The sequence below is a fragment of the Serratia sp. JUb9 genome, from assembly GCF_014298095.1.
In the GTDB taxonomy this organism is placed as follows: domain Bacteria; phylum Pseudomonadota; class Gammaproteobacteria; order Enterobacterales; family Enterobacteriaceae; genus Serratia_B; species Serratia_B rhizosphaerae.
The window spans coordinates 1,550,725-1,666,067 of the sequence record NZ_CP060416.1 but is presented as its reverse complement, the minus strand read 5'-3'; the positions used below and the strand labels follow the sequence as shown (position 1 = coordinate 1,666,067).

General features: G+C 59.9%; 104 protein-coding genes (2 of these 104 only partly in view). 24 read left to right on the top strand and 80 right to left on the bottom strand.

Translation table 11 applies throughout. From position 1 onward, the window contains the following. Both rcsC and gyrA read right to left on the bottom strand, forming a co-directional pair. Positions 1-2,813 carry the 5' portion of a two-component system sensor histidine kinase RcsC gene (gene rcsC, locus HF675_RS07835; RefSeq protein ID WP_187044373.1) on the bottom strand. It extends 67 nt beyond the left edge of the window, so only the first 2,813 of its 2,880 coding nucleotides appear in the window; the start codon lies at positions 2,811-2,813; its stop codon lies beyond the left edge, outside the window. 157 nt (positions 2,814-2,970) lie between these two features. Continuing rightward, on the bottom strand, positions 2,971-5,613 hold the full coding sequence (gene gyrA, locus HF675_RS07830; RefSeq protein WP_105231906.1) for a DNA topoisomerase (ATP-hydrolyzing) subunit A: 2,643 nt from the start codon (positions 5,611-5,613) through the stop codon (positions 2,971-2,973). Positions 5,614-5,804: 191 nt separating this feature from the next. Here gyrA and ubiG point away from each other — a divergent pair, with 191 nt between their 5' ends. From ubiG to yfaE, 4 genes are all read left to right on the top strand, one after another. Next, the gene (gene ubiG / locus HF675_RS07825; RefSeq protein ID WP_105231907.1) at positions 5,805-6,530 is read left to right on the top strand and encodes a bifunctional 2-polyprenyl-6-hydroxyphenol methylase/3-demethylubiquinol 3-O-methyltransferase UbiG; all 726 of its coding nucleotides are present in this window, start codon (positions 5,805-5,807) and stop codon (positions 6,528-6,530) included. Between the two features lie 433 nt (positions 6,531-6,963). After that, entirely contained in the window at positions 6,964-9,252 is a 2,289-nt protein-coding gene (gene nrdA, locus HF675_RS07820; RefSeq protein WP_105231908.1) for a class 1a ribonucleoside-diphosphate reductase subunit alpha, read from the top strand. A gap of 98 nt (positions 9,253-9,350) precedes the next feature. Then, a complete protein-coding gene (gene nrdB / locus HF675_RS07815) occupies positions 9,351-10,481 on the top strand; it encodes a class Ia ribonucleoside-diphosphate reductase subunit beta (RefSeq protein ID WP_187044372.1) in 1,131 nt (376 codons plus the stop codon). A gap of 1 nt (position 10,482) precedes the next feature. Further along, positions 10,483-10,743 (top strand): class I ribonucleotide reductase maintenance protein YfaE, encoded by a 261-nt coding sequence (gene yfaE / locus HF675_RS07810; protein ID WP_105231910.1) that lies wholly within the window; start codon positions 10,483-10,485, stop codon positions 10,741-10,743. Between the two features lie 132 nt (positions 10,744-10,875). On the opposite strand, the gene HF675_RS07805 is transcribed toward yfaE, so the two are convergent. Both HF675_RS07805 and HF675_RS07800 read right to left on the bottom strand, forming a co-directional pair. Then, entirely contained in the window at positions 10,876-11,091 is a 216-nt protein-coding gene (locus HF675_RS07805) for a Hok/Gef family protein (protein WP_015673130.1), read from the bottom strand. A gap of 166 nt (positions 11,092-11,257) precedes the next feature. Continuing rightward, the gene (locus HF675_RS07800; protein WP_111736726.1) at positions 11,258-12,454 is read right to left on the bottom strand and encodes a nicotinamide mononucleotide deamidase-related protein YfaY; all 1,197 of its coding nucleotides are present in this window, start codon (positions 12,452-12,454) and stop codon (positions 11,258-11,260) included. A 244-nt stretch (positions 12,455-12,698) separates the two neighbouring features. On the opposite strand from HF675_RS07800, the gene tyrP reads away from it, so the two are divergent. After that, a complete protein-coding gene (tyrP, locus tag HF675_RS07795; protein WP_187044371.1) occupies positions 12,699-13,907 on the top strand; it encodes a tyrosine transporter TyrP in 1,209 nt (402 codons plus the stop codon). Positions 13,908-13,954: 47 nt separating this feature from the next. Here tyrP and HF675_RS07790 read toward each other — a convergent pair whose 3' ends face one another. Beyond that, the gene (locus HF675_RS07790) at positions 13,955-14,497 is read right to left on the bottom strand and encodes a YfaZ family outer membrane protein (protein ID WP_187044370.1); all 543 of its coding nucleotides are present in this window, start codon (positions 14,495-14,497) and stop codon (positions 13,955-13,957) included. Positions 14,498-14,842: 345 nt separating this feature from the next. Between HF675_RS07790 and katA the strand changes: the two genes are divergently transcribed. Then, complete coding sequence (katA, locus tag HF675_RS07785) at positions 14,843-16,279, top strand: catalase KatA (protein ID WP_187044369.1); 1,437 nt, start codon at positions 14,843-14,845, stop codon at positions 16,277-16,279. 39 nt (positions 16,280-16,318) lie between these two features. Here katA and menE read toward each other — a convergent pair whose 3' ends face one another. From menE to HF675_RS07720, 13 genes are all read right to left on the bottom strand, one after another. Further along, positions 16,319-17,710, bottom strand: coding sequence for an o-succinylbenzoate--CoA ligase (menE, locus tag HF675_RS07780; protein WP_187044368.1), 1,392 nt, complete (start codon positions 17,708-17,710; stop codon positions 16,319-16,321). After that, positions 17,698-18,681 carry an o-succinylbenzoate synthase gene (gene menC, locus HF675_RS07775; RefSeq protein ID WP_187044367.1) on the bottom strand — a complete coding sequence of 328 codons (984 nt, stop codon included), beginning with the start codon at positions 18,679-18,681 and terminating at the stop codon, positions 17,698-17,700. Before menC ends, menE begins: the two co-directional genes overlap by 13 nt. Beyond that, positions 18,681-19,538, bottom strand: a complete 858-nt coding sequence (menB, locus tag HF675_RS07770; RefSeq protein ID WP_111736723.1) for a 1,4-dihydroxy-2-naphthoyl-CoA synthase — start codon at positions 19,536-19,538, stop codon at positions 18,681-18,683. Before menB ends, menC begins: the two co-directional genes overlap by 1 nt. A gap of 11 nt (positions 19,539-19,549) precedes the next feature. Then, positions 19,550-20,317 carry a 2-succinyl-6-hydroxy-2,4-cyclohexadiene-1-carboxylate synthase gene (menH, locus tag HF675_RS07765; RefSeq protein WP_187044366.1) on the bottom strand — a complete coding sequence of 256 codons (768 nt, stop codon included), beginning with the start codon at positions 20,315-20,317 and terminating at the stop codon, positions 19,550-19,552. Next, positions 20,317-21,990, bottom strand: coding sequence for a 2-succinyl-5-enolpyruvyl-6-hydroxy-3-cyclohexene-1-carboxylic-acid synthase (gene menD, locus HF675_RS07760; RefSeq protein ID WP_187044365.1), 1,674 nt, complete (start codon positions 21,988-21,990; stop codon positions 20,317-20,319). The genes menH and menD overlap by 1 nt, the downstream gene beginning before the upstream one ends. A gap of 319 nt (positions 21,991-22,309) precedes the next feature. After that, complete coding sequence (gene menF / locus HF675_RS07755) at positions 22,310-23,602, bottom strand: isochorismate synthase MenF (protein WP_187044364.1); 1,293 nt, start codon at positions 23,600-23,602, stop codon at positions 22,310-22,312. A gap of 158 nt (positions 23,603-23,760) precedes the next feature. Next, a complete protein-coding gene (gene elaB / locus HF675_RS07750; RefSeq protein ID WP_105233449.1) occupies positions 23,761-24,072 on the bottom strand; it encodes a stress response protein ElaB in 312 nt (103 codons plus the stop codon). A gap of 139 nt (positions 24,073-24,211) precedes the next feature. Continuing rightward, positions 24,212-24,703 carry a DUF1097 domain-containing protein gene (locus HF675_RS07745; protein WP_105231920.1) on the bottom strand — a complete coding sequence of 164 codons (492 nt, stop codon included), beginning with the start codon at positions 24,701-24,703 and terminating at the stop codon, positions 24,212-24,214. Beyond that, positions 24,700-24,888: a hypothetical protein gene (locus tag HF675_RS07740; RefSeq protein WP_187044363.1), complete on the bottom strand. Its 189-nt coding sequence runs from the start codon at positions 24,886-24,888 to the stop codon at positions 24,700-24,702. The genes HF675_RS07745 and HF675_RS07740 overlap by 4 nt, the downstream gene beginning before the upstream one ends. A gap of 29 nt (positions 24,889-24,917) precedes the next feature. Beyond that, positions 24,918-26,162 (bottom strand): MFS transporter, encoded by a 1,245-nt coding sequence (locus tag HF675_RS07735; RefSeq protein ID WP_105231922.1) that lies wholly within the window; start codon positions 26,160-26,162, stop codon positions 24,918-24,920. A 421-nt stretch (positions 26,163-26,583) separates the two neighbouring features. Next, a complete protein-coding gene (locus HF675_RS07730; protein WP_105231923.1) occupies positions 26,584-27,456 on the bottom strand; it encodes a DMT family transporter in 873 nt (290 codons plus the stop codon). A gap of 55 nt (positions 27,457-27,511) precedes the next feature. Continuing rightward, on the bottom strand, positions 27,512-27,940 hold the full coding sequence (locus tag HF675_RS07725; protein ID WP_234008591.1) for a cupin domain-containing protein: 429 nt from the start codon (positions 27,938-27,940) through the stop codon (positions 27,512-27,514). Between the two features lie 47 nt (positions 27,941-27,987). Beyond that, a complete protein-coding gene (locus tag HF675_RS07720) occupies positions 27,988-29,811 on the bottom strand; it encodes a thiamine pyrophosphate-binding protein (RefSeq protein WP_187044362.1) in 1,824 nt (607 codons plus the stop codon). 307 nt (positions 29,812-30,118) lie between these two features. Here HF675_RS07720 and HF675_RS07715 point away from each other — a divergent pair, with 307 nt between their 5' ends. Beyond that, the gene (locus tag HF675_RS07715; protein ID WP_187044361.1) at positions 30,119-30,994 is read left to right on the top strand and encodes a LysR family transcriptional regulator; all 876 of its coding nucleotides are present in this window, start codon (positions 30,119-30,121) and stop codon (positions 30,992-30,994) included. A gap of 59 nt (positions 30,995-31,053) precedes the next feature. Here HF675_RS07715 and nuoN read toward each other — a convergent pair whose 3' ends face one another. The 14 genes from nuoN to lrhA form a co-directional block, all read right to left on the bottom strand. Then, positions 31,054-32,511, bottom strand: coding sequence for an NADH-quinone oxidoreductase subunit NuoN (gene nuoN, locus HF675_RS07710; RefSeq protein WP_105231925.1), 1,458 nt, complete (start codon positions 32,509-32,511; stop codon positions 31,054-31,056). A 6-nt stretch (positions 32,512-32,517) separates the two neighbouring features. After that, on the bottom strand, positions 32,518-34,047 hold the full coding sequence (gene nuoM, locus HF675_RS07705; protein ID WP_105231926.1) for an NADH-quinone oxidoreductase subunit M: 1,530 nt from the start codon (positions 34,045-34,047) through the stop codon (positions 32,518-32,520). 97 nt (positions 34,048-34,144) lie between these two features. Beyond that, a complete protein-coding gene (gene nuoL, locus HF675_RS07700) occupies positions 34,145-35,992 on the bottom strand; it encodes an NADH-quinone oxidoreductase subunit L (RefSeq protein WP_187044360.1) in 1,848 nt (615 codons plus the stop codon). Beyond that, entirely contained in the window at positions 35,989-36,291 is a 303-nt protein-coding gene (nuoK, locus tag HF675_RS07695; RefSeq protein WP_004960562.1) for an NADH-quinone oxidoreductase subunit NuoK, read from the bottom strand. The genes nuoL and nuoK overlap by 4 nt, the downstream gene beginning before the upstream one ends. Further along, complete coding sequence (nuoJ, locus tag HF675_RS07690) at positions 36,288-36,848, bottom strand: NADH-quinone oxidoreductase subunit J (protein WP_105231928.1); 561 nt, start codon at positions 36,846-36,848, stop codon at positions 36,288-36,290. Before nuoJ ends, nuoK begins: the two co-directional genes overlap by 4 nt. Before the next feature lie 13 nt (positions 36,849-36,861). After that, positions 36,862-37,404, bottom strand: coding sequence for an NADH-quinone oxidoreductase subunit NuoI (gene nuoI / locus HF675_RS07685; RefSeq protein ID WP_015673152.1), 543 nt, complete (start codon positions 37,402-37,404; stop codon positions 36,862-36,864). 14 nt (positions 37,405-37,418) lie between these two features. Continuing rightward, on the bottom strand, positions 37,419-38,396 hold the full coding sequence (gene nuoH / locus HF675_RS07680; protein WP_105231929.1) for an NADH-quinone oxidoreductase subunit NuoH: 978 nt from the start codon (positions 38,394-38,396) through the stop codon (positions 37,419-37,421). Then, positions 38,393-41,128 (bottom strand): NADH-quinone oxidoreductase subunit NuoG, encoded by a 2,736-nt coding sequence (gene nuoG / locus HF675_RS07675; RefSeq protein ID WP_111738031.1) that lies wholly within the window; start codon positions 41,126-41,128, stop codon positions 38,393-38,395. Before nuoG ends, nuoH begins: the two co-directional genes overlap by 4 nt. Before the next feature lie 123 nt (positions 41,129-41,251). Next, the gene (nuoF, locus tag HF675_RS07670) at positions 41,252-42,595 is read right to left on the bottom strand and encodes an NADH-quinone oxidoreductase subunit NuoF (RefSeq protein WP_187044708.1); all 1,344 of its coding nucleotides are present in this window, start codon (positions 42,593-42,595) and stop codon (positions 41,252-41,254) included. Beyond that, positions 42,595-43,146, bottom strand: a complete 552-nt coding sequence (gene nuoE, locus HF675_RS07665) for an NADH-quinone oxidoreductase subunit NuoE (RefSeq protein ID WP_105231930.1) — start codon at positions 43,144-43,146, stop codon at positions 42,595-42,597. The genes nuoF and nuoE overlap by 1 nt, the downstream gene beginning before the upstream one ends. 2 nt (positions 43,147-43,148) lie before the next feature. After that, complete coding sequence (gene nuoC / locus HF675_RS07660; protein ID WP_105231931.1) at positions 43,149-44,945, bottom strand: NADH-quinone oxidoreductase subunit C/D; 1,797 nt, start codon at positions 44,943-44,945, stop codon at positions 43,149-43,151. A 96-nt stretch (positions 44,946-45,041) separates the two neighbouring features. Next, positions 45,042-45,716, bottom strand: coding sequence for an NADH-quinone oxidoreductase subunit B family protein (locus HF675_RS07655; RefSeq protein ID WP_015673158.1), 675 nt, complete (start codon positions 45,714-45,716; stop codon positions 45,042-45,044). 29 nt (positions 45,717-45,745) lie between these two features. Next, positions 45,746-46,183: an NADH-quinone oxidoreductase subunit NuoA gene (gene nuoA, locus HF675_RS07650; RefSeq protein WP_015673159.1), complete on the bottom strand. Its 438-nt coding sequence runs from the start codon at positions 46,181-46,183 to the stop codon at positions 45,746-45,748. Between the two features lie 711 nt (positions 46,184-46,894). Further along, positions 46,895-47,818 (bottom strand): transcriptional regulator LrhA, encoded by a 924-nt coding sequence (gene lrhA, locus HF675_RS07645; RefSeq protein WP_187044359.1) that lies wholly within the window; start codon positions 47,816-47,818, stop codon positions 46,895-46,897. 846 nt (positions 47,819-48,664) lie between these two features. On the opposite strand from lrhA, the gene HF675_RS07640 reads away from it, so the two are divergent. Then, a complete protein-coding gene (locus HF675_RS07640; RefSeq protein WP_187044358.1) occupies positions 48,665-49,879 on the top strand; it encodes a pyridoxal phosphate-dependent aminotransferase in 1,215 nt (404 codons plus the stop codon). A 77-nt stretch (positions 49,880-49,956) separates the two neighbouring features. Then, positions 49,957-50,556 carry a 5'-deoxynucleotidase gene (gene yfbR, locus HF675_RS07635; RefSeq protein ID WP_015673162.1) on the top strand — a complete coding sequence of 200 codons (600 nt, stop codon included), beginning with the start codon at positions 49,957-49,959 and terminating at the stop codon, positions 50,554-50,556. Positions 50,557-50,602: 46 nt separating this feature from the next. Here yfbR and HF675_RS07630 read toward each other — a convergent pair whose 3' ends face one another. The 4 genes from HF675_RS07630 to yfbV form a co-directional block, all read right to left on the bottom strand. After that, positions 50,603-52,435: an SLC13 family permease gene (locus tag HF675_RS07630; RefSeq protein WP_187044357.1), complete on the bottom strand. Its 1,833-nt coding sequence runs from the start codon at positions 52,433-52,435 to the stop codon at positions 50,603-50,605. Positions 52,436-52,535: 100 nt separating this feature from the next. Further along, the gene (locus tag HF675_RS07625) at positions 52,536-53,192 is read right to left on the bottom strand and encodes a sugar phosphatase (RefSeq protein ID WP_105231935.1); all 657 of its coding nucleotides are present in this window, start codon (positions 53,190-53,192) and stop codon (positions 52,536-52,538) included. A gap of 17 nt (positions 53,193-53,209) precedes the next feature. After that, positions 53,210-53,704 carry a YfbU family protein gene (locus HF675_RS07620; RefSeq protein WP_187044356.1) on the bottom strand — a complete coding sequence of 165 codons (495 nt, stop codon included), beginning with the start codon at positions 53,702-53,704 and terminating at the stop codon, positions 53,210-53,212. Between the two features lie 134 nt (positions 53,705-53,838). Further along, positions 53,839-54,294 carry a terminus macrodomain insulation protein YfbV gene (yfbV, locus tag HF675_RS07615; protein ID WP_105231937.1) on the bottom strand — a complete coding sequence of 152 codons (456 nt, stop codon included), beginning with the start codon at positions 54,292-54,294 and terminating at the stop codon, positions 53,839-53,841. A gap of 363 nt (positions 54,295-54,657) precedes the next feature. Between yfbV and ackA the strand changes: the two genes are divergently transcribed. Both ackA and pta read left to right on the top strand, forming a co-directional pair. Beyond that, positions 54,658-55,860: an acetate kinase gene (gene ackA, locus HF675_RS07610; protein WP_105231938.1), complete on the top strand. Its 1,203-nt coding sequence runs from the start codon at positions 54,658-54,660 to the stop codon at positions 55,858-55,860. Between the two features lie 162 nt (positions 55,861-56,022). Continuing rightward, positions 56,023-58,158, top strand: a complete 2,136-nt coding sequence (gene pta, locus HF675_RS07605; protein ID WP_172606333.1) for a phosphate acetyltransferase — start codon at positions 56,023-56,025, stop codon at positions 58,156-58,158. 77 nt (positions 58,159-58,235) lie between these two features. On the opposite strand, the gene HF675_RS07600 is transcribed toward pta, so the two are convergent. From HF675_RS07600 to HF675_RS07575, 6 genes are all read right to left on the bottom strand, one after another. After that, positions 58,236-58,661, bottom strand: coding sequence for a putative T6SS immunity periplasmic lipoprotein (locus HF675_RS07600; RefSeq protein WP_105231940.1), 426 nt, complete (start codon positions 58,659-58,661; stop codon positions 58,236-58,238). Between the two features lie 94 nt (positions 58,662-58,755). Beyond that, complete coding sequence (locus tag HF675_RS07595; RefSeq protein ID WP_187044355.1) at positions 58,756-59,709, bottom strand: transketolase family protein; 954 nt, start codon at positions 59,707-59,709, stop codon at positions 58,756-58,758. Then, the gene (locus HF675_RS07590) at positions 59,702-60,541 is read right to left on the bottom strand and encodes a transketolase (protein WP_160030466.1); all 840 of its coding nucleotides are present in this window, start codon (positions 60,539-60,541) and stop codon (positions 59,702-59,704) included. Before HF675_RS07590 ends, HF675_RS07595 begins: the two co-directional genes overlap by 8 nt. A gap of 13 nt (positions 60,542-60,554) precedes the next feature. After that, on the bottom strand, positions 60,555-61,934 hold the full coding sequence (locus tag HF675_RS07585) for a PTS ascorbate transporter subunit IIC (protein ID WP_105231943.1): 1,380 nt from the start codon (positions 61,932-61,934) through the stop codon (positions 60,555-60,557). A gap of 23 nt (positions 61,935-61,957) precedes the next feature. Beyond that, positions 61,958-62,239 (bottom strand): PTS sugar transporter subunit IIB, encoded by a 282-nt coding sequence (locus HF675_RS07580; protein WP_187044354.1) that lies wholly within the window; start codon positions 62,237-62,239, stop codon positions 61,958-61,960. 92 nt (positions 62,240-62,331) lie between these two features. Beyond that, positions 62,332-62,775 carry a PTS sugar transporter subunit IIA gene (locus HF675_RS07575; protein WP_105231945.1) on the bottom strand — a complete coding sequence of 148 codons (444 nt, stop codon included), beginning with the start codon at positions 62,773-62,775 and terminating at the stop codon, positions 62,332-62,334. Between the two features lie 459 nt (positions 62,776-63,234). On the opposite strand from HF675_RS07575, the gene HF675_RS07570 reads away from it, so the two are divergent. Then, a complete protein-coding gene (locus tag HF675_RS07570) occupies positions 63,235-64,254 on the top strand; it encodes a LacI family DNA-binding transcriptional regulator (protein ID WP_105231946.1) in 1,020 nt (339 codons plus the stop codon). Positions 64,255-64,309: 55 nt separating this feature from the next. Here HF675_RS07570 and yfcD read toward each other — a convergent pair whose 3' ends face one another. Together yfcD and yfcE are read right to left on the bottom strand one after the other, a co-directional pair. Continuing rightward, positions 64,310-64,885, bottom strand: a complete 576-nt coding sequence (yfcD, locus tag HF675_RS07565) for an NUDIX hydrolase YfcD (protein ID WP_105231947.1) — start codon at positions 64,883-64,885, stop codon at positions 64,310-64,312. 88 nt (positions 64,886-64,973) lie between these two features. Next, positions 64,974-65,525 carry a phosphodiesterase gene (yfcE, locus tag HF675_RS07560; protein WP_111736715.1) on the bottom strand — a complete coding sequence of 184 codons (552 nt, stop codon included), beginning with the start codon at positions 65,523-65,525 and terminating at the stop codon, positions 64,974-64,976. Between the two features lie 264 nt (positions 65,526-65,789). Here yfcE and yfcG point away from each other — a divergent pair, with 264 nt between their 5' ends. The 3 genes from yfcG (at position 65,790) to HF675_RS07545 (ending at position 67,856) form a co-directional block, all read left to right on the top strand. Beyond that, positions 65,790-66,419 (top strand): GSH-dependent disulfide bond oxidoreductase, encoded by a 630-nt coding sequence (gene yfcG / locus HF675_RS07555; protein WP_105231949.1) that lies wholly within the window; start codon positions 65,790-65,792, stop codon positions 66,417-66,419. A gap of 120 nt (positions 66,420-66,539) precedes the next feature. Further along, positions 66,540-66,914 carry a dihydroneopterin triphosphate 2'-epimerase gene (folX, locus tag HF675_RS07550; protein WP_105231950.1) on the top strand — a complete coding sequence of 125 codons (375 nt, stop codon included), beginning with the start codon at positions 66,540-66,542 and terminating at the stop codon, positions 66,912-66,914. Positions 66,915-66,950: 36 nt separating this feature from the next. After that, positions 66,951-67,856, top strand: a complete 906-nt coding sequence (locus HF675_RS07545) for a TIGR01777 family oxidoreductase (protein WP_187044353.1) — start codon at positions 66,951-66,953, stop codon at positions 67,854-67,856. Between the two features lie 19 nt (positions 67,857-67,875). On the opposite strand, the gene hisP is transcribed toward HF675_RS07545, so the two are convergent. From hisP to HF675_RS07470, 15 genes are all read right to left on the bottom strand, one after another. Beyond that, positions 67,876-68,649 carry a histidine ABC transporter ATP-binding protein HisP gene (gene hisP / locus HF675_RS07540; RefSeq protein ID WP_105231952.1) on the bottom strand — a complete coding sequence of 258 codons (774 nt, stop codon included), beginning with the start codon at positions 68,647-68,649 and terminating at the stop codon, positions 67,876-67,878. A 16-nt stretch (positions 68,650-68,665) separates the two neighbouring features. Further along, positions 68,666-69,373 carry an ABC transporter permease gene (locus HF675_RS07535; RefSeq protein ID WP_105231953.1) on the bottom strand — a complete coding sequence of 236 codons (708 nt, stop codon included), beginning with the start codon at positions 69,371-69,373 and terminating at the stop codon, positions 68,666-68,668. Beyond that, positions 69,370-70,056, bottom strand: coding sequence for a histidine ABC transporter permease HisQ (locus HF675_RS07530; protein ID WP_105231954.1), 687 nt, complete (start codon positions 70,054-70,056; stop codon positions 69,370-69,372). Before HF675_RS07530 ends, HF675_RS07535 begins: the two co-directional genes overlap by 4 nt. 103 nt (positions 70,057-70,159) lie before the next feature. Further along, positions 70,160-70,942 (bottom strand): lysine/arginine/ornithine ABC transporter substrate-binding protein ArgT, encoded by a 783-nt coding sequence (argT, locus tag HF675_RS07525; protein WP_105231955.1) that lies wholly within the window; start codon positions 70,940-70,942, stop codon positions 70,160-70,162. 312 nt (positions 70,943-71,254) lie between these two features. Further along, positions 71,255-71,827, bottom strand: a complete 573-nt coding sequence (locus HF675_RS07520; protein ID WP_111736714.1) for a UbiX family flavin prenyltransferase — start codon at positions 71,825-71,827, stop codon at positions 71,255-71,257. A 125-nt stretch (positions 71,828-71,952) separates the two neighbouring features. After that, positions 71,953-73,470, bottom strand: coding sequence for an amidophosphoribosyltransferase (purF, locus tag HF675_RS07515; protein WP_105231957.1), 1,518 nt, complete (start codon positions 73,468-73,470; stop codon positions 71,953-71,955). Positions 73,471-73,497: 27 nt separating this feature from the next. Next, positions 73,498-73,998 (bottom strand): colicin V production protein, encoded by a 501-nt coding sequence (cvpA, locus tag HF675_RS07510; RefSeq protein WP_015673187.1) that lies wholly within the window; start codon positions 73,996-73,998, stop codon positions 73,498-73,500. Between the two features lie 246 nt (positions 73,999-74,244). Continuing rightward, a complete protein-coding gene (gene dedD / locus HF675_RS07505) occupies positions 74,245-74,931 on the bottom strand; it encodes a cell division protein DedD (protein ID WP_187044352.1) in 687 nt (228 codons plus the stop codon). Further along, positions 74,932-76,197, bottom strand: coding sequence for a bifunctional tetrahydrofolate synthase/dihydrofolate synthase (folC, locus tag HF675_RS07500; protein ID WP_187044351.1), 1,266 nt, complete (start codon positions 76,195-76,197; stop codon positions 74,932-74,934). 153 nt (positions 76,198-76,350) lie between these two features. Continuing rightward, positions 76,351-77,262 (bottom strand): acetyl-CoA carboxylase, carboxyltransferase subunit beta, encoded by a 912-nt coding sequence (accD, locus tag HF675_RS07495; RefSeq protein ID WP_105231960.1) that lies wholly within the window; start codon positions 77,260-77,262, stop codon positions 76,351-76,353. Positions 77,263-77,497: 235 nt separating this feature from the next. Continuing rightward, positions 77,498-78,160, bottom strand: coding sequence for a DedA family protein (locus HF675_RS07490; RefSeq protein WP_105231961.1), 663 nt, complete (start codon positions 78,158-78,160; stop codon positions 77,498-77,500). A gap of 100 nt (positions 78,161-78,260) precedes the next feature. Beyond that, complete coding sequence (gene truA / locus HF675_RS07485) at positions 78,261-79,073, bottom strand: tRNA pseudouridine(38-40) synthase TruA (RefSeq protein ID WP_105231962.1); 813 nt, start codon at positions 79,071-79,073, stop codon at positions 78,261-78,263. Beyond that, a complete protein-coding gene (locus tag HF675_RS07480; RefSeq protein WP_105231963.1) occupies positions 79,073-80,083 on the bottom strand; it encodes an aspartate-semialdehyde dehydrogenase in 1,011 nt (336 codons plus the stop codon). Before HF675_RS07480 ends, truA begins: the two co-directional genes overlap by 1 nt. 83 nt (positions 80,084-80,166) lie before the next feature. Next, positions 80,167-81,288, bottom strand: a complete 1,122-nt coding sequence (gene pdxB, locus HF675_RS07475) for a 4-phosphoerythronate dehydrogenase PdxB (protein WP_111736712.1) — start codon at positions 81,286-81,288, stop codon at positions 80,167-80,169. 99 nt (positions 81,289-81,387) lie between these two features. Beyond that, a complete protein-coding gene (locus HF675_RS07470; protein WP_105231965.1) occupies positions 81,388-82,161 on the bottom strand; it encodes a helix-turn-helix domain-containing protein in 774 nt (257 codons plus the stop codon). Between the two features lie 121 nt (positions 82,162-82,282). On the opposite strand from HF675_RS07470, the gene HF675_RS07465 reads away from it, so the two are divergent. Continuing rightward, positions 82,283-83,182: a DMT family transporter gene (locus HF675_RS07465; protein ID WP_105231966.1), complete on the top strand. Its 900-nt coding sequence runs from the start codon at positions 82,283-82,285 to the stop codon at positions 83,180-83,182. A gap of 47 nt (positions 83,183-83,229) precedes the next feature. On the opposite strand, the gene HF675_RS07460 is transcribed toward HF675_RS07465, so the two are convergent. Beyond that, positions 83,230-84,645 carry a sensor histidine kinase gene (locus HF675_RS07460; RefSeq protein WP_105231967.1) on the bottom strand — a complete coding sequence of 472 codons (1,416 nt, stop codon included), beginning with the start codon at positions 84,643-84,645 and terminating at the stop codon, positions 83,230-83,232. Then, entirely contained in the window at positions 84,632-85,306 is a 675-nt protein-coding gene (gene tctD / locus HF675_RS07455) for a transcriptional regulator TctD (RefSeq protein WP_105231968.1), read from the bottom strand. Before tctD ends, HF675_RS07460 begins: the two co-directional genes overlap by 14 nt. A gap of 125 nt (positions 85,307-85,431) precedes the next feature. Between tctD and HF675_RS07450 the strand changes: the two genes are divergently transcribed. The 3 genes from HF675_RS07450 to HF675_RS07440 are packed head-to-tail and all read left to right on the top strand — an operon-like array spanning position 85,432 to position 88,384. Then, the gene (locus HF675_RS07450; RefSeq protein ID WP_105231969.1) at positions 85,432-86,412 is read left to right on the top strand and encodes a tripartite tricarboxylate transporter substrate binding protein; all 981 of its coding nucleotides are present in this window, start codon (positions 85,432-85,434) and stop codon (positions 86,410-86,412) included. A 13-nt stretch (positions 86,413-86,425) separates the two neighbouring features. After that, positions 86,426-86,857: a tripartite tricarboxylate transporter TctB family protein gene (locus HF675_RS07445; protein WP_105231970.1), complete on the top strand. Its 432-nt coding sequence runs from the start codon at positions 86,426-86,428 to the stop codon at positions 86,855-86,857. 9 nt (positions 86,858-86,866) lie between these two features. After that, positions 86,867-88,384, top strand: a complete 1,518-nt coding sequence (locus HF675_RS07440; protein WP_105231971.1) for a tripartite tricarboxylate transporter permease — start codon at positions 86,867-86,869, stop codon at positions 88,382-88,384. Positions 88,385-89,125: 741 nt separating this feature from the next. Here HF675_RS07440 and HF675_RS07435 read toward each other — a convergent pair. Genes HF675_RS07435 through HF675_RS07420 form a run of 4 tightly spaced genes read right to left on the bottom strand, consistent with a single transcriptional unit; the run spans position 89,126 to position 92,791 of the window. Further along, positions 89,126-89,626, bottom strand: coding sequence for a protein disulfide oxidoreductase (locus HF675_RS07435; RefSeq protein ID WP_187044350.1), 501 nt, complete (start codon positions 89,624-89,626; stop codon positions 89,126-89,128). After that, complete coding sequence (locus HF675_RS07430) at positions 89,619-90,335, bottom strand: DsbA family protein (protein ID WP_105231974.1); 717 nt, start codon at positions 90,333-90,335, stop codon at positions 89,619-89,621. The genes HF675_RS07435 and HF675_RS07430 overlap by 8 nt, the downstream gene beginning before the upstream one ends. Continuing rightward, entirely contained in the window at positions 90,332-92,377 is a 2,046-nt protein-coding gene (locus tag HF675_RS07425; RefSeq protein WP_187044349.1) for a protein-disulfide reductase DsbD, read from the bottom strand. The genes HF675_RS07430 and HF675_RS07425 overlap by 4 nt, the downstream gene beginning before the upstream one ends. 48 nt (positions 92,378-92,425) lie before the next feature. Next, on the bottom strand, positions 92,426-92,791 hold the full coding sequence (locus HF675_RS07420) for a copper resistance protein (RefSeq protein WP_111736707.1): 366 nt from the start codon (positions 92,789-92,791) through the stop codon (positions 92,426-92,428). Between the two features lie 191 nt (positions 92,792-92,982). On the opposite strand from HF675_RS07420, the gene flk reads away from it, so the two are divergent. Beyond that, positions 92,983-94,005, top strand: a complete 1,023-nt coding sequence (gene flk / locus HF675_RS07415; protein WP_187044348.1) for a flagella biosynthesis regulator Flk — start codon at positions 92,983-92,985, stop codon at positions 94,003-94,005. 9 nt (positions 94,006-94,014) lie between these two features. Here flk and HF675_RS07410 read toward each other — a convergent pair whose 3' ends face one another. Further along, positions 94,015-94,470, bottom strand: a complete 456-nt coding sequence (locus tag HF675_RS07410) for a rhodanese-like domain-containing protein (RefSeq protein ID WP_187044347.1) — start codon at positions 94,468-94,470, stop codon at positions 94,015-94,017. A 97-nt stretch (positions 94,471-94,567) separates the two neighbouring features. On the opposite strand from HF675_RS07410, the gene HF675_RS07405 reads away from it, so the two are divergent. Together HF675_RS07405 and apbE are read left to right on the top strand one after the other, a co-directional pair. Beyond that, entirely contained in the window at positions 94,568-96,001 is a 1,434-nt protein-coding gene (locus HF675_RS07405; protein ID WP_187044707.1) for a PLP-dependent aminotransferase family protein, read from the top strand. 117 nt (positions 96,002-96,118) lie between these two features. After that, complete coding sequence (gene apbE / locus HF675_RS07400; RefSeq protein ID WP_187044346.1) at positions 96,119-97,150, top strand: FAD:protein FMN transferase ApbE; 1,032 nt, start codon at positions 96,119-96,121, stop codon at positions 97,148-97,150. Positions 97,151-97,181: 31 nt separating this feature from the next. Here apbE and HF675_RS07395 read toward each other — a convergent pair whose 3' ends face one another. The 6 genes from HF675_RS07395 to fabB all read right to left on the bottom strand — a co-directional run bounded on the left by HF675_RS07395 (position 97,182) and on the right by fabB (position 105,155). Then, positions 97,182-100,304 (bottom strand): efflux RND transporter permease subunit, encoded by a 3,123-nt coding sequence (locus HF675_RS07395; protein WP_187044345.1) that lies wholly within the window; start codon positions 100,302-100,304, stop codon positions 97,182-97,184. Continuing rightward, positions 100,301-101,632, bottom strand: coding sequence for an efflux RND transporter periplasmic adaptor subunit (locus HF675_RS07390; RefSeq protein WP_187044344.1), 1,332 nt, complete (start codon positions 101,630-101,632; stop codon positions 100,301-100,303). Before HF675_RS07390 ends, HF675_RS07395 begins: the two co-directional genes overlap by 4 nt. Continuing rightward, positions 101,632-102,888: a TolC family protein gene (locus HF675_RS07385; protein WP_187044343.1), complete on the bottom strand. Its 1,257-nt coding sequence runs from the start codon at positions 102,886-102,888 to the stop codon at positions 101,632-101,634. Before HF675_RS07385 ends, HF675_RS07390 begins: the two co-directional genes overlap by 1 nt. A gap of 8 nt (positions 102,889-102,896) precedes the next feature. Continuing rightward, entirely contained in the window at positions 102,897-103,226 is a 330-nt protein-coding gene (locus tag HF675_RS07380; protein WP_111736700.1) for a copper-binding protein, read from the bottom strand. Positions 103,227-103,295: 69 nt separating this feature from the next. After that, positions 103,296-103,718 carry a hypothetical protein gene (locus tag HF675_RS07375; RefSeq protein ID WP_105231985.1) on the bottom strand — a complete coding sequence of 141 codons (423 nt, stop codon included), beginning with the start codon at positions 103,716-103,718 and terminating at the stop codon, positions 103,296-103,298. Positions 103,719-103,934: 216 nt separating this feature from the next. Then, positions 103,935-105,155 (bottom strand): beta-ketoacyl-ACP synthase I, encoded by a 1,221-nt coding sequence (gene fabB / locus HF675_RS07370; protein WP_105231986.1) that lies wholly within the window; start codon positions 105,153-105,155, stop codon positions 103,935-103,937. 171 nt (positions 105,156-105,326) lie between these two features. Between fabB and mnmC the strand changes: the two genes are divergently transcribed. Further along, the gene (mnmC, locus tag HF675_RS07365; RefSeq protein ID WP_187044342.1) at positions 105,327-107,348 is read left to right on the top strand and encodes a bifunctional tRNA (5-methylaminomethyl-2-thiouridine)(34)-methyltransferase MnmD/FAD-dependent 5-carboxymethylaminomethyl-2-thiouridine(34) oxidoreductase MnmC; all 2,022 of its coding nucleotides are present in this window, start codon (positions 105,327-105,329) and stop codon (positions 107,346-107,348) included. Positions 107,349-107,406: 58 nt separating this feature from the next. Here mnmC and HF675_RS07360 read toward each other — a convergent pair whose 3' ends face one another. From HF675_RS07360 to prmB, 6 genes are all read right to left on the bottom strand, one after another. Beyond that, entirely contained in the window at positions 107,407-107,688 is a 282-nt protein-coding gene (locus HF675_RS07360; RefSeq protein ID WP_105231988.1) for a YfcL family protein, read from the bottom strand. A gap of 60 nt (positions 107,689-107,748) precedes the next feature. After that, positions 107,749-108,297 (bottom strand): elongation factor P hydroxylase, encoded by a 549-nt coding sequence (locus tag HF675_RS07355; RefSeq protein WP_105231989.1) that lies wholly within the window; start codon positions 108,295-108,297, stop codon positions 107,749-107,751. A 66-nt stretch (positions 108,298-108,363) separates the two neighbouring features. Then, complete coding sequence (locus HF675_RS07350; protein WP_105231990.1) at positions 108,364-109,164, bottom strand: sulfite exporter TauE/SafE family protein; 801 nt, start codon at positions 109,162-109,164, stop codon at positions 108,364-108,366. A gap of 3 nt (positions 109,165-109,167) precedes the next feature. Further along, positions 109,168-109,995 (bottom strand): penicillin-insensitive murein endopeptidase, encoded by an 828-nt coding sequence (gene mepA, locus HF675_RS07345; RefSeq protein WP_105233459.1) that lies wholly within the window; start codon positions 109,993-109,995, stop codon positions 109,168-109,170. A gap of 104 nt (positions 109,996-110,099) precedes the next feature. Then, positions 110,100-111,185, bottom strand: coding sequence for a chorismate synthase (aroC, locus tag HF675_RS07340; protein WP_105231991.1), 1,086 nt, complete (start codon positions 111,183-111,185; stop codon positions 110,100-110,102). A 62-nt stretch (positions 111,186-111,247) separates the two neighbouring features. After that, entirely contained in the window at positions 111,248-112,180 is a 933-nt protein-coding gene (prmB, locus tag HF675_RS07335; protein WP_105233461.1) for a 50S ribosomal protein L3 N(5)-glutamine methyltransferase, read from the bottom strand. Positions 112,181-112,446: 266 nt separating this feature from the next. Between prmB and smrB the strand changes: the two genes are divergently transcribed. After that, positions 112,447-112,977, top strand: coding sequence for an endonuclease SmrB (gene smrB / locus HF675_RS07330; RefSeq protein ID WP_105231992.1), 531 nt, complete (start codon positions 112,447-112,449; stop codon positions 112,975-112,977). Between the two features lie 63 nt (positions 112,978-113,040). Here smrB and sixA read toward each other — a convergent pair whose 3' ends face one another. Then, the gene (gene sixA / locus HF675_RS07325) at positions 113,041-113,523 is read right to left on the bottom strand and encodes a phosphohistidine phosphatase SixA (RefSeq protein ID WP_187044341.1); all 483 of its coding nucleotides are present in this window, start codon (positions 113,521-113,523) and stop codon (positions 113,041-113,043) included. A gap of 451 nt (positions 113,524-113,974) precedes the next feature. Then, positions 113,975-115,343: the 3' portion of a fatty acid oxidation complex subunit alpha FadJ gene (gene fadJ / locus HF675_RS07320; RefSeq protein WP_187044340.1), read on the bottom strand. 794 nt of this gene lie beyond the right edge of the window; 1,369 of the gene's 2,163 nt are visible here — the last part of the coding sequence; the start codon falls outside the window, past its right edge; the stop codon is at positions 113,975-113,977.

Genomic DNA, 115,343 nt, shown 5'->3' with positions numbered 1-115,343 from the left:
GTCTCTGCCAGCGTATCCAGCGTTACCGGTTTGGACAGGCAGTTATCCATGCCGGCCTCAATACAGCGCTGTTTTTCTTCCGCCAGCGCGTTAGCCGTTACGCCAATCACCGGCGAGGTGAAATTCAGCTCACGCAGCCGCTGAGTCAGGCGATAGCCGTCCATATTCGGCATGTTCACGTCGGTCAGCACGATATCCACGCTCTCATGGTTCAATACCCCCAGCGCGTCGACGCCGTCATTGGCGGTCACTACCCGATATCCCAGCGATGTCAGCTGGTCGGAGAGCAGGCGGCGATTGATCGGATGGTCATCAACCACCAGCAGGCGGATATCTCCGTTGTCGACGCCGCAGTTTTTACTTGGCGACGGCAGCGGCATCAGCGCCTTGGCATGACCGTCCTCAAGACCAAACAGCCGGTTGAGCAGGCCAATGGTCTCACGCGGCGTGGAAGTACTGTGCCGCCAGTAGCCCGGATGCAGTTCCTGAGACGGGCCGATATGTTCGGTCGAGAAATAGATATGCGCCAGCAGCGGCGTATTCACCTGCAGATCGTAATCGCTGAGCAGTACGTCGCCGGCGGCAGTGGCCTGACCTTCGTAGCGCAATACCGCCGCGCCGCGCGCATCCAGCAACGCCATCAGATACTGCTCCAGCCGCTGGTTGCGTACGTCCAGCCATAGCGTTTTGCCCTGCCAGGCGTCACTCGGCTGCGGCGCCGGGTATTGCGCGTTAAACAGCGGCAGGCGAACAGAGAACATGCTGCCCAGCCCCGGTTCGGACTCCACGGCGATATCGCCGTCCATCATGTTGATCAGTTTCTCACAGATCGCCAGCCCCAGACCGGTGCCCTGGAAATGGCGTTGCACGCCGGTGCCCACCTGGAAGAACGGATCAAACAGCCGGCTCACCTCTTTCTCCGGGATCCCCACACCGGTATCGCGCACGCTGAAGATCAGGTAATTATCCTGCGCGCAGACCTGCAAAATAATACAGCCGGTATCGGTAAACTTGATGGCGTTATTCAACAGGTTCGACAGCACCTGCTGCAGACGCACCGGATCGCCCGAAATGCGCTCCGGCACGCTCTGTTCAATAAAGCAGTACAGCCCCAGGCGCTTTTTCACCACCAGCGGCAGATAGTTGCCGGCAATGTGGGTAATCACCTCCAGGCAAGAAAACTCGCGCGGCTCAATCTTCAGCTGTTCGGACTCGATTTTCGAGAAATCCAGAATATCGCTGATGATTTTCAGCAGCAGGCTGGATGAGTTATTCATCGCGTTGACCAGCCGGTCGACCCCCTCCGGCAGCGCCTTGGTCTGCAGCAGGTCAAGGTTGCCGATAATGCCGTACAGCGGGGTGCGCAGCTCATGACTGACCGTCGCCAAAAACATGGATTTCGACTGGCTGGCCTGTTCCGCCGCCGCCGCCATCTCCTGCAGCGACTCTTCCATCTTCACGCGCGCGCTGACGTCCACCAGCACGCAAATCGCTACATCTTCGTTGCGATAGCGGGAATGGACGAAGCTGATCTGCAGATTGTTGTTGTCGCTGGTCATCACATCGACAAAATTCACCTGCTGCTCGCAGATAATGCGCGTGATGCGGTCACGATCCTCATGCGTCAACATATTGATATAGTTGTGCGCCAGCTCGTTACTGAGGATATTGGTGCCGTCGCTGATGCGCAGAATACAGATGCCCACCGGCGCTGACGCGACAATCTTGCGGTTAAACTGCTCATGCTCCTCCAGCCGGAAGGCATTCTCCTCCGCTGGCAGGAACATTTTGCGCTCAAACAGCCAGGCCAGGGTAAACAGTATGATGGCCGACAGCAGGTTCAGCAGCACCGCGTTGAGAATCAGCATTTTGAAGCGTTCAAGCACGCTCTTGACCGGCAGCGAATAGACGATGCTGAGCGACGAAGGCGGCAGCGCCTTTTTCATGATTAAATCATGATAGCTGTCCACATAGCCGAAATAGGCATGCTCTTCGGGATAGCTGTTCAGCGCTGACGCGTAGCGTTCACCGTCAGTCAGCCGCAGTATCGGCTGATCGTTTTCATCCAGCAGCGTCACGCCGACCGGCAGCGTGCCCGGCGTGACGAAATCCTCCAGCCGGATGGTCTGTTCAATGCCCAGCAAGGCTTCCAGCTTATTGCCGATATAAATTGGCGCCAGCACATACAGATACCCCACATCCGGACGCTGCTGGCTGGGGCTTATCCAATAAAGGTTGCTGTCTTTATCCTGGTTTTTGGCGTTGCGGTAGGTCAGGATGCGTTCATGCAGCGACTTCAGGGTGTTTTCGCGGTCTGCGACGTCATTGCCCTTGCCAAATTCCGCCATGCACAGGCTGTCGCCGCCGATAAAGAAGACCCGGTTCAGATCGTAAGCCGCGACGAAGTTTTCTTTCCAATACTGAATCAGGCTGCTGAGTGAATCGAGGGAAGTACGATAGTTGGTGTTCAGCGAACAGTTTGACTCCGGATACAGCGGGAAAAATTCCGGCGGCGCGCTTTTACCCGGGAAAATCCCGCCCAGAATATCCAGGCTGCTGACGGAACCGTTCAGCCGGTTTTCCGCCATATATTTGATATCACGAATGATATCCGCCGAGTGGCGGATGTAGCCCTGCGCCTGATCGAAGTTCAGGTTATATTCCTGCCGCAGTTCCGACTCTTTATCGTGCAGGATATTCAGAATATAAAACGTGCTCAGCAGCGCGCCCAGCGACCACAGCAAAACGGCCAGCACCCGGAACATGTAGCGGGAAATTTTTAGCGTGGTACGGAAAGAGGCTAAGTATTTCAATCGGATACCATACAAAAGTGGAGGGATAACGCACGCGTTAAGCGCGGGTCAGCGCCTGGAAAACTGTCGCAATTAAACCATATATCTGAAAAAGGGCCTAGCATCGCTGCTAAGCCCTGTTTTCATCACTCTCACCGACGGGGAAATCCCCTACGGATCAGGCTTCTTCGCCGTCCGTATCGTCAGCGGCAGCGTCGCCGTCATCGTCCAGCGGCGCGGCGTCTTCTTCCGGTACTTCACCCGGTTCAAGACTGTCCAGCTCTTCATCTTCAACCGGTTCGGCCACGCGCTGCAGGCCGACGACATTTTCGTCTTCCGCAGTACGAATCAGCGTCACGCCCTGGGTATTACGGCCCACCACGCTGACCTCCGAGACGCGGGTACGCACCAGCGTGCCGGCATCGGTGATCATCATGATCTGGTCGGTGGTTTCCACCTGCACCGCACCGACAACCTGGCCGTTACGTTCGCTGACCTTGATGGAGATAACCCCCAGGGTCGCGCGCGACTTGGTCGGATACTCGGTGACCGCGGTGCGTTTACCGTAACCATTTTGCGTAACGGTCAGGATATCGCCTTCGCCGCGCGGCACAATCAGGGAAACCACGCTGTCGCCTTCGCCCAGGTTGATGCCGCGTACGCCGGTGGCGGTACGGCCCATGGAGCGCACCTGAGATTCCGGGAAACGCACCACTTTACCGTTGGCGGAGAACAACATCACTTCGTTGCTGCCGTCAGTCAGGTCGACGCCGATCAGCTCATCGCCCTCATTGAGGTTAACCGCAATGATGCCGGCACTGCGCGGACGGCTGAACTCGGTCAACGCCGTTTTCTTCACCGTGCCGCTGGCGGTCGCCATAAACACGTGACGCCCTTCTTCATACTCGCGCACCGGCAGAATCGCGGTGATACGCTCGTTGGCTTCCAGCGGCAACAGGTTGACGATTGGACGCCCGCGCGCGCCGCGGCTTGCTTCCGGCAGTTGGTAAACCTTCATCCAGTACAGACGGCCACGGCTAGAGAAGCACAGAATGGTGTCATGGGTGTTGGCCACCAGCAGACGGTCGATAAAGTCTTCTTCTTTGATCCGCGCGGCGGACTTGCCTTTGCCGCCGCGACGCTGGGCTTCATAGTCGCTCAACGGCTGGTACTTGACGTATCCCTGATGCGACAGGGTGACCACAACGTCTTCCTGGTTGATCAGATCTTCGATGTTGATATCGGAAGAGTTAGCGGTGATTTCCGTGCGGCGCTCGTCGCCGAACTGATCGCGGATTGCCACCAGCTCTTCGCGGATCACTTCCATCAGACGTTCCGGGCTTTCCAGAATAAAGATCAGCTCGGCGATCGTGTTGAGCAGCTCTTTATATTCGTCCAGCAGTTTTTCGTGTTCCAGACCGGTCAGCTTTTGCAGACGCAGATCCAAAATCGCCTGTGCCTGCTGTTCGGTCAGGTAGTATTTACCGTCGCGAATGCCGAATTCCGGCTCCAGCCACTCAGGACGCGCGGCGTCGTCGCCGGCACGCTCCAGCATCGAGGCCACGTTGCCCAGTTCCCACGGTTTGGCCACCAGCCCGGCCTTCGCTTCCGCCGGCGTCGGCGCCTGACGAATCAGCTCGATAATCGGGTCGATGTTAGCCAGCGCAACGGCCAGCGCTTCCAGGATATGGGCGCGGTCACGCGCTTTGCGCAGTTCGAAGATGGTACGACGGGTCACCACTTCACGGCGGTGGCGCACAAAGGCTTCCAGGATGTCTTTCAGGTTCAGCAGCTTCGGCTGCCCCTGATGCAGCGCCACCATGTTGATGCCGAAGGTCACCTGCATTTGCGTCTGCGCGTAGAGGTGGTTCAGCACCACTTCCCCTACCGCGTCGCGGCGCACTTCGATCACGATGCGCATGCCTTCTTTATCAGACTCGTCGCGCAGCGCGCTGATGCCTTCCACGCGCTTGTCTTTCACCAGCTCGGCGATCTTTTCGATCAGCCGCGCCTTGTTCACCTGATACGGGATCTCATGAACGATGATGGTTTCGCGGCCGGTTTTGGCGTCCGCTTCCACTTCGGCGCGGGCGCGGATATACATCTTGCCGCGGCCGGTGCGGTAAGCTTCTTCAATGCCGCGACGGCCGTTGATAATCGCCGCGGTCGGGAAGTCCGGCCCCGGGATATGTTCCATCAGCCCTTCGATGCTGATGTTTTCATCATCAATATAGGCCAGACAGCCGTTGATCACTTCAGACAGGTTGTGCGGCGGAATATTGGTCGCCATACCTACGGCGATACCGGAGGAACCGTTGATCAGCAGGTTGGGGATCTTGGTCGGCATCACCGCCGGCATCTGCTCGCTGCCGTCATAGTTCGGCACGAAATCGACGGTTTCTTTTTCCAGATCCGCCAGCAGTTCGTGAGCGATTTTCGACATGCGCACTTCGGTATAACGCATCGCCGCGGCGGAGTCGCCGTCGACAGAACCGAAGTTGCCCTGACCGTCCACCAGCATATAGCGCAGTGAGAACGGCTGAGCCATACGCACTATTGTGTCGTAGACCGCGCTGTCACCGTGCGGGTGGTATTTACCGATCACGTCACCGACGACACGGGCGGATTTTTTATAGGGTTTATTCCAGTCGTTACCCAGTACATTCATCGCGTACAGAACGCGGCGGTGCACCGGTTTCAATCCATCGCGAACATCCGGCAGCGCACGTCCGACAATAACGGACATTGCATAATCCAGATACGAGCTTTTCAGCTCTTCTTCGATGTTTACCGGTGTGATTTCTCTGGCAAGGTCGCTCATGGAGCTGCTATCCCTCATACTGAATGATTCATCTGCCCTGGCATAGTGCCAAAGGTGTAAAACTATATCACAAAGCGCGCTTTACGGGAAAAATATACCCGCCTTTGTCGGCAAAAATGCGCCGACGGCGACAGGGGGACGACAGAACATGTATAATCCGCCGCAAAGAGAACAAGGAGCCCAACACGCCCATGAATGCTGAATCATCCGGCCGCGCTGCCAACGTCGACCAACAGGAAATCGCCAAATTCGAAGCCGTCGCCTCACGCTGGTGGGATCTGGAAGGTGAATTCAAACCGCTGCACCGCATTAATCCGCTGCGCCTGAACTACATTATGCAGCACGCCGACGGCATCTTTGACAAACAAGTGCTCGACGTCGGCTGCGGCGGCGGCATTCTGGCCGAAAGCATGGCGCGCGAAGGCGCACAGGTCACCGGACTGGATATGGGGGCGGAACCGCTGCAGGTGGCGCGGCTGCACGCCCTGGAAAGCGGCGTTGACGTCAGCTACGTACAGGAAACGGTCGAGAGCCATGCCGAAGCCAATCCGCAACGGTATGACGTCGTCACCTGCATGGAGATGCTCGAGCACGTGCCGGATCCGGCCTCGGTGGTGCGCGCCTGTGCGCAACTGGTCAAGCCGGGCGGCCATGTGTTCTTCTCCACCATCAACCGCAACACCAAAGCCTGGCTGATGGCGGTGGTCGGTGCCGAGTATATTTTGAAGATGGTGCCGCAGGGCACTCACGACCATAAGAAGTTTATCCGCCCTTCCGAGCTTATCCGCTGGGTCGACGGCACCGCGCTGCGGGAAAAGCACATGATCGGCCTGCATTACAACCCGATCACCGACCATTTCAAGCTGGGACGCAACGTTGACGTGAACTATATGGTTCATACCCAACACGTTGGCTAAGTGCCCTCACCCCGCGCCGGACGTGCTCTGATAACGTCCGGCGTGTCAAGCATTACACACAGAATGTCGCGCTTTTTCCGCTTTGATACTGAAAACGCTATATAAACTGTTTTTAATCATATTAAGTTCGATCAATATGCCGTTTTTATCTAACGTTTAAGAAATCGGCAATCGATCAAATTTTTGTAAACCAGAGGAAAATCTTATCGCGCTTATTGACAACCTTCGGGGCCAGACACGGCGCGCACTGGCAACGCACCCCCACATTTCACCCCCAAGTTATCCACAAAATCGGGCCATTTTGTTCACTTGCAAACCCCCGGTTTTCTCACTATCTTGTTACCACATCAATACACACCCCCTATATATAGTGTTTACATACTGAGCAGAGCGACTACACTTCTGCTTAGGGGAATCACACGGACAGGTAAAAATGAACCAAAGTCTACTTGTAACTAAACGCGATGGGCGTAAAGAGCGCATCAACCTCGACAAAATCCACCGGGTCATCGACTGGGCCGCGGAAGGTTTACACAACGTCTCGGTATCTCAAGTAGAGTTGCGTTCACACATCCAGTTTTATGACGGCATCAAAACCGCCGATATCCATGAAACCATCATCAAGGCGGCGGCCGATCTGATCTCGCGCGACGCGCCGGATTACCAATACCTGGCCGCGCGTCTGGCGATCTTCCACCTGCGTAAAAAAGCTTACGGCCAGTTTGAGCCGCCGAAGCTGCACGAGCACGTGGTGCGCATGGTTGAGATGGGTAAATACGATAAGCATCTGCTGGAAGACTACAGCGTCGAAGAGTTCGAGCAGATGAATGACTTTATCGACCACTGGCGCGACATGAACTTCTCTTACGCAGCGGTTAAACAGCTGGAAGGGAAATACCTGGTGCAGAACCGCGTCAGCGGCGAAATCTACGAGAGCGCGCAGTTCTTGTATATTTTGGTGGCCGCGTGCCTGTTCTCCAACTATCCGCGTGAAACCCGTCTGGACTACGTCAAACGTTTCTACGACGCGATTTCCACCTTCAAGATTTCTCTGCCTACGCCGATTATGTCCGGCGTGCGCACCCCGACCCGCCAGTTCAGCTCTTGCGTGCTGATCGAGTGCGGCGACAGCCTGGATTCCATCAACGCCACCTCCAGCGCCATTGTGAAATACGTTTCCCAACGCGCCGGTATCGGCATCAACGCCGGCCGCATCCGCGCGCTGGGCAGCCCGATCCGCGGCGGTGAAGCGTTCCACACCGGCTGTATCCCGTTCTACAAACACTTCCAGACCGCGGTGAAATCCTGCTCTCAGGGCGGCGTACGCGGCGGCGCGGCGACGCTGTTCTACCCGATGTGGCATCTGGAAGTTGAAAGCCTGCTGGTGCTGAAGAACAACCGCGGCGTTGAAGGCAACCGCGTACGTCACATGGACTACGGCGTGCAGCTGAACCGCCTGATGTACCAACGTCTGATCAAGGGCGGCGACATCACCCTGTTCAGCCCGTCCGACGTGCCGGGCCTGTACGATGCGTTCTTCGCCGATCAGGATGAATTCGAGCGCCTGTACACCCAATACGAGCAGGACAGCAGCATCCGCCAGAAACGTGTGAAAGCGGTTGAGCTGTTCTCGCTGATGATGCAGGAGCGCGCCTCTACCGGCCGTATCTACATCCAGAACGTTGACCACTGCAACACCCACAGCCCGTTTAATCCGCAGATCGCGCCGGTGCGCCAGTCCAACCTGTGCCTGGAAATCGCCCTGCCGACCAAACCGCTGGAAGACGTCAACGACGAAAATGGCGAAATTGCGCTGTGTACGCTGTCGGCCTTCAACCTGGGCGCCATTGAGCACCTGGATGAACTGGAAGAGCTGGCGACCCTGGCGGTACGTGCGCTGGATGCGCTGCTGGACTACCAGGATTACCCGATCACCGCAGCCCACCGCGGCGCCATGGGCCGTCGTACTCTGGGCATCGGCGTTATCAACTACGCCTACTACCTGGCGAAACACGGCGTGCGTTACTCCGACGGCAGCGCCAACAACCTGACGCACAAGACCTTTGAAGCCATTCAGTACTACCTGCTGAAAGCCTCCAACCGTCTGGCGCAGGAGCAAGGCGCCTGCCCGTGGTTCAACGAAACCACCTATGCGCAAGGCATTCTGCCGATCGACACCTACAAGAAAGATCTGGATGTCATCTGCCAGGAGCCGCTGCACTACGACTGGGAAACGCTGCGTAAAGAGATTCAGGAAACCGGCCTGCGTAACTCCACGCTGTCCGCGCTGATGCCGTCGGAAACCTCCTCGCAGATTTCCAACGCCACCAACGGCATTGAGCCGCCGCGCGGCCACATCAGCATCAAAGCGTCGAAAGACGGCATTCTGCGCCAGGTAGTGCCGGAATACGAACGTCTGAAAGAAGCCTACGAGCTGCTGTGGGACATGCCGAGCAACGACGGCTATCTGCAGCTGGTCGGCCTGATGCAGAAGTTTATCGACCAGTCGATTTCGGCCAACACCAACTATGACCCGACCCGCTTTACCGGCGGCAAGGTGCCGATGAAGCAGTTGCTCAAAGACCTGCTCACCACTTACAAGTTCGGTGTGAAGACTCTGTATTATCAAAACACCCGTGACGGCGCCGAAGACGTTCAGGAAGATATTCTGCCGGCCAAAGGCGGCGATGACGACTGCGAAAGCGGCGCCTGCAAGATTTAATTAACGCTGAGGGCCGGGCGTTCGGCCCCTACAAAGTTCGCACGTAGGGGCCGGTATAATCCGGCCCCTATCTGTGTGGTATCAAAGGATTCAGGCTCATGGCTTACACCACTTTTTCTCAGAATAAAAACGATCAACTGCTCGAACCGATGTTCTTTGGCCAATCGGTCAACGTCGCGCGTTTCGACCAGCAAAAATATGAAATTTTTGAAAAGCTGATCGAAAAACAGCTGTCCTTCTTCTGGCGTCCGGAAGAAGTGGACGTTTCCCGCGACCGCATCGACTATCAGGCTCTGCCGGAACACGAGAAACATATCTTCATCAGCAACCTGAAGTATCAGACGCTGCTGGACTCCATTCAGGGACGCAGCCCGAACGTCGCCCTGCTGCCGCTGATTTCGATCCCTGAGCTGGAAACCTGGGTGGAAACCTGGTCCTTCTCCGAGACCATTCACTCCCGCTCCTACACCCATATCATCCGCAATATCGTCAACGATCCGGCGCTGGTGTTTGACGACATCGTCACCAACGAAGAGATCAAAAAACGTGCGAAAGACATTTCGTCCTACTACGACGATCTGATTGAGATGACCGGCTATTACCATCTGCTGGGGGAAGGCGAGCATCAGGTGAACGGTAAAACCATTACCGTCAATCTGCGCGCGCTGAAAAAACAGCTGTATCTGTGCCTGATGAGCGTCAACGCGCTGGAAGCGATCCGCTTCTACGTCAGCTTCGCCTGTTCATTCGCCTTTGCCGAGCGCGAGCTGATGGAAGGCAACGCCAAAATCATCAAGCTGATCGCCCGTGACGAAGCGCTGCACCTGACCGGCACCCAGCATATGCTGAACCTGATGCGCTCCGGCGCCGACGACCCGGAAATGGCCGAGATCGCCGTCGAATGTCAGCAGCAGTGCTATGACCTGTTCGTTCTGGCCGCACAGCAAGAAAAAGAGTGGGCCGAATACCTGTTCAGCGGCGGCTCGATGATCGGCCTGAACAAAGACATCCTGTGCCAGTACGTGGAATACATCACCAACATCCGCATGCAGGCCGTCGGGCTGGGCGCGCCGTTCGAAACGCGCTCCAACCCTATCCCGTGGATCAACGCCTGGCTGGTGTCCGACAACGTCCAGGTGGCGCCGCAGGAAGTGGAAGTCAGTTCCTACCTGGTCGGCCAGATCGACTCTGAAGTCAACGCCGACGACCTGAGCGACTTCGAGCTCTAAGATGGCAACGCCAACCGTCACGCTGCGGGCTTCCGGCACGCAGCTAAACTGTCCGGCGCATGAAAACAGCCTGCTCGACGTGCTGGAGTTGCACGACGTGCAGGTGGAATATCAGTGCCGTTCCGGCTATTGCGGCGCTTGTCGGCTCAAGCTGGTGAAAGGCCAGGTGATCTATCGCCAGCAGCCGCTGGCGTTTATCAATGACGGTGAGATCCTGCCCTGCTGCTGTATGCCGCAGGCGGATATCGAGCTGGAATTGTAAAAGGGTGCCTGAGCCAACGCCTGGATACCAGAAATAGACGGGGTAACCCAGTTGAAGCTCCGCCTCAACCCTGGCAAAACGCTGCGACAGCCTTGTCCGCCTTGCGCCATCTGAGGTTACCCCGCGCTATGATTACCGCTTCACATCACATGCTAGCGTCATGTGGATAGTAATATTCCCCTGGTCAATCTTCAGCTCGCAGAGCGAACCTTTTATCATCCCAAAGAATATTAAAACCGTAATACATACAACGACTAACAGGTGTAGCGCATATTTTTTATGCACTGCTTGCCTCCTTGCGGTGAAGGGGCTACCATACCGGTGTCTAGGCGGTATGAGCAGCCCCATTCTGATTTAGAGTCAGTCTGGGGCTTTCATTTATCCGCCCTGCCACACCATGCTCAAGACGAACAGACTCAAGCACCCGCAAGCAGAATAACAGCATTGTCCCGCGACGAATATCCCCTATAATATTATGATTAATAAGGGATATATCATTAACATCAACGGTTCCTTACTCGATAATCTCCACCATCTCCAACCAGCCGTTTTTACCGCATACCTGCCCACCGGCCAGCCAGCGACGCAGCATATCCAGCGCCAGCATCGCCACCGACTCCTGCCGCAGACGCAGACCATGACGTGAGGCGCGATAGCGCACCGTCTGCCCGACGCTGCCGCGCGGCGTATGCAGCGCAATGCTGACCTGCTCATCCTGCATCGCGCTGACCGCCAGCGCCAGCTGTGCGCCCGCCAGTTGCGCCAGCGATTGTGCGCGCGCGATGACCGTTTCCAGCGTTTCCAGACAGTGCGAAGGCAACAGTTCGCCCCCGGCCAGCGGCGCATCTGCGCTTTGCAACTGCAGGTTGATAAGGCCGGCGCTGAACTGTTCGCTGAGCGCCAGCTTCAGCCCCTGCTGACGCAGTTGCTGCGCCAGCGTTGCCGGCAGCCCCACCGTGCCCTCAAAAATTGTATTGTCGCCGGCGACCTGGCGCACTCGCTGCCAGGCAGCTTCCATCGCCGCGCGTTGTGTTTCCGGGCCGGTCAGCTTCAGCTCGATAATCGGGCTGGAAGAGCGGTAACCCAGCACCACGCCCTCCGGCAACGGCATACCGTCCAGCTCGGCGGCCAGATCGCTTTCCGAGCAGCCGAAGGTAGTCAACCGCAGGCACAGCGGCGGCGCGGACAGCGTAAAGTGCTGACGCAGACGCGGCACAATCTGTTCCGTGACCATGGTTTTAAATTCAGACGGTACGCCGGGCGTAAAGAACATCAGGCACTTATTCAGCCGTAGCATAAACCCACAGGCGGTGCCGACGCGGTTATCGATAAGTTCGGCGTTAGCCGGAATCTGCGCCTGCTTGCGGTTCGAATCGGCCATCGGCCGGCCGCGCTCGGCGAAATACGCCTCCATGCGGGCGATCCATGCCGCCTGCTCCACCAGCTCAACGCCGGAGGCCGTCGCCGCCGCCAGCGCGCTGAGATCGTCGCTGGTCGGCCCCAGACCGCCGTTGACGATCAAGATGTCAGCGATTTGACTGCGTTCCTGCAGCGTTTCAATCAGGGAAGCGAGGCTGTCCCCCACCGTTTCACGCCCGCTCATCGGGATTCCCTGCTGGAACAGATAATCAGCCAGCCAGGCCGCATTGGTATCAATAATTTGCCCATGCAACACTTCGTCGCCGGTGCTGAGCATCTCAACCCTTAACATTGATCTCTCCCACATTTTCTGGTCATTCCACTATAGAAGTCTGTAAATAACTTTTCACTATCTATAAATCGTTTCTTATCACACTAAGCATTTTTCTGAATAACCGCACCGCCCACGAGGATGTAAGAATAACTTTACATACCATGTAACGCATGTTTGACATGATTTGCACCTTCAACTATCCTGCCGCTCACGCAAATCGTTACCTATAATTTTTCCAAACTCATCAACCGCAGAGAAAAACGTGAAGAATCGCACTCTTGGCAGTGTTTTTATCGTAGCCGGCACCTCTATCGGCGCCGGAATGCTGGCCATGCCGCTGGCGGCAGCCGGCGTCGGGTTCGGCGTAACCTTGAGTTTACTGATTGGGCTGTGGTTGTTGATGTGTTACACCGCCCTGCTGCTGGTAGAGGTCTATCAGCATGAGCAGGCCGATACCGGCCTCGGCACCCTGGCAAAACGCTATCTGGGCGGCGGCGGGCAGTGGCTCACCAGTTTCAGCATGATGTTTTTGATGTACGCTCTGACCGCCGCCTATATCAGCGGCGCCGGCGAACTGCTGGCCGCCAGCATCAGCCAGTGGACTGACAGCCACATGCCCAATGCGCTGGGCGTGCTGCTGTTTACCCTGATTGCCGGCGGCGTGGTGTGTATCGGCACGCATTCGGTCGATATGTTCAATCGCCTGCTGTTCAGCGCCAAGGTGGTGTTCCTGATCGTGATGCTCGGCCTGATGCTGCCGAATATTCACCAAACCAATCTGATGACGCTGCCGCTGGAGCAAGGGCTGGCGCTGTCGGCCATTCCGGTGATTTTCACCTCTTTTGGCTTCCATGGCAGCGTGCCGAGCATCGTCAACTATATGGGCGGCAATATCCGCAGGCTGCGCTGGATTTTTATCATCGGCAGCGCGATTCCGTTAGTGGCCTACATCTTCTGGCAGCTGGCGACGCTCGGCACCATCAGCTCAGACACCTTTATCGGCATTCTGGCGCAGCAGGCGGGCTTAAACGGGCTGCTTCAGGCGATGCGCGACGTGGTGGCGTCTCCCCACGTTGAACTGACAGTGCACCTGTTCGCTGACCTGGCGCTGGCAACCTCCTTCCTCGGCGTGTCGCTCGGTCTGTTCGATTTCCTGGCCGATTTATGCAAACGCAAAGATAACATCGGGGGGCGTTTGCAGACCGGTCTGATCACTTTCCTGCCGCCGCTGGCCTTCGCGCTGTTCTACCCGCGTGGCTTCGTGCTGGCGTTGGGCTTTGCCGCCATTGCGCTGGCGGTGCTGGCGCTGCTGCTGCCTTCGCTGCTGGTCTGGAAAACCCGCCGTCAGCATCAGACTTCATACCGCGTGTGGGGAGGAACGCCCGCGCTGGCGCTGGTATTCATCTGCGGTATCGCGGTGATCGCCATTCAGTTAAGCATTGCCGGCGGCCTGTTGCCGGCGGTGGGCTAAGCGAAAATAACAACGGGGGCCGAGGCCCCCGTTATGATTGAGTCAGGTCAGAAACTCAAACCGACGCCAATATATGGCCCGTCGGCCAGCGTGTTATCACGGTGCCCGTCTTTACCTTTCATCTTCATATAGCGATAGCCGACATCCACGCTCAGCGGACGCAGGACATTCCAGCGCAGGCCGCCGTTGGCTTCGCTGTACGACTTCACGCCGCTGGTAAAGGCCTCCGGCGCGAAGTAGCCTTCGCCGTACAGGCTGAAGTAACGGTTAATCGTCCACTCCAGGCCGCCGCCCAGCGCCAGCGCCCCGCCGTCTTTGCCCTCTTTCGGGCTCAGATACAGCGCCTTGCCGCCGACGGTCGCACTCAGCGGGCCGGCAGGCAGGCTGAAGGTCAGCCCCAGGCTGCCGACGTTGCCGTCATGGTCGCTGCGCGCCCAGTTGCCGTTCAGGCCAAACCCGGCGCTGTTGCTGCCCAGGTCGACGCCCAGATTGGTGTAATGGCGCCCGGCTTGTGCAGAAACACCGATGGCGCTTGCCGTTCCGCTGACCAGCAGCAGACCTGCTGCGCATGCCACTAAACTTTTCTTCATGTGCTTTCCCTTTTTGCGTTGATCTGTTCGCCTGATATGCGATGGCTGAACGCGCCATCGTAACGCGAAATACCTATACCGAAGCGCAACAGCCTATCAGCGCAGCCTGCGTGAGAAAAACCTTTTCCAATCAAATGAATGTAAATTTTTGCCGATCGACAGGAAAATTCTCACTGTTACCGGCAACAATAACTCAGACCTATTTGCCGCTGCGGATTAATAGGTCTACAAATAATAGTGCTTTACCGACGCGGGACGACAATCCGCTCCGCAGGTAAACACCGTGAACGCTGAGTCACCCGAGTATGCGCTATCACAGTTAACTGCTATATCAAGGAGCACAGGATGAGCAAGAAAGGATTAACCACCGCGGCCGGCGCGCCGGTTGTGGATAATAATAATGTCATCACCGCCGGCAAACGCGGTCCGATGCTGCTGCAGGACGTCTGGTTTCTGGAGAAACTTGCCCACTTCGACCGGGAGGTGATCCCGGAGCGCCGTATGCACGCCAAAGGTTCCGGCGCTTACGGCACCTTTACCGTCACCCACGACATCACTCAGTACACCCGCGCCAAAATTTTCTCTGAGATCGGCAAACAGACCGAGATGTTCGTGCGCTTCTCCACCGTGGCCGGCGAACGCGGCGCGGCCGACGCAGAGCGCGACATCCGCGGCTTTGCCATGAAGTTCTACACCGAAGAGGGCAACTGGGATCTGGTGGGCAACGATACGCCGGTATTTTACCTGCGCGATCCGCTCAAATTCCCGGATCTCAACCACGTGGTCAAGCGCGACCCGCGCACCAACCTGCGCAACCCGGTTTACAAGTGGGACTTTTTCTCTCACCTGCCGGAGTCGCTGCACCAGCTGACCATCGACTTCAGCGACCGCGGGCTGCCGAAGTCCTATCGCCATATGCACGGTTTCGGCAGCCATACGTTCAGCCTGATCAATGCCGACAACCAGCGTTTCTGGGTGAAATTCCACTTCCGCTGCGAACAGGGCATTGAGAATTTGATGGACGATCAGGCCGAAGCGATCATCGCCAAAGATCGTGAAAGCTCACAGCGCGATCTGTTCGAGGCGATCGAGCGAGGCGACTTCCCGCGTTGGAAGCTGCAGGTGCAGATCATGCCGGAACATGAGGCGTCGCAAACGCCGTATAACCCCTTCGATCTGACCAAGGTGTGGCCGCACGCCGACTACCCGCTGTTCGACGTCGGTTTCTTCGAGCTGAACCGCAACCCGGACAACTATTTCTCCGAGGTTGAGCAGGTAGCGATGAACCCGGCCAACGTGGTGCCCGGCATCGGTTTCTCGCCGGATAAAATGCTGCAGGGCCGCCTGTTCTCTTATGGCGATGCGCACCGCTACCGCCTGGGCGTTAATCATCACCAGATCCCGGTCAATGCCGCCAAATGCCCGTTCCATAACTACCACCGCGACGGCGCCATGCGCGTGGACGGCAACAGCGGCAACGGCGCCACCTATGAGCCGAACAGCTTCGGCCTGTATCAGGAGCAGCCGGATTTCAGCGAACCGCCATTGAGCATTGAGGGTGCGGCCGACCACTGGAACCACCGCGAAGACGATGATTACTACAGCCAGCCGCGCGCGCTGTTTGAGTTGTTAAGCGCCGAAGAGCATCAGCGGATGTTCACCCGCATCGCCGGTGAGCTGTCGCAGGTGCCCGAGGCTATCCAGCGTCGTCAGGTCGACCTGTTCACCCGCGTCCATCCGGACTATGGCGCCGGCGTCGCCAAGGCGCTGGGTCTGAAATAAAAGGTAATGCAGCGTCAGGGGCCGTTTCTATCCGGCCCCTTATTGACTCGTCGCCCGCCACTGTCGGCTGGCCCACTCCTGCACCTGCCGTCGCGCAATCTTGATGCCACCGCTTTTTAACTGCTCCGGCAAATGCCACAGTGCCACGGGCCGCTGGAAATTCGCCAGCCGATCCTGCGCCCACAGCAGCAGCGCTTCCAGCGACAGCGCGCCGTCCCCTTCAATCACCACTGCCGGACGCTGACCGAACTCGGCGTCATCCACCGGCACCACGAACACCTGCGAGATTTGCGGATGCGCCGCCAACACCCGCTCCACATCCTCCGGCTGCACGCCCTCGCCGCCGCTGAAAAACAGATTATCCAGGCGCCCGATAATACGCAGCTCGCCCTGCGCCATCACGCCGCGATCGCGGCTGTGGAACCAGCCCTGCGCATCGCCAATCGGCTGCAGCCGGCCGTCGCGCCAGTATCCCAACGCCATGCTCGCCGCGCGGATCCACACTTCTTCATCCACCAGCCTGATTTCCCGCCCTGCCAACGGCAAACCGACGCCCGGCAGCGCATCGGCACGCTTGGCGCACACCGTCGAGGCAAATTCGGTCAGGCCGTAGCCGCACCAGCAGCGGATGCCTTTGGCCTCCGCCTGCTCCGTCAGGGAGACCGGGATCATTGCGCCGCCAAGCAGCACCGCTTTCAGCGCCAGTGATGCCTGCGGCTGACTGAGCAAACGCCACAGCTGAGTCGGCACCAGCGACGCGTGGCTGCAGCCGGCCAGCGCCTGCGCCAACGGCATTCCGGCACGCACCACCAGCTGCGCCCCCGCCGCCAGCCAGCGCCAGATGATGCCCTGCCCGGAAACATGATACAGCGGCAGCGACAGCAGCCAGCTGTCGCCGGGCTGAAACGCCATCAGCTGCAGCACTCCTTCCGCGCTGGCCAGATGCCCGGCGCAGCTGTGCGCCGCGGCCTTGGGCAGACCGCTGGAGCCGGAGGTCAACGTCAGCGTCGCCAGGCGTTGGGGTTGCCAGCCGATGTCGCGCGGTTCGCCGCCGTCGGCCGCATCGGCGTCCAGCACCGGCACCCCGCTTATTCCCGCCGGCGTCCCGTCCGGCGCTACGGCGAACCGGATATCCAGCGTCGGCAGCAGCGCCTCCAGCGTCCGCGACGGCAGCGCCGGATTGAGCGTCAGCAGCCGGGCGCCGCACTGCAGCAGCGCCAGATAGGCCAGCAGCAGCGGATAATCATTCTTACCGCACAGCACCACGCCGCAGCCCGGCGTCACGCCCTGATGCTGAAAGCCCGCCGTCAGCGCATCGATCTGCTGGCGCAGCTGCCGCCAGCAGATCGCCTCCTGGCCTACCGTCAGCGCGGTGTCCGCCGGCCGCTGCCGCGCCCAGTAACGCCACGGCCAGTCGTTCAACTGCGCCATACGCACTCCAGCGCATCCGTCTCCAGCAGCGGCAGCGGGCTGCCCGGCCAGCGCCGCAGCAGTTGCGCCTGCATCAGCCCCAGCGTATCCAGCCCCGGTACGGTATCCGGCGTCAGCCAGTGCGCCATCCGCGCCAGTTGGGTCAACCCCAGGCTGGACTCAATGCTGGAGCTGATCACCGCCGTCAGCCCGGCCTGATGCGCCTGCTGAATCAACGCGCGGCAGCGGTTCAGGCTGCCGGTCAGCGTCGGTTTTATCACGATGGCCGCCACGCCCGGCTCGGCCTGTACCACAAAACCCGCCTCGCGCACGCTTTCATCCCAGGCGATGGCGATGCCGCTCTCCTGCGCAAAGGCACGCGACTCTGCGCGGGTTTTGCAGGGCTCTTCAATAAACGCGATACGCTTGCGCCACGCCGGGTTGACGTATTTGGCGAAGCCGGCGGCCCGCGACGGCGTCCAGCTGCGGTTGGCGTCCAGTCGCAGACGCAAATCCGGCAGCGCCTCCAGCAGCATATTGACCACCATGCCGTCACGTACCGCTTCATACAGCCCGACCTTCACCTTGGCGATCTTGTCGCCCGGCAGCGCCGCCAGTTCGGCAAACAGCGCATCGGGGTCGCCGGTGCACAGCGGCGCCTTGCGGTAATCGGCGTCGGCCGGCAGCTGCTGCCCGCACTCCGCCAGCGCGCAGCTGACGCCGAACGCCACCGACGGCAACCCGCTCTCGGCCGGTAAATCGCCGTCCAGCCAGCCTGGCAACCAGGCCAGCAGCGCCTGCTGCGCCTGCTCCAGCGTCTCGCGGCTGAATTCCGGCAGCGGCGCGATCTCGCCCCAGCCGCTGCGTTCGCCCTGCTGCAGATGCACCAACAGCCCGTCGCGCGTTTTCAGCCGCTGGTGACGCAGCACCACACCCGCCTCCATCGGCAGGCAATAGCGGTAAACGCCGGCACTACGCTCAGGGGCCGTCATTACGGATTACGCTTGAATTTGCTGAAGTCAGGCTGGCGCTTTTCGTTGAACGCATTACGTCCTTCCTGCCCTTCGTCGGTCATATAGAACAGCATGGTGGCATTGCCCGCCAGCTCCTGCAGACCGGCCTGGCCGTCGCAGTCGGCATTCAGCGCCGCCTTCAGACAGCGCAGCGCCATCGGGCTGTTCTGCAGCATCTCGCGGCACCAGCGCACCGTCTCTCTTTCCAGCTCGGCCAGCGGCACCACGGTATTGACCAGCCCCATATCCAGCGCCGCCTGCGCGTCATACTGACGGCACAGGAACCAGATTTCCCGCGCCTTTTTCTGGCCGACAATGCGCGCCATATAGGAAGCGCCCCAGCCACCGTCAAAGGAGCCGACTTTCGGGCCGGTCTGGCCGAATATCGCGTTGTCCGCCGCAATGGTCAGATCGCACATCATATGCAATACGTGACCGCCGCCGATCGAATAGCCCGCCACCATCGCCACCACCGGTTTCGGGCAGGTGCGGATCTGGCGCTGAAAATCGAGCACGTTCAGGTGGTGCACGCCGCTGTCGTCCTGATAGCCGCCGTAGTCGCCGCGCACCTTCTGATCGCCGCCGGAGCAGAACGCCTTGTCCCCCGCGCCGGTCAGGATAATCACGCCGATGCCGTCGTCGTAACGCGCATTGCTGAGCGCCTCAATCATCTCTTTTACCGTCTGCGGACGGAAAGCGTTGCGCACCTGCGGGCGGTTGATGGTGATTTTCGCGATGCCGTCGTGTGACTTGTGATACAGGATATCGCTGAAATCGCCGCTGCAGTCTTGCCAGTCGATGGCGGCGTACAGGTGTTCTTCATTCGGATAAAGCATGTTCGATTCCTTTAAGCAGGATTAACAAGAAAATCATTCAGCTGCGCGGCAAACGCGCGCGGATTGGCCAGATGTGCATTGTGCCCGGCCTGCACGACGGTGCGCAGCGGCAGACCGGCCGTGCGCGTCAGCACTTGAAATTTGTCGTCGTCGGCACCGCACAACACCAGTTTCGGCAGTTGCAGCCGCCGTAACTGCGGCGCCAGCCAGGGCTGACGCCCCAGCGAGGTGGCCTCCAGCATCGCCGCCACCGCTGGACCGTCATTGAGCGAGCGCGCTTCAATCAGCGCCTCGCGATGAGGCGCGCTCAGTTCGTGAAACACCGGTTGCCGATACCAGTCCGCCAGCACCTGCGGCAGCGGTTCGCTGCGGAAACGCGCCGCCCAGCGGGCGTCGTGCTCACAACGCTGACGGCGCAGTTCATCGCTGGTCAGCCCCGGATTGCCGCCTTCAATCACCAGCCCCTGCAAACCGGTCGTTTCGCCGCAGCAGGCGTGATACATGGCAATGCGTCCGCCCAGCGAATACCCCACCAGCCAGTAGCGCTCAATCTTATGCTGCCGCAGCGTAGCGCCAATCTGGCGGCTGACCTCGGCAAAGCTATGGCAGCGCTGACCGACCGATTCGCCATGCCCCGGCAGATCGATGGCCAGCGACGGCCATTGCGCGCAGCGGGCGGCGATCACCCGCCACTCATTATTGTTGCCCAGCAGGCCATGCAGCCAAACCAGCCACGGACGCTGGCGCTCGCCCTGCTGCAGTATGCGTGCGGCCAGCATCAGCGCGCCGCCATCTGCGCCAGCAGGCGCTGCAAGGTTTCCGCCCCCGCGGCAGGCGTAACCTGCAGCTCAATCAGCGTCGTGCCGCGATGACGCCAGCCGCGCTCAACCGCCTGTTGCAGCGCTTCCCAGTCGCTAACCTGCGCATACGCCAGTTGGAACATGGCGGCGGCATGGCTAAAGTCCACCGCCTGCGGCATACAGTAAAAACGTTCTCTTTCCTCTTCCGGCGTCGGCAGCAGCGAAAAAATTTGTCCGCCGTTGTTATTCACCACCACAAGCAGCGTCGGCGCCGAGCATTGACGCAACAACGCCAGTGAGTTCAGGTCATACAGCGCGGATAAATCGCCCACCAGCGCCAGCGTGGGTTTGGCGCCGGCGCGCTGTACGCCGGCGGCGGTGGAAATCAGGCCGTCGATGCCGCTGGCGCCGCGGTTGCTGAACACCGGATAGCCGGCAGGCAACTGCGCCAGCGCGTCAACCAGCCGCACCACCAGACTGTTGCCCAAAAACAGCTGCCCGTTCTGCGGCAACAGCTCCGGCAGGCGATGCGCCAGTTGCGCTTCGCCGAAGCGGTGATAAACGTCGCCTGCCACCGTCTCGAACGCGTCGTGCGCCAATGCAGGCAACTCAACGGCCCAGGGCGTACGCGGCTGCGCCGGATGCTGCGCCAGCCAGTCACTGACCGCAGCACAAATACGTCGGCCGCGATGATGCGCCGGATCGAGCCGCCCCGGCAGAGCGTCAATCAGCCAGTACTCCTCCGGCTGACAGCTCGCCTGCCACTGCAGCAGGCGTTTTCCCGTCAGACTGCCGCCGAACTGAATCACCAGCTGCGCATTGTCCAGCACTTGGCGAGCCCGCGGCTGCGCCAGCCACAGGTCGGCGCAGGGCAGCGGCTGGCCGGTCTGCGACAGTACGTCGCCAATCAGCGGCCAGCCCAGCGTCGCCGCCCACTGCGCCAGCTGAGCGCCCTCTTCGGCGCTGATACGCCCGGCCACCACCACGCCGCGCTTTTGCCGCCAGAAGAACCAGTCCGGCTGTAGCGGCACCTGGTGCGTATCCATCTCGCGCAGCCACGGCTGATTGCCTGTCCACCAGTCTCCAAGCTCTGCAGACCAGCCGGCATAGTGCTGCTCGCCGCCGCCATACAGCGGCTCGGCAAACGGACAGTTAATATGTAGCGCGCCGTGCGACAGCCGCGCCATCGCATCGTCGACGGTAGAAACCAGCCAACTGGCGGGGATATCCGGCGTTGGCCGTGGTAAGTCAATACTGAGGGTCGGATGGGAGGCATACAGGCCGCGCTGGCGAATCGCCTGATTGGCGCCGCAGTCGATCAGCTCCGGCGGCCGGTCGGCGGTGAGAAACACCAGCCGCTCCCCCGTCAGCCCGGCTTCAATCAGCGCCGGATACAGGTTAGCGGCTGCAGTGCCGGAGGTAACGATCACCGCCACCGGCTCGCGAGCGGCCTTCGCCAGCCCAAGCGCCAGATGGCCCAGCCCGCGTTCATCAAAATGGGTATGGCAAATAAAAGCAGGATTGGCTGCCGCCGCCAGCGTCAGCGGCGTAGAGCGTGAGCCCGGGGCAATACACACATGTCGTACGCCGTGGCGGGACACCGCCTCCAACAACAACGCCGCCCAACGGCGGTTAAAGACACTTGTCGACATAGTTGGCTCACAAGTCAAAGCAATCGGCCGGGGATATAGCCATCGCTGTCTGATTCACTAAAAGTCATTAACAAGAATTATATGAGTAGTTATCCTGGCAACTCTTGCGCCAGCGCAAAAACACGCGATATCCCGGCAGCAGGAAATGCGGCCAATCCCCCTGCCGATCAATTTTAGGGATTTATAGCCGTCACACTTCAAGTTATAGCCGCGTTGACTGTACTCAGTCCCTGAATCACTTACCTGTATCAGCCCCCATCAGGCTCCCTTCCCTTGCCGCTATCCTGTCACTCGAATTATTTAGGAGAGATACACGCAGTTAATCAGCAGCATCTGCAGCCGTTGACTCCGGCTGCAGCAGACTGCGCAGCGCCGCCGCCTTGTTGTCCAGCTCCCGCCACTCCTGCTGTGGGTCCGAACCGCTGACGATGCCGGCGCCGGCATACAGCTGCAGGCTATCGTCGTCAATCTGGCAGGAACGCAGCGCAACGCAAAACTCAGCGCGCCCGGCGGACAGATACCCGGCGCAGCCGGCGTACCAGCCGCGCGTCACCGGCTCATGGGCGGCGATAAATACCCGGGCTGCCCGGCGCGGCAGGCCTGCAACCGCCGCCGTCGGCTGCAGACGCTGCAGGCACTCCGCATCATCCGCCGCCTGCAACTGCCCGGAGATGCGTCGGCGCAGATGCTGCACCTTACGCAAACGCAGCACTTCCGGCGGCTGCACGTCCAGCGCGCTGACGCCGCCCTGCAGGCGCTGGCAAATATCATCCACTACCAGCAGGTTTTCATGCTGATTCTTCCGATCGTCCAGCAACCACTGCGCCAGCCGCTGCGCCCGAACATCATCGCCGTCATTAGCAACCGTGCCGGCCAGCGCCTCGGTCAGCAAATGTCGTCCGTCACGCAGATAGAGCCGTTCCGGGCTGGAGCCGAGGAAGGCCGAACGTGCGCTAAAGCGCAGCATAAAGTGGTAGCAGCGGTGATTAACCCGCCGGCTGGCCGCCATCAGCGCGGGGGCGGACGGCGGCTGCGTCAGCGTCAACCGGCTGTTGCGCGCCAGCACCACCTTCTCCAGACGCCCTGCGGCGATCGCCGTCAGCGCCTGCTGCAGCATCTGCGCCCAACCGGCGGCATCGGGACGATGCTCTACCGCCTCAACCGTCGTCCGCAGCGGAGCAATCGGCGTCGCCGGCGCCAGTGTCGCCAGCCAATCAGCCGTTGCTGATGCGTTTTCCGTAAACAGGTTAAGCGTCAAACTCGTGCAATTATCACGTCTCAGCCACGCCAGCCGTGGTAAAAACAGACAGGATGAACCGTCAAATGCCGTTAACCCCCAGACGCGCGCCGCAGGGTTCGCCGCAATAAACGCCTGCGCGGCGGCCACATCACTGAACTGCCGCAGCGCGCCGCACACCGCCGCCTCTTCCTGCTCATCCCGATGGCGCCAGTAAAACTGCGGGAAAGTGGATTGCGCCGCCAGCCATGCCAGCAAATCGTCGCTGAGCGCGTCGCTCACGGGGAGGGAAATCTGCCGGAAGCCAGCGGCGTCCGAGGAAGGCTGCGCCAGCCGCTGGCGCAACTGCTGCAACAATGCTGAGATATGTTCCACCGCCACCTCATTAACCAAACGAAATGTGGGGGATTATACGGTAAAACCGCCAGAGAGTCGGAAAAATAAAGCCCCGCGGCCAAAGGTGAGACAGAAGCGACGGCGGGAAAAGTGAAATGGCAGGCGACCGCATTGCGGCCGCCTATCAGCACAATGGTTTACTTCCGGGCCAGCAATAGCCCGAAGACGAGACCAATCGTCGCGCCGATGCCCACGCTATGCCAGGGATTATCACGCACATAATCGTCGGTGCGATGCACCGCCTCTTTGGCGCGCGCATAATATCCCTCGGAAGCGCCGCTCAAGCGAGACTTTACTTCTTTCAGCGCCTGCTCCGCATGGCTCTTAATATCCACATAAGCCTGATCGGCGCGGTCGCCCGAATAGTCCAATACTTCCTGCAGGGTATCGCTGAGCATGCGCAGATCGTCATCAAGGGTGGTACGACTTTCGTCCGTATATCTTGTCATTTCACCGTTCTCCATTGTTGTCGCCGCCGGATTTCAGCGCCGTGCCGAAATCCGTACGGCATAGCGGTTCGCCGTCTCTACACTATAGACAACAATTCCCGGCGCTTGCCAGATGTTAACGGCTGACGCGTGCTCTTCTTCAGGCGTCTCCCGTCGCCGAGGTCGAGCGTAACGCCGCCCGCCGCCCACGCGCCGCCAACCACAGGCCGCTGTTTTTCATCGCAAAGCCGAACAATAGCCCCACCAGCAGCGACAGCGTCACCAGACGCCACTCGCCGCCACCGGCGAAGGTGGCGCAGGCGCCGATAAAGGTCCCCGGCACAAAATTGAGCCACTGCTGCCAGGCCTGGATACACATCAGAAACGCCACCACGCCGGTCAACACATAGCCGAGCAGGCTCCAGGCCGGCTCAAGCGCGCTGCCGTGAATAATCAGCATCGCCCAGAAAACGCCGCTGCAGCAGGTCAGCGTGCTGACTAACAATCCCTTTACGCCGCCCTGCGGACAGGCGAAATAGGCCGTGCAGCCCAAAAAGCCCGCCCAGCTAATCAACCCGAGACTGACCGCAACCCAGCCCCAGATGCCAGAAAGAATGCCGGTGGTAACGGCAATGGCAACAAGTACATTCATAATACCGACCCTGGTAAAAAAGGAGCGTGCAGTTTACCGAAAAGCACCCGGCTGTATATGATCGCGATCAGCAAACGCATGTAATAAGCGGCGGATGGCAAGGCACGCAGCGGCAGGAAAAAGGCAAAAAAAAACCAGCGTGCAAGCACGCTGGAAATGACACACAACAACACCAGGGAAATCATCGGTCGTACAGTATGCGGTTAACGCACGTTTAGCGCGGGAACCCCGCTCGCGTCACCAGCAGTCCCAAAACGAGACATACCACTGCACTGACCATAAACAGTAAGTTGACCGCCAGCTGCAGGCTGGCATGGTCGATAACTACCCCCAACAGGATAGGCACCCAGTTGGCGATATAAGCAATCACATAAAACAGCGAAATCAGTCGCGCATGGCTGGATTTTGGTGAAATCAGATTCACCAGCGTCGCGCTGCCGACAAAAATCGCACCATAAGCATAGCCGGCAATTACCATTCCGGCAGCGGCCAGACCCAGCGAGTGGATCTGAATCGCTTCGGCAAACACCACCACCGACAGCGCCTGCGCCAGACAGCCAAACATCAGCGAGTGGCGAGCGTTAATCCGGCGGCTCAGAATCTGGCTAATGCCGGCTATCACCAGATAGACCGCAATCACATAGCCATACATACCGCGGCTGTGCATATTCAGCAGTTTTTCCGCTACGTTCGGACCAATCGCCAGAATACTGGCGGCCACCGCCCAGCAGGTAAACAGCGCGCCGGCGCAGAGATAAAACTTGATGCCGGTGGCCCGCAGGCCGTCAGCCAGCGAACTCTTTGCCGGCGTCGCCGCGCTGGCCGATGCATCACCCGCCGGCGCAACCGCCGCCTCACCCGGCCACTTCAGCATCACGCCCAGAGCCGCCACCGCCGCGACCGCCATAATAATGATAAACGGCAGTGACGTGGTGTAAAACCCTGTCTGCAACGCCAGACCGCTAAAAATCGGCCCCAGCGCCAGGCCAGTGGTAAAGGACAGCGTAGCAATCAGCGCCGCCACCTTACCGCCGTCTTTAGGCCCGAAGCGCACCAGCGCAATGTTCGCTGCACCGGTTAAAGCCCCGGTGCCGATGCCGGCCAGCAGGCGCGCCATAAACATCATCACAAACGAATCCGCCATGGCGAACAGCAACGCGCCGGCTAATACCACCAGCAGGGCCGGCACAATCATACTGCGCAGATCGCGCACTTTGCCGGCCATGTTGCCCACGCCGAACAGCGAAATCAGCACGCCGCCGGCATAAGCACCATAAATAATCGTCAGACTGACTGACGTTAAGCCCAACTCATGTTGATAAAGCGGATACAGCGGCGTCGGCGCACTGCTATTCAATAAAGCCGACATTAACGCCAGCGCCAAAAATAGCAAAATAGCAAAGTGCGACGCACCCGAATTCACTTTAGCGGCTTCTTCTACGGCCACTCCGTCAGACATCTCATTCTCCTGAAACTCTCGGCGCAAGGCCGTAATAAACACACCCTCCTGAAAACCAAAACGTATCAGGAAACGCGTTTATCATACCGTTCAGGAATAACCGTCAAAATAGCCAAGAATGCATCAGAGTGATTCAATTATGCATACCGCCCTTTAAGGGCATATACCATCAAACGCTATCGGGCGGATACTTTATAAGTATCTATTATTACTGTTACTCACTCAGAAACCTAGCCCGCCGATGGATAAATTATGCATAAGGATATAAGAGAAAGGACTAAGCGATAAATAAAATTTCCCGTTATTTATCAGCAATAAATCTAAAAATAAGTGAAAAAAGAAAAAGTGAAATTATAAAAAATAAAATGGCGCGCGAATAACCTGCAGCGCCATATTAGAGATCGGAGAAATTATCAGCGATCTACCCCCTGCCCGCCGCGGCCGGCTGGCGTGCCTTCGCCGGCGTGCGCCGCAGAATCGCCAGACCGCCGGAAAGAATAATCAGCGCCATGCCTACGGCGGCAATATACGACTGTTTCTCATCAAAGATTAGATAGCCAAGCAGCGTAGAGAAGATAATCGTGCTGTAAGAAAGAATGCTGACAATCACCGGGTTGCCGCTGCCGTAGGCGCGCGTCATGGTAATTTGCCCCAGGCTGCCGAAAACGCCAATTGCGCAGACATTGAGTAAGGTAATGGCATCCAACGCGGCAAAACCGATGGCGCCGGCCATCACCAGCCCCACCAGCGTGCCGACCAGAGAAAAATAGAACACCACCCGCAGTTCCGGCTCGCCGGTGCGCACCAGTTTGCCCACGTTAAAATAGGCCAGCGCGGTCAGCAGGCCGGACAACAGGCCGATCAGCGTCGCCGCATACTCGCCGTGCGGCATATCCGGCCGCAACAGCACCAAAATACCGACAAAGCCCAGCAGGACCGAAAACAGCAGTTTGCCGGTCAGTTGGCCTTTGGCGGTGACAAAAGTAATCACCGATTGAAAAATCGGGTTGGTGTAACCCAGCGTCGTGGCGGTGGCGATCGGTAAATGAATCAGGGAATAGAAACCGCAGTACATCGCCGCATTGCCAATCGCCGCACGCTTCATATGCAGCCCCAGATGCCGGGTGCGGAAGCCGAGATTCTTGATCTTTATCAGCGCCGCGACAATCAGCACATTGATGAACGAGCGATAAAAGATAATGTCAAAAAAACCGACCTTCGCCGACGCCAGTTTTATGCTGGCGCCCATCAGCGCAAAAAACACGCTGGCCACCAACATCCATAACGCAACCATAACTTCCTCATTAATAGCGGTTCGGACAGATCGCCGGCTTATACGCCGGGATGGATTATTTAGCTTCGGCGACGGTCAGCGGGCGGTTATCCGAACAGGCAAAAAACACCAGCATCTCCGCCCCCTGCGCGCCGGCCTGGCCCTGATGCACAATATCTACCGTATCGGTAAACGAATCCCCCTGGCGGAAAGTTCTCTTCTCGCCGGTTTTCGCCACCGTCAGCGAAATGCTGCCCGCGGTCATATGCACCGCGCTGATGCAGGGATGCGTATGCCAGGCCAGCACCCGATTCGGCTCAACGGTCACCTTCAGGATAGTGATCTGCGGCGCGCCGGCGGGATAGTGGCCGTAAGGCGTCCCTTCCCATGATTTTTCGGTTTTCAGCAACGTTTCTTTATTAATGCCTTCACCATGGGTCTCTTCCGCCAACGCATTCGTACAGGCCACCATCATGGCGGCAATTACGCCAGATCGATACATCATTGTCATCACCCCGCAATCTTATAAAAAAACAGCGTGAACACTCCCGGTTATTGTTCCCGGATACGCTGCTCATATTCAGCAACGCTCTCGGCATAATAACGATTGGGTGCCCGATGGTTTCCTACCATCATTTCAATCAGATATGGTCCGTCATGTGCGGCGGCGGCGGCCAGCGCATCATCCAGCTCGGCCAGCGTGGCGGCCTTGGCGGCGGCCACGCCCAGACTGCCGGCAAACGCCCGCCAGTCGTGCGACGGCAGCGCGGTGTATGCTTCTCCCACGCCGCTCTGCTGTAACGTGTCGATATGCATCGCGCCGTGTGCGCAGTTATTCATCACCACAAAGGTCATTTTCAGGCGGTAGCGGGCGGCGGTCTGAATTTCCATCCCGTGCATCAGCATACAGCCGTCGCCGGTCACCACCAGGCAGTCGCGCTGCGGCGCTGCCAGCTTGATGCCGATTCCGGCGCAAATCGCCCAGCCCATCGGTGCCAAAGCGCTGGAAGTGTGATAATCGCCCACGCCGCTGCTCTGCCAATGGTGCGCCATAAAAACACGGTGCGCGCCGGAGTCCACCACCACATTAGCGTCCGCAGCGGTGCGACGGCGTAAATGCTCAATCACCTCGCCGGGGTACAGGTGTTTTTCCTCCGCCATCATGCGCGCAGTCCGGTCCGGCTGACGCTGTTCAAGCGGCAGTTGGCCGACGTATTCCATCCACTGATTACGCAGCTTATTGACGCAGGCAAGATGCGGGTCATCAGCGTCAACCGCCGTCAGCAGGTACTGGAGAGAAGCGCTCAGGCTGGAGAAAATCTGCACGTCCGGCTGATAGTGCGAGCTGACTTGATCGAAATCTTCATCAATCACCACCAACGTCTTGGTGCCGTGCAATTTCGGGTGCCAGTTCAGGCTGTCACGCTGATTGAGATCGCACCCCAGCACCAGCAGCACATCGACTTCGTCGCCGTTGATGGCCTCCACCGCCCGGGTATGGCCGGCAAAGCCGTACAGGCCCAGCGCCAGCGGATGTCCTTCCGGAAATGCGCCCTTCCCTGCGAGCGTGGTGGCGACCGGCAGATGGTATTTTTCCGCCACCTGCCGCAGGAGTTCGGCGTCCTGCGGGTTATTCACCCGATTGCCGGCCAGACAGGCGATATTCAGGCCGCGCAGCAGATAATTATCCAGCACCGCCTCCAGCGCCGGCAGGTCAATCGCCGTTTCACGGCGCTGCGACGTGCGCGATGCCGGCGGCTCAACCGCCGGACGCTTTTGCATATCGACCGGCACGCTCAGATAGGTACGCCCTTTCCGCTGGCCGTTCAGGCATGACAGGCTGCGGCGCAGCTCATGCTGCAGCGTATGCGGCTGTTTCACCTCGATGGCGTTGCTCAGCAGCGGTTTGACAATGGTCAGCTCATCGATGCCGCTGTTGCTGCCGTCCTGGAACGCGCCCTGCGCTTCATGATAGGTGGCGATGCCGCCGGCCAGATACATCACCGGGATCTTATCCGCCTGCGCCGCCGCCATTGCCGGCAGGAAATTCATGGTGCCCGGCCCGGAGATGCCAAGGCAGACGCCGAAGTTGCCGCTGGCGCGCGCATAGCCGTCGGCCATAAAACCGCAGGCGGTTTCATGAGCAGCGACAATCCCGGCGATCGCGGATTCGTCAATGGACTTAATCAATGGATAAATCAGTTTGCCCGGCACCAAAAAGATATGCTGAATGCCGCGCTCGGCGAGCGCCTGGATAATAACATCGGCGTTATTACTTTGTACCGCTGATTTAGCGGCGGCCGGGAAGCCTCCTGCGATTGCGTCCGCGTTAGCCAATGCTGCGGGAGCGCACGTATTTCCTGCGTGAGACGCCATGTTTAATGTCCAGTCACAATAGAGAATCGAGCGAATCCCATCAGGCATCGCCGCCTATCGAGACTGGCTCCAATGAGTCGCTAACGATGAAATGTGCGGCAGATCACGCCAGCTCATCCGTTAGCATAAAGTTCGGCAGGTAAAAATAAAGATGCAAAATTGCTTCACAATGATGCATTTTTTTATACCATAAAACATAATAGATAATTATGATACGGCTGCCTCATTTTTAGCGCAACCCCCATTGCACCACGGATAAGCCAATACAACCCCAGTGGTATCCCGCCGCTCTCAGAGAAGGAAGTCGTTGATGAATTGGGATGATGCCCGCTTTTTCCTCGCCGTAGCCCGCTGCGGCACTTTACGTAAGGCCGCAAATGAGCTACACGTCGACCAGGCCACCGTCGGGCGACGCATTTCCGCCTTTGAGGAATCCCTGGGTTCCAAATTATTTATCCGCACGCCCAAAGCATTCTCCCTCAGCCCGCTGGGCGAGGAGATGCTGGCGGATGTGATGAATATGGAGAACGCGGTACAGGCCATCGCCCGCAAGGCGACCAGCGGCGATGAAAGCCTGTGCGGCAATGTGCGCATCGCCACCACCGACACCCTGGCCGAAGCCTTCGTTATCCCGGCGCTGCAAAGGCTGCGCGAGCAACACCCGCAGATCACCGTGACGCTGCTGACCGCGGTAAATATCTCTGATATTTCCTATCGCGGCGCCGATCTGGCGATCCGCGGCGCGCGCCCGGAGTCCGATGAACTGATTATCAAACGGCTGGCGACCATTGAGATGGGGCTGTACGCAACGCAGCACTATCTGGACGTTCACGGTATGCCGGTCAAGGGCGAACATCTGCGCGGCCATAATCTGCTGATGTTTCCGCGTGAACTGGTGCCGCGTCACTGGAGCAGCTTCTGCGGTGAAACGCTGATCGACCCCAACGTGGTGCTGCAGTGCAACTCGCAGCTGCTGTTGCGCTCAGCCACCCGCAACGGCCTCGGCATCGGCCTGCTCTCCTCATTCCTGGCGGATAACGATCCTGAACTGGTGCGGATACTGCCGGAAAATCAGGACTGGGTGGATATCTGGCTGGTGCTGCATCCCGATCTGCAGCGCGCCGCGCGGGTACGCGCGGTGGTACAGGCGCTGGAAACCTCCTTTCAAAACTATCCGCAATAATTGCCTGCGGGCATAAAAAAAGGTCGCCGCGGCGACCTTTTTACGTTTACAACGCGCTATCAGAACAGCGGCTGCGCCATCTGCACCAGCGTAATCAGCGGTTGCGGATAGATACCCAGTACCAGTACCAGCGCTGCGGAGATCAGCACCACCACCCCGCCGGCGGTCAGCGCCCAGTTACGCGGCGTATCGCGCGACAGCGTTTCCGGCGCGTTGAGATACAGGCTGACGGTCACACGCAGATAGTAGTACAGGCCAATGGCGCTGCCCACCACTACCGCGCCGGTCAGCCACCACAGGTGTGCGCTGACGCCCATCGCGATAACGAAGAACTTACCGATAAAGCCCAGCGTCATCGGGATACCGGCCAGCGACAACATCATCACCGTCATTACCGCCGACAGAATCGGTTTATGCCAGAACAGGCCGCGGTAGGAGAACAGTGAATCGGCATCCGGCCCGCTATACGGACTGGACATCAGGCTGACCACGCCGAAGGCGCCCAGGCTGCTGAACAGATAACCAGCCATATAAACGCCGACGGTCTCCAGCGACAGCTGATGGGTCTGCACCGCAATCAGCGCCACCAGCAGATAGCCCAGGTGAGCGATGGAGGAGTAGCCCAGCAGACGCTTGATATTGGTCTGGCTGATCGCCATCAGGTTACCGAACAGGATGGAGCAGAAAGCGATAATCGCCAGCACCGTGCGCAGCGCTTCGCTGTCGGCCGCCGGCGCGTACAGGAACAGACGCATCACCACCGCGAAGATGGCGATTTTGCTGGCGGTGGCCAGGAAGGTGGAAACCGGCGCAGGCGCCCCCTGATACACATCCGGCGTCCACAGCTGGAACGGCACCAGCGACAGCTTGAAGCCCAGACCGACGATCATCATGCCCATCCCCGCCAGAACCAGCGGCTGGTGCATCATGTTTTCACCGAGGCTCTTACCGAGACCGGACAGCGCCAGCGTGCCGGATTCCGCGTACAGCAGCGCCATGCCGAACAGCAGGAAGCTGGAGGCGGCGGCGGACAGCAGCATGTACTTGATGGCGGCTTCCAGCGGACGCTTCTGGCGATAGGCGTAGCCCACCAGGCCAAACAGCGGCAGCGAGATCAGCTCAATCCCCAGGAACAGCGAGGCCAGGTGATTGGCGCTCGCCAGCAGAATGCCGCCCAGCGCGGCAATCAGCACCAGCAGATAGAACTCTTCGCGGTTGTCCGGGTAGCCGACCAGCCATGGATAGGCAAAAGTGCAGGTGGCCAGACTCGCCAGCAGCACCAGCCCGGTGTAGAACATAGAGTAACCGTCAACCCGCAGCAGCGGGGTAACGTCCATCGGGCCAGCCTGGCCGACAAAGTACAGCGAAAGCAGCGCCAGGTTAAGACCGATCACGGTCAGGGTCGCGTTGATAAAGTGGTCGCGTCGCCACGCAATGCCTAGCATCACAACCACCACCGTCAATCCGACGATCAACAGCGGCAACAGTGCGATCAGTTGTTGAGGAGTTATTGTCATGGCGAATTACGGCCTTGTTGTTGAAATTGCAGAAACTGACGAACCAAACCAGTGTTGCACGTTGCTCATTGCGGCAGCAGAGGTATCCAGAATCGGCTGCGGGTAAACCCCCAGCAGCACCAGCAGAACCACCAGCAGCAGAATGATGAACAGTTCGCGTGCGGTCATGCCCGGCAGCGGCTGGTCAGATTTTGGCGTGCCGTAGTAGGCGCGCTGCATCATGATCAGCGAGTAAACCGAAGCAAACACCAGACCGAAGGTAGAAATCACGGTGATCACCGGTACGACCTGGAAGCTGCCGAACAGGATCATAAATTCACCGACGAAGTTACCGGTGCCCGGCATCCCCAGCGTAGCAACCGCGAAGAACAGCGACAGCGCGGGAATATATTTGATACGTCCCCACAGGCCGCCCATCTGGCGCATATCACGGGTATGCAGACGCTCGTACAGCTGACCGCAGATGATGAACATACCGGCCGCAGACAGGCCGTGCGCAATCATCTGAATCACCGCGCCCTGGTAAGCCAGCTGGCTGCCGGTGTAGATGGCAATCAGTACGAAGCCCATGTGAGACACCGAGGTGTACGCGATCAGGCGCTTGATATCGGTCTGCGCGAACGCCATCCAGGCGCCGTAGAAGATGCCGATAACGCCCAGCCACATGGCGATTGGCGCAAACTCGGCGGACGTTTCCGGGAACAGAGGCAGACTGAAACGCAGCAGGCCGTAGGCCGCGGTTTTCAGCAGGATGCCCGCCAGGTCAACGGAACCGGCGGTCGGCGCCTGGCTGTGCGCATCCGGCAGCCAGCCGTGCAGCGGCACCACCGGCATTTTCACCGCGAAAGCGATGAAGAAGCCCAGCATCAGCAGGTATTCCACGTTGTGCGACATCGGCGTTTTCAGCAGATCTTCATAGTTGAAGGTCCAGACGCCGGTAGCGTTGTAGTGCACGAAGACCAGGCCCAGAATCGCAATCAGCATCACCAGACCGCTGGCCTGGGTATAGATGAAGAACTTGGTGGCCGCGGTGATACGGGTTTTACCGTCAGACGCCTTGTGGCCCCACAGCGCGATCAGGAAGTACATCGGCACCAACATCATTTCCCAGAAGAAGAAGAACAGGAACATGTCGATAGCGAGGAACACGCCGATAACGCCGCCCAGGATCCACAGCAGGTTCAGGTGGAAGAACCCCTGATACTTCTGAATCTCACGCCAGGAGCAGAGAATCGCCAGCACGCCCAGCAGGCCGGTCAGCACCACCATCAGCAGCGACAGACCGTCCAGCGCCAGGTGGAAACTGATGCCGAAGCGCGGGATCCACGAGCGCAGGTACACTTCCTGCCACTGCGGAATGCCCTGCGGCGTGGTCAAGGTATAGCCGCCCTGCAGCCACAGTTGCAGCGAGAGCGCCAGTGTCAGCCCCATTGTAATCAACGCGATCCAGCGCGGCACCTTGGTGCCGAAACGCTCGAACTGCCAGCTCAGCAGGCCGCCGATAAAGGGGATAAGAATTAGCCAAGGTAATAGCATGGCGTTTTGTGTCCCTAATATGAATAATCTAAAACATGTATCTGGCCCTTGCTTATCAAGGGCCGAACCCAAAATTGCGTCTGCTTAAATTATTCAGTTAAACCAAAATCAACAGCGCCAATACGACCACTGCACCCACACCCATAGACGCGATATACCAGCGCACCTGTCCGTTTTCACTGACCGTCAGACCGCGGTTGCCCCAGCGGGAGAACACCGCCGGAATGTTCATCAGGCTGTTCAGCGGATCGCTTTGCAGCAGACGCGCGATGCCCAGATAAGGTTTGACGAACACTTTGTCATACAGCCAGTCGAAGCCCCAGGCGTGGAACCACCAGGTCGAGAAGAAGCGGCCCGGCGCGCTGGCGGCCACGCTGCTGACCAGGCGACGTTTGCCCAGCCACAGCGCCGCAGCCAGCAGAATGCCGATAACCGCGACCACCCCGGAGGTGATTTCAAGCTGCAGCACGCTGCCGTGCGCCAGTTCGGTGGTTGCCGGCAGTACGCCCTGCAGCGGCGGAACAATCATCGCGCCGACGAAGGTGGACAGCACCAGCAGAACCAGCAGCGGCAGATGGTGAGTAATGCCCTTGCCTGCATGCGCTTTAATCTGCTCTTTACCGTGGAACACGATGAAGATCATGCGGAAGGTATACAGTGAGGTCATAAACGCGCCGACCAGACCGGCAATCATCAGGTTGATATGGCCGTTGGCCATCGCCCCCGCCAGGATCTCATCCTTACTGAAGAAGCCGGCGGTCAGCAGCGGCAGCGCCGACAGCGCCGCGCCGCCCACCAGGAAGCAGACGTACACCAGCGGAATGCTCTTACGCAGGCCGCCCATCTTGAAGATGTTCTGCTCATGGTGGCAGGCCAGGATCACCGAACCGGACGACAGGAACAGCAGCGCCTTGAAGAACGCGTGGGTCATCAGGTGGAAGATCGCCGCGTCCCAGGCCTGTACGCCCAGCGCCAGGAACATATAGCCGATCTGGCTCATGGTGGAGTAGGCCAGCACGCGTTTGATGTCGGTCTGCACCAGCGCGGCGAAACCGGCCAGCAGCAGGGTCACCGCCCCGACGATGCCCACCAGGTTCAGCACTTCAGGCGCCATCAGGAACAGGCCGTGAGTACGGGCGATCAGATACACGCCCGCGGTCACCATGGTGGCGGCGTGGATCAGCGCCGATACCGGCGTCGGGCCGGCCATTGCGTCCGCCAGCCAGGTCTGCAGCGGCAGCTGCGCTGACTTACCGACCGCACCGCCCAGCAGCATCAGGGTCGCCCAGGTAATCGCGGTGTCGCCCATCGCCAGTTTCTGCGGCGCCAGCACCATCAGCTCGCGGAAGTTCAGCGTACCCAGCTCGTGGTACAGAATAAACAGCGCAAAGGCCAGGAACACGTCGCCCACGCGGGTGACGATAAAGGCTTTCATCGCCGCCGCGCCGTTGGCCGGATCTTTATAGTAGAAACCGATCAACAGGTAGCTGCACAGGCCCACGCCTTCCCAACCCAGGTACATCAGCAGCAGGTTATCCGCCAGTACCAGAACCACCATGCTGGCGATAAACAGGTTGGTGTAGGCGAAGAAGCGCGAGTAGCCCTCTTCGCCACGCATGTACCAGGACGCGAACATGTGGATGAAGAAACCAACGCCGGTCACCACCGACAGCATGGTCAGCGACAGGCCGTCCAACACCAGCGTTACGCCGATATTGAAGTTGCCGACCGTCATCCAGTTCCACAGGTTTTGCTCAAACAGCTCTACGCCGGCGGCTTTCTGGCTGAAGAAATCCATCGCCGCGTAAAGGGTGACCACCGCCGCCAGGCCGATTGAGCCGACGCCGACGGTCGCCGCCGTATTTTCAGACCAGCGGCCGCGTGAAAACGCCAGCAGCAGGAACCCGATCAGCGGCAGCAGAATAGTTAAATATAATAGGTTCATCCGCGCATCTCACTGACAGTATCAATATTCAGGGTATGACGACGACGGTAGAGCTGGAGCAACAGCGCCAGGCCGATACTGGCCTCCGCTGCCGCCAGACTGATGGCCAGGATATACATCACCTGTCCGTCCGCCTGACCCCAGTAGCTTCCCGCCACGATAAACGCCAACGCCGCGGCGTTGATCATCACTTCCAGACTGATCAGCATAAACAGCAGGTTACGGCGGATCAGCAACCCGGTCAGCCCGAGTACGAACAGAATCGCCGCCAGAATCAGCCCATGTTGAAGAGGGATCATGCTTGCTCCTCCGATTTTCTTTTCGCCATTTCGCTGCTTGCCGGGGCGTTGCTCAGCACTTCGCCCGGCTTGTGCTCACGGCCAATATGGAAGGCAACCACCAGACCGGCCAACAGCAGCATTGAGGCCAGCTCAACCGCCAGTACGTAAGGGCCGAACAGGCTGATGCCGACCGCCTTGGCGTCGACCATCTCGCCGCTGATGCCCTGGTCGGAGACGCTGCGAATGGCGATAACCAGCACCACCAGCAACACCAGCGACATCAGGCCGGGGCCAATCCACACCGACGGCTTCAGCCATTCGCGTTCCTGCTGCTGCACCGCATTGCCGAGGTTCAGCATCATCACCACGAAGACGAACAGCACCATGATGGCGCCGGCGTAGACGATGATTTCCAGCGCGGCGGCAAAATAGGCGCCCAGTGAGAAAAAGACTGCCGAGATCGCCAACAGTGAGACGATTAAATACAGCAGCGCATGCACAGGATTGGTATGCGAAATCACGCGAAGCGTCGCGAGAATCGCAATCAAACCTGCCAGATAAAATGCAATTTCCATGCTTGCTGGCTCCTTACGGCAACAGGCTTTTCACGTCGATCGGCTTGGCTTCGTTTTCGGCTTCGCCTTTCGCTTTGCCGTCGATCGCCATACCGGCCATCCGGTAGAAGTTATATTCCGGATATTTACCCGGGCCCGAGATCAACAGATCTTCTTTCTCATACACCAGATCCTGGCGCTTGAATTCGCCCAGTTCGAAATCCGGCGTCAGCTGGATTGCGGTGGTCGGGCAGGCCTCTTCACACAGGCCGCAGAAAATGCAGCGCGAGAAGTTGATGCGGAAGAACTCCGGATACCAGCGGCCATCTTTCTGCTCTGCCTTTTGCAGCGAAATACAGCCGACCGGGCAGGCAACCGCACACAGGTTACAGGCGACGCAGCGCTCTTCGCCGTCCGGATCGCGCGTCAGCACAATGCGGCCACGGTAGCGCGGCGGCAGGTAAACCTCTTCTTCCGGATACATCCGGGTTTCGCGTTTGGCGAAGGCGTGCATGCCAATCATCCAAATACTGCGTACCTGGGTGCCGAAACCAACCACTAACTCTTTCAATGTCATGGTTTATTCACCCCTTATTGAGCGTTGTACAAAATAACTGCGGCGGTCGCCAGCAGGTTCAGCAGCGTCAGCGGCAGGCACACTTTCCAGCCGAATGACATCACCTGGTCATAACGCGGACGCGGCAGCGCGGCGCGGATCAGGATGAACATCATCATGAAGAATGCCGTTTTCAGCGCGAACCAGATGAACGGCGGCAGGAATGGCCCCTGCCAGCCGCCGAAGAACAACGTCACAATCAGGGCGGAAACGGTCACGATGCCGATATATTCCCCCACGAAGAACAGACCGAATTTCATACCGGAATATTCAATGTGGTAACCGTCGGCCAGTTCCTGCTCCGCTTCCGGCTGGTCAAACGGATGGCGGTGACACACCGCCACGCCGGCAATCGCAAAGGTTACAAAACCAAAGAATTGCGGGATGACATTCCAGACGTGAGCCTGTGATTCAACGATGTCCTGCATGTTGAATGAACCTGCCTGCGCCACAACCCCCATCAGCGACAGGCCGATGAACACTTCGTAGCTCAGGGTTTGTGCCGAGGCACGCATCGCCCCCAACAGCGAGTATTTGTTGTTGCTCGACCAGCCGGCGAACAGCACGGCGTAGACCGCCAGACCGGCCAGCATCAGGAAGAACAGAATACCGATGTTGAGATCGGCCACCGCCCAGGTCGGGCTGACCGGAACGATGGCAAATGCCAGCAGCAAGGAAGTAAAGGCGATCATCGGCGCCAGGGTGAAGATCACCCGGTCGGAGAAGGTCGGAACCCAGTCTTCCTTAAAGAACATTTTGATCATGTCGGCGACCAGCTGCAGCGAGCCGCCCCAACCGACGCGGTTTGGCCCGTAGCGGTTCTGGAACAGGCCGAGCAGGCGGCGTTCGCCGAAACTCATGAACGCCCCGCAGGCGACCACGACCAGCAGGATCACGACCGCTTTCAATACGGCGATCAATATGTCGATCACCTCAGGGGTAAACCAGCTCATCGTACCGCCTCCCGCAGATTTTCAACCTTCGCACCCGCCAGTACCGGCGGGATCCCTGGCAAGCCGAGTGGCAAACCAACCTGGCCCTGGGTCAGGGTTTCACTCAGGCGCACCGGCAGACGCAGCGTCTGACCCGCACAGCTGAACTCCACCAGCGCCCCTTCGTTAACGCCCAGGCGCGCGGCGTCGGCCGGGTTGACCATCGCATACGCCGCCGGCATACGCTGCTGGATCACCTCGGAACGCTGCGACATCTCGTCGCTGCCGAACAGGTGGTAATACGGCGCTACCTGCCAGCCTTGCGCATTAAATGCGGCAGGCACGTTGGTGAAGTAGCCAAGGCTGCCCTCCCCCGCTTCGATCAGGCGCACGCCCGGATCGCCGTGGCGCAGCTTGCCCCCGACCTCGGCCTGGAATTTGTTCCACGCCTGCGGTGAGTTCCAGCCTGGCGACCAGGCGAACGGGATCTGCTGACGATCGGCCAGCGGGCTGTTGTTCCCTTCCATGGAGAAGGCGAACATGGTGTCTTTATCCTGCGGCTGACGCGGTTCATGCACGCTGATATTGGCGCGCATCGCGGTGCGGCCGCTGTAACGGTGCGGTGAACGCGCCAGTTTCTGCCCGCGGATGCGGAAGCTGGCGTCCGGCGCGGCATCCTTGATGCCCTGCAACTGCGGCAGCGCCTCGACGCAGGCTTCAATCACATCGTCAAGCTGGGTCCAGTCCACGTGACGGCTGGTATAGGTGGAGTGCAGCGAGTGCATCCAGCGCCAGCTCTCCAGAATTTCCGTCCGCACGTTGTTTTTGGCGTCATCGTAGTAAGCCGGATCGTAAACCTGGAAGAAGCGCTGCGCGCGACCTTCCTGGTTGACCAGCGTACCGTCGCTTTCGGCAAAGCTGGCGGCTGACAGCACCAGGCTGGCTTTGTCCATAATCGCGGTGCGCTGGTGATCGGCGACGATCAGGTTGCTGACCTTGGCGAGCGCGGCGTCGATCTTGTCCGCCGACGCATGCCGGTACAGATCGTTCTCCATCACGATGGCGGTGTCGGCCTGGCCGTCCGCCAGCTGCGCCAGCGCCTGATCGAGCGAACCGCCGCCGATCATCGCCAGCCCCATGCTGTTGGCAGCGCCGGCCACCAGGGTGATGCCCACCTCGGAGCCGCGTCCCTTCAGCGCGGTGGCAATGTTGGCCGCCGCTGCGATCACCGCGTCGCTGCCGGCGCTGCTGCCGGTCACGATCAGCGGTTTACGCGCGCCGGTCAGCGCCTGCACGATAATGTCGACTTTCTTGTTCAGATCGTCCGTCAGGCCATCGACCGCCGGCGCCGCCGCGTCCAGCGCGTGCGCAATGGCAAAGCCGAGACGCGCCTGCTCATCGACCGGCGCACGGTAGTTCCAGGCGGCGATATCATCCAGACGGGTGCTGTCGACGTTGGTGACGAACAGCGGGTATTTGGCATGCTGACCGATGTTCTGCACCGCCGCGATCTGCCAGTCGGCCACGCGCTGCGCCGCCGCCATCGCCCGGGCTTTGCCTTTCACCGCCTGACGTACCGACAGTGCGATACGCGCGCCGGTTTGCGTCAGGTCTTCACCCAGCACCAGCACCGCGTCGTACTCTTCGATCTCACGCAGCGCCGGCGTATGCACGCCGCTGTTTTGCAGCACGTTGAGCATCAGTTCCAGACGCTGCTGTTCCGCCTGCGCAATGCCGGTATAGAAGTTCTCGGCGCCGACCAGTTCACGCAGCGCGAAGTTGCTTTCCAGGCTGGCGCGCGGCGAGCCAATGCCGATGGTTTTCTTGGCCTGACGCAGAATATCCGCCGCCCCTTCCATCGCCTGCTCGGCGTTCAGCGCAATCCAGTCATTGCCGCGCAGCTGCTGCGGCTGACGAGGACGGTCCTTCAGGTTGACGTAGCCATAGCCGAAGCGGCCGCGGTCACACAGGAAGTAGTGGTTCACGCTGCCGTTGTAACGGTTCTCAATGCGGCGCAGCTCGCCATAGCGCTCGCCCGGGCTGGTGTTACAGCCGATGCTGCACTGCTGGCAGATGCTTGGCGCAAACTGCATGTCCCATTTACGGTTGTAGCGCTCGGAGTGGGTTTTGTCGGTAAAGACGCCGGTCGGGCACACTTCCACCAGGTTGCCGGAGAACTCGCTTTCCAGCGTGCCGCTTTCCGGGCGGCCAAAGTAGACGTTGTCGTGCGCGCCGTAGACGCCGAAATCGGTGCCGTCGGCATAGTCTTTGTAGTAACGCACGCAGCGGTAGCAGGCGATGCAGCGGTTCATCTCATGAGAGATAAACGGCCCCAGCTCCTGGTTCTGGTGGGTGCGTTTGGTGAAGCGGTAGCGGCGGAAGCTGTGGCCGGTCATTACCGTCATATCCTGCAAATGACAGTTGCCGCCTTCTTCACACACCGGACAGTCGTGCGGGTGGTTGGTCATCAGCCACTCAACCACGCTTTCGCGGAACTGTTTGGCTTCGTCGTCATCGATGGAAATGAAGGTGCCATCGGACGCCGGCGTCATACAGGACATCACCAAGCGGCCGCGCGTGTCTTCCGCATTTTGGTATTGCTTTACCGCACATTGGCGGCAAGCGCCGACGCTTCCCAGCGCCGGGTGCCAGCAAAAGTAAGGAATATCGAGGCCGAGGGAGAGACAGGCCTGTAACAGGTTGTCTGCTCCGTCAACGTCGTATTCTTTGCCGTCTACATGAATCGTAGCCATAGTCAGCATGCTTCCAAATGGCCTGCTTTGCGGCAGGCGTTAATCAAAAATTCTGTTATCCCTGCGTACTGCCCCGGCGGCACCGTTGGCCGCCCGCGGACGTACGGCGGGCTAAAAGCGGGCTTACCAGCGTTGCTTCAGCAAGTTGTTGGCCTGAATACCGCTGATGGCATGAGCATTGCTAAAATGCTGTACGGCGATACCGGCTTCAAACTCGTCACGGAAATATTTAATTGCGCTTTGCAGCGGCTCTACGGCGCCCGGCGCGTGTGCGCAGAAGGTTTTACCCGGGCCAAGGAAGCGGCACAGCTGCTCCAGGGTTTCAATATCTCCCGGCTGCCCTTCGCCTTTTTCCAACACACGCAGAATTTTCACGCTCCACGGCAGGCCGTCGCGGCACGGGGTACACCAGCCGCAGGACTCGCGCGCAAAGAACTCTTCCAGATTGCGCACCAGGGAAACCATGCCGATTTCGTGATCGACCGCCATCGCCAGCGCGGTGCCCAGACGGCTGCCGGCCTTGCCGATCGTGCCGTATTCCATCGGCAGATCGAGGTGGTCGGCGGTCAGGAAGTCGGTCCCCGCCCCGCCCGGCTGCCAGGCTTTGAATTTCAGGCCGTCGCGCATGCCGCCGGCATAATCTTCCAGAATTTCACGCGCGGTGGTGCCGAACGGCAGCTCCCAGACGCCCGGGTTCTTCACCCGGCCGGAGAAGCCCATCAGCTTGGTGCCTTTGTCTTCGCTGCCGGAAATACCGGTATACCACTCCACGCCGTTGGCCAGGATCGCCGGCACGTTGCACAGCGTCTCCACGTTGTTGACGCAGGTCGGCTTGCCCCAGACGCCGGCGGAGGCCGGGAATGGCGGCTTGGAGCGCGGGTTGGCGCGGCGGCCTTCCAGCGAGTTGATCAGCGCCGTCTCTTCGCCGCAGATATAGCGGCCGGCGCCGGTGTGGACAAACAGCTCGAAATCGAAGCCGCTGCCCATAATGTTTTTGCCCAGATAGCCCGCTTCGGTGGCTTCGGCGATGGCGCGACGCAGGCGTTCCGCCGCCTCGACATATTCACCGCGCAGGAAGATGTAGCCGCGGTACGCCTTGAGCGCAAAGGCGGAGATCAGCATGCCTTCCACCAGCAGGTGCGGCAGCTGTTCCATCAGCAGGCGGTCTTTGTAGGTGCCCGGCTCCATCTCATCGGCGTTACACAGCAGGTAACGGATGTTCATGGTTTCGTCTTTCGGCATCAGGCTCCACTTCAGACCGGTGGAGAAGCCCGCGCCTCCGCGCCCTTTCAGGCCGGAGTCTTTGACCAGGCTGACGATTTCATCCGGCGCCATGCCTTTGATGGCCTTTTCCGCTCCCGCGTAGCCGTTTTTGCTGCGGTATTCATCCAGCCACACCGGCTGTTTGTCGTCGCGCAAACGCCAGGTCAACGGATGCATCTCGGGAGTGCGTACAATGTCTTTGATCATTGGTACTGCTCCAGTAGATTATCGATATCTTCAGGCTTCAGCTGACTGTGAGTATCCTCATCAATCATCATGGTCGGCCCTTTATCGCAGTTGCCCAGACAGCAGGTCGGCAGCAGCGTGAAACGGCCATCGCCGGTGGTTTGCCCCGGCTTGATGTTCAGTTTCTTCTCGATCGCGGCCTGAATGCCCTGGTAACCGGTGATGTGACACACCACGCTGTCACAGTAGCGAATCACGTGACGTCCTACCGGCTGACGGAAAATCTGGCTGTAGAACGTGGCAACGCCTTCTACGTCGCTGGCAGGAATACCCAGCACTTCTGCGATGGCATAAATCGCCCCATCCGGTACCCAGCCGCGCTGCTTCTGCACAATTTTCAGCGCTTCAATCGAAGCGGCGCGCGGATCTTCGTAATGGTGCTTTTCATGCTCAATCGCATCACGCTCTGCCGCACTCAGCTCAAACGCATCAACGCCGCTCGCTGGAGCGGCCGCGTCGATAGGCTCAGGCACATGGTGACTCACGTGATTATCTTTTTGATCATGCATAGTTAGCGGTCCACATCTGACATTACAAAATCGATACTACCCAGATAGACGATCAGGTCGGAAACCAGGCTGCCACGGATAACCGCCGGGATTTGCTGCAGGTGCGCAAAGCTTGGCGTACGTACCCGGGTGCGGTAGCTCATGGTGCTGCCGTCGCTGGTCAGGTAGTAGCTGTTAATCCCTTTGGTGGCTTCAATCATCTGGAATGATTCGTTCGCTGGCATCACCGGGCCCCAGGAAACCTGCAGGAAGTGGGTGATCAGCGTTTCAATGTGCTGCAACGTACGCTCTTTCGGCGGCGGCGTCGTCAGCGGGTGATCGGCCTTGAACGGGCCTTCCGGCATATTGTTCAGGCACTGTTCGAGGATGCGCAGGCTCTGGCGCAGCTCTTCCACTTTCAGCATCACGCGGCTGTAGCAGTCGCTGACGCCGTCGCCGACCGGCACCTCAAAGTCGAAGTTTTCATAGCCGGAGTACGGACGCCATTTACGCACGTCGAACTCGATGCCGGTGGCGCGCAGGCCAGCGCCGGTAACGCCCCAGTCCAGCGCGTCTTTGGCGTTATACGCCGCCACGCCGACGGAACGGCCTTTCAGGATGGTGTTTTTCAGCGCCGCCTTGACGTAGGAGTCCAGACGCTTCGGCATCCACTCCAGGAATTCGCGCAGCAGGCGATCCCAGCCGCGCGGCAGGTCATGCGCCACGCCGCCGATGCGGAACCATGCCGGGTGCATACGGAAACCGGTGATGGCTTCCACCAGGTCGTAGATCTTCTGACGGTCGGTGAAGGCGAAGAATACCGGCGTCATGGCGCCGACGTCCTGAATAAAGGTGCTGATATACAGCAGGTGGCTGTTGATGCGGAACAGCTCGGACAGCATCACGCGGATGGTATCGACGCGCTCGGGCACCTTGATGCCGGCCAGTTTTTCCACCGCCAGCACGTACGGCATTTCGTTAACGCAGCCGCCCAGGTATTCGATACGGTCGGTGTACGGAATGTAGCTGTGCCAGGACTGACGTTCGCCCATCTTCTCCGCGCCGCGGTGGTGGTAACCGATATCCGGCACGCAGTCGACGATCTCCTCGCCGTCCAGCTGCAGGATAATACGGAACGCACCGTGCGCCGACGGGTGGTTCGGCCCGAGGTTGAGGAACATGTAGTCCTCGTTCTCATTGCCGCGCTTCATGCCCCACTCTTCCGGCTTGAAGGTCAGCGACTCCATCTCCAGATCTTCTTTCTGCTTGGTCAGCACGAACGGATCGAATTCGGTGGCGCGCGCCGGGTAATCCTTACGCAGCGGGTGGCCTTCCCAGGTCTGCGGCATCATGATGCGCGTCAGGTGCGGGTGGCCGTCGAAGGTGATGCCGAACATTTCCCAGGTCTCACGCTCGTACCAGTTGGCGTTCGGGAACACCTTGGTCGCGGTAGGCACGTGCAGGTCTTTTTCAGCCAGCGCCACCTTCAGCATGATATCGCGGTTGCGTTCGATGGAAATCAGATGATAGAAAACAGAGAAATCCGCAGCAGGCAGACCCTGGCGGTGAGTACGCAGACGCTCGTCAACGCCATGCAGGTCGAACAGCATGACATACGGCTTCGGCTGTTTTCTTAAAAACGTCATTACTTCCAGGAGCTGCTCACGCTTGACCCATACCACGGGCATACCGGTACGGGTTGCTTGAACAGTAAAGGCTTCCGGCCCAAAACGGTTGCGCAGTTCGCCGATCACCGGATCGTCAAGATGATCGCGGGTGTGCCAGTCAGGCAGAGCGTCGTGCGTCGTTGAATCTGTCATAATATTTTTTCACCACACTGAAGGGTCAAATCGCTGCAAGCTTAACTTTCGCTGTGTTTACCAATAGCGCATTAAGATGGACGTTAAATGAACGTCTTAAACCTCGTCAGGCGTGCGCAGATTGGTGACTGCAATACGCTCGCCGTGCTTGCGTTCTCTTTCCGACTGCATGTTGGCGCGATACACACCCTGATCGCCAACCACCCACGACAGCGGACGACGCTCTTTACCGATGGATTCCTGCAGCAGCAGCAACGCCTGCATATACGCTTCCGGACGCGGCGGGCAGCCTGGGATATACACGTCGACCGGCAGGAACTTGTCCACGCCCTGCACCACGGAATAGATATCGTACATGCCGCCGGAGTTGGCGCAGGCGCCCATGGAGATCACCCATTTCGGCTCAAGCATCTGCTCGTACAGCCGCTGGATGACCGGGGCCATTTTGGTGAAGCAGGTACCCGCCACCACCATAAAGTCGGCCTGGCGCGGGGAAGCACGCAGCACTTCCGCACCAAAACGCGCAACGTCATGAACGGCGGTAAACGAGGTCACCATCTCTACATAACAGCACGAAAGGCCGAAGTTATACGGCCAAAGAGAGTTTTTGCGCCCCCAGTTCACCATGTCATGCAATGCATGTTCGAGTTTACCCATGTAAACCGTGCGGTGAACCTGTTGTTCCAGAGGATCGGCGACGATCTCCTGTTTTTGCAGGGGGTAACGGTCGTTCTCACCGTTCGGGTCTATGCGGGTGAGCGTATAGTCCATCTTAATGCCTCGTTTTTAACCACAAATAACTACTGCGGATGACGGTTGGTGTTAGTGATCGTGCTTGGTTTGACCTGACGCTTTGAGCGTGCAGGCGTCCAGTCCAATGCGCCGATGCGCACCAGATAAACCAGACCGGCCAGTAGCACCAAAATGAAAATGGCGGCTTCGATAAAGCCCACCCAGCCGCTCTCGCGAATCGAGACCGACCAGGCATAGAGATACAAGGCTTCTACATCGAAAATAACGAAGAACATGGCAACCAGATAGAACTTGGCGGACAGGCGCATACGCGCCGAACCGACCGAGTCGATACCGGATTCAAACGGGGTGTTTTTGGCACGCGCACGGGCTCTCCCGCCCAGGAAATACGCGCCCAGCAGCATGAGGCCGCACAGCCCGATGGCCACGACAAGAAATACGGCGAATGCCCAGTGATGAGCGATAACTTCAGTGGTTGTTGACATACTCTTTGCTTACTCATCAAAAGTGGCGTCGATCATTCTGCTCTTATCACGGCAGTTAGTGCACCACATCGATTTAAGGGAAGGATAAATAACCACAAAAAACCAACTGCTATTACAATGCGTTAAGCAGTGTTTTTACTGTGGGCTTTTTACTCCTTTCTATAACCTTTTGTCAACTTTGACAAAAGTATCTACACATTAGTTTACATACGTATCATTTAATTAACATTTCATGCGCCAGCTTTCAGGCTAAATCGTGTCAGTCATTTGCTGTGTAGAAACAGATAGATATCAACCAATATGCACATTTCAGTTTTACTATACCATTCTCTCAGGTATTCCCTGTTGTTCCACTCACTACCTAGGGGTATTTTTTTGATCCAGGACACGTTTTCAGCAGAAATCCTCAAAAAAAGTGTGGCTCTTTAACATTTTTTATAAATTTAAGCGCAAATTTTAACCGCGCAGTCAGACCATAAGATATCCACAGAAAAAACCTGCCTTCTCGATTTTCGCACAATAGACAAAAAAGCGAAGATAAATATTTTCATACGAATAAACGTGTCTTAACGGCAATGAAGAGTTATACAAATAGACGTTACGAAAAGGATTTATACTGAAGTGATAATAAATGGAATTTTTACTAAAAAAGGCCAAAAAAAACCTCCGCCGTAGCAGAGGTTTTGTGGTTACGCAACGCGCTGTTCGGCGTTATTCGTCTTCATCCACCACATCTTCTGTGGAGGTGGCATTCTGGAAGTTGTAGCTGGTATTGCCGTGCTGTACCGCGCCGAAAATCGCCATTGCCAGCTCATTTTCGCACTGGATATCTTTGCACAGCGTGTATTGCGTCTCCGGCAGCGTCGGCAGGCCTTCCGCCGCGCCCAACACGCGCAGATCCGGGCTCATCATCTCCACCGGCCGGACGGTTACGCCCAGCCCCGCCTTACAGGCGGTGCGAACCGCCGACAGCGTGGAAGCCACATAGGCGATACGCCATGGGATCCCGGCCTCATCCAGATGCTCAATTGCCATCGCGCGGAAAGGACAAGGCTCATCCAGCACCACCAGCGGAATCGGCTCATCCGCCTGGAAGTGGTAATCCGCCGCGCAGTACCACAACGTTGGCGAGGTGCGCAGCACCACATGCGGGTGGCCCACGGTATCAACGGTGGTAATAGCCAGATCCACTTCGCCGCTATTGAGCATATCCAGCATAAATGGACTACGCTTTACCCGTACGTCGACCGCCAGCTTCGGATAGACGGCGGTTACGCGGTTTAACAGGAACGGTAAAATGGTGTCGGCCGTATCATCGGAAGCGCCGATGGTGAGCACGCCCTTGATATTGTTAAACATCAACGAGGCGCAGGCTTCATCGTTAAAGCGCAATATTTTTCTGGCATAACCCAGCAGCTGTATGCCATGCTCGGTAAGCAGTTTATTACGGCCGTGACGGGCGAATAACTCTTTGCCTACCAATTGCTCTAATCGCTGCATTTGCTGGCTGACCGCGGACTGAGTACGGCAGACGGCGACGGCCGCTGCGGCAAACGTATTCAGATCGGCAACAGCCACAAAAGTTCTTAGCAGATCGAGGTCGAGATTAAGTATCGGACGATTTGCATTGGTCATAGTGTTTTTCTTCACTTTTTAAATTCTATATTTGAAACTACCCTGGTGTATTTCTAAGGCACTGTTTAAAAGAACGGCGCCAGGTACGACACTACCCCACTCATAAGTAGAGGGCAAAAAATTCCTTATATTTCGTTACCTCTATCGCCTTTTAGAATGCAACCGATCGCTGCCGCTTAACGGGCACGGATCTGCGCTTTGCTAAAGTGATTGATTTGAGTGGGAACAAGAATTTTACTCATTCCCCCCGCTGAATTACCACACTAAACGTGCTTCTTTTTTCTCATATACGCCCGCAACCTTAGCGTAAAAGCTCATGAAAACTTGGCATTTTTCGCCGATAATACGCGTCAAGCATAAAAATAAATCAATAAATTCAACCAGTAAAAAACCATCCAATCTGAAAGCCAAAATAATAACTTAAATGTTAGTTAAGTCACAAAGTGAAAGCTTTCTAATATAAATATTATTTATGTAGCAGTGTGGTGATGAATTCCCCGTCAAGCCATAAGACTAGTCCGGGAATATCACGCAGATTCGGCATCAAAAGGGAAACATAACGGCTTGCTGCCGAAAGCCAAAGCGCCCTTGCTCACGCTGTGCAGTCAGGTTTACGCCCCTGATCGCCCAACACAATAAAACACCAACAATAAAATAAAAAACAGAATTTAACGCCAACAAAATTTTTTAACCAGACTTATCATCGTTAAAATCGCCATTTTAGCCGATCATTTGCACCAAAGGTGTGCGCAGCCCTTCAAAAGCGCAGGTACCAGGAGTACATTGGTCAGGTTGCGGCGTTCCACGGTAGGAATGCCCTATCCCAGCAGAAGGCACAGTTTTTTTATGTCCCCCATTGAGAAATCCAGCAAACTGGACAACGTCTGTTACGACATTCGCGGCCCGGTGCTCAAAGAAGCCAAACGCCTAGAAGAAGAAGGCAACAAAGTCCTCAAACTCAACATCGGCAACCCCGCCCCTTTCGGCTTTGAAGCGCCGGATGAAATTCTGGTCGATGTGATCCGCAACCTGCCGACCGCTCAGGGCTACTGTGATTCCAAAGGGCTCTACTCGGCGCGTAAGGCGATTATGCAGCACTATCAGGCGCGCGACATGCGCGACGTCACCGTCGAGGATATCTATATTGGCAACGGCGTGTCCGAGCTGATCGTCCAGTCGATGCAGGCGCTGCTGAACAGCGGCGACGAAATGCTGGTGCCGGCGCCTGATTACCCGCTGTGGACCGCGGCGGTTTCCCTGTCCAGCGGCAAAGCCGTCCACTATCTGTGTGACGAAGAAGCCGGTTGGTTCCCGGACCTCGACGATATTCGCAGTAAAATCACCCCGCGCACCCGCGGCATCGTGATCATTAACCCGAACAACCCGACCGGCGCAGTGTACAGCAGAGCGTTGCTGGAACAGATCGTCGAGATAGCGCGCGAACATAACCTGATCATCTTCGCCGACGAAATCTACGACAAAATTCTGTATGACGCTGCCGAACATATCTCTATCGCCTCGCTGGCGCCGGATCTGCTGACCGTCACCTTTAACGGTCTGTCCAAGACCTACCGCGTCGCCGGCTTCCGCCAGGGCTGGATGGTGCTGAACGGCCCGAAAAAGCACGCCAAAGGCTATATCGAAGGGCTGGAAATGCTGGCATCGATGCGCCTGTGCGCCAACGTGCCGATGCAGCACGCCATCCAGACCGCGCTGGGCGGCTACCAAAGCATCAGCGAATTTATCCAGCCGGGCGGCCGCCTGTACGAACAGCGCAACCGCACCTGGGAACTGCTCAACGAGATCCCCGGCGTCTCCTGCGTGAAGCCTCAGGGCGCGCTGTATATGTTCCCGCGCATTGACGCCAAACGCTTTAATATTCACGACGATCAGAAGCTGGTGCTGGATTTGCTGCTGCAGGAAAAAGTGCTGCTGGTGCAGGGCAGCGCGTTTAACTGGCCTTACCCCGATCACGTGCGCATCGTTACCCTGCCGCGCGTCGACGAGCTGGAAATGGCGGTCGGCAAACTGGGGCGTTTCCTGGAAAACTATCGCCAGTAAATGTCATTCACGGCGCGTTTGCATAAACGCGCCGTAGTGATCAGAATAAAGCTCCTTGCCGCCGTAGAGAACACCCCATGAGCCAGAGCCATTTTTTTGCCCACCTGTCCCGTCTGAAACTTATCAACCGCTGGCCGCTGATGCGCAACGTGCGCACCGAAAACGTCTCCGAGCACAGCCTGCAGGTGGCGTTTGTCGCCCACGCGCTGGCGGTGATCAAAAACCGCAAGTTCAACGGCAACCTGAACGCCGAACGCGTAGCGCTGCTGGCGATGTATCACGACGCCAGCGAAGTGATCACCGGCGATATGCCGACGCCGATCAAATATTACAATCCGCAGATTGCCCACGAATATAAGAAGATCGAAAAAGTGGCGCAGCAAAAACTGCTGGCGATGATCCCGGAAGAACTGCGCAATGACTTTCGCAGCATCCTGGACGAGCACTGCTACAGCGAAGATGAAAAGCTGGTGGTCAAGCAGGCCGACGCCCTGTGCGCCTACCTGAAGTGCCTGGAAGAGCTGTCGGCGGGCAATCAGGAGTTCACGCTGGCCAAAGCCCGGTTGGAAAAGACGTTGCAACTGCGCAACAGCCCGGAAATGGAGTATTTCATGACGGTGTTTATCCCCAGTTTCAGCCTGTCGCTGGATGAGATCAGTCTGGACGCCGAACTGTAACCGTCAGGGCGCAGCAACCACGTACGCGCCCTGCAATTTACCATTCTCAGAACGGAAACAGCCACGGCACCAGCGCGACGCTGACCAGCATCACCAACACGGTGAACGGCACGCCAAGGCGCACAAAATCACCGAACTTATAATTACCCGGCCCCAGAACCAGCGTATTCACCGGCGAAGAGACCGGCGTCATAAAGGCTGCGGAAGCGGCAATGGCGATAATCATGGCGAACGGATACGGTGATACCGCCATTTCCCGCGCCGCTGCGATGGCAATCGGCGCCATCAGAACCGCCGTGGCGGTATTGGAGATAAACAGGCCGATCGTGGCGCACAGCACAAACAGACAGAGCAGCATCACGCGCGGCCCCATATTGCCGGCCACCTCCATCAGCCCTTGCACGATCAGATCCACCCCGCCGGTCTTCTGCAGCGCCTGCGCAAACGGCATCATGCCGACGATCAGAATAATGCTCGGCCAGTGGATCGATTTATAGGCGCTTTCCATATCGATACAGCGGAATTTCCCCATCAGCAGGCAGGCGATCAGCGCCGCGATAGGGTTCGGCACCTCATCGGTCAGCATCATCGCCACCATCAGCGCCAGACAGAACAGCGCGTGCGGCGCCTGCGTCATCGCCGGCGCCACTTCGTCCACCTCCGCCGGCAGGTTGAGTACGATAAAGTCGTGAGTTTTGCTCTGCAGCTGGCGAATGGCCTTCCAGTCGCCAATCACCAGCAGCATATCCCCCAGCGCCAACGGCTCATCCACCAGCTTGCCCGCCAGCGTCTCACCATTGCGGCGAATGCCGACCACGTTGAGATCGTAGCGGCTGCGAAAACCGTTTTCCCGCAGGCTTTTACCCAGCAGCGCCGAATCGGGGATCAGCGATACCTCCGCCATGCCGACGTTGCGCGACTGTTCAGAGAAATAGTCGCCGCGCAACACCATCGGTTCCAGCTGCTGCTCGCTGCAGAATTCACGCAGATCAACGTCGCTGGCCGACATATCGATCAGCAGCACATCACGTTCGCGCAGCTCGGTACTGCCGGAGGCGCTGACCATCACCCGCCGGAAACGCTTCCAGCGCTCAATGCCCACCACGTTGGCGCCGTAGCGCGCCCGCAGATGCAGCTCATCCAGCGAACGCCCCACCAGCGGGGAGCCGCGGCGCAGCGCCAGGCGTCGCGCCCGCCCGGTCAGTTTGTAATCGCGGATCAAATCGCGGAAAGTGCGTCGCTGCCAGCTCTCTTTACGGCTGTCCGGCGATTCGCCGCCCAGCCAGCGCCGCGCCAGCAGCATATAGCCCACGCCGAGCACCAGCACCACGATGCCGATCGGCGTGACGCCGAAGAAACCGAAGCCGCGAATGCCCTCGCGCACCAGCTCACTGTTCACCACCATATTCGGCGGCGTCGCCACCAGCGTCATCATCCCGCTGATCAGGCCGGCAAAGCTCAGCGGCATCATCAGCCGCCCCGGCGCGGTTTTCATCCGCGCCGCCACGCTGAGCACCACCGGGATAAAAATCGCCACCACGCCGGTGGAGCTCATAAACGCGCCCAGCCCGGCCACCGTCACCATCAGCAGCACCAGCATTTTGGTTTCGCTGCTGCCGGCCACCTTCACCAGCCAGTCCCCGACCTGATAGGCCACGCCGGTGCGCACCAGCCCTTCGCCGATAACGAACAGCGCGGCGATCAGAATTACGTTCGGGTCGCTAAAGCCGACCGTCGCCTCCTGCAAGGTTAGCGTTCCGCTTAACACAAAGGCGATGATCACCAGTAAGGCGACCACATCCATGCGCAGTTTGTTGGTGGTAAACAGCACAATCGCCACCAGCAACAAACACAACACCCACAGTAATTCGCTGTTCAAATCGGCCTCGTCCGTCCGCCAGGTTCCAAGGTCTTAAAAATTAGCACAAAAAAACCCCGCGCATGCGGGGTCTAATCAATTTGCCGGCGAATAGCGGCGATCAGTCGCGCAGCGTGATGCGCGCGCCGTGCGCCCCGCCGTCAACCTGCAATTGCTCCAGGGAGGAAAGGCGCAGATCGACCTGTTCCAGCTGCGGCGCATCGGCAGGCGCATTGACCGCAATCACCTGACAGCCGGCGGCCAGGCCCGAAGCGATGCCCGCCGCCGCGTCTTCCACCACCACGCACGCCTGCGGCGCCAGCCCCAGGCGCTCCGCACCCAGCAGATAAGCGTCCGGCTGCGGTTTACCGCGCTCGACCTGCTCGGCGGTGACAAATACCGCCGGCAGCGGCAGCCCCGCCGCCTCGCGGCGCGCGCTGGCAACCGGCACCGAACCGGAGGTGACGATCGCCCAAGGAATACCCAGCGTGTTCAGCCGTTCCAGCAGCGCCGCCGCACCCGGCAGGGCGCGTACGCCGTCGGTATCCTGCGCTTCCACCTGCTCCAGCAGGTCGTGCTCATGCTGAATATCGGCCTCGCTGGCGCCCGGCATAAAGTGGCGCAAAGAGGTAATGGCCTGTTTACCGTGAATAAAATCCAGCACCTCCTGCGGATCGACGCCGTGCCGGTTGGCCCACTGGGTCCAGGCGCGCTCCACGACGGGCAATGAATCTACCAACGTACCATCCAGGTCGAACAGAAAACCTTTACACTCCACAGGAAACCTCTTTTTAATCAAGCATTAATAATTTGCGCTATCTCGACGGCGCTCAAATGATACTGACGCGGACAGGACAGCCACAGCGCCAGCATGCGCTGATATTTATCCCACATTTTGGTCTGGGCGTTAAAGCCGTGGCTGCCGGCGTCGAAGTGAGTATAGCGTCCCTCGGTGTTGACCAGGAAACGTACATAGCTCAGGTAGCGCGCCTCGGTCGCCGCATCAAAGCCGAGGAACGCCAGACGACGCGTCTCCAGCCCCTGGCGATCCTTGAGATTCTCCCAGGACACCTGCAGCGCATGGTGCATTTCCATAATATTGATGATGGTGCGGCAAACCTCTTCGCTCATCTCGTCAAAATCACGATCCAGTTCACGCAGCTGCAGGCCGAAACCGCGCTCCACCACGGTTTGCAGGCGGCGGTAGCGCTCGGCGTTGCCCGGGTCGAGCATCGTCATCATCTTATACTGGTTAGACAGGATCAGGCGTTGGGCGTGGGTCATTTCCATGTTTAGGGTCCTCAGTTCTGCAAATTGGCGTGAGCATCGCATACTGATTTGAGGCATGGAATCACAACCCGCCGCTTCTTTGATTTGCGCCAAGTTTGACGCCGCCGGGGCGTTACGCCCGGCGGCGGCGGACCTCAGAGATCGTCCAGGAAGGTCTTATCCAGCTGCTTGAACGCACGCTTGAGCAGATCCGCCAGCGACTGATAGGTCGGCGTGCCTTCCACCGGCGCCAGCGCCTGACCGGCCTGCGCCAGCTTGTCGCGCACCTCATGGAACCAGCCGAGCAACGCCGGCGGCAGCGGCGTCAGCGAACGGCGACCCAGCCACCACAGCCCCTGCATCGGCAGGCTGCAGGCAAACAGCGCGGTGGCGATCGCCGGGCCGAGCTGGCCGCCCAGCGCAATCTGCCAGGTCAGGGTGAACACCGCCAGCGGCGGCATAAAACGAATGGCGAAACGAGTGGCGCGCGCAACGCGATTCTCCGGAAATACCGGGGCCAGACGTTTGTCCGACGGCCAGGTTTTCATATAGTGCTGTCCGCGTTGGAATACCTGAAACCAACTTACGGAACCGGACGGTTTGCTCGTCATCGCGTACCTCAACGTCGCAGAAAAATGGGGTGGCGCCAACCACAATACTAAAAAATTTGAAGCTTTAAATTTATTTTGTGTTTACCGCGGGCTATCGGTATCCTAAACCGGCCTTTTGGCCAGCTAGAAGATGACGACAAGTTTGTCAAATTTTGTCAATTTTTAGCCCTATAACAAGCAAGATTACTTAAACCGTGGAGAAACACCCGGTTTTTTCACCATCATGTGTTTTCTGTGCTTCACATGATGTTAATCATAAATGTCAACGGCATTATGCGCTACGCTTGTTGTCTGATTGACGATTAATTCACTACGTGTTTTTTGATTTTCTTTTAACAACACGAACTATAAGTAGGTACTTCCATGTCGAGTAAGCTAGTACTGGTTCTTAACTGCGGCAGTTCTTCCCTGAAATTCGCGATCATTGATGCTATCAACGGTGAAGAACATCTTTCCGGTTTGGCTGAATGCTTCCACCTCCCCGAGGCGCGCATTAAGTGGAAAATGGACGGCGGCAAGCAAGAAGCGGCACTCGGTGCCGGTGCGGCCCACAGCGAAGCGCTGAATTTTATTGTTAACACCATCCTTGCACAAAAACCTGAACTTTCCGCCCAGCTGACCGCCATTGGTCACCGTATCGTACACGGCGGCGAGAAGTTTACCGCCTCCGCCTTGATCAACGATGAAGTGCTGCAGGGTATCAAAGATTCCGTGCCGTTTGCACCTTTGCACAACCCGGCGCACCTGATCGGTATCAATGAGGCGCTGAAGTCTTTCCCTGCGCTGGCTGACAAGAACGTCGCCGTGTTCGACACCGCGTTCCATCAGACCATGCCTGAAGAATCCTATCTGTATGCCCTGCCGTACAGCCTGTACCGCGACCACGGCGTACGCCGCTACGGCGCACACGGCACCAGCCACTTCTTCGTGACCCAGGAAGCGGCCAAAATGCTGAACAAGCCGGTGGATGAGGTCAACGTCATCACCTGCCACCTGGGCAACGGCGGCTCCGTGACCGCAGTGCGCAACGGCAAATGCGTCGACACCTCCATGGGCCTGACCCCGCTGGAAGGTCTGGTGATGGGCACCCGCAGCGGCGACATCGACCCGGCGATCATCTTCCATCTGCATGATGCGCTGGGCATGAGCGTCGATCAGATCAACAAACTGCTGACCAAAGAGTCCGGCCTGCTGGGTCTGACCGAAGTCACCAGCGACTGCCGCTATGTGGAAGACAACTACGCCACCAAAGAAGATGCCAAGCGCGCGATGGACGTCTTCTGCCACCGCCTGGCGAAATACATCGGCGCCTACAGCGCGCTGATGGACGGCCGTCTGGACGCGGTGATCTTCACCGGCGGCATCGGCGAAAACGCCGGCATGGTGCGTGAAATGACCCTGAACAAGCTGGGCCTGCTCGGCTTCGAAGTCGACCATGAACGCAACTTGGCCGCCCGTTTCGGCAAAGCCGGGGCCATCACCAAAGACGGCAGCCGTCTGGCGCTGGTGATCCCGACCAACGAAGAGTTGGTTATCGCGCAGGACGCAGCCCGCCTGACTGCGTAACGTACCAAACACCGTCAGCTCCGGCTGGCGGTGTTGTTTCAGCCTTATCGCCGCCGCAGACGGCCCCGTTGGCCGCACCGCTTTGCCGCCCGGCCGCAGCGCACGATCAGGCGACTACCGCATATCCATCGTGAAGAGGACTATTCTGTGTCACGTACAATTATGTTGATCCCCACTGGCACCAGCGTCGGTTTGACCAGCGTCAGCCTGGGCGTCATCCGCTCCATGGAGCAGCAAGGCGTTCGCCTCAGCGTATTCAAACCTATCGCCCAGCCGCGCACCGGCGACGATACCCTCGACCAGACCACCACCATCATCCGCAGCAACTCCACCATTCCGGCCGCCGAGCCGCTGCGCATGAGCTATGTGGAAAGCCTGCTCAGCTCCAATCAGCAGGACGTGCTGATGGAAGAGATCGTGGCGCGCTACCACGAAAATACCAAAGACGCGGAAGTGGTGCTGATCGAAGGCCTGGTGCCGACCCGCAAGCACCAGTTCGCCAGCGCGCTGAACTATGAGATCGCCAAAACCCTGAACGCCGAGATCGTCTTCGTGCTGGCGCTGGGCAACGACTCGCCGGCGCAGCTGAAAGAACGCATCGAACTGGCGCGCACCAGCTTCGGCGGCAGCAAGAACAAAAACATCACCGGCGTTATCATCAACAAACTGAACGCGCCGGTCGACGAGCAGGGTCGCACCCGCCCTGACCTGTCGGAAATCTTCGACGACTCCACCAAGGCCAGCGTCGCCAATGTCGATCCGAAGCAACTGTTCGCCAACAGCCCGCTGCCGGTGCTCGGCTGCGTGCCGTGGAGCTTCGATCTGATTGCCACCCGCGCCATTGATATGGCACGCCACCTGAAGGCGCGCGTGATTAACGAAGGCGATATCATGACCCGCCGCGTGAAGTCCGTGACCTTCTGCGCGCGCAGCATCCCGCATATGCTGGAACACTTCCGCCCTGGCTCGCTGCTGGTGACCTCCGCCGACCGCCCGGACGTGCTGGTTTCCGCCTGTCTGGCGGCGATGAACGGCGTGGAAATCGGCGCGCTGCTGCTGACCGGCGGCTATGAAATCGACGAGCCGATCAAAAAGCTGTGCGAACGCGCGTTCGCCACCGGCCTGCCGGTGTTTATGGTGGACACCAACACCTGGCAGACCTCACTGAGCCTGCAGAGCTTCAACCTCGAAGTCCCGACCGACGACCATCAGCGCATCGAAAAAGTGCAGAACTACGTGGCCAGCCATATCAGCGCCGAGTGGATCGAATCGCTGACCGCCGCCTCCGAGCGCTCGCGTCGCCTGTCGCCGCCGGCGTTCCGTTACGAGCTGACCGAACTGGCGCGTAAAGCCGGTAAACGCATCGTTCTGCCGGAAGGCGACGAGCCGCGCACCGTGAAAGCGGCGGCAATCTGCGCCGAACGCGGCATTGCCGAATGCGTACTGCTCGGCAACCCGGATGAGATCCAGCGCGTTGCCGCAGCGCAGGGCGTGGAACTGGGCAAAGGCATCGAGATCGTCGATCCGGAGCAGGTACGTGAAAACTACGTGCCGCGTCTGGTTGAACTGCGCAAAAACAAAGGCATGACCGAAGTGGTGGCGCGCGAGCAGTTGGAAGACAACGTGGTGCTCGGCACGCTGATGCTGGAAAAAGGCGAAGTCGACGGCCTGGTTTCCGGCGCCGTGCATACTACCGCCAATACCATCCGTCCGCCGCTGCAGCTGATCAAAACCGCGCCGGGCAGCTCGCTGGTCTCTTCCGTGTTCTTTATGCTGCTGCCGGATCAGGTGCTGGTCTACGGTGACTGCGCGATCAACCCGGATCCGACCGCCGAGCAGCTGTCCGAGATCGCCATCCAGTCGGCGGACTCCGCCAGCGCATTCGGCATCGAGCCGCGCGTAGCGATGATCTCCTACTCAACCGGTAACTCCGGCGCCGGCAGCGACGTGGAAAAAGTCCGCGAAGCGACCCGCCTGGCGCAGGAAAAACGTCCGGACCTGATCATCGACGGCCCGCTGCAGTACGACGCCGCCATCATGGCCGACGTGGCGAAATCCAAAGCGCCGAACTCGCCGGTTGCCGGTAAAGCCACCGTGTTCATCTTCCCGGATCTGAACACCGGCAACACCACTTATAAAGCGGTGCAGCGTTCCGCCGATCTGGTGTCCATCGGGCCGATGCTGCAAGGCATGCGCAAACCGGTGAACGACCTGTCGCGCGGCGCGCTGGTAGACGATATCGTCTATACCGTAGCGCTGACGGCCATTCAGTCTTCCCAGGCTGATGCCCAGGCGTAATTCAAACGCCTGACAAAAAAATACAGGGGCCGGCAATGCTGGCCCCTGCCATTTCCGCTATCCGCACTCCGTCCGATTCAAGGTTCCTGACCGGTGATAACCTGTAAGATACGGCCGTCGTCGATTTTCAGCGAAAAACTGCGTTGCCAGAAGCGTTTGCTATCGGCGTCCTGCGACGCTACGGTACTGATTGCCACGGTATAAAGTACATCGTTCTCAAAAGCGCTAAAGGAATAAGGGATGCATTGCCCGGCACTCACCGACTCCGCCGGCTGCGGCGGCATAACACTCCTGCGCCAGACTTCACGCGTTTGCTTATCCTGCCGTTGATCGATAGCAATGCTGACAAGGTTAACCTTGGCATCTGCGCTCAGATGCTCTGCCGGCAGAGAGAAACAGAGATTGCTCCCCTGTAAAACGACCTCTGCCGCATAAAAACGCTGCTTCTCAAGCATACAGCCGCTGAGTAACACGGTGATTATCAGCGTATAGATTCTTTTCATTTTAGACTTTCCTGTCTGTAAGAGTGTACCGCAATCCTTTCGGTGGCCAATTATAACGCTTTCGAACCCAAGGCCGGCACTGCCGGCCCCGTTTTTACAACAGCTGCTGCGCCGCCGCCAGAATATGCTCCGCCGTCAAACCATACTCCTGCTGCAAAAATGCCTGTGTGCCGACCTGGCCGTAGCGCTCCTTCACGCCTACCCGGAGCATCGGCGTCGGGCAGTGTTCCGCCAGCACCTCCGCCACCGCCGAACCCAGCCCGTTATGGATACTGTGGTTTTCACAGGTGACGATGCGCCCGGTTTTGGTCGCATAGCGGGTAATGATATCGCGGTCGATCGGCTTGAGGGTGAACATATCGATCACCGCCGCGCTAACCCCTTGCCGCGCCAGCATCTGCGCCGCCTGCAGCGCTTCGGCCACCATAATGCCGTTGGCGATCAGCGTGATGTCCTCGCCGTCGCGCAGCAGGTTGCCCTTACCGATGGTGAACTGCGCGCCATCCTGATAAATACGCGTCGCCTGCTTGCGCGTGGTGCGCACCCAGTAAAAGCCTTCCTGCGTCATCAGCTGGCGCAGGATATCGGCAAACATGGTAGCGTCGGTTACTTCCAGCACCACCGAGTGCGCCAGCCCGCGCACGATGCCCATATCCTCAAACGACATATGGGTGCCGCCGTTATGGCAGGCGGTCACCCCCGCATCGGAGGCGATCACCTTGACGTTATTGCGCTGATAATCCAGTGACATAAACAGCTGATCGAAACAGCGGCGGCTGGCGAAGGCGGTAAAGGTGTGCACGAACGGCACCCGCCCGGTCAGTGACAGGCCGGCCGCCACGCCGATCACATTCGCCTCCATAATGCCGCAGTTAATCACGTGGTGCGGATGATCGCGCTGTACGCCATCCATCGCCATCGAGCTCATCAGATCCGCCTCCAGCGCGATAATCGGCGCCCCCTGCTCTATCTGGCCGCGCACCATGCCGGCATACACCTGTCGCATTTCAACGCGGTCTTGTTCCATCTGCGTTCTGTCGTTAAACATGGGCGGCCTCCAGTTCGGCTATGGCGTGTTCGATATGCTGACGCACCTCCGGCGTCAGCCGCAGGTGGTGCGAGTTGCTCAGTTGCTCCAGATAGGGCACCCCCTGGCCTTTAACGCTGTCGAGAATCACCACCAGCGGCCGCTGCTCGCCGCTGCGGCGCGGCGCTACCGCCGCACGGATCGCCGCAATATCGTCCCCTTTGACGCTCTCGGCCGCGAAGCCGAAGGCGCGGAACTTGCCCGCCAGATCGAAGGGTTTGATCACCTCATCCAGCAGGCCGTCCAGCTGCTGTTTGTTGTAATCGATAAACAGCGTCAGGTTGTGCAGATTATGGTGCGCAATAAACTGGAACGCCTCCCAGCACTGACCTTCGTTCAATTCGCCGTCCCCAAGCAGGCAAAACACCCGGTTATCGCGCTGCGCCAGCCGGTGCGACAGCGCCATGCCGGCGGCGATGGAGACGCCCTGTCCCAACGAGCCGGTGGTGGCATCCACCCCTCGGGTGCGCAGCCGGTCCGGATGGCTGGGCAGGCGGGTGCCGTTCTGGTTCAGCGTGCCCAGCTCTTCCAGCGGGAAATAGCCTTTCAGCGCCAGCGTGCTGTACAGCGCCGGGCCGGCATGCCCCTTCGACAACACAAAATTGTCGCGCTGTGGCCAGTCCGGATCGCCGGGATCGATGCGCATTACCTCGCCGTACAGCACCGCCAGCGTCTCCACCACCGACATGCAGCCGCCGTAGTGGCCGAAGCCCAGCCCGGTCAGCGCCTTCAGCGTCTCCAGACGAATTGCCTTCGCCAGCAGCCGCAGTTCCCTGATATCTGTCGTTGTCATTATATGGCCCTCACTATTTTTTAACGCCGTCGCCGGAAGGCGCGCCTTTGCGTTTCCCCAGCAGGTTATGCGCCACCAGCAGTGCGAAAATGATCACCACCGTCGCCATAATCGCTTCGGTATTCATAAAGCGCGCCATATTGCCCAGCACGATGCCCAGCACGCCAAAATCGGCGTCGGAGAAAGTGGTGTTGGCAAAACCCAGCGCGCCCAGCACCGGCAGCAGCAGCATCGGCAGGAAGGTAATCAGTACGCCGTTGGCAAACGCACCCAGCATGGCGCCGCGGCGACCGCCGGTGGCGTTACCAAAGACGCCCGCCGTCGCGCCGGTGAAGAAATGCGGCACCACGCCCGGCAGGATCAATACCAGCTTGAACTGTCCCAGCAAGAACAGGCCGACCAGCCCGCCCAGGAAGCTGAACAGGAAGCCGATCAGCACCGCGTTAGGCGCGTAGGGATACACCACCGGGCAGTCCAGCGCCGGGCGCGCATTCGGCACCAGCTTTTCGGAAAAGCCGGTAAACGCCGGCACGATTTCCGCCAGAATCAGACGCACGCCCTGCAGGATAATAAACACCCCGGCGGCGAAGGTGATGGCCTGAATAATGGAGTACACCAGATAGTTCTGCCCGGCGCTCAGCGCGCTTTCCACATAGCTCTGCCCGGCGCTGATCGCCATGATCAGGTAGATAATGATCATGGTCAGTGAAATGGAGATCGAGCTATCGCGCAGGAAGCTGAGATTTTTCGGCAGGTTCATCTCTTCGGTGGAACGCGAGTTTTTGCCGACGCGGCCGCCAATCCAGCCGGACAGCACATATCCCAGGGTGCCGAAATGACCGAAGGCGATATCATCATTGCCGGTAATCCGCCGCATATAGCGCTGGGCAATGGCGGGGAAAAACGCCATCACCAAACCCAGCGTCAGGGCGCCGGTAAACACCAGCGGGATCCCCTCAAAGCCGGCCACCGACAGAATGATGCTGATCATGCAGGCCATATAGAAGGTGTGATGACCGGTAAGAAAAATGTATTTCAGCCGGGTAAAGCGGGCGACGATAATATTCGCCACCATGCCAAACGCCATAATCAATGCGGTAGAGGCCCCGTACTTCTCCAGCGCGATAGAAACGATCGCCTCATTATTCGGAATGATGCCCTGGATATTAAATGCGTGTTCAAACATCCCCCCCAGCGGATTCAGCGAGCTGACTAATACGCTCGCGCCGCCGCCCAATACAATAAAACCGAGAATAGTTTTTACCGTGCCCTTTACCACATCGGAAAACGATTTTTTCTGCGCTAATAAACCAATCAGCGCAATAACCCCCACCAGCACCGCAGGGACTTTTAATATATCAACCACAAATCTGAGCGTTTCCTGGATAAACATATCCACCTCGCCAATTGCGTTGCTTAGATAATGGAGTGCGCAATAAAGTAAGCGCGCAGTTTGTTTTCCAGCTCGTTAATATCAATGATATTGCTGATGACCACGAGCTGATCTGCCGGCACGCTGGCGCTGTCGACGATATCTTTTGCCATCACAAAAATATCGGCGGCGCCCGGCGTGGCGGAGGAAAGATCCGAGTGCTCCACCTCCGCCTCAACCGCCATTTTTTTCAGCACCTTTTTAATATTCATTTCCACCATAAAGCTACTGCCGAGGCCGGAACCGCAAATTGCCATAATCTTCATTATTTTCACCTGTCAAATTTTAAGCGTAGGGTAAGGCCGCAGAAATTATTCTGCGCTGGGTCTTTTCCGGTAAGGATAAATAAACCTGGGAATTAATAGCGGGCGATAATCTCCTCAATCTGTTTTATATCGGTGGCGCCGAATAACGCACTCATCGCCCGTTCATCGGCAAATAATTCCGCCAACTGCGCAATCAGTTCGATATGGCTGTCACCATCCGGCGCCGACAGCATCACCACCACAAACACCGGGTCGTTGTCCTGTGAATGGAAACGCACGCCCTGATGCAGCTTCAGCAGCGACAGGCCGAGTGCCTTTGCCCCCTCTTCCGGTCTGGCGTGGGGCATGGCGATGCCGGGCGCCAGCACAAAATAGGGTCCCAGCGTCTGATACTGACGAAAGATCGCCGTCAGATAGTCGGCGCTGATGATCCCGCCCCGCAGCAAAGGCTGCGCGCTCAGCGTTATCGCCTGCCGCCAGTCTTCCACCTGCTCGCACAGCTGGATATGCTCTGCCTTCAGCCAGTCTTTCAGCACATCTCCTCCTTCAGCCCGATACAGCGTCGCCGTCGACGCCCGTTTGCCCGGGCAACGAAGAAACTTTAATCAACGTTTTTACGCCTCACTGTGATAAAGATCTCAAAGATAGCGCTACCAAAACGTTATCGCCCGGTTCTGTGATAGCGCTATCAAAAAAATGCAGCGCCGCTGCCGTTGTCGCACAGTTTTTTATCGCTGATGGAAGGAACGCGTTAAAATGGATCCCATACCGGGATAGTAAGGGTCAGTGACAGCGCTTCTTACAGCCACATTCACTTGGCGCCTATCCCATTAGGCCATTTTACCGTTTAGCCCTGGGCAGGGCTCAGAACCCCCGCGTACCCTGTGTACGCTCCGGTTCTTCCGCGCTGTCCGTGGCCAGACTGTCGGTAACATTTAACGCCTACTGGGGTTGGCGCTTATGCGCACGATGCGCATTTTCAGTCGGGATTACGCATGTCGATCGGTAAAAAACGCCGCAGTACCGGCAGGGTTACGCTGGCCGAGGTCGCCCAGCTGGCAGGCGTCGGCACCATGACGGTGTCGCGCGCGTTACGCACGCCGGAACAGGTTTCAGACAAACTGAGAGAGAAAATTGAAGCGGCGGTCAATGAGCTGGGCTACCTGCCCAATCTGGCCGCCAGTTCGCTGGCGTCGGCGTCGTCTTATACCATCGCCATGGTGGTGCCGAGTTTTTCGGAGTCCGGCTGCGCCGAGATGTTCGCCGGCCTGCAGCAGGTGCTGCAGCCGGCGGGTTATCAGATCATGCTGGCGGAGTCGCAGCACTATCCGGAACGTGAAGAGAAACTGCTGACCACCCTGCTGTCCTACAATCTGGCGGCGGCGGTGCTGCTCAGCGTCGAACACTCGCCGACCACCCGTCAGGCGCTGCAGGCCGCCAATATCCCGGTGGTGGAAATCGGCGCCCTGCGCGATGACCCGATCGATATCACCATCGGCATCGATTATGTCGCCGCCATGTACCAGTTAACCCACACGCTGATCGCCGGGGGCTATCAGAATATCGGCCTGCTGTGCGCCAACCAGGAGCAGTGGATTTTCCAGCAGCATCTGCAGGGCTGGCATCAGGCGCTGCTGCGCAGCCATATGTCACCGCACCGGGTGATCAACGCCGCGCAGCCCGCCAGTTTCGCCACCGGCGCTCACCAGTTGCCGGAGTTTTTGCTGGCCTGGCCGGAGCTGGACGCGCTGGTATGCGCCTCGGACGAGCTGGCCTGCGGCGCGCTGTATGAATGCCAGCGCCGGCACGTCAAGGTGCCGGAACAGCTGGCGGTGGTCGGCTTCGGCAACAGCGAGGTCAGCCGGGTCTGCCAGCCGCCGTTGACCACCATGACGGTGCCGCACCGGGAGATCGGCATTCAGGCCGGCAAGGCGCTGCTGGCGCGGCTGAATGATCAGGAATGGCATGCTGAAGGTTCGCTGCCCTCAACGCTGTGCCGCCGCGACAGCTGCTGAAAACGACAACGCCGGTCAGAAGACCGGCGTTATACTTTAATATATCCGTGCAAAATCAGGCGTTTTCCGCGCCGTCCTCCGGCTTTTCCGCCCGCGCCAGCGGCTTGCCGTAATCCTGTTCGTTGTTGCGTGTCAGCCACAGCGACAGCGCTTTCAGCGAATCCGGTGTAAAGTCGTCGCAGCGCGCGGTGATCTCTTCCGGCGTCAGCCAGGTCACCTCCACCACCTCTTCTTCCTGCAGCGCAAACGGCCCGTGTGATACGCAGCTGAACAGCGCGCCCCAGACGCGGCACTGCTCCTCTTCAAAATAGAACTGGCCGTGCTCGGCGAACGGCACGCCGGCAATCCCCAGCTCTTCCTCCGCTTCACGGCGTGCGGAGTCCAGCACGTTCTCGCCGCTTTGCACCACGCCGCCGGCGGTCGCATCCAGCCGTCCCGGATAGATATCCTTGGAATCGGTACGGCGCTGAACCAGTATTTTCCCCATCCCATCATGCACCACAATATAGGTCGCACGATGACGTAGCCGTTCCGCACGCATCTGTTGACGACTGGATTGAGCAATCACCTCATTTTGCTCGTTGACGATATCAACCCACTCGCTCGCTGCAGCCTGATCCTGTTCCGCCATCCTATAAAACCTTCTATTTTGGCGCGAGGGTCATCGCGCGCTGGTTGACCAATTAGCCGTATTCAATGATTCTTATTGTGTGTATAAATTAGTGCGTTAATGCCGCCTCTGCAACAACCTCGCCGCCGTACAGCGTGACCACGCGCAAAGTCTGGTCCTCCAGCATGCCGTAGCTGGCCGGGAAGCCGCCTTTGGGCAAACTGACCGACCCCGGATTAAAGCAATAAATCTCCCCGCAGCGCTGTGCCTGCGGCAGGTGCGTATGGCCGTAAGCCAGCACGTCCCCGGCCGATAACGGCGGCAGTGCGGAGGGATGATAAAGGTGACCGTGGGTTAAAAACAATCGTCTTTTTTGCCATAGCACCTGTTGCCAAGGCGCATCCATCGGGAAAGACAGCAGCATCTGATCGACCTCGCTGTCGCAATTGCCCCGAACGGCGATGATCTTGTGCGCATAGCGATTCAATTGTTCGGCAACCTGCGCCGGCTGGTAACCGTCCGGCAGCGCGTTGCGCGGGCCGTGATTCAGCAAATCGCCCAGCAAAATCAGCCAGTCGGCGCCCTGTTGTGCAAACAGCTCCAGCACCCTGGCCGTCGCCGGCAGCGAACCGTGCAGGTCCGAGGCAAACATCAGTTTCATCCCCTTTCCTCCTTTCTGCGAAACAGGCGCTATTTTAGCGTAGAACAGACGGTTAAAAAAACACGCGCCAACAGGGGCGGCCAATTTCCGAAAATGGCGATGATCGTCTAAGCTGGATTGCGGGTCGTCTGCGATCGACGCTGACGCGCCGCCGGGTTTAATGGACAAACCGGCGCAACAGTATAAGAATGATCTCATGGCTCACACGCTGCCGACTGGTTCATGCTTCATCTTATCATGATGTTTTACAAGGAGTATTAGAGTATGATTGACCTGTATTACGCCCCTACTCCCAACGGTCACAAGATCACGCTGTTTCTGGAGGAAGTGGGCTTACCCTACCGCCTGCATCCCATCAATATCAGCGCCGGCGAACAGTTCAACCCCGAATTTTTGGCGATTTCCCCGAACAATAAAATTCCCGCCATTGTCGATCAGCAGCCGGTAGACGGCGGCGACCCCATTTCCCTGTTTGAATCCGGCGAAATTCTGCTGTACCTGGCGGAGAAGACCGGCAAACTGCTGAGCAAGGGCCTGCGCGAACGCGCCGCCACTCTGCAGTGGCTGTTCTGGCAGGTTGCCGGTTTCGGGCCGATGCTCGGGCAAAATCACCACTTCAACCATTACGCGCCGCAGCCGGTGCCTTACGCCATCGAGCGTTATCATCTGGAAACCAAACGCCTGTACGGCGTGCTGGAAGCCGAACTGCAGAAACACCCGTATCTCGGCGGCGACAACTACAGCATTGCCGATATCGCCACCTATCCGTGGGTCGTCTCTCATCCGCGCCAGCGCATCGATCTGGCCGACTTCCCGGCGGTACGCAACTGGTTCGAACGCATCAGCAACCGTCCGGCCACCGAACGCGCCTACAAGCTGGCCGATCCGGCGTAATCTTCCCCTGCCGGCGCGGTTTCCTGCCGCAGCCGGCAGAGTTTCCCCCCACGCCGTTATCATTTCCCTACTTTCCGTGTATTCTGGACGCAAATAATCAGATTATATGGAGAACCGCTGATGTCATTTAGCCAACCCGACGCCGTCATTCGCATAAAAAACCTGCGGCTGCGCACGTTTATCGGGATCAAGGAAGAAGAGATTAACAACCGGCAAGATGTACTGATCAACGTCGAGATCCACTACCCGGCCGACCAGGCACGCAACAGCGAAGATATCGCCGACGCGCTCAACTACCGCACCATCACCAAGGCCATCATCCGTCACGTGGAAGATAACCGCTTCGCGCTGCTGGAAAAATTAACCCAGGATGTGCTCGATATCGTGAAACAACATCCGTGGGTGACCTATGCTGAGGTAGAGATCGATAAACTACTGGCCCTGCGCTACGCCGATTCGGTGTCGATGACCATGAGCTATCGTCGGGAAAGGTAAACGCGCCAGGCAGGGCCGCCAGGGGGAGTATCCACCATGCATATCCTGATTACCGGCGCGACCGGGCTTATCGGCCGCCGCCTGACGCAGCGTCTGCTGGCCCTTTCCCACTCGGTGAGCGTGCTGACCCGCGACGTGGCGCGCGCGCGCGGCCTGTTCGGCGAGCATGTCGACTACTGGCCCTCACTGCAGGATAAGCCGTCCCTCGACGGCATTGACGCGGTCATTAATCTGGCCGGCGAACCGATCGCCGATAAACGCTGGAGCAAAGCGCAGAAGGCGCTCCTGTGCCACAGCCGCTGGGATCTGACCGAACGGCTGGCGGCGCTGATCCACGTCAGCGAACGGCCGCCGGCGGTGCTGATTTCCGGTTCTGCGGTGGGCTATTACGGCGATCAGGATCAGGCGGTGGTGACTGAAGAGGAAGCGCCGCACGACGAATTCACTCACCGGCTCTGTCAGCGTTGGGAAGCGCTGGCGCTGCGGGCGCAAAGTAACGGCACGCGGGTGTGCCTGCTGCGCACCGGCGTGGTGCTGGCCCCGCACGGCGGCGCGCTGGCGAAGATGCTGCCGCCTTTCCGCCTGGGACTTGGCGGCCCGATCGGCAACGGCCGGCAGTATCTGCCGTGGATTCATCTTGACGATATGGTCAGCGGCATTCTGTTTCTGCTCGACACCCCCACTCTGAGCGGCCCGTTCAATATGGTCGCCCCCTATCCGACGCATAATGAACAGTTTGCCGCCCTGCTGGCCAAAACGCTGGGGCGTCCGGCCTGGCTGCGCATGCCGGCCTGGGCGATCAGGCTGATGATGGGCGAAGCAGCGGTGCTGGTGCTGGGCGGCCAGCACGCGGTGCCCAAGCGGCTGGAAGATGCCGGCTTCCGCTTCCGGTATGTCGACCTGGAGCAGGCGCTGGCATCGGTGATTCAGCCGCCGGCCTAGCCGCCGCGCCGCCGTGGGATTACTTCAGCGCTCCTGACAGAAACTGCCGCAGGCGCGGGCTTTGCGGGTTATCGAACAGCTGCGCCGGCGGCCCCTGTTCTTCAATCAGCCCCTGGTGCAGGAAAATCACCTGATTGGAGACATGGCGGGCAAACTCCATTTCGTGCGTCACCACCACCATGGTTTTCCCCTCCTCCGCCAGTTGCTGCATGATGCGCAGCACCTCGCCCACCAGCTCCGGATCCAGCGCCGACGTTGGTTCGTCAAACAGCAGCACCTCCGGCTCCATCGCCAGCGCACGGGCGATGGAAACGCGCTGCTGCTGGCCGCCGGAGAGATGCACCGGATACTTGGCGCGCGCCCGCTGATCGATGCCGACCTTGTCCAGATAGCGCTCCGCGCGCTGCCGCGCCTCCTGTTTACTCAGCCCCAGCACCTGCACCGGCGCCTCCATTACGTTTTCCAGCACCGTCATATGGCTCCACAGGTTAAAGTGCTGAAACACCATCGTCAGCCGGGTGCGCAGCAGCTGCAGCTGTTTTTTATCGGCCACCTGCAGCTGGCCGTCTTTATCGCGCACCATGCGGATATCTTCATTATTCAGGCTGATACTGCCGGCGCAGGGCTGCTCCAGAAAGTTGATACAACGCAGAAAGGTGCTCTTGCCGGAGCCGGAAGAGCCGATGATGCTGATCACGTCACCGGCGTTGGCCGCCAGCGATACGCCCTTCAGCACCTCATGGTCGCCATAGCGTTTGTGCAGATCGCTGACGGCTAATTTAATCTCAGACATGATGTTCTTCCGTTTTTTATCGGTGAGTCACGTGCGCCATCCAGCGTTTTTCCGCCTTGCGGAACAGGCTGATCAACGTGTAGGAAATCGCCAGATACAGCACCGCGGCGATGCCGAACGCGTAAAACGGCTGATAGGTCGCCGCGTTGATATCGCGGGCCACTTTCAGCAGGTCCGGCACGGTGGCGGTAAACGCCAGCGCGGTGGAGTGCAGCATCAGAATCACTTCATTACTGTAGGCCGGCAGCGCGGTGCGCAGCGCCGAAGGCAGAATAATGCAGCGGTACAGTTTGAAGCGCGAAAAGCCGTAGGCGTTGGCTGCTTCAATTTCTCCGTGCGGTACCGCGCGGATCGCGCCGGCGAAAATCTCGGTGGTGTAGGCGCAGGTATTCAGCGTCAGCGCCAGAATGGTGCAGTTCAGCCCGCTGCGGAAAAAGGCATTGAGCAATTCACTGCCGCGCACCATCTCCAGGCTGTACATGCCGGAGTAAAACACCAGCAGCTGCACATACAGCGGCGTGCCGCGAAAGACATAGGTATACAGCCACACCGGGAAGCGTAGCCAGCGCCGGGAAGAGACGCGCGCCACCGCCATCGGAATCGACAGCAGCCCGCCCATCACCACCGAACTTATCAGCAGCCACAGCGTCACCGCCACGCCGGTAAAACGGTAGCCGTCGCTCCACAGCAGCGACTGCCAATACTGTTGCAGGATCTCCATCATAGCTCGGCCCTCTTGACGCCTAATGAGTAACGCCGCTCGAGCCACAGCAGGACGCCGTTGGAGACGGTGGTAAACAGCAGGTACACCGCGCCGGCCACCAACGCGTAAAAGAAGGGTTGATAGGTGCCCTTGCCCGCCAGCTGGGTCGCCTTCACCACGTCATTCAGACCGAGGATCGACACCAGCGCCGTCGCCTTCAGCACCACCTGCCAGTTATTGCCGATACCCGGCAGAGCAAAACGCATCATCGCCGGAAACAGAATGCGGCGAAACGTCTGCCCGCCGCTGAAGCCATAGGCGGTCGCCGCCTCAATCTGCCCGCGCGGCACCGCCAGATAGGCGCCGCGGAAAGTTTCGGTAAAGTAGGCGCCGTAAATAAAGCCCAGCGTAATAATGCCCGCCGTCAGCGGATCGATATCGATCTGCGCCATACCCAGCGCCTCGGTCAGGCTGTTTAACACGATCTGCAGGCCGTAGAAGATCAGCAACATCAGCACCAGATCGGGCACGCCGCGGATCAGCGTGGTATAGGCGCCGAACAGCGAGGCCAGCAGACGGTTTTTGGAGAGTTTGCCGCCGGCGCCGATCAGGCCAATCGCCACCGCCAGCAGAACGGAACTGAGCGCCAGCTCCAGCGTCACCAGCGCGCCCTCAAATATCAGTTGGGAATAACCTTGCAGCATGTACCTCATCCTGTCGTCAGTAGGCGTAAGCAATCCCCGCCGGACAGCCACGGGCGGGCGCAGCACGCTGCGCCGCCACGGCTACCGGCAGGCGAACGGGCGGTCAGCCGCCGTAGACGTCAAAATCGAAGTATTTTTTCGCAAACTTATCGTAGGTGCCATCTTTGCGCATTTCAGCAAAGGCCTTATCCAGCGCCGCCTTCAGCTCGGTATCCGCCTTGCGCAGCCCCATGCCGGTGCCGACGCCGAAGAATTTGTCATCCTTCACCGATTCACCGGCAAACGCGTAATCTTTGCCCGGCGGCTGCTTCAGGAAGCCGTCGCTGCCGGCCACTTCGTCCTGGAAGGCGGCGTCAATACGGCCGGAGGCCAGATCGGCGTACACCAGATCCTGGTTCTGATACGGCACCACGGTCACCCCTTTCGGCTGCCAGTAGGCGTTGGCATAGGCTTCCTGCGTGGTGCCCTGCAGCACCCCGACGCTCTTGCCGCGCAGGGATTCCACCGTCGGCAGCAGCTTCGAGCCTTTCGGCGCGATCAGGCGGGCGTTGGCGGCAAACAGCTTGTCGGTAAAGGCGATTTCCTGCTGGCGTTTTTCGGTAATCGACAGCGATGAAATGATGGCATCAATTTTTTTGGCTTTCAGCGATGGGATCAGCGCGTCGAAATCGCTTTCGACGAAAGTACATTTGGTGTTGATGCGTTTGCATAACTCTTTGGCCAGATCGATATCAAAACCGACCAGCTCGCCGTTGGCATCTTTGGATTCAAATGGTGCATAGGTCGGATCGGTGCCGATCTTCAGCGTCGACGGGATGGCGGCCAATGCGCCGTTCGCCGCAGCCAAGGCCATAACCAGCGGAAGAACCTTAACCAGCTTTTTCATACATTACCCTCAAATTGATTTTATTTTTTTGATGCCTTGCGGGAAGCGTGCCCCACCGAATCAATATCAATTTGCAGTAATCGTGCCACATTGCATGCGTCAGGCCACGGAGGGAACGGCTCCGCCCTGCGCAAAACTGTTTCCTGGACGAGAACCGCAAAATGAAACCGGCCGTTCGGGCCGCGCCACGGGCAACGACAGGATGCCCATACCATGAAACAGCGAGCGTGGTGAAACGGCCCCATTATGGTGCGGGCCGCGCATCAATACAGTGCGTTGTTGCACAAATGTGCAAATTGGGGGGTGTATTTGTTAATTTGCGCCTTGCCAGCGGGTGAATAAATCCTGGGGCAGTTCAATGTCAAACTGGTCAATCACGCGGTTAACCGTCTGATCGATAATGTCTTCCACGCTGGTCGGCCGGTGATAGAAGGCCGGCACCGGCGGCATCAGCAGCGCGCCCATCTCCGCCGCCTGGGTCATCAGACGCAGATGCCCCAGGTGCAGCGGCGTTTCACGCACGCACAGCACCAGACGCCGCTGCTCTTTCAGCACCACGTCGGCGGCGCGCGTCAGCAGACCGTCGCTGTAGCTGTTGACGATACCGGACAGTGTCTTGATCGAACAGGGCAAAATCACCATGCCCAGCGTTTTGAAGGATCCGGAAGAGATGCTGGCGGCGATATCGCGCGAGTCGTGCACCACATCGGCCAGCGCCTGCACCTCACGCAGGCTGAACGCGGTTTCCAGCGCCAGCGTCTGCCGGGCGGCGTTGCTCATCACCAAATGGGTTTCCACCTCCGCCACGTCGCGCAGCACCTGCAGCAGGCGTACGCCGTAGATAGCGCCGCTGGCGCCGGAAATGCCGATGATGAGTCGTTTCATGAAGGGTCTCTGCCAAAAATTCCAAGGGTCGCAGCAACTTTGCCGTAATCACGGCGGATAAGCAAGGTTCAGGCGGGAACGATGCGCCGCGGCGGTGCACGGCGCATCGGTATGGCGAGGCAGGCTTAGCCTTCGTTATGGATTTCCAGATTCTCCGCTTCGGCCTGGCCGCGCAGCGCTTTGGCGTCATCGTTACGCAGCGACTCCAGGTACTCCAGATACCCCTGATCGACGTCTTTGGTGACGTAAATACCGTCGAATACCGAGCATTCGAACTGGGTAATATCCGGGTTTTCCTCACGCACCGCGTCGATAAGGTCGCTCAGGTCCTGGAAAATCAACCCGTCGGCGCCGATGATCTGTCGGATTTCATCCACTTCGCGGCCGTGGGCGATCAGCTCATTGGCGCTTGGCATATCGATGCCGTAGACGTTCGGGAAGCGGACTTCCGGCGCGGCGGAGGCCAGATAGACGCGCTTGGCGCCGGCGTCGCGCGCCATCTCGACGATCTGCTCGGAGGTGGTGCCACGCACGATGGAGTCATCCACCAGCAGCACGTTTTTGTCGCGGAACTCCGCACGGTTGGCGTTCAGCTTGCGGCGTACCGACTGGCGGCGCGCCTGCTGGCCCGGCATGATAAAGGTGCGGCCGACGTAGCGGTTTTTCACAAAACCCTGACGATACGGTTTATCCAGAATACGCGCGATCTCCAGAGCGATATCGCAGGAGGTTTCCGGGATCGGGATCACCACGTCAATGTCCAGATCTTCCCACTCGCGTGCGATCTTTTCGCCCAGCTTCTGGCCCATGCGCACGCGCGCACTGTATACCGAGATCTTGTCCATAAAGGAGTCAGGACGGGCAAAGTAGACATATTCAAACAGGCACGGGTTGGTTTTCGGGTTCTCGGCGCACTGGCGGGTAAACAGCTGGCCTTTTTCCGTCACGTACACCGCTTCGCCCGGCGCCACGTCACGCAGGAACTCAAAGCCCAGCGTATCCAGCGCCACGCTTTCGGAGGCCACCATATACTCGTTGCGGCCATCCTCCAGCGCGCGTTTGCCGATCACCAGCGGACGGATGCCGTTAGGGTCGCGGAACGCCACCAGACCGTGGCCGATAATCATCGCCACGCAGGCGTAAGCGCCGCGCAGTTGCTGATGCACCGCCGCCACGGCGGTAAAGATATTGTCGGATTCCAACGGATAGTGCGGGAAACGATCCAGCTCGGCGGCCAGCACGTTAAGCAGAATTTCGGAATCGGAGGTGGTGTTGATATGACGGCGGCCGCTTTCAAACAGCTGCTGCCGCAGTTCATGCGCGTTGGTCAGGTTACCGTTGTGAGCCAGCGTAATGCCGAACGGTGAGTTCACGTAAAAAGGCTGGGCCTCTGAGGCGCTGGAGCTGCCGGCCGTAGGGTAACGCACATGGCCGATCCCCATATTACCCTGCAGGCGCTGCATATGCCGTGCTTCAAAAACATCCTTCACCAGACCGTTCGCCTTACGCAAACGGAAGCCGTTATGGGCATCGATGGTGACGATGCCGGCGGCATCCTGGCCACGGTGCTGCAGCACCGTCAACGCATCATAAATCGACTGGTTTACCGGCATAAAACCGGCGATACCGACAATACCGCACATGTTGTCTTTTCCTCTAAGCCTAAGCCGCTACCGCCCCGGTAAGTGAGACGGTAAGAAACTCGACGTGCTTTGCAGGTAGTCAAAGAACCACCTGATGATGTAGCTGAACTGGGGAATCAGCTGCGACTGCTTCCAGTCTTCACTTTGCGAGAAGCCGGTAAAACTGTCGAGGAAGAACAGTATCGCGGCGACAATCAACACGCCGCGCAATGCGCCGAAGCAGATGCCCAGCACCCGATCGGTTCCTGACAGCCCGGTCTTTTCGACCAGCGAACTGATCACGTAGTTCACTATCGCCCCCACGATCAGGGTCGCGATAAACAAAATCGCAATCGCGATGCCGTTTCGCACCAGTTCATCGTCAAAACGGGTGAAGTAGACGGCGAGGTAAGAATAAAAATGGCTGGCGACAAAAAACGCACATCCCCATGTCACAAGTGACAATGCTTCGCGAACAAACCCTCGGATCAGGCTCACCAGAGCCGAAAATCCAATTACCGCAATAATGACGTAATCAATCCAGACCATGACCATTCCAATAATGAAATGCCCCGCACGTCCCCTCATCCTTCCGGCTGTCGCACAGCGGCCACAGCCCGAATGCACTGGGGTATTTCCCATGCGCGGCGAATTCTAACAGAAAAAGAAAACGTTTGCGTAGGGGATTTCCCTCGCAATTTACAAATAAAAAGCGGCGATAAAAAAATTCTCAATCGCCGCGCCTACATAGCTGATTCTTCTGCCCCGCCTTGCAAACGCGGCAGAAGAATGGGGTTAACGCGCGCTGTACGGCTTCACCTGCCCGTTCAACCCGCTGAGCGAATTGAGCGCCGACAGCGAAGACTGCAGCTTCTGCTTCGAGGCGTCCGGACCGACGTAAATACGGGTGATCTGCCCCTGCACCGGCGTAGACGGCACGGTAAAGGCGCGATAGCCGGACAGACGCAGCGACGCGACGATCTCGTTAACCTTGGCGGCGTTTTTCAGCGCCCCCAACTGCACCACATAGGCCTGACCGGACGGCACTTTCTCAGCCGGTTTCGGCTGCGGTTTCACCTCCGGCTTCGGCTGCGGCTTCACTTCCGGTTTCGGCTTCGGCGGCGGCGCAGGTTTGGTTTCAACCGGTTTTGGCTGTGGCGCTGGCGAAGGCGTCGTCACCGCCGGCGGCGGCGCGGTGTTCTGCTGCGGCTGAGTCACCGCCTGCTGCGTCGCCGCCTCGTTGGCCGCCTGCTGCTCCATCAACGCCCCGGTGCCCGCCGGCGGCTGCGACGGCAGCGGCTGGCTCACCGGCGGAATGGCGTCGTTTTCCCGCGCATCGCCCGGCTTCGGCACCAGCGGGATCGCGGCGAATTCGTCCTCATAATGTTTTTTCTTACCGTCCAGCAGACCTGGCAGGATAATCACCCCCAGGGCCACTAACACTACGGTACCGACCAATCGGTTCTGAAATTTACTTGCCACTCACTCTCCCCGCATCTCGTCTAACGCCGCCATGACCTGCGCGACGGTGTGGAACGATCCACAGACGATCACAATATCCTGATTATCCGCATCCTGCATCGCCTGTCGCCAGGCGCTTTCAACATCGGTGAAAGAGCGCGGCTGCGGCAGATGCTGCGCCAGCTGCTCTACGCTGGCGCCGCGCGGCCCGTCCAGCGGCGCACAGTACCATTCATCCACCTGCGGCAGCAGGCAGGCCAGCGTACCGGCAATATCTTTGTCCGCCAGCATGCCGACCACCGCGCGCACCTTGCCGCCATCGTGCGGCAGCTGCGCCAGCCGCCCGGCCAGATAGCCGGCGGCGTGCGGATTGTGCGCCACGTCGAGGATCAGCCGCGGCGACTGCTGCACGGTCTGGAAACGCCCCGGCAGCGTCGCCTGCTGCAACCCGGCGAAAATGGCGCGCTCGTCAATTTCCAACGCGGAATAGTGCAGCGCCGCCAGCGCCGTACCGGCGTTGGCCAGCGGCACGTTGGGCCTCGGCAGGTCGTTCAGTTCGGTGCCTTCGCTACGCCACTGCCAGCGCTCGTCCTGCTCGCTGAACGTCCAGGCGTCGCCGCGCCGATACAGCTGCGCCCCCAGCGTTTCCGCTACCTGACGGATCGAGTCCGGCATATCTGGCTCGCCGACTACCGCCGGCTTGCCGCCGCGGAAAATACCGGCTTTTTCCCGGCCGATGCTGTCGCGATCGTCGCCCAGCCAGTCGGTGTGGTCGAGCGCGATGCTGGTGACCACCGCAACGTCCGGGTTGACGATATTAGTGGCGTCCAGCCGCCCGCCGAGGCCGACTTCCAGGATCACCACGTCCAGCCTGGCCTGACGGAACAGCTGCAGGGCCGACAGCGTGCCGAACTCAAAATAGGTCAGGGAAGTGTCGCCGCGTCCGGCTTCAATGGCGGCAAACGAGCGGCAGTGCTCCGCTTCGCTCAGCTCTTCCCCCTGAATACGCACCCGTTCGGTATAGCGCACCAGATGCGGCGAGCTGTAAACGCCGACGCGCAGGCCGGCCGCCAGCAAAATGGCCTCCAGCGTGCGACAGGTGGTGCCTTTGCCGTTGGTGCCGGCAACGGTGAACACCGTCGGGGCCGGAGTAAGAAGATCAAGATGCGCTGCAACGCTTTGCACGCGTTCCAGGCCGAGTTCGATCGCCTGGCTGTGCAGACGTTCCAGATAGTAAAGCCACGAGCTCAATGGCGACGTGGCTTGAGGAATTTGGTGGTTTTGCATGAGTCCCATCACTGAACTTGGGTTCATTAATCCATCAGGGCACCACCCTCACCGCGGGAAAGGCGATGCTCTGCGTTTCAACCGCCGCATGGCCGCTCAGCGGCGGTTGAGCGCCGCGACGGCGTAAACAGGCCGTCGCGGCGTATGCATGCCTTATTCGTCCGCCTGATTCTCCGGCGTCACTACCACCGGCTCAGGCTCGTCAAACGCCGGCTGCGGTTGGTTGGTCAGCTTGGACAGAATGCTGGCGAGCGTCTGGCGCATTTCCGGACGACGCACGATCATGTCGATCGCCCCTTTCTCAATCAGGAACTCGCTGCGCTGGAAGCCCGGCGGCAGCTTTTCGCGCACCGTCTGCTCGATAACGCGCGGGCCGGCAAAGCCGATCAGCGCTTTCGGCTCGGCGATGTTGATATCACCCAGCATCGCCAGACTGGCGGAAACGCCGCCCATGGTCGGGTCAGTCAGTACGGAAATGTACGGCAGACCGCGCTCTTGCATTTTGGCCAGCGCGGCGCTGGTTTTCGCCATCTGCATCAGCGACATCAGCGCTTCCTGCATGCGGGCGCCGCCGCTGGCGGAGAAGCACACCAGCGGACAGTTGTCTTCCAGCGCCTGCTCAACGGCGCGAACAAAGCGCGCGCCGACGACAGAAGACATTGAACCGCCGATAAAGGCGAATTCGAAGGAGGCGGCGACAACCGGCATGCCGTACAGCGTGCCTTTCATCACCACCAGCGCATCTTTTTCACCGGTCGCTTTCTGCGCGGCCTGCAGGCGGTCTTTGTATTTTTTGGAATCCCGGAATTTCAGAACGTCTTTCGGTTCCAGCTCGCTGCCGATTTCCACTTCGCTGCCTTCGTCCAGCAGCGTGTGCAGACGCATGCGCGCAGACATGCGCATATGGTGGTCACACTTCGGGCAGACTTCCAGGTTACGTTCCAGCTCGGCGCGGTAGAGAACCTGACCGCAGCTGTCACATTTGGTCCAAACGCCCTCAGGAATGCTCGCCTTACGGGTTTGGGTGATATTGCTCTTGTTAAGAATTCGTTCAATCCAGCTCATCGAAGACCTTTCTGTTTGAACCTGGCAGACGCCAGTTCGCAGTTCATGCTTTAACAATCCCTTCGCAGCAACAGCCAATGAAAAAGCGCCCGGGACTCAGCGCGACAGGCGCGCAACCAAGGCACTGAATTCAGGGTTGTCCGCAGGAACAGACCATAAATGTCGCTCATTAAACCATATCGGCCCGACGCTGTAGATAAAAAACTGGTCGAACCGATAGGTTAAGCGATGTTTTTTACTGTTTTTGCTGGCGGGCAGCCGCGCGCTTATGGCGCCAGATTTCAATGACGCCCGGCAAAATTGACACAACGATAATAGCAACAATTAGCAACTTCAGGTTTTCCTGTACCACCGGCACGTTGCCGAACAGGTAACCGGCATAGGTAAACAGCAGCACCCAGACCAGCGCGCCAATCACGTTGTAGGCGGCGAAGTGGCGATAGGACATATGCCCCATACCGGCGACGAACGGCGCAAATGTACGCACGATCGGCACAAAGCGCGCCAAAATAATCGTTTTCCCGCCGTGCTTTTCATAAAACTGATGAGTTTTATCCAGGTAACTGCGGCGGAAAATTTTTGAGTTCGGGTTGCTGAACAGCTTTTCGCCGAACAGCCTGCCAATGGTGTAGTTGACCGCATCGCCCACCACCGCGGCGACCACCATCAGCGCCACCATGGTGTGCACGTTCAGATCGTTGGTCGGCAGCGAGGCCAGCGCCCCGGCCACGAACAGCAGAGAATCTCCCGGCAGGAACGGCGTCACCACCAAACCGGTTTCGCAAAACAGAATCAGGAACAAAATCCCGTACACCCACATGCCGTACTGCGCCACCAACTCAGCCAAATGCACGTCGATATGCAAAATGAAATCAATAACAAACTTGATGATGTCCATAGCTTCTCTCTTGTGCCGGAGGTCTCCCCCGCCGGCGGATTAATCAGGACGCACCGCGCAGGATCCCCTTGGCGGAGCCTGGCGCAACTGCGCGTCTTCTTTAGTCATCGGCTAAAAACAGCGGCCCCATCGGCGGTTGCGGCAGCGCGAAACGCTCAGGATAATCCACGGAAACCAGGTACAGACCTTCCGCTCTAGCGGTGGCCGCCGCCAGATTACGGTCTTTTAACGCCAGCAGCTCCGCCATCCAGTTTTCATCCTGGTTGCCGCAGCCAATCTCCATCAGGCTGCCGACGATATTGCGCACCATATGATGCACAAAGGCATTCGCCTTTATATCTACCACGATATACTGCCCGTGACGCGTGACCTTAACGTGTTTTACATTCCGCCACGGCGTGCGCGACTGACACTGCACGGCGCGGAATGAGGTAAAGTCGTTCTCTCCCAGCAGCGCCTGCGCTGCGCGCTGCATGCGCTCGGCGTCCAGCGGGTGATAGAAATGCGTCACCCCCTGCTGCAGCACCGCCGGACGATAGCGGTGGTTGAAGATCACATAGCGATAACGGCGGGCGGTGGCGCTGAAACGCGCATGGAAATCCTCCGCCACCGGGCTGACCCAGCGCACGGCGATATCCGGCGGCAGATGGGTATTGACCCCCATCGTCCAGGCGGCATCCTTACGGCGCGCCGTGGTTTCAAAATGCACCACCTGGCCGGTGGCGTGCACCCCGGCGTCGGTGCGGCCGGCGCAGAGCACCGTGATCGGCGCGTCCGCCACTTTACTCAGCGCCTGTTCCAGGCAGGCCTGCACGCTCGGCACCTCTTGCTGACGCTGCCAGCCGTAATAGCCGCTGCCGTCATATTCAATGCCCAGCGCGATTTTCTGGGTCGCTACAGCCGGTTCGGACATCAGTACAGCTGCTCCTGCAGCAGACGCTCTGCGGTTTCAATCGCCATCAGCGCGCCGCCAAAGCGCACGTTGTCGGCCACCGACCAAAATTGCAGCACCTGCGGGATACCGTAGTCATTGCGCAGGCAGCCGATGCTCAGCGCATCGCTGCCGGAGGCTTCCGTGACCTGGGTCGGATAGTCGTCTTCGTCGCTCAGCTGGATATCTTCCGCGTCCTGCAGTTCGGCACGCGCCTCATCGGCGTCGATCGGACGCAGCCCTTCCACCTGCACCGCCTGCGCATGGCCGTAGAACACCGGCGACTGTACGCAGGTCACCGACATCGGCAGCCCTTCGTCCTGCAGCACCTTACGCACCTGATCGACGATCAGACGCTCTTCGCGCACGCTGCCCTGCTCGTCCGCCAGCAGCGGCAACAGGTTGAACGCCAGCTGTTTGGCGAACAGCCCCTCTTCCACCGGCATACCGTTCAGCAGGCGCGCGCTCTGGCCCGCCAGATCGTCCACCGCCGCTTTACCACGGGCGGACACCGACATCAGGGTGGTGACGTGCAGGCGCGACAGGCCGGCCTGTTCGGTCAGCGGCTTGATGGCGGTCAGCAACTGGCTGACCATGCCGTCGGCCACGGCAACGATATTCCGGTTGCGGTAGTCGGCCAGCACCTGCGGGTTGACGCCCGGCACCACCAGCGGCACGTCCGGCTCCAGCGCAAACAGGCCGCTGCTGTCGATCACCAGACAGCCCATATTGCCGGCGTCAACGGCATAGCGCGCCGAGGCTTCCGCACCGGCGACGAAAAAGGCCAGCTGTGCCTGCGACCAGTCGAACTCGTCGGCATTTTCCACCTGCAGGGTTTTGCCGTTAAAGCGCACCGTTTCGCCGGCGCTGCGTTCGCTGGCCAACGGATAGAGTTCGCCCACCGGGAACTGACGTTCCTGTAACAATTCCAGCAATGCTTCACCTACCGCGCCCGTGGCGCCAAGCAGAGCGATATTCCAGCCGTCAGACATTGGGGTATCTCCCGAGTATTTCATTAACATGCAAAACAAACGGGCGGTGCATCACCGCCCTGATATTTAAAACCGCGCGCCGTTTAGCGTACGCTAAAGCCCAACCGGGCCAGCAGCTCGGCGCTGGCGTCGTCATCGCACGCCACGCGCAGCGACGACCATTCGCGTCGCTCCTGATACTGCTTGCGCAGGCGGTCGAATTCGCCCGCCTGGCCGGCAACTTTGCGCAGCGGCGCATCATCGCGGCGCACATCATACACTAAGTGCATCAAACGTTTCAGCCTGCCTTGATCGAGCGGCCCGTTCAGACGGATTTCGCTGAATTCCGGCGTCGGCAGCAGCGAGGCCAGCTCAATCTGCTGCGGCTGGCCCAGATGGCGGCAGAAGGCCTCAAACACCTGCGTGGTGCCGCGCGCCTTGCCTTCCAGCGTATAGCCGGCGATGTGCGCGGTGCCGATGTCCACCCGCGCCAGCAGCGGCAGCGACAGCTCCGGTTCCGGCTCCCAGACGTCCAGCACCGTGCTGAGCTTTTTGCCCTTTTCCAGCGCCTGCAGCAGCGCGGCGTTATCCACCACCGCACCGCGACAGGCGTTAATCAGGATGCGGTTGTCCGGCAGTGCCGCCAGCAATTCGGCGTCGGCCAGGTGCAGCGAGTGATAAGGGCCGGATTTATTCAGCGGCGTGTGGAAGGTCAGCACATCGGCTTCCGCTACCAGTTTTTCCAGCGGCCAGAACTCACCGGCGTCGCCGCGATCGGCGCGCGGCGGGTCGCACAGCAGCGTACGTACGCCCAGCGCCCGCAGGCGCGCATCCAACCGTGCGCCGACGTTGCCGACCCCGACGATGCCAACGGTTTTGTCACGCAATTGGAAGCCGTCACGTTCAGCCAGCAGCATCAGCGCGGAGAAAACGTACTCCACCACGGCGATGGCGTTGCAGCCGGGCGCGGCGGAAAAACCAATGCCCGCCTGCTGCAGCCAGGCGTCGTCCACATGGTCGGTGCCCGCAGTCGCGGTGCCGACAAAGCCGACGCGGGTGCCGCTCAGCAGCGCCTCGTTCACTTTGGTGACCGAGCGCACCATCAGGGCATCGGCGTCCGCCAATGCATCCTGCGGGATCGGGCGGCCCGGCACCGCCAGCGTGTCTCCCAGACGGCTGAACAGATCAACCGCATACGGCATATTTTCATCAACCAGTATCTTCACTTCTTTCTCCAACCCAGGACGGCCATTTGCCGCCCGATCATATACTCGAGTTATGCCTGCGTCACGGCATTGCACGCAACGGCAACCCGGCGCGCATATCTATGCGCGCCGAAAACGTTCGGGGGTAGCACCCGCAATCTGCTGAAACATCACGATAAACGCCGAAGCGGAGCTGTACCCGACGTCCAGCGCCACCTCCTGCACGGTCTTCCCCTGCTCCAGCAGCGACACCGCGTGCAGAAAGCGCAGCCGCTGGCGCCATTCGCTGAACGACATGCCGAGATCCTGCTGGCAGCGGCGCGACAGCGTGCGCTCCGTGGTATAGACCCGCCGTGCCCACTGCGCCAGCGAGGTGTTGTCCGACGGACAGTGCTCCAGCGCCTCCAGAATCGGCGCCAGAAACTTATCCTGCGAGGAAGGTAAATAGGTCTGCTGCCGTGGCGACAGGTGGAGTTGGTCAATCAGTACGCGGCACAGGCGCAGATCCGCCCGGCTCTGCGGGATATACTGTTCGCGCGCGTAGAAATCATCCGCGATGGCGCGGAAAATCGGCGTGACGCTGACCAGACAGGGCGTTGCCGGCATCTGACGGCATAAAGGCAGAGCGATGTCCACCATGCGGCACTTCGCTAATTTATGGTTATAACAGGAGTGCTCCACGCCCGCCGGCGCCCACAGCACAAACTCCGGCGGCGCCAGAAAGCGCTGCCCGCCGATACGGGTGACCATCACGCCGCTGGTCACCCACATCAGCTGTCCCCAGGAGTGGCTGTGCGGCTGAAATTCGGTGCGCACATTGAACGCCTCACAGCGAAACTGCACCAGCTGCGGCGCCGGGATCAGCGTTTCTGAGAAATGACGGATTTCCGGCATAGCGCTATCTCCCCTGCAGGTTGTCTTGTTTACGGTGATTTTTGTCTGGTTTTCAGTATATGCAATAAACCAGACATGCGTAAACTAGGCATCACTTTGTACGTTGTTGAGAATAATTATCATGAACATATTCTTCCCTCTGGTGGCGGTACTGATCTGGTCCATCAACGCCGTGGTCAGCAAACTGTCGGCCGGCGCGATCGACCCGGCAGCGATCTCTTTCTATCGCTGGTTGCTGGCGCTGATCGCGCTGACGCCGTTTGTGCTGCCCGGCGTGATCCGCAACTGGCGCACGGTGCGCGCTAACGGCGGCAAACTGCTGGTATTGGGGCTGCTGGGCATGGTGCTCTATCAGAGCCTGGCCTACTACGCCGCGCACAGCGTCAGCGCGCTGTTTATGGGCATTATCGTGTCGCTGATCCCGCTGCTGACCATTCTGATCAGCATCGTACTGCTGCGGGTGGCGCCGACCGTCGGCGTAGCGCTGGGGAGCGTGACTTCATTATGCGGCCTGATCTGGCTGGTGAGCGCCGGTCAGCCGGGAGCGCTGTTGCAGCACGGCATCGGCAAAGGCGAACTGATGATGTTTGCCGCCACCGCCTCCTACGCGCTGTACGGCGTGCTGACCAAACGCTGGGCGATTGCTCTGTCCAACTGGCAATCGCTGTACGTGCAGATCGCCCTCGGCGTGCTGCTGCTACTGCCGAACTTCCTGATGGCGCCGGACGTCAGCCTGAACAGTCAGAACCTGTCGCTGGTGTTGTTTGCCGGCATTCCGGCATCGATTATCGCGCCGTTCCTGTGGATTCAGGGCGTTGTCCGCCTCGGCGCCAATACCACCTCTATCTTTATGAACCTGGCACCGGTGTTCACCGCGGTGATCGCCGTGCTGTTCCTGCATGAACAGCTGCACGCCTACCACCTGGTCGGCGGCGGTATCACCCTGCTGGGGGTGATCCTCTCTCAACGCCTGCGCACGCCGCTGGGCCGTAAAAAACCGCAGACGGCGGTATCCAAATAAGGACGCCGCCGGGGCGGAGAACGGCGTCTCCGCCCCGGCCTGCCGGCTCAGGACAATAAGCGGAAACGCACCCGCACCAGCAGGCCGCCAAGCTCTGCAGAGCTCAGCAGCTCCGGCCGCGTCGCGTGATAAGCGGCGATATCCTTCACCAGCGCCAACCCCAGCCCGGCGCCCGGCTGCTCGCCCACATTATCCAGACGACGGAAAGGCTGCAGCGCCTGCTGCGCATCCTGCTGGGTAATGCCCGGCCCGCTGTCTTCGATTTCCAGTATGCCTTCTCCATTTAATGCGCTCAGGCGCGCCGTCACCGTGCCGCGGCGCGGCGTATACTTCAGCGCGTTATCCAGCAGATTGGCGCACATCTCCGTCAGCAGCAGCGCCTCGCCGCCGATCCAGCACACCGCCTCCCCTTCATAACCCAGGTCGATACCGTTGCTGCGCGCCTGCGGCAGACGGGAGAAGCAGGCGTCGCGCAGCACCTGCGCCAGATTGACCGGCTGCAGCCGGCGTTCACCGTGCGGCTCGTGCGCCTTCAGCCGCGACAGATACAGCAGCCGGTCGGTCAGCGCCACGGTGTTATCCAGCGTCTTGCCGATCGCCAGCAGGCTTTCGCGCCACTGCTGCGGATCATCGCTGGCCAGCGCCACGCCAACCTGCGTCTTCAGCACCGTCAGCGGCGTACGCAGCTGGTGCGAGGCGTCGGCGCTGAAACGCTCCTGACGCGCCACCATCACCCGCAGCCGTTCGGTATAGCGGTTAAACGCCAGCAGCAACGGCTGCATTTCCGACCACGGCAACAGCAGGGTCGGCAACGGCGTCAGCTCGCCCGGATCGCGGCGCATCATCACGCTCGACAGTTTACGCAGCGGCTTGAGCAGCTTTTTTAGCAGCACAAACGCCAGCGTCAGCGTCAACACCACCACCGTCCCCTGACTGAGCAGCGCGGACAGCAGCATCTGACGCGCCAGATAGTTGCGCGATTCCAGGGTTTCCGCCACCAGGATGGTCGCCATGCCCATCATGCCGCCTTCATTCACCGGCTGATAGAGCGCGGCGACGCGGATCGGCCGCCCGGCATATTCAGCGTCGTAAAAATGCACCAGCGCCGGGTACAGCGTGGAACGCGCCAGGTGCGGCGGCGGCAACGGCAGATCGTCATAGCCGGAGATACTGCGCCCCTGCGGCGAAATCACTTCGTAATACAGCTGGTCATTCATATTACGCTCGAAGCTGTCGAGCACCACATAGGGCACGTCGATCTTCAGCTTGCCCTCGCGCACCACCAGCCGCTCCGCCACGGTGCGCGCCGACGCCAGCAGCGTGCGGTCGTAGGCCAACGTCGCGGCATGGGTGGCGCTAAAGTAGTGGGTGTAAATAGAGATGCCGCCCAGTATCGTCAGCGGCAAACCGAAAAACAGCAACAGTTGGTAGAACAGTGAAGCCGGCGGTTTAAACCACGTCATCGCTCAGCTCCAGGCTGTACCCCAAACCGCGCAGCGTAACGATCGCCACATTGCTGCCGTGCAATTTTTTACGCACCCGGTGTACATACAGCTCAATGCTCTCCGGGTTGGCCTCGTCAGACAGGGTAAACACCTGCTCGAACAGCTGCTGCTTGGCGACCGGCCGGCCGCGCCGGTGGATCAGCGTGGTCAGCACCGACAGTTCGCGCGGCGTCAGCGCCAAGGGCCGATTATCCAGCAGAAAATAGCCGTCGTCGTGGTAGGTCAGCGCGCCAAACTGCAGGGTCTGCTGGGTGACACCCACGCTGCGGCGAAGCAGCGCGCGGATGCGTGCCTCCAGCTCGTCCAGTTCAAACGGTTTGCTCAGGTAATCATCGGCGCCGAGATTCAGCCCTCTGACCCGGTCGCTGACGTCAGCGCGGGCGGTCAGCAGCAATACCGGCAGATTCTGACCGCGCTTGCGCACCCGCGCCAGCAGATCCAGCCCGTTGAGGCGCGGCAGCTCCACGTCCAGCACCACCAGACTGTAATGTTCGTTTAACAGCAGATGGTCGGCCACCACGCCGTCCGACGCCACGTCCACGGCGAAGCCGGCGCCGGTCAGCGCCTTCTGCAGCCAATGGGATAATTCGGGGTGATCTTCCACTAACAAGAGACGCATATCACATCCTGTAAACTTTCCCGTACGTTGAAAGGTAAATGAAAGGTTTATGTTTTAACAATTTGGCAACCCCGTGTCAGCGGGAGTTCTCACAGACTGAAAGAAAAAATACCTAGGGGAAGGCAATGAAAAAAATAATCACCCGTACTCTGACCGCAACCGCTCTGCTGTTGGCAGCCAATCAGGCTTTCGCCATTGAAGCGCCCGACCGTACCGAATGTATCGCGCCGGCCAAGCCCGGCGGCGGCTTCGATCTGACCTGTAAACTGCTGCAGGTGTCTTTGCAGGAAACCAAAGCCATCAATAAACCGATGCGCGTTACCTATATGCCGGGCGGCGTCGGCGCGGTGGCCTATAACGCCATCGTCGCCCAGCGCCCGGCGGAGTTCGGCACCGTGGTCGCCTTCTCCGGCGGCTCGCTGCTCAACCTGTCGCAGGGCAAATTCGGCCGCTACGGCGTGGATGACGTCAAGTGGCTGGCGGCGGTCGGCACCGATTACGGCATGATCGCCGTGCGCGCCGACTCGCCGTATAAAACGCTGAAAGACCTGATGGAAGCCTTCAAGAAAGATCCCACCAGCGTGGTGTTCGGCGCCGGTGCCTCGATCGGCAGCCAGGACTGGATGAAAACCGCGCTGCTGGCGCGTGAAGTGGGCGTCGACCCGCGCAAGATGCGCTACGTCGCCTTTGAAGGCGGCGGCGAGCCGGTGACCGCGCTGCTCGGCAACCATATTCAGGCGGTATCCGGCGACCTGAGCGAAATGGTGCCTTACCTGCAGGGCGACAAAATCCGCGTGCTGGCAGTGTATTCGGAAGAGCGCCTGCCGGGCCAGTTGGCCGAGGTGCCGACGGCTAAAGAACAGGGCTATAACCTGGTGTGGCCGGTGATCCGCGGCTTCTACCTGGGGCCGAAGGTCAGCGATGAAGAGTACCAGTGGTGGACCGACGCCTTCGCCAAACTGCAGCAGACCGAAGAGTTCAAAAAGCAGCGTGACCTGCGCGGGCTGTTTGAATTTAACCTGCGCGGCAAAGAGCTGGACGCCTACGTGAAGAAACAGGTCAGCGACTACCGTGAACAGGCGAAAGCCTTCGGCCTGGCCAAGTAATCCGGAGGCATCCATGAGCGATCGTATTTTTGCCGGGGTGTGGCTGCTGCTGTGCATCGGCGGCCTGTATATCGGCTGGGGCATTCACAGCGAATACAGTTATGAGCCGCTGGGGCCGCGCCCGTTTCCGCTGATCATCCTCAGCCTGATGGCGCTGTGCGCCGTTCTGATGCTGCTGCGCCATCCGCAGGTGGTGGCCTGGCCGCACCGCGCCACCCTGCAGCGTCTGCTGCTGCTGACCATCACGCTGTCGCTGTACGCCTGGTGTTTTGAGCTGCTGGGCTTTCCGCTGGCCACCGCCCTGCTGACCTTCAGCATCGCACTGCTGTTCGGCGCGCGCGTGCCGGCGGCGGCGATCTCCGGCGCGGTGATGGGCGTAGCGCTGTATTACGCCTTTGACCGTCTGCTCGACGTTACGCTGCCGCTCGGCGCCTGGCTGAACTGAGGAACGATAATGGATACCTGGTTATATTTATCACAAGGGTTCGAGGTGGCGCTGATTCCACAGAACCTGGTTATTGCGCTGATCGGCTGTTTCGTCGGCACCATCGTCGGGCTGCTGCCGGGCCTCGGGCCGATTAACGGCGTGGCGATCCTGCTGCCGCTGGCCTTCGCGCTGAAGCTGCCGGCGGAATCGGCGCTGATTCTGCTGGCGACGGTGTATATCGGCTGTGAGTACGGCGGCCGCATCTCCTCCATCCTGCTGAACGTGCCCGGGGACGCCGCGGCGATCATGACCGCGCTGGACGGCTACCCGATGGCGCAGCAGGGGCGCGCCGGCGTGGCGCTGTCCATTTCCGCGGTCAGCTCGTTTATCGGCTCCATCATCGCCATCGGCGGCATTATTCTGTTCGCCCCGCTGCTGGCGCGCTGGTCGCTGGCCTTCGGCCCGGCGGAGTACTTCGCGCTGATGATCTTCGCCATCGCCTGTCTCGGCAGCATGATGAGCCAGAACCCGCTGAAGTCGCTGCTGGCGGCGCTGATCGGCCTCGGGCTGGCGACGGTCGGCGTCGATGCCAACACCGGCGTCTACCGCTTTACCTTCGACAGCGTGCACCTCTCCGACGGCATTCAGTTTATCGTGGTGGTAATCGGCCTGTTCTCGGTCAGCGAAATCCTGCTGATGCTGGAGAGCACCGGCGCCGGCCAAAAGCTGGTGCGTAAAACCGGGCGGCTGCTGTTTAACCGTAAAGAGGCGAAAGAGTGCGCCGGCCCGGCCCTGCGCTCTTCGGTAGTCGGCTTCTTCGTCGGCATTCTGCCGGGTGCCGGGGCAACCATCGCCAGTGCGCTCACCTATATGACCGAGAAGAAAATCAGCGGCAACAGCGACACCTTCGGCAAAGGGGATATCCGCGGCGTGGCGGCGCCGGAGGCGGCTAACAACGCGTCGGCCTGCGGCTCGTTTATTCCGATGCTGACGCTGGGCGTGCCGGGTTCCGGCACCACCGCAGTGATGATGGGCGCGCTGACGCTGTACAACATCACGCCGGGGCCGGCGATGTTCACCGAACAGCCCGATATTGTCTGGGGGCTGATCGCCGCGCTGCTGATCGCCAACGTGATGCTGCTGATCATGAACATCCCGCTGATTGGTCTGTTTACCCGCATGCTGACCATTCCGCTGTGGTTCCTGGTGCCGGCGATCGCCGCCGTATCGGCGGTCGGCGTATACGCGGTGCACAGCACCACCTTCGACCTGATGCTGATGGTCGGGCTGGGGGTGTTCGGCTATATTCTGCGTAAAATGCACTTCCCGATGTCGCCGCTGATTCTGGGCTTTGTGCTGGGTGAACTGCTGGAGCAGAACCTGCGCCGCGCGCTGTCGATCAGCAACGGCGAATACGGCATTCTGTGGGGCAGCGGTATTGCCCAGAGCCTGCTGGTGCTGGCGGTCGCGGTACTGGTGGTGCCGCCGGTGCTGCGCACGATCCGCAAGCGCCGCCAGACGGTGGAAACCGCCGAGGCCGAATAAGAATTACCTGCAACATCATCAACAAGGGGCCGGATAATCCGGCCCCTTTTTTATGCAAAGAGTTTTATATAGGCAGCAAACAAGGCAATCAAAGTCAGACAGAAAAAAGACAGCAGCGACAAATAAAACAAAGTCGACAACCAACTTATTTTCGCGCTTGGAATTTCCTTAGAGAAAGCATAGACGTCACTTGTTTTCGGTAAGAAAAACGCCTTCCTTCCTGCCCTGAGCTTCATAAAGAAATAGCAGATTGCTACCGAACCGAAAATTCCGGTCTGACAATGAAACGAATAGGGAAATGGGAATTCGTACTTCTCCCTGAACGATGCGATTAGACGCTTGTAATGTTTGCTATAGATAATATACACGCCAACATAAACGGAAAAACTTATGGTCTGAATGGCGAGTATTGCTATTGTGAGGTTTTTAATTAAATCGTTCATAGTCCGATGTAATCGTAGATTATATCAATGATCGATTCTGTACTTGTGCTAGCAATGTATCCACCAGCAATTGAGCCGATCGCGGCACATGCAAATCCACCAGCCCCAGCTGCTGGAGCTGTTACTATACCCAACCCCATGCAAACAGCACCACCAATACTTACACCGAACCATGATGCATTACCGGAAAATATTTAAAATAGAGAGCCAAGGCCGCTTAATACCAACACAAATAATGAATGAGTTTCTTCACCTGTGTTTTTATATCGGCGGCCTTCGCTCCCCTGCTATGCCCAAACTACCAGGCCGCCCACCACAGGCGCAGCTTCATGCCCCAGTAGCTGGTCCAGCCGGTGGTGCTCTGCACCACCTTGCCCTTATCGATGATGACAAAGGTGGGTGTAACGCCCACCTGCCAGCGCGCCGCCAGCTCACCAGCGGGATCGTTGACCACCGGCAGACTCAGCCGCTTGGCGGCCAGCCAAGCCGCCACCTGCTGGTCATCGCCGGAGCGCAGCGCCACGCTCAGCACGTTGCCGCCCTGCGCCGCCAGCTTGGCGACGCTGGGGGTAGTGTAACGGCAGACGCCGCACCAGCTGGCCCAAAAGTAGACCAGCAGCGGCCGCTCCTGACTGCGCTGCGCCAGCGAGAACGACGCGCCGTCCAGAGTGGTCAGCCGCTGGGTGTCGAACGCCTGCGGCGCCTGCGGTGCGCGCCACAGATCCATGGCGAACAGAATCCCCGCCAACATCAGCAACAGCAGCGCGATTTCACGCCCCCAGCGTTTCAGCCTAACCACGGTCGGCCTGCGCCAGCTGCTGCTTCACCAGCGACTCCAGCTGTTCGTAGGACACCGCCCCCGGCAGCATCTGATCGCCAATCAGCGTCGCCGGCGTGCCCTGCACGCCCAGCTGTTCCGCCAGCTGCATATTGGTGCGCAGCGTGCTCATGCTCTGCTCGCTCGGCGTTACCGCCTTCACGCCGGTTTTCTGCTGCGCCGCGGCGATGCTGGCGTCATCATGGAAGCCCTTTTTCGCCATCAGCCGCTGATGCAGCGCCCAGAACTGCTGCGGGTTTTGCTGCCAGGTGGTCAGCGCGATGCGCGCCGAACTGACCGAGCTTTCGCCTTTAAACGGCAGCAGTTTCACCACCAGCGCCACGTCCGGGTATTTCTTGACGATTTTTTCCAGCATCGGATCGAACTGCTTGCAGTACGGACAGTTGTAATCGGTAAAGGTCACCATCGTCAGCTTAGCGTCCTTCGCCCCCAACCGCGGGCTGGCCGGATCCTGATACAGGGTTTTCGCCTGCTGCTTGATCACCTGGCTGACCTGTTGATCGGAGGTTTGCTGCTGCCAGGCGTCGACCGCCTGCGCCAGAATATCCGGGTTGGACACCAGCGTTTCACGGATCATCTCCTTCACGCGCGCCTCCTGCTCCGGGGTAAAAGGGGCAGCGGCCCACACGGGGGATACCATCATCAGTAAAATAATCAGTAACTTCTTCATTGTTCAGTTCCTTTAGCGGCGGACAGGGTTTGCAGAACGGCATCGCGGGTCAATAACGGTGATAGCACCACGCCGTTCGGGCTGTCGGGGCCATAAATCTGGTTGAAAGGGACGCCGACGCTGCCGCGGCGTTGCAGAAACGCGCTAATCTCGGCCGAAGGCCGGCTCCAGTCGCCGCGCAGCGCCACCACGTCATCGGCCATCAGCGCCTGCTGTACATCGTCACGCATCAATACGTTGAATTTATTGGCTTTACAGGTGACACACCAGTCGGCGGTCACATCGACGAACACTCGCTTGTTCTGGGCCAGCGCCTGAGTGATGGCCTGCTCGCTCAGCGGCTGCCACGTCACCCGGTCCTGCAGCGGCTGCCGCCACAGGTTCGCCGTCAGCGACAGCGTAAGCAGCGTCAGGCCGGTGACCACCAGCAGGCTGGCGCCGGCGATGCCCGCCGACCGCGCACCGTAACGCCGCCAGACCGCCAGCAGCAGCCCCAGCAGCAGCGCACCACCGACCACCAGCGTCGCCTGAACGCCGATATGGTTGGTCATCAGACTCAGCAGCCACAGCGACGACGCCAGCATCAGCAGCCCCAGCACCAGACGCAGCACGTTCATCCAGCGCCCGGGACGCGGCAGGCGCAGCGCCAATGCCGGCCAGGCGGCAATCAGCAGCCACGGCAGGCTCATGCCGATGCCCAGCGCCACGAACATGCCCCACAGCACCGGCAGCGGCGCGGCCAGCGCAAAGGCCACCGCGGTGCCGAGGAACGGCGCCGTACACGGCGTCGCCAGCAAGGTAGCGAACGCCCCCTGCCAGAAGTGGCCACTCATCCCCTGGCCGCCGTGGGTCGCCAGGCGGGTGCTGAGTCCGGAAGAGAGCTGCAGATGGAACAGTCCGAACAGGTTGGCGCTGAACAGCAGCGTCACCAGCACCATAAAGCCGATGAACCACGGGTTCTGGAACTGGATGCCCCAACCCAGCGCCTGATTGCTCAGCCGTAAAGCGGTCATCAGCAACGCCAGCACCAGAAACGACGCTACAATCCCGGCGCTGGAGGCAAGGAACTGCTTGCGCACGCTGCGCCGATCGCGCTGTTCCACCTGCAGGATAGAACCCAGTTTCATCCCCAGCACCGGCAGCACGCACGGCATCAAGTTCAGAATCAAACCGCCGGCCAGCGCCATCAGCACCGCCTGCCACAGCGTAACGCCGCCCGATGACGACATCGCCAGCGGTTCGCCGACGGTCAGCGTCGTCTGCTGCGCCATGCCGTCGTCGGTGATCACCAGCGTCAGCGTTTGTCCGCGCAGATCGGGGGCGGCGTCGCCCCAACCGTCGCTGACCGGCACCCGCGCCTGCATCGTTGCACCGCTGTGGCTGATGGTCGGCTTGCCGATATCCGCATCCGGCAAGGTGTCAAAAAACAGCGCGGGCTGACGCCAGTTTGCGCCGGCGTTGCGCTCGGCGCTGACTTGCAGCTCGCCGTTGCGGTAACCGACGCGCAGATTGTCGGTCAGGCCGCTGTCAATCGGCACCTTGCCCATCGCCTGGGCAAAGTCATGGTTGAACTGCGCGTCATTGGCTGCCGACAGATCCAGATTGAACGCATAGTCGGTCAGGATGCAGACGTTGCTGCAGGTGGACAGCGTCAGGGTGCCGGCCAGACGCGCCGGCTCAGCCCCCTTAATCACAATCGGGATAGTGACGCCGTCGTGGTAGCCCTGCGTGGTGATGCCCGCCACGTCAAAACGCTGCGGCGCCGGCCAGAACCATGTGGCCAACGGCGGCGGATTGCCCTGCCACTTGATCGCCGGCGCGATGCCCCCTTCGCCGGGAGAGCGCCAGTAGGTTTTCCAGCCCTTCTGCAGCTCTACCGACAGCAGCAGGCGCGTTTCTCCGGCCTGGGAAGTATCGGCGCGCAGCCGCACCTTGGCATGATCGTTGGTCGGGCTTTGCAGCCAGCCGCTGTCCGCCGCCTGCAGCATCGGCAGCCATAGCAGCAGCAGGCAGGCTAATGCCGACCTAAAGGTATTCAACATATTTTTCTCCGTAAATGAGTCAGTTATCGTCCAGGTTGGGCGAGGATCTCATTCACGGAAAACGCATAATCGCAGGTGCACCCTGAGGGTGGGAGGGGAAACCGCACGCGGCGGCGGAATGCGCAGACGCGCGGCAATCACCGGGGCCAGCAGCGCCAACAGCAGACCCAGCCCCAGCAGTACGCTTTCAAAGATGACCGGCGGCGCGGCCAGCAGCGATTTGGCGCTCAGTTCGCACGGACTGGTGGCGGCAACGGTTTCACCGTTGTCGTCGGCCGCCGCCGCGCTGACCGCCGGAATACCCAGCGTCAGTTGCAGCGCGTGCAGGCTCGCCATACGCTGCGTCATGCAGGTCAGGACGACCAGGCAAGCCAGGCATAAAAACCATTTTGCAATCTGTTGCCGTTTGACCATGACATCCTCGCGAGCGTAATCCGCCTATCTTAGCGGCAGCGAGGCGATTGGCAACGTTTTACCTGTAAAGAAATGTCGTGCGAATGGTATTGATAAGGGGAATTTACAGGTATCATAGTCGCTATACGATTTATAGAACCTGCGCTTTTCGCCGGGTATGACTTCTTTCTGCACAGCGAAGGACTGGTGACATGCAACCTTTGAGCGGCCCCGGCGCCCACAACCTTTCCGATCGCCCCCCATCCGGGGAGAAAAACACCGCCTCCGATACGCAGCCGCTCTCTCCGGCGCAGCGCACCATGCTGGAAAAGCTGGTGGTGAAGATTATGGCGCTCAGCCCGGCCAAATCCGCCGAGATTTGGGCCAGCCTGCGCCACGATCTGGGCGCCACCGACGGCAGCGAACTGCGGGCGCGCCACTTTCAGCCGGCGGAGCAACTGCTGCAACAGCGTCTGAGCCAGGCGCAGCAGAATCACGCCAGCCGCCAGCTGTTGCAACAGCTGACCGAGCTGCTGCCGCAGGGGAATAACCGCCAGGCGGTCAGTGATTTTATCCGCCAGCAGTTCGGCCATACCGTGCTGAGCCAGCTCAGCCACCAGCAGTTACAGCAGGTGTTGAGCCAGCTGCAGAGCGGCAGCCTGACCATTCCGCATCCGCAGCAGAGCGCCGTCAGCGACCGTCCTTTACTGCCGGCCGAACACCAGAACCTGCAGCAGCAGGTGACGCGCCTGAGCGCCGCCACCGGCGAATCGCCGGCTAAAATCTGGCAGAGCCTGTTTAATCTGGTCGGGGTAAAAACCAACGACCCGCTGCCGGCGCGCCATTTCCAGCTGTTAAGTCAGTATCTGCAGGTGAAAACGGCGCTGAGCGCGCAGCACGCGCCAACGCTGAATAACCTGCTGACGGTGCTCAAACAGCCGGCGGACCGGCAAGAGCAGCAGCTGCTGCTGGATTACTGCCAGACGCGCTTCCACTGCGCGGCCAACACCCCGCTGACCCAGGCGCAGATCAACGAGGCGGTGACGCAGCTGTTCGCCCGCCGGTTGGAAAAGGCCGGCGTCACGCCGACGATTCATAACGAGACGCCGCAGCCGCAGCTCAATCCGCTGATCGCCAACGTGGCGCTGCCTCTGCAGGCCGCTCTCGGCAAGCGGGGCTGGGCGCTGGTCGCACTGGTGCTGGTGCTGGTTATCGTGCTGATGCTGGCGCTGTAGCCTTCAGCATCAGGCACAGCCGCAGTCGGCGCCCGGCTGCTGCCCCATCAGCGAACCGCAAGACTCGCCGACGGCCACCGGATAGCCGTCGCGCAGCCAGAAATCCAGCCCGCCAAGCAACTCTTTGACCTTAAACCCCAGCCGGGCCAGTTTGTAGGCCCCTTGCGTCGATGCGTTACAGCCAATGCCGTCGCAGTAGGTGATATACACTTTATCGCGATCCAACGCCGCCGTGCTGACTTCATCCATCAGCCGGTGCGGCAGACTGACGGCGCCGGGAATATGCCCCGCCAGATAGTGCTGTTCGGAACGCGCATCAATGACGACGATAGCGTCGACGCCGTGACGCAAATCCTCCGCCACATCCCAGGCATCGGTGTAAAAACTCAGTTTCGCGGCCAGATAGGCCAGGTTCTCTTCCGGTTCAGCAGGAGGAACGGCCAGAACCAGTGAACGATACGTCATGCAGTTTATCCTCAGTTACGCTCAAATGATGGTGACAAGCATGCCCTATTTTGGTCTTATCAATGAGACCCATTTTTTATCAATGGCAAGACCCATGATGACCAAAACGCTGCTGACGCTGTTCCAACGGCCGGAACATGCCAACGCTTCACTGCGCGAACGTGTTTGCAGTACGCTGCGGCGCGCGATTCATACCGGCGCGCTAACGTACGGACAACGCCTGCCCTCCAGCCGCACGCTGGCCGCAGATTTAGGCGTCTCCCGCGTGACGGCGGAAGCCGCCTATGGCCAGTTGGAAGCCGAGGGATACCTGCGGCGCCGCATCGGCCAGGGTACTTTTGTCGCCATTTCCGTCGCCAGAATGCGGCCGCCTGCCCGGCCGCAGCAGCGCCCGCAGCTTTCCCGCCGCGGCAGCCAGATCGTCACCACCGGCGGCTGCCGCGATCCGCAGCGGCCGCTGCCGTTCGCTGCCGGCTCCCCCGACCTGCGCCTGTTCCCCGTCAAACAGTGGCAGCAGCTCACCGCGCAGCAATGGCGCCTGCAGGGGGAAACGCTGATGCGTTACGGCGATCCGCAGGGTTACCTGCCACTGCGGGAGGCGATTGCCGCTCACGTCAACCAAACGCGCGGCGTCAACTGCGATGCGCGGCAGGTTATCGTACTGACCAGCTCACAACAGGCTCTGCAGTTGATTACCGCGCTGCTGCTGGACGACGGTGACCGGGTGTGGATTGAAGATCCCGCCTACCCCGGCGCGCGCAACGCGTTTCTCAGCGCCGGCGCGCAGCTGACGCCGGTCGCAGTTGATGACGCCGGCATGCGACCGCATGACGCTCTGCCCACCCCGCGCCTGATCTACCTGACCCCCTCCCACCAATACCCCAGCGGAGTCACGCTCAGTCTGGCCCGCCGGCTGGCTCTTCTGGCGCTGGCGGAGAAACAGCAGGCGTGGATCGTGGAGGACGATTACGACAGCGAGTTTCATTATGACGGCCAGCCGATGCCCGCCATGCAGGGGTTGGATCGTGCAGGCAACGTGCTGTATATCGGCACATTTTCCAAATCGCTGTTCCCGTCGCTACGGCTGGCTTATCTGATCGCGCCGCCGCCGCTGGTTGAAACCTTTGTCACCGCCCGCAGCGTCTATGACGGTCACACCACGCAGTTGAACCAGGCCGTCACCGCAGAGTTTATGCGCCAGGGGCACTTTGCCGCCCATATCCGCTATATGCGCCAGCTGTACCGCAGCCGCCGCGACCATCTGCAACAACAGATAGCACATCACTGGCGGCACTTCGCCACGCCGCAGCCGACTCACGGCGGCCTGCAGCTCAGCGTGTGGCTGCCGGACGGATGCGAGGCAACGCTAACCCGTCAGGCCAGACAGGCCGGCGTGCTGACGCCCGGGCTGGCGGCCCATTATCAGCACGACGCCGCGCACCGTGACGGCTGGCTGCTGGGTTTTTCCGCGCTCACACCGGGAGAAATCAGTGCCGCCGTGGCGCGCTTGGCCCATTTGCGCCCCGGCTGAGCGCACAGATACCTCGCTCGTTGTGCAACAAAATGCATTTTGTCGCCGCCGCCCCTTTATATTTGCCGCACTTTGCTCTATTTATAGCGCCTTTATTTTGTCTTCAAGGATCCCGCCATGGCCCACTCTTTCGCCAGAAGCCTGTTGCTCGGCGTCGCGCTTACGCTGCTCGCCGCCTGTGATAACGCCGCCACCCGCCCGCAGATGGATATCGCCGGTAAAACCATGGGGACGTTTTACAGCGTCAAGATCAGTGGCGAGGTCGCGGAAAACCGCCAACAGCTGCAGCAGGAGATCGACGCGCTGCTGGAGCAGGCCAATGACGATATCTCCACCTACCGCGCCGATTCGGTGCTGTCGCGCTTTAACCGTTCACACAGCAGCGCGCCGCAGCCGATCCCGCGCGGCATGGCGGATATTATCCTTACCGCCCAGCGCATCGGCCGTGATACCCATGACGCGATGAACATCACCGTCGGCCCGCTGGTGAACCTGTGGGGCTTCGGCCCGGACAAACGTCCGGTAACCATTCCCAGCCAGCAGCAGATTGACGCCGCCAAACGCAACGTCGGCCTGCAGCACCTGACGCTGACCAGCAATGCGCAGGGCGAATGGCTGCAAAAGGATCTGCCGGGGCTGTATGTCGATCTGTCAACGCTGGGCGAAGGCTACGGCGCGGATCTGCTGGCGCAGCTGATGGCGCGCAAAGGTATCACCAACTACCTGGTGTCGGTAGGCGGCGCGGTGCGATCGCGCGGCGTTAACGGTCAGGGCAAACCATGGCGCGTGGCGATCCAGAAACCGACCGACCGAGAAAATGCGGTGCAGGCGCTGGTGGATCTGCAGGGCTACGGCATCAGCACCGCCGGCAGCTACCGTAACTACTTTGAGCAGAACGGCCAGCGCTATTCGCATATTATCGACCCCAATACCGGCCGGCCGATTAACCACCGGCTGGTTTCGGTAACGGTGATCGCCCCCACCGCGCTGGAAGCCGACGGCTGGGATTCCGGCCTGATGGTGCTGGGTAGTGAAAAGGCCATGAAGCTGGCGCAAGAGCAAGGGCTGGCGGTGTATATGATCAGCAAAACCGACAGCGGCTTCAGCGCGCAGATGACACCGCAGTTTAAGGCGTTTCTGCTGCAATAACATCAGGGGGCCGCGCGGCCCCCCAGTTTATTTATTCCTCTGGTTTATGCATCAGCAGATACACCGCCGGGATCACCAGCATCGATAAAATCGGTGCGCTGATCATGCCGCCAATCATCGGCGCGGCGATGCGCTGCATCACCTCGGAACCGGAACCGTCGCTCCACATAATCGGCAATAGCCCGGCCATAATGGTCGCCACCGTCATCACCTTCGGCCGGACGCGCAGCACCGCCCCTTCGCTGATGGCCGCCAGCAGCTGCTGACGGGTCATCGGCCGGCCGCTCTGCCGCTGCTTGTGCAGCGCCTGATTCAGATACAGCACCATGATCACGCCGAACTCCGCCGCCACCCCGGCCAGGGCGATAAAGCCCACCGCGCCGGCCACCGACAGGTTGTAGTCCAGCAGATACAGCAGCCAGACGCCGCCGATCAGGGCAAACGGCAGCGTCGCCATAATCAGCAGCGCGTCGCGCACGCTGTTGAAAGTGACGAACAGCAGCACAAAAATAATCCCCAGGGTGACCGGTAGCACGACCTTCAGCTGGGCGCTGGCGCGTTCCAGATACTCGAACTGCCCGGACCAGCTCAGCGAAATGCCGGACGGCAGCCTGACCTGCTGCGCCACCGCGTGCTGCATCTCTTCCACCGCCGACTTCAGATCCCGCCCGCGCAGATCGACATAGATCCACTCGGACAACCGGGCGTTCTCGCTTTTCAGCATCGGCGGTCCGTCGCTGACGCGAATATCCGCCAGCGCCGACAGCGGCAGCTGACTGCCGTTCGCCGTCACCACCGGCAGATCGCGCAGCCCCTGCAGTGAGTCGCGGATCTCGCGCGGATAGCGCACGTTGATCGGATAGCGCGCCCGCCCTTCAATGGTTTCGCCGACGTTTTCGCCGCCGACTAAAGAGGCCACCATCGATTGCAGCTCGGTCACCGACACGCCATAGCGGGCAGCGCGCTGACGATCGATATCAATATCAACATAGCGCCCGCCGCTAAGCCGCTCCGCCAGCGCCGAGGAGACGCCCGGCACCTGCCGCACCACCTGCTCAATCTGCCCGGCGACGCGCTCGATATCCGCGCGGTTGCTGCCGTTGACCTTGATCCCCACCGGGCTTTTAATCCCGGTAGACAGCATATCCAGCCGGTTGCGAATCGGCGGTACCCAGACGTTGGCAATGCCCGGCACCTTGACCGCCTCGTCCAGCTCCGCCACCAGCTTGTCCATGGTGATGCCTGGCCGCCACTGGTCGCGCGGTTTAAAACGGATGGTGGTTTCCAGCATGGTGAGCGGCGCCGGGTCGGTGGCGGTTTCCGCCCGCCCGACCTTGCCGAAGACCGTCTCCACCTCCGGCACCGTTTTAATCAGCCGGTCGGTCAGCTGCAGCAGACGCCCCGCTTCACGCACCGAAATCCCCGGCAGGGTCGAAGGCATATACAGCAGATCCCCTTCGTCGAGCGGCGGCATAAATTCGCTGCCCAGCCGGCTGAGCGGGTACAGCGTCAGCGCCAGCAGCAGCGCGGAAAGGCCCAGCGTGAGGCGCGGCCGCGCCAGCACCGCCGCCAGCAAAGGCTGGTACAAGCGAATCAGCCAGCGGTTTATCGGGTTGGCCTGCTCATCAGGAATACGTCCGCGGATAAAGTAGCCCATCAGCACCGGCACCAGCGTAATGCCCAGCCCGGCCGCCACCGCCATCGCGTAGGTTTTGGTGAAGGCCAGCGGCGCGAACATCTTGCCCTCCTGCGCCTGCAGCGTGAACACCGGAATAAACGACAGCGTGATGATCAATAAGCTGCCGAACAGCGCCGGCCCGACCTCAACCGCCGCCTGCTCGGCAATGCGCCAGTAGTCCTGCGCTTCCGGCTGCCGTTCAGGATGGCGCTGCCGCCACTGCTCCAGCACCTTATGCATGTTCTCGATCATCACGATCGCCGCGTCCACCATCGCGCCGATGGCGATGGCGATACCGCCCAGCGACATAATGTTGGCGTTCACCCCCTGATAGTGCATCACCACAAACGCGCCGAGAATACCGAGCGGCAGGGTCACCATCGCCACCAGCGCTGAACGGAAGTGGAACAGGAACAGCGTGCACACCAGCGCCACCACCACGAACTCCTCCAGCAGCTTGAACGACAGGTTATCGATCGCCTGCTCGATCAGCTGTGAACGGTCGTAAACCGTGACGATCTCCACGCCCGGCGGCAGCGTCTGCCGCAGCTGCTGCAGCTTGTCCTTCAGCGCATTGATGGTTTCCAGCGCGTTCTGGCCGTAGCGCATCACCACAATACCGCCGGCCACCTCCCCTTCGCCGTTCAGCTCCGCCACGCCGCGGCGGATTTCCGGCCCTTCGCGCAGCGTCGCCACCTGGGACAGCAGGATCGGCACGCCGTCGCGCACCGTTATCACCACATTGGCGAAATCCGCCGCCGTTTTCAGATAGCCGGCGCTGCGCACCATATACTCCGCTTCCCCCATTTCCAGCAGCGCGCCGCCGCCTTCCTGATTGGCCTCCTGCAGCGCCTTGACCACCTGCTGGTGGGAGACGTTAAGCGCGCGCAGGCTTTCCGGGTTGAGCACCACCTGATACTGGCGTACCATGCCGCCCACGCTGGCCACTTCGGCGACGTTGGGCACGGTTTTCAGCTCAAATTTCAGCGTCCAATCCTGCAGCGCGCGCAGATCCGCCAGGCTGTGACGGCCGCTCCTGTCCACCAGCGCGTACTCATACACCCAGCCGACGCCGGTGGCGTCCGGCCCGAGCGCCACCTTCACCTGCGACGGCAGCGCGGACTGCACCTGGCTGAGCGACTCCAGCACGCGCGAGCGCGCCCAGTACAGATCGGTGCCGTCCTCAAACAGGATGTAGACATAGGCGTCGCCGAACATGGAGAAGCCGCGCACGGTTTTCGCGCCGGGTACCGTCAGCATGGTGGTGGTCAGCGGATAGGTCACCTGGTCCTCCACCACCTGCGGCGCTTTCCCCGGATAGCTGGCGCGTACGATCACCTGCACGTCGGACAGATCCGGCAGCGCGTCCAGCGGCGCTTTCTGCAGCGCCCACACGCCCCAGCCGGCCAGCATCGCCGCCGCCAGCAGCACCAGCAGCCGGTTGCGCAGCGACCAGCGAATGATTGCAGCAATCATTGGTGACCTCCGTGTGCATGATGATCCGCATGTTCGCCATGCGCTTGCGGCGTCGAATGTTCCCCGTGCTCCATCGCGGCCGCAGGCGGCTGATGTGCCCCGCGATCGTGAGGCTCTTTTTCAGCCGTCAGCTGCGGCAGCGCGCTGCGCAGGCTGGCTTCGGAATCGATCAGGAACTGTCCGGCGGTCACCACCCGTTGTCCGGCCTTCAGCCCGCGCGTGATCTCCACCCAGCCGTCCTGCTGCCGGCCCGTTTCCACCTCGACCGGTATAAAGTAGCCGTCGCCTTCGCTCACCAGCACCCGGTTACGATCGCCGCTCATGATCAACGCCTCCAGCGGAATTGCCGGCACCGGCCGCCCCGCCGCCGGCTGGCTGAGGCGCACCTGCAGGTACATGCCCGGTTTCAGCCGCTGCTGCGGGTTTTGCAGCTGCACCCGCGCCTTAAAGGTGCGCGTCAGCGGATCGACATTCGGCAGCAGTTCATCGATCGTGCCGCTGAAACGTTCGCCCGGCCAGCTGGCGCTGCCGGCGCTGACCGCATCGCCGATCTGCACCACCCCGGCCTGCGCCTGCGGATAGTCGATCACCATCCATACCCGGTCGAGCGTCGCCAGTTCAAACAGCCCCTGCGCGGCGCTGACCTGCGCGCCCTCACGCACATCCAGACTGTTGATAAAGCCGCTGGCGGGCGCCGTGACGGTAATGCGCGTTTGCGGCCGGCCGCTGCGCTCCACCTCGCGTATCACCGACTCCGGCATAAACTGCAGCTGCAGGCGCTGACGCGCCGCAGCGCTCAGCGCGCTGTCCCCCAGACGTCGCACCGCCAGGTACTCCTGCTGCGCCGCATGCCACGCCGGGATCCACAGCTGCGCCAGCGCCTGGCCTTTTTTCACCTGCTGCTGGCTGGCGCGCACCCACAGCTTCTCCACCAGACCGCTGGCGCGCGCGGCGATCACCTGCACGCCGCGCTCGTCAATCGCTACGCTGCCGTACGCCTCCAGCTGCGGCGCCAGCGGGCGCAGCTCCACCGCTGCGGTGCGCACGCCAAGGTTTTGTTGCTGACGGGCGCTGATGGTCACCCCGCCCTGCTCCTGCACCTCGTCGGCATAGCGCGGCACCAGATCCATATCCATAAACGGTGAAGGCCCCGGCTTGTCAAAGCGCTGCCCCGGCACCATCGGGTCATACCAATACAGCACCTGACGCTCAGCCGCCGGCGTCGCGCTCCCCGTCGGCGCTGATGATGGCGGCGTCGCCAGCCAGTAACCGGCCCCGGCGCCTGCCGCCAGCGCCGCCAATAACGCAAGGTTAAAACGCATTTTCATCAGAGGATCTCCTGCGGGATCAGGTAACGGATGGCGGCCCACAGCTGCGCCAGCTGACGGGCGGCCTGGCCGGCGTTCAGCCGGGCATCCAGCAACGCGCGACGCGCCGACAGCACAGCGGAAAGGTTGCTGTTGCCGCTGCGGTACTGCGCCAGCAGCAGATCGAGACGCTGCTGCTGCAGTGGAATCGCCTGCTGCTGCTGACGCTGCCACTGCGCCTGCGCCGCCTGATACTGCGCCAACAGGGTGTCCAGCTGCGCCCGATGGTCGCGGATCAGCAAGGTCAGCTGGTCGTTGGCCTCCAGGGTGCGCGACACGTCGGCGGCATAGTTTTTATCCTGTCGCTGCGCTTTAAACAGCGGCAGGTCGACGCTCAGCATGACGCCGGCCATATCTTCATAGCCGTCGGCGCGGCGCGCGTAATACACCTCCACGCCAACGTCGGGAATGGCGGCGATCGCCGACTGAGCGGAGCGCGCCTTGGCGACATCGGCTTCGCGGCCGGCCTGCACCACGTCCGGATGCTGGCGTATCGCCTGGCGCAGCACCTCACCGTCGGCCGGCAAACGCTCAAAGCGCGGCAGCTTACCAACGACCTGCCCGATCTGTTGCCCGGTCAGCTGCGTCAGCCTGGCCTGCGCCACCGTCACGTCGCGCTCGGCGGTGCTGATTTGGTCCTGCATCGCCAGCAAGGTCAGACGTGCGTCCACCACCTCGCTGGCCGACGAACTGCCGCTGGCCACGCCGGCGCGCTGCGCGCTAATCTGGCGCTCGCTCTCCGCAACCAACGCCCTGGCGTCACGCAGGGTCTGCTGGCTTAACGCCAGCTCCAGCCAGGCCTGTGCGGTCTGCTGCTGCAAACGTGCGCGGATCGCCGCGCTGTTAGCCGAGGTTTTTTCCGCCTCGGCCCGCAGCGTATCGGCTTTTCGCTGACGCTTATTGCCGCTGACGTAGTCCTGCATGATGCCGATACGTCCCATCGTCATGCCGTCGCGCGTCAGGCGATGGCCGTTGCCGCCCTGTACCGGTATGTTCTCAATCCCCAGCTTCAGTTTGGGATCGGGCAACTGCAGCGCGGAATCCGCCATATTGCGCAGTGCGGAAACCTGATGGCGGTTGGCGGACAGCTCGGCGGAGTAACGCTCCGCCGCCGACAGCGATTGTTCCAGCGTCAGGCCGGCCGCCTGCGCGCTCGCCGAACAGCAGACAAGCAGCAGCCAGCCCACCCGTGCCGGGTGAGAAAATAAGTTGGACATACCGCTCCTTACTGCTGGCTGGCGCTGAGGGTAATCAGCTGGTAGCCGCCATCAACCTGGCGGAAACTGAATTCAATCGGCGTATCGGCAGGCAACTCCGCCAACGGCGGCTGCGGCTGCAGGAAGTTCATGGTCATCGGCGGCCAGCCGAGGGATTCGATAGCCGGGTGGGCGATCGACACCTTGTGCGGATTCCAGGCTTTCAACACGCCCTGAGTGTGGGTGACCGCCGCACCGTGTTCGGTGGCAGCATGGTGGGAGGTCGTCGGCTCTTCGGCCTGCACGACGGGGGATAACAACAGAAGAGAAAAAACGGCAACGCTCAATAAATTACGCATGACAATAGCTCCATAAAATAGTTAACCAACACGACATGCCGTCCGGGAGACGGTAAAGCGCGGGGTTGGCTATTCACGGAACCGACAGAATACAACCTCTGTCGGCGGCCCTGCTATCGGCGGCGTTTGCCAGTGGATAAGAGAAATCCGCGCGGTGGTTCGCGGTATGGCGAGCAACACGCTGAGGCTGACCAGCAAGATCGCCAGCGAGGGGCTGGCATGATCCTGCTGCGCGTTATCCGGCACGCAGTGTTTTTCACACAGCGCACCGGCGCCCGTATGGCTGTCCATGCCCGGCGTCGCCTGCTGCAGATGCGACATATGCTGTGCGGCGGCCGCTCTACCGTCAGGCTGCAAATCGCAGCCGTGACCGGCAAGCGCCAGCTGGCCGTTAAGCAGCAGCCAGGCCAGCAGCAACAGCCATGCGCCGCTACGCTTGCTGACGAAGCGCAGACGATGCATAAACTGTGAAAGGACGGCCTGAACGGACATTTATTCTTCCTGAAAATATGTCACCAAGAGTATTGCGGAACGGCGAATGCCCTTCACCTCCGTGACAAGGTGAGGCCAATCATGACGGAGAGGGGATAAAATTCTTTGATTTCAGTCAATGGCAGGGAGGCATTCGGCAATTAGCATGCAAAAAAAAATGGGTTCGGTAAACCGAACCCATTGTTAATACTGAATCTATCCAGTTGATGAATAAACTTACTTCTGCAGTTTACGCATCACCAGCGTGGCGTTGGTGCCGCCGAAACCGAAGCTGTTGGACATCACGGTGTTCAGTGCGCGCGTGGTCGGCTGGGTAACGATATCCATCCCCGCCGCCTTCTCGTCCAGATTGTCGATGTTGATGCTCGGGGCGATAAAGCCGTGTTCCAGCATCAGCAGGCTGTAGATAGCTTCCTGCACGCCGGCGGCGCCCAGCGAGTGGCCGGTCATCGCTTTGGTGGAGGAGATAGCCGGCGTGGTGTCGCCGAACACTTCGCGGATCGCACCCAGCTCTTTCACATCGCCAACCGGCGTCGAGGTGCCGTGCACGTTGATGTAGTCGATCGGCGCATCCAGATCCTGCATCGCCATCTGCATGCAGCGCACCGCGCCTTCGCCGGATGGTGCGACCATATCCGCGCCGTCGGAGGTGGCGCCGTAGCCGACGATTTCGGCATAGATGTGAGCGCCGCGCGCCAGCGCGTGCTCCAACTCTTCTACCACCACCATACCGCCGCCGCCGGCGATAACGAAGCCGTCGCGATCGGCGTCATAGGTGCGGGAAGCTTTTTCCGGCGTTTCGTTATATTTGGTGGACAGTGCGCCCATCGCATCAAACTCGCAGGCCATTTCCCAGCACAGTTCTTCGCCGCCGCCGGCAAACACGATGTCCTGTTTGCCCAGCTGGATCTGCTCTACCGCATTACCGATACAGTGTGCGGAGGTGGCGCAGGCGGAGCTGATGGAGTAGTTAACGCCGTGGATTTTAAACGGTGTCGCCAGGCAGGCGGAAACGCCGGAGGCCATGGCTTTGGTGACCACGTAAGGGCCGACGGCTTTCAGGCCGCGCGGGCTGCGCATCGCATCGGCGCCGAACACCTGGAAGCGCGGAGAACCGCCGCCGGAACCGGCGATCAGGCCAACACGCGGGTTATTCTGGTACTCTTCTTCCTTCAGGCCGGAAGAGTTAATCGCTTCCTGCATGGACAGGTACGCATAAATGGAAGCATCGCTCATAAAGCGTACAACTTTACGATCGATCAGGCCGGCAGTGTCCAGTTTAACATTGCCCCATACGTGACTACGCATGCCGGAATCTTTTAGCTCCTGAGAGAAAGTAATCCCAGAACGTCCTTCCTGCAGGCTCGCCAGGACCTCCTGTTGGTTATTACCAATGCTGGAGACAATACCCAGGCCAGTAATCACTGCACGTTTCATTCAATACCTCTTCCACAATTTTACATTCGGGATTTTGCCTCGCACTTTAGCGTACAGATGTACGCCGAACAAGTCCGATCAGCGTTTTTCAGCTTTATTCTTATCCAGTTTGCGCCGCAGCGCCAGCGCCGTTAAAATCGCGCTACCCCCTTGAATGACGAGCAACCAACCGTGAGCAACTCCCCCATCCAAACCGCAGCGCTATCCTGGAACGAACAGGGTACACCTGTTTCGAAACAGTTTGATGACGTCTATTTTTCCAATCAGGATGGGCTGGAAGAAACCCGCTACGTCTTTCTCGGCGGCAACCGGCTGCCGGCGCGCTTCGCCGAACACCCGCGCCCGCTGTTTATCGCGGCGGAAACCGGCTTCGGCACCGGGCTGAACTTTTTAACCCTGTGGCAGGCGTTTGAACGCCATCTGCAGGCGAACCCCACCGCCCCGCTGCAACGCCTGCACTTTATCAGCTTTGAGAAATTCCCGCTGCAGCCGGCGGATCTGGCGGCGGCGCACGCCCGCTGGCCGGAGCTGGCGCCGTACGCCGACCAACTGCGCGCCAGCTGGCCGCAGGCGCTGCCCGGCTGTCACCGCCTGCTGCTGGCGGAGGGGCGCATCACGCTCGACCTGTGGTTCGGCGACGTCAACGCGCTGCTGCCGCGCTTCGATCACAGCATCAATAATCAGGTCGACGCCTGGTTCCTCGACGGCTTCGCCCCGGCGAAAAATCCCGATATGTGGAGCGAACAGCTGTTCGCCGCCATGGCGCGCTTTGCCCGGCCGGGCGGCAGCTTCGCCACCTTTACCGCCGCCGGCTTCGTGCGTCGCGGCCTGCAGCAGGCGGGCTTTGCGGTAGAAAGAGTCAAAGGCTTCGGTCAGAAACGCGAAATGCTGGTCGGCACGCTGCCGGCGGACAGCGCGCCGACGCCCGACCCCGCACCCTGGTTCCACCGTCCGCCCGCCGATGCGACACAGGATATCGCCCTGGTCGGCGGCGGTATCGCCAGCGCCCTCACCGCGCTGGCGCTGCTGCGGCGCGGCGCCAAGGTGACGCTGTACTGCGCGGACGATGAGCCGGCCGCCGGCGCTTCCGGCAACCGTCAGGGGGCGCTGTATCCGCTGCTCAACGGCCGCGGCGACGTGCTGGAGCGTTTTTTCAGCGCCGCCTTTCCCTTCGCCCGCCGTCTGTATGACGCCCTGGCCGACAGCGGCGTCGTCTTTGAGCATCAGTGGTGCGGCGTCAGCCAGCTGGCCTACGATGAAAAAAGCGCGGCGAAAATCGACAATATGCTGGGCACCGACTGGCCGGCGGCGTTCGCCTTCGCCGCCGATCGCGATACGCTCAGCCAGCTGTGCGGCGTCGACAGCGGCTTCGGCGGCATCAATTATCCGCAGGGCGGCTGGCTCTGCCCGGCGGAACTGACGCGCGGCGCGCTGGAACTGGCGCAGCGCCAAGGGCTACGCTGCCATTACCGCCACCGGCTCAGTGCGCTGACGGCAGAGCAGGACAGCTGGCGGCTTGATTTCAGCCACGGCGACAGCCGCCGGCATGATGTGGTGCTGCTGGCCAACGGCCACCAGTTGGCGACGCTGCCCCAGTGCACCGAACTGCCGATGTATGCGGTGCGCGGCCAGGTCTCCCATATTCCGACCGCACCGGCGCTGGGCCAGCTGCGACAGGTATTGTGCTATGAAGGTTATCTGACGCCGGTCAGCCCGCAGCATCAGCAGCACTGCATCGGCGCCAGCTACCAACGCGGCGTGACCGATACCGCCTACAGCGAGCAGGAACAACAGGAAAACCGCGCGCGGCTGCTGCGCTGCCTGCCGCAACAGGCGTGGACGCAACAGGCGGACGTCAGCGACGGGCAGGCCCGCTGCGGCGTGCGCTGCGCCACACGCGATCATCTGCCGATGGCCGGCGCGCTGCCGGACTACCAGCAAACGCTGGCGTGCTACCAGAATCTGCCAAAACGGCGGCAGCGCGGGGAAGAGATTGATAAGGCGCCGGGCTACCCGAACCTGTTTATACTCGGCGGGCTTGGTTCACGCGGGCTGTGTTCCGCACCGCTGACGGCGGAAATTTTGGCGGCGCAGCTGTTCGGCGAGCCGTTGCCGGCCGATGCCGAGGTGCTGGCGGCGCTTAATCCGAACCGGATGTGGGTAAGAAAACTGCTGAAGGGTCGCCCGCTGTAAATCGGGCAAGAGGCACGCCCCTTTCCCTGCGCGGCGAAAGGGGCGGCAAAGTGCAGAATCAGGCGGTAGGCAATGCGGCCTGGTACAAATTCTCCCACATCGCTTCTACCAGCACCTGATCCGGCGGCGACAGCTCGCCGGCGCGGATGGCGTTATGCAGGCTGTCTTCAACCCGCGCCTTCAGCTGTTCGGCGCTGTGTTCGCCCTGCTCTTCCGCTTCGGCTACCGCCAGCGTCAGATGACCGCGCAGATAGCCACCGGCAAACAGTTCATCATCACTGGCGTGGTCTACCATGTCATCAATCAGCGCCAAAACGCGCGCTTCAAATTCAGCGATCATCGCATGTCCTCATGTTCCCCTGCGGCATGTCGCCGGTCAGGAGCGGTGTTTAAAGTAAAATCAGTTCAGATCTTCCGGGTAAGGAAAATTCTCAGCCGTCAGCGGCGGCGTATTGTAAAACGAACGTAACGCCTGAATAAAGCGCGCCGGCCGTTCGGGAATGCCTTTTTCCAACAGCTCCAGCACCCGGGCGCGTACTTTTCGCTGGAAAGCGACGCGATCCGGCTCGCAGTCACCGTTCAGGTTGTCGCAGCTGACGTTAAACGGGAAGCCGGCGGCAACGCAGAACAACCACTCCAGCGCCTGTGGTTTGACTTCCACCGCCTCAAATTCGCTTTGCGTTTGCGCATCGCGGCCGTCCGGGCAGTACCAGTAGCCAAAATCGACCAGCTTGCGCCGCTCTGCGCCGGCGATACACCAGTGGGAAATTTCATGCAGGCCGCTGGCGTAGAAACCATGGGCAAATACGATGCGGTGGTAAGGCAGTTCATCATCCGCCGGCAGATAAATCGGCTCGTCGTCGCCTTTAACCAGGCGCGTATTATAATCGTCGCTGAAGCACTGATTAAAAATCTCAATCAGCTGGGGATACTGGTGCGTGTCTGACATAAAAAAACTCAAAGTAACCACAAAAACAGGGCGGCTATTATTTCACGTTGCCGCCCGATTGACCCGTTAAAAATGCATGGCCAGCCACTGCTGAATTTCAGCGCCGTGACTGTCGTACAGCAGCTTCAGGCTCATCACCAGTGAAACCACCACGATCATCGGGCGAATCAGCTTCTGCCCGCGCGTCATTACCATATGCGCGCCCATCCGCGCACCCAGCACCTGCCCGACCAGCATCAGCAGGCCGATGCCCCATACCACCTTGCCGCCGATGATAAAGAAGATCAGGCTGCCGAAGTTGGAGGTGAAGTTCAGCACCTTGGCGTGCGCGGTGGATTTCGCCAGGTTGAAGCCGCACAGCGTCACATAGGCCAGCGCGTAGAAGGAGCCGGCGCCGGGGCCGAAAAAGCCGTCGTAAAAACCGACGCAGCCGCCGGCCACCAGACCGAACGGCAGCGCGCTCAGACGCCGCTGGCGATCGCTTTCTCCCAGACGCGGCGTCAGCAGGAAATAGAGCCCGATGCCAATCACCAGCAGCGGCAACATCTGCCGCAGCAGATCGGCGCGCATATGCTGCACCAGAATCGCGCCGGCGATCGAGCCGATCAGCGTCAGCAGGATCGTCAGCTTCTGTTCGCCGAGATTGACCGCCTTACGGCGGATAAAGTACAGGCTGGCGGACAGCGAACCGCCCACCGACTGCAGCTTGTTGGTCGCCAGCGCCTGCGCCGGCGGCACCCCTGCCGCCAGCAGCACCGGTACCGTCAGCAATCCGCCACCGCCGGCGATGGAATCAATAAAACCTGCCAGTAACGCCACGGCAAACAACACCCCGAGCATTTCGGGGCTGACCATCAACCAGTCCATGAATTATTCCGCAGAAAAATGGTTATCCAACAACGCCTGACAGGAAGGCGGCAACGGCGGCACAACCCGCTTGCCCGGTTTCGAGCTTGGCTGGTGTGGTTCAAACCAGCTGGCCAGCTCGAAACCGCAGCCGTCGCCCGGCGGCGGCGGATCCTGATCCTTGCACTCCAGACTGTCCGGCGGACAGCTCAACCGCACGTGCATATGGGCGCGGTGGCCAAACCACGGCCGCACCTTATGCAGCCAGGCGCGATCGCTGCCGGCATCGTCGCACAGCCGCTGTTTAATCGCCGGGTTAACGAAGATGCGCGCCACTTTGTCGTCCTGCGCCGCCAGTTTGATCAGCGAACCAATCTGCGGCTGCCACTGATTATTACGCACCCGCATGCCGTCGCCGCTCACCAGATCTATCGGCTGCGGCTTCAGCAGCTGTCGCTCGCTCCAGCGCTGATGCGGCAGCTGCAGCCAGATATCGACGTCCAGACCGGACTGGTGGCTGGCATGGCCGCTGCTGAAACGCCCGCCGGCCGGCATCGCCATATCGCCGATCAGCACCGTGCCCAGCCCCTGCTGCCCGGTCTCACGGGTCAGACGCTGAATAAACGCCAGCAGTTCCGGATGACCGAAATAGCGGCGCTGATCCTGGCGCATCACCTGATAGTCCGCCGCATTGAGCGGCAGCGGCCGGGCGCCGATCACACAGCCGTTAGAAAAGCCGCCAATCGCCTGCGCCGACCCCGCTACCGGATGATCAATTTTTTGCCACGGCGTCAACGCCAGCGCGGACGTTGACGCCAGCAGCGCCATCAGACCCAACAACCCATTTTTCATCGTGATATCCATTGATTTCGCCATGCGGGCGGACACAATGCCGCACCGCCGGAAAAACAGGCATCGTGACGATGCCCAGACATGAGAACAATGATACGGCGCGGTTACCAGCGCGGCACGTCGGAGAGCACGTCGCCGTTCTGCCCGCGCTGGCGCAGCAGATGGTCCATCAGCACGATTGCCATCATCGCTTCGGCGATCGGCACCGCGCGGATGCCAACGCACGGATCGTGGCGGCCGCGGGTTACCATATCCACCGCTTCGCCCTGGCGGTTGATGGTGCGCCCCGGCACCATAATGCTGGAGGTCGGCTTCAGCGCCAGATGGGCAATCACCGGCTGGCCGCTGCTGATGCCGCCGAGAATGCCGCCGGCGTGGTTGCTCTGGAAGCCTTCCGGGGTAATTTCATCGCGGTTTTCGCTGCCGCGCTTGGTGACCACGGCAAAACCGTCGCCGATCTCCACGCCTTTCACCGCATTGATGCTCATCAGCGCATGCGCCAGATCGGCATCCAGGCGGTCAAACACCGGCTCGCCGAGGCCGACCGGCACGTTCTCCGCCACCACGCTGACTTTGGCGCCAATGGAGTCGCCCTCTTTTTTCAGCGCGCGCATCAGTTCATCCAGCGCTTCCAGCTTGTCGACATCCGGGCAGAAGAACGGGTTCTGCTCAACCTGCTCCCAGTCTTTCAGCTCGCAGCTGACGTCGCCGATCTGCGCCAGGTAGCCGCGCACCTTCACGCCGAATTTCTGTTCAAGGTACTTTTTGGCAATCGCGCCGGCCGCCACGCGCATCGCGGTTTCCCGCGCCGATGAGCGGCCGCCGCCGCGGTAGTCGCGCACGCCGTATTTCTGTTCGTAGGTGTAGTCGGCATGGCCCGGACGGAACACGTCTTTGATCGCGCCGTAGTCTTGTGAGCGCTGATCGGTGTTTTCGATCATCAGGCCGATGCTGGTGCCGGTGGTCACGCCTTCAAACACGCCGGAAAGAATGCGCACCCGGTCGGGTTCACGGCGCTGCGTGGTATAGCGCGAGGTGCCCGGACGACGGCGGTCCAGGTCATGTTGCAAATCTTCTTCCGTCAGCGCGATGCCCGGCGGCACCCCGTCAACGATACATCCCAGCGCCACCCCGTGAGATTCGCCAAAGGTGGTGACGCGGAATAACTGCCCAATACTGTTCCCTGCCATCACGGCTCCTTACCGTTACATTTTTTGTTATCGGGCCTGCCGCAGCAGGCCAGGGAAAATCATCAGCTGCGATACATGCTGAAATGCGCCTTGCAGTCCACCAGCTGCTGCTTGGTCAGCATAAATACGCCGTCGCCGCCGTTGGCAAACTCCAACCAGGTGAACGGAATATCCGGGTACTGCTCCATCAGGTGTACCATGCTGTTGCCGACTTCACAAATCAGCACGCCGTCATCGCTGAGGAAGTCCGGCGCGCAGGCCAGAATGCGGCGCACCAGTTTCAGGCCGTCGCTGCCCGCCGCCAGGCCCAGTTCCGGCTCAAAGCGGAACTCTTCCGGCAGATCGGACATATCTTCAGCATCGACATACGGCGGGTTGGTGACGATCAGATCGTACTGGATCGCGGGAACGTCGCGGAACAGATCGGAACGGATCGGGATCACCTGATGTTCAACGCCCAGCGCCTGAATATTGCGCTCGGTAACCGCCAGCACGTCGCTGGAGATATCCACCGCGTCCACTTCCGCTTCCGGGAAGGCGTAACCGCAGGCGATGGCGATGCAGCCGCTGCCGGTGCACATATCCAGAATATGGCGCGGCGGCTGCGGGATCAGGCCGCTGAACCGCTCGTTGATCAGCTCGCCAATCGGCGAACGCGGCACCAGCACGCGCTCATCGACGTAAAATTCCAGGCCGCAGAACCAGGCCTTGTTGGTCAGATACGCCACCGGCACGCGCTCGTTGATACGGCGGATGACCCGCTCGACGATGCGATGGCGCTCGCTGGAGGTCAGACGCGCGCTGCGCATCTCTTCCGGAATATCCAGCGGCAGATACAAACTCGGCAGAACCAGCTGCACCGCTTCGTCCCACGGATTATCGGTTCCGTGACCATAGTAGATATTGGCGGCGCTGAAGCGGCTGACGGTCCAGCGCAGCATATCCTGAATGGTGTGCAGTTCGTTCACTGCTTCGTCGACGAAAATTTTGTCCAAAGTGCCCTCCGGCAGGCGGCTGTGATTCATGAGATAGCCGCATAGTTTGCCACGAAGCCCGCGACAAATCAGCAGCTATATACGCCCCTGCCGCAAGTTGCCGACGCACCGGTACACGGCGGCCGACAGGCGGGATGAGCGGTCATCACGTTAAGGTTAGCCGCTTCTCATTCACCTGGCTTAACCTGAAGGCAACAGTTTTGCGTCGTCAGATCGCACGCGACACGATAAACTAACGGTAAAATAGTCGTCAGTGAATGAGAACCATGAAGAACAAACCGCCGCTGAGCCAGGATGAACTGCAGCTCTTCAGAGACTCGGTGACGGGCGCCAAGAAGCTGCGTCAGGACACCATTGTCCATCGCCCGCCCAAACCCAAAATCAAGCAGACGCCGCCGCAGCGCCTGCTGCAGGAACAGGTCGACGCCAGTTTCTATTTTTCCGATGAGTTCCAGCCGCAGCTGGACGAAGACGGCCCGACCCGCTATGTACGCCCCGGCGCCAGCCAGTTTGAACTGAAAAAGCTGCGCCGCGGCGACTATGTGCCGGATCTGTTTCTCGATCTGCACGGGCTGACGCAGCTGCAGGCCAAGCAGGAGCTGGGGGCGCTGATCGCCGCCTGTAAACGTGAGCACGTCTACTGCGCCTGCGTGATGCACGGGCACGGCAAACATATTCTCAAGCAACAGACGCCGCTGTGGCTGGCGCAGCACCCGGACGTGCTGGCGTTCCATCAGGCGCCGAAAGAATGGGGCGGCAACGCCGCCATATTGCTGCTGGTCGAGCTGGCCGACTAGGCCGCAGAAATGACAAAGGGCGATGTTTATCATCGCCCTTTGCAATTAACGCACATTACGCCGTCAGGCTTTCACCATCAGCTGAGACGGGCCGACCTGCCACTCCAGCTTGCCCGCATGGCCGTCCTGCGCCAGTTCGACGTTGGCAATTGCCGAGGTGGCGAACATCGGCGGGCACTCGCCCGGGCACAGTTCCGCCACCAGATAGCCGACCAGCGGCAGGTGGGAAACGATCAGCACCGACTTCACCCCCTGCTGGGCCAGGACCTGCAGATAGCTGCCGACCAGCGCGGCGTCGCCGTCCGGGGTCAGCGCCGGCATCACTTCCGCGCCTTCCGGCAGCGTCAGCGCAGCGCGCACCGTGTCCAGCGTCTGCTCGGCGCGCAGATAAGGACTGACCAGCACGCGTTCAATATCCACAGACTTGGTGTTCAACCAGGCCGCCATCTGACGTGACTCATCACGACCGCAGAGGGTAAGAGGTCTTACCGCATCGCTGGCCGCGTCGAGCGCCGCCTCTCCGTGACGCATAATCAAAACTTGCATAGTGCACCGCTGTTGTTGACAAAATAACTGCGTAATTGCAGCAGCCGCTTCAATGACTCCGGCTCATTACCCGCCACGCTGAACGTGCCGTAGCGCCGGGCCCCTGATTAACGCAAAAGCACATCGTGCTTCCAAACGATAACGCGCCGTCTCTCTATGGCGGCCGGGCATTTTGCCTGAAAGTTCACGTAAAGAAAACGCCGTTTTTTCGCCGTCGGCGCGACTTTACGCGAAGCCATCGTTCACTTTATAACCAATTCAACAGGTTAAATTTCACGCGCAATGCGCGAGATTTCATACCGGCGGCTCACCCTTCGCCGCCGACAGCCTACGTTACCTCGCCCCCATCTCCCTGTACAGCGTCCGGGATTGCAGGTGTCGCAAGGAGTGATAGCGATCACATCACGCCTCTGTTGTTACTGTAGTGCAAATCGGGCCGCCATGCTGCCCGCTAGCGGGGATAGAAACGCTCGCCCTGTTGTGCCATGCGCTGCAGACGTTCGCACGGCGCAAAATGCTCGCCGTGCTGCTGCTGCAGATATTGCAGGGTTTTCACCACCGTCTCCGCACCAAGCTCATCCATATAGCGGAATGGTCCGCCGAGGAACGGCGGGAAGCCAATGCCGAACACCGCGCCGATATCGCCGTCGCGGGCGCTGCGAATCACGCCTTCTTCCAGACAACGCGCCGCTTCGTTCAGCATCATCATCACGCAGCGCTGGGCGATCTCCGCCGGCGGCAGATGCGCCTTCGGCGTGACGCCGAGCAGCGTATAAACCGAAGCGTCAGCACGTTTTCGGCGCTGGCGCTGCTGGCCTTCGCTGGGATACAGATAGAAGCCCTTGCCGTTCTTGCGCCCTTTGCGGCCATCTTTCAGCACCGCATCAAACGCCGCCGGCGCGGCGAAGCGCGACCCCAGTTCTTCCACCAGAATAGGAATAATTTTGGTGCCGACGTCGATACCGACCTCGTCCAACAGTGTAATCGGCCCCACCGGGAAGCCGAAATCCACCAGCGCCTTATCCAGCGCCTCGATCGGCTCGCCGGCCAGCAGACAGCGCGCCGCCTCATTAATATAGGGCGCCAGGATGCGGTTAACGTAAAAACCGGCGCGGTCGGCCACCACTATCGCCGTTTTCCCCTGCTTATGCGCCAACGCTACGGTAGTGGCGATGGTTGCGGCGCTGGTTGCGGCATGCGGTATCACCTCCACCAGCGGCATTTTGTCCACCGGGCTGAAATAGTGCAGCCCGATCACCTGCTCCGGCCGCTGCGCCTTGGCGGCGATCTGGCTAATCGGCAGCGAAGAGGTGTTAGAGGCAAAGACGGTATGCGACGCGGCGTGCTGCTCTATCTCCGCCACCATCTGCTGCTTCAGCGCCAGATCTTCGAACACCGCCTCCACCACGATGTCCACCTGCTCGAAACCGCAGTAATCGGTGGTGCCGGAAATCAGCATCATCTGCTTTTGCCGCTCCGCCGGACGCATACGCTTACGGCGCACCCGCTTGCCCAGCACGTCCCAGCTGTATTTCAGCGCGTGATTAATGCCCTGGGTGCTGATGTCCTTAATACGTACCGGCAAACCGCCGCGCGTAGCCGTCACACAGGCAATGCCGCCGCCCATCAGGCCGCCGCCCAGAATACCAACCCGTTCAAGCGCGTGCGGCTGCGCATCGGCGCCACGCTCCTTTTTCAGCGCGGTGGAAGCAAAAAACAGGCTGCGCAGCGCCGCTGACTGCGGCGTCATCGCCAGCTCGCCAAACGCGCGCGCCTCGGCCTCATAACCGCTGGCGCTGCCCTGGTCCAAACCGGTACGC

What these genes read in the sequence shown, in the direction of transcription:
- gyrA (WP_105231906.1), bottom strand. Translation starts at nt 5,613, where the DNA reads ATGAGCGACCTTGCCAGAGAAATCACACCGGTAAACATCGAAGAAGAG.
- ubiG (WP_105231907.1), top strand. Translation starts at nt 5,805, where the DNA reads ATGAATGCTGAATCATCCGGCCGCGCTGCCAACGTCGACCAACAGGAA.
- nrdA (WP_105231908.1), top strand. Translation starts at nt 6,964, where the DNA reads ATGAACCAAAGTCTACTTGTAACTAAACGCGATGGGCGTAAAGAGCGC.
- nrdB (WP_187044372.1), top strand. Translation starts at nt 9,351, where the DNA reads ATGGCTTACACCACTTTTTCTCAGAATAAAAACGATCAACTGCTCGAA.
- yfaE (WP_105231910.1), top strand. Translation starts at nt 10,483, where the DNA reads ATGGCAACGCCAACCGTCACGCTGCGGGCTTCCGGCACGCAGCTAAAC.
- HF675_RS07805 (WP_015673130.1), bottom strand. Translation starts at nt 11,091, where the DNA reads ATGGGGCTGCTCATACCGCCTAGACACCGGTATGGTAGCCCCTTCACC.
- HF675_RS07800 (WP_111736726.1), bottom strand. Translation starts at nt 12,454, where the DNA reads ATGTTAAGGGTTGAGATGCTCAGCACCGGCGACGAAGTGTTGCATGGG.
- HF675_RS07790 (WP_187044370.1), bottom strand. Translation starts at nt 14,497, where the DNA reads ATGAAGAAAAGTTTAGTGGCATGCGCAGCAGGTCTGCTGCTGGTCAGC.
- katA (WP_187044369.1), top strand. Translation starts at nt 14,843, where the DNA reads ATGAGCAAGAAAGGATTAACCACCGCGGCCGGCGCGCCGGTTGTGGAT.
- menE (WP_187044368.1), bottom strand. Translation starts at nt 17,710, where the DNA reads ATGGCGCAGTTGAACGACTGGCCGTGGCGTTACTGGGCGCGGCAGCGG.
- menC (WP_187044367.1), bottom strand. Translation starts at nt 18,681, where the DNA reads ATGACGGCCCCTGAGCGTAGTGCCGGCGTTTACCGCTATTGCCTGCCG.
- menB (WP_111736723.1), bottom strand. Translation starts at nt 19,538, where the DNA reads ATGCTTTATCCGAATGAAGAACACCTGTACGCCGCCATCGACTGGCAA.
- menH (WP_187044366.1), bottom strand. Translation starts at nt 20,317, where the DNA reads ATGCTGGCCGCACGCATACTGCAGCAGGGCGAGCGCCAGCGTCCGTGG.
- menD (WP_187044365.1), bottom strand. Translation starts at nt 21,990, where the DNA reads ATGTCGACAAGTGTCTTTAACCGCCGTTGGGCGGCGTTGTTGTTGGAG.
- elaB (WP_105233449.1), bottom strand. Translation starts at nt 24,072, where the DNA reads ATGACAAGATATACGGACGAAAGTCGTACCACCCTTGATGACGATCTG.
- HF675_RS07745 (WP_105231920.1), bottom strand. Translation starts at nt 24,703, where the DNA reads ATGAATGTACTTGTTGCCATTGCCGTTACCACCGGCATTCTTTCTGGC.
- HF675_RS07740 (WP_187044363.1), bottom strand. Translation starts at nt 24,888, where the DNA reads ATGATTTCCCTGGTGTTGTTGTGTGTCATTTCCAGCGTGCTTGCACGC.
- HF675_RS07735 (WP_105231922.1), bottom strand. Translation starts at nt 26,162, where the DNA reads ATGTCTGACGGAGTGGCCGTAGAAGAAGCCGCTAAAGTGAATTCGGGT.
- HF675_RS07730 (WP_105231923.1), bottom strand. Translation starts at nt 27,456, where the DNA reads ATGGTTGCGTTATGGATGTTGGTGGCCAGCGTGTTTTTTGCGCTGATG.
- HF675_RS07725 (WP_234008591.1), bottom strand. Translation starts at nt 27,940, where the DNA reads ATGATGTATCGATCTGGCGTAATTGCCGCCATGATGGTGGCCTGTACG.
- HF675_RS07720 (WP_187044362.1), bottom strand. Translation starts at nt 29,811, where the DNA reads ATGGCGTCTCACGCAGGAAATACGTGCGCTCCCGCAGCATTGGCTAAC.
- nuoN (WP_105231925.1), bottom strand. Translation starts at nt 32,511, where the DNA reads ATGACAATAACTCCTCAACAACTGATCGCACTGTTGCCGCTGTTGATC.
- nuoM (WP_105231926.1), bottom strand. Translation starts at nt 34,047, where the DNA reads ATGCTATTACCTTGGCTAATTCTTATCCCCTTTATCGGCGGCCTGCTG.
- nuoL (WP_187044360.1), bottom strand. Translation starts at nt 35,992, where the DNA reads ATGAACCTATTATATTTAACTATTCTGCTGCCGCTGATCGGGTTCCTG.
- nuoK (WP_004960562.1), bottom strand. Translation starts at nt 36,291, where the DNA reads ATGATCCCTCTTCAACATGGGCTGATTCTGGCGGCGATTCTGTTCGTA.
- nuoJ (WP_105231928.1), bottom strand. Translation starts at nt 36,848, where the DNA reads ATGGAAATTGCATTTTATCTGGCAGGTTTGATTGCGATTCTCGCGACG.
- nuoI (WP_015673152.1), bottom strand. Translation starts at nt 37,404, where the DNA reads ATGACATTGAAAGAGTTAGTGGTTGGTTTCGGCACCCAGGTACGCAGT.
- nuoH (WP_105231929.1), bottom strand. Translation starts at nt 38,396, where the DNA reads ATGAGCTGGTTTACCCCTGAGGTGATCGACATATTGATCGCCGTATTG.
- nuoG (WP_111738031.1), bottom strand. Translation starts at nt 41,128, where the DNA reads ATGGCTACGATTCATGTAGACGGCAAAGAATACGACGTTGACGGAGCA.
- nuoE (WP_105231930.1), bottom strand. Translation starts at nt 43,146, where the DNA reads ATGCATGATCAAAAAGATAATCACGTGAGTCACCATGTGCCTGAGCCT.
- nuoC (WP_105231931.1), bottom strand. Translation starts at nt 44,945, where the DNA reads ATGACAGATTCAACGACGCACGACGCTCTGCCTGACTGGCACACCCGC.
- HF675_RS07655 (WP_015673158.1), bottom strand. Translation starts at nt 45,716, where the DNA reads ATGGACTATACGCTCACCCGCATAGACCCGAACGGTGAGAACGACCGT.
- nuoA (WP_015673159.1), bottom strand. Translation starts at nt 46,183, where the DNA reads ATGTCAACAACCACTGAAGTTATCGCTCATCACTGGGCATTCGCCGTA.
- lrhA (WP_187044359.1), bottom strand. Translation starts at nt 47,818, where the DNA reads ATGACCAATGCAAATCGTCCGATACTTAATCTCGACCTCGATCTGCTA.
- HF675_RS07640 (WP_187044358.1), top strand. Translation starts at nt 48,665, where the DNA reads ATGTCCCCCATTGAGAAATCCAGCAAACTGGACAACGTCTGTTACGAC.
- yfbR (WP_015673162.1), top strand. Translation starts at nt 49,957, where the DNA reads ATGAGCCAGAGCCATTTTTTTGCCCACCTGTCCCGTCTGAAACTTATC.
- HF675_RS07620 (WP_187044356.1), bottom strand. Translation starts at nt 53,704, where the DNA reads ATGGAAATGACCCACGCCCAACGCCTGATCCTGTCTAACCAGTATAAG.
- yfbV (WP_105231937.1), bottom strand. Translation starts at nt 54,294, where the DNA reads ATGACGAGCAAACCGTCCGGTTCCGTAAGTTGGTTTCAGGTATTCCAA.
- ackA (WP_105231938.1), top strand. Translation starts at nt 54,658, where the DNA reads ATGTCGAGTAAGCTAGTACTGGTTCTTAACTGCGGCAGTTCTTCCCTG.
- pta (WP_172606333.1), top strand. Translation starts at nt 56,023, where the DNA reads ATGTTGATCCCCACTGGCACCAGCGTCGGTTTGACCAGCGTCAGCCTG.
- HF675_RS07600 (WP_105231940.1), bottom strand. Translation starts at nt 58,661, where the DNA reads ATGAAAAGAATCTATACGCTGATAATCACCGTGTTACTCAGCGGCTGT.
- HF675_RS07595 (WP_187044355.1), bottom strand. Translation starts at nt 59,709, where the DNA reads ATGTTTAACGACAGAACGCAGATGGAACAAGACCGCGTTGAAATGCGA.
- HF675_RS07590 (WP_160030466.1), bottom strand. Translation starts at nt 60,541, where the DNA reads ATGACAACGACAGATATCAGGGAACTGCGGCTGCTGGCGAAGGCAATT.
- HF675_RS07585 (WP_105231943.1), bottom strand. Translation starts at nt 61,934, where the DNA reads ATGTTTATCCAGGAAACGCTCAGATTTGTGGTTGATATATTAAAAGTC.
- HF675_RS07580 (WP_187044354.1), bottom strand. Translation starts at nt 62,239, where the DNA reads ATGAAGATTATGGCAATTTGCGGTTCCGGCCTCGGCAGTAGCTTTATG.
- HF675_RS07570 (WP_105231946.1), top strand. Translation starts at nt 63,235, where the DNA reads ATGTCGATCGGTAAAAAACGCCGCAGTACCGGCAGGGTTACGCTGGCC.
- yfcD (WP_105231947.1), bottom strand. Translation starts at nt 64,885, where the DNA reads ATGGCGGAACAGGATCAGGCTGCAGCGAGCGAGTGGGTTGATATCGTC.
- yfcE (WP_111736715.1), bottom strand. Translation starts at nt 65,525, where the DNA reads ATGAAACTGATGTTTGCCTCGGACCTGCACGGTTCGCTGCCGGCGACG.
- yfcG (WP_105231949.1), top strand. Translation starts at nt 65,790, where the DNA reads ATGATTGACCTGTATTACGCCCCTACTCCCAACGGTCACAAGATCACG.
- folX (WP_105231950.1), top strand. Translation starts at nt 66,540, where the DNA reads ATGTCATTTAGCCAACCCGACGCCGTCATTCGCATAAAAAACCTGCGG.
- HF675_RS07545 (WP_187044353.1), top strand. Translation starts at nt 66,951, where the DNA reads ATGCATATCCTGATTACCGGCGCGACCGGGCTTATCGGCCGCCGCCTG.
- hisP (WP_105231952.1), bottom strand. Translation starts at nt 68,649, where the DNA reads ATGTCTGAGATTAAATTAGCCGTCAGCGATCTGCACAAACGCTATGGC.
- HF675_RS07535 (WP_105231953.1), bottom strand. Translation starts at nt 69,373, where the DNA reads ATGATGGAGATCCTGCAACAGTATTGGCAGTCGCTGCTGTGGAGCGAC.
- HF675_RS07530 (WP_105231954.1), bottom strand. Translation starts at nt 70,056, where the DNA reads ATGCTGCAAGGTTATTCCCAACTGATATTTGAGGGCGCGCTGGTGACG.
- argT (WP_105231955.1), bottom strand. Translation starts at nt 70,942, where the DNA reads ATGAAAAAGCTGGTTAAGGTTCTTCCGCTGGTTATGGCCTTGGCTGCG.
- HF675_RS07520 (WP_111736714.1), bottom strand. Translation starts at nt 71,827, where the DNA reads ATGAAACGACTCATCATCGGCATTTCCGGCGCCAGCGGCGCTATCTAC.
- purF (WP_105231957.1), bottom strand. Translation starts at nt 73,470, where the DNA reads ATGTGCGGTATTGTCGGTATCGCCGGTTTTATGCCGGTAAACCAGTCG.
- cvpA (WP_015673187.1), bottom strand. Translation starts at nt 73,998, where the DNA reads ATGGTCTGGATTGATTACGTCATTATTGCGGTAATTGGATTTTCGGCT.
- folC (WP_187044351.1), bottom strand. Translation starts at nt 76,197, where the DNA reads ATGCAAAACCACCAAATTCCTCAAGCCACGTCGCCATTGAGCTCGTGG.
- accD (WP_105231960.1), bottom strand. Translation starts at nt 77,262, where the DNA reads ATGAGCTGGATTGAACGAATTCTTAACAAGAGCAATATCACCCAAACC.
- HF675_RS07490 (WP_105231961.1), bottom strand. Translation starts at nt 78,160, where the DNA reads ATGGACATCATCAAGTTTGTTATTGATTTCATTTTGCATATCGACGTG.
- truA (WP_105231962.1), bottom strand. Translation starts at nt 79,073, where the DNA reads ATGTCCGAACCGGCTGTAGCGACCCAGAAAATCGCGCTGGGCATTGAA.
- HF675_RS07480 (WP_105231963.1), bottom strand. Translation starts at nt 80,083, where the DNA reads ATGTCTGACGGCTGGAATATCGCTCTGCTTGGCGCCACGGGCGCGGTA.
- HF675_RS07470 (WP_105231965.1), bottom strand. Translation starts at nt 82,161, where the DNA reads ATGCCGGAAATCCGTCATTTCTCAGAAACGCTGATCCCGGCGCCGCAG.
- HF675_RS07465 (WP_105231966.1), top strand. Translation starts at nt 82,283, where the DNA reads ATGAACATATTCTTCCCTCTGGTGGCGGTACTGATCTGGTCCATCAAC.
- HF675_RS07460 (WP_105231967.1), bottom strand. Translation starts at nt 84,645, where the DNA reads ATGACGTGGTTTAAACCGCCGGCTTCACTGTTCTACCAACTGTTGCTG.
- tctD (WP_105231968.1), bottom strand. Translation starts at nt 85,306, where the DNA reads ATGCGTCTCTTGTTAGTGGAAGATCACCCCGAATTATCCCATTGGCTG.
- HF675_RS07450 (WP_105231969.1), top strand. Translation starts at nt 85,432, where the DNA reads ATGAAAAAAATAATCACCCGTACTCTGACCGCAACCGCTCTGCTGTTG.
- HF675_RS07445 (WP_105231970.1), top strand. Translation starts at nt 86,426, where the DNA reads ATGAGCGATCGTATTTTTGCCGGGGTGTGGCTGCTGCTGTGCATCGGC.
- HF675_RS07440 (WP_105231971.1), top strand. Translation starts at nt 86,867, where the DNA reads ATGGATACCTGGTTATATTTATCACAAGGGTTCGAGGTGGCGCTGATT.
- HF675_RS07430 (WP_105231974.1), bottom strand. Translation starts at nt 90,335, where the DNA reads ATGAAGAAGTTACTGATTATTTTACTGATGATGGTATCCCCCGTGTGG.
- HF675_RS07425 (WP_187044349.1), bottom strand. Translation starts at nt 92,377, where the DNA reads ATGTTGAATACCTTTAGGTCGGCATTAGCCTGCCTGCTGCTGCTATGG.
- HF675_RS07420 (WP_111736707.1), bottom strand. Translation starts at nt 92,791, where the DNA reads ATGGTCAAACGGCAACAGATTGCAAAATGGTTTTTATGCCTGGCTTGC.
- flk (WP_187044348.1), top strand. Translation starts at nt 92,983, where the DNA reads ATGCAACCTTTGAGCGGCCCCGGCGCCCACAACCTTTCCGATCGCCCC.
- HF675_RS07410 (WP_187044347.1), bottom strand. Translation starts at nt 94,470, where the DNA reads ATGACGTATCGTTCACTGGTTCTGGCCGTTCCTCCTGCTGAACCGGAA.
- HF675_RS07405 (WP_187044707.1), top strand. Translation starts at nt 94,568, where the DNA reads ATGACCAAAACGCTGCTGACGCTGTTCCAACGGCCGGAACATGCCAAC.
- apbE (WP_187044346.1), top strand. Translation starts at nt 96,119, where the DNA reads ATGGCCCACTCTTTCGCCAGAAGCCTGTTGCTCGGCGTCGCGCTTACG.
- HF675_RS07395 (WP_187044345.1), bottom strand. Translation starts at nt 100,304, where the DNA reads ATGATTGCTGCAATCATTCGCTGGTCGCTGCGCAACCGGCTGCTGGTG.
- HF675_RS07390 (WP_187044344.1), bottom strand. Translation starts at nt 101,632, where the DNA reads ATGAAAATGCGTTTTAACCTTGCGTTATTGGCGGCGCTGGCGGCAGGC.
- HF675_RS07385 (WP_187044343.1), bottom strand. Translation starts at nt 102,888, where the DNA reads ATGTCCAACTTATTTTCTCACCCGGCACGGGTGGGCTGGCTGCTGCTT.
- HF675_RS07380 (WP_111736700.1), bottom strand. Translation starts at nt 103,226, where the DNA reads ATGCGTAATTTATTGAGCGTTGCCGTTTTTTCTCTTCTGTTGTTATCC.
- HF675_RS07375 (WP_105231985.1), bottom strand. Translation starts at nt 103,718, where the DNA reads ATGTCCGTTCAGGCCGTCCTTTCACAGTTTATGCATCGTCTGCGCTTC.
- fabB (WP_105231986.1), bottom strand. Translation starts at nt 105,155, where the DNA reads ATGAAACGTGCAGTGATTACTGGCCTGGGTATTGTCTCCAGCATTGGT.
- HF675_RS07360 (WP_105231988.1), bottom strand. Translation starts at nt 107,688, where the DNA reads ATGATCGCTGAATTTGAAGCGCGCGTTTTGGCGCTGATTGATGACATG.
- HF675_RS07355 (WP_105231989.1), bottom strand. Translation starts at nt 108,297, where the DNA reads ATGTCAGACACGCACCAGTATCCCCAGCTGATTGAGATTTTTAATCAG.
- HF675_RS07350 (WP_105231990.1), bottom strand. Translation starts at nt 109,164, where the DNA reads ATGGACTGGTTGATGGTCAGCCCCGAAATGCTCGGGGTGTTGTTTGCC.
- mepA (WP_105233459.1), bottom strand. Translation starts at nt 109,995, where the DNA reads ATGAAAAATGGGTTGTTGGGTCTGATGGCGCTGCTGGCGTCAACGTCC.
- aroC (WP_105231991.1), bottom strand. Translation starts at nt 111,185, where the DNA reads ATGGCAGGGAACAGTATTGGGCAGTTATTCCGCGTCACCACCTTTGGC.
- smrB (WP_105231992.1), top strand. Translation starts at nt 112,447, where the DNA reads ATGAAGAACAAACCGCCGCTGAGCCAGGATGAACTGCAGCTCTTCAGA.
- sixA (WP_187044341.1), bottom strand. Translation starts at nt 113,523, where the DNA reads ATGCAAGTTTTGATTATGCGTCACGGAGAGGCGGCGCTCGACGCGGCC.